Source organism: Siminovitchia acidinfaciens (genome assembly GCF_003605385.1).
GTDB lineage: Bacteria > Bacillota > Bacilli > Bacillales > Bacillaceae_C > Siminovitchia > Siminovitchia acidinfaciens.
Map to the genome: position 1 here is coordinate 57,672 of NZ_QYTV02000001.1, position 115,343 is coordinate 173,014.

The following is a 115,343-nucleotide window of genomic DNA, read 5'->3' on the forward strand; positions in this document are numbered from 1 at the left end:
ATTGAACTGGTCGTATTCGTGGATGAGGAGGGGGCTAGGTTCAATAACAGTCTTTTTGGCAGTAGAACAATGATGGGTGAGGTGAAAAAAGAAGATCTCACACTGTTTGAGGATAAAACCGGAAAAACATTAGCCGAAGCAATGAAGGAAAACGGTTTTGATCCTAAAAATATTTCTGCCGCCTATCGGAATCCCAAAGAAATCCATGCCTTCTTGGAATTGCATATTGAACAGGGAAAAAGGCTTGAATCGGAAGGGAAGAATATCGGAGTCGTAAACGGAATCGCTGGTCCGGTTTGGACGTCTTATACATTTTTTGGTGAAACGGATCATGCAGGAAACACACCAATGGAATTCAGGAAAGATACGGTGGCGGCTGCCGGTGAGTTCATATTAGCGGTTGAAAAAGCACCGAGAGAATATAGCGAAACAGCTGTCGCCACTGTAGGCAGAATGAACATATTTCCCAATGGCACAAATGTAATTGCTGGAAAAACAGAAGTGATGGTTGACGCAAGGGATATCGATGCAGCGGCTCGGGATCAAATGCTTGACGCTTTGAAAAAAGAAGCCGAGGATATCGCTCAAAAGCGAGGGCTAAATGTTGAAATAAAAGAAGAAGTCAAAATCCCGCCTGTTGCTATACCTGAGAAAATCCAGGGAGCTGTCCGCTCAGCCGCTGAAACGAGCGGGCTCACGGCAATCGATATTCCAAGCGGAGCGGGTCATGATGCGATGATCATGGGAAAATACGTGCCTTCCGGCATGATTTTTGTTCCCAGTCATAACGGAAAAAGCCATTCACCGGAAGAATGGACATCGCTTCCGGATTGTGTGAACGGCGTGCAGGTATTAAAAGAAGCGCTCAATGAACTCGCAAATGAATAAGAGGGCGCGTTTTCGCGCCCTCATTTAAGGCTTTCTAGCTGCAACGCCTAGCCCCTCGAGGTCATAAGTCAATTCCCTGTGGCAGCTGAAGTACTAACTCCCCGGGAATCGTCTTATGCTATTCGGCTCAGTCTGTACGATGAACAGGCGCTTGCGCTTTTCTGTTATGCATTTGCTTCCAATGCTTCTTTCATATTTTTCTCCGTAATATTCCAATGAGACGTATTCCAGGCAGCTTTTCCACCATTCAAAAGGAAAATTTGTGGAGACTCATGCTTGATTTCCAAGTCCTCCGCCACCTGATTTGAAACTGGACGGTTTTCGCTGACAATCAAATAATACTTGTCCAGGTCCGTTGAAAAGTCCTGGTACTCTTTAAAGGCATTGGCGCTGACAGGGCAAGTTGTACTATGTTTGAACAGGAATACAGGCTGTTCATTTGAGTCCTGCAAAATACTCTCCCACTCAGTTTCAGAAGTAATTTGTTTTAAATCAGACATGTTGATCATCCTTTCGATTGCTTCAGTTTTTTAGCGTTGGCTACAGCGCTCAGCAATTAGCAGACTTCGCACTACACTTTTCTTATTATCCCAAATTTATCTCCATCAATCATCTTTATTGTCTTCCTCAACTTCAATGGGAAGGTTCGCAAGCCGGATTTTGTTTTTATAAAAAGATGAGATGATCATGTGGCGGATTTTATTTTCAATTTTTTCTTTTGCTTCTGAATTTTTCACAGGTATCTCAATGATGAACTCCAATGCCGACTCCTTGATTCCTGTAAACCGAACAGATGGAGGGGGTTCAGACAATACGCCTTTTTCTCCTTCGATACCCTGGATGGCGATTTCATGCAGCAAAGCATCCATCGTTGAGCTGTCAGTTCCATATGCCACTCCGACAGAAATATTCGCATAGAGTTTTTCATTTGCTAAATTTCTAATCATATTTTCAATGAGATATTGGTTCGGAATAATAAGGGTTCCTTCTTTATACAGCTTTACGGAAGTGGACCTCAGTTTAATTTTAGTGACCACTCCCGTTTGGCCGTCCACTTCTATCACTTCTCCAACCTCGAGAGGCTTTTCAAATAAAATAATCAGTCCTGAAATGAAGTTTGCGGCCACATTCCGCAGCCCGAACCCGACGCCGATTCCAAGTGTACTGAATACGACGGCAATGGCTTTCCAGTTAAAGCCGACAAGGGCGAAGCTGGTCATGACGGCAATGATCATCACCGTATAATAAATAAGGCGGTTGATCGTATATCCTGCACCTGCATCCACATGGAATTTTTCGTAAGCGACGGGCATGACATGAGCATTGAAGATCTTTACCAGGCGATTGGCCAATGTAATGATCATGATTGACACTAAGATGAGCAGGAGAGAGACGTCGATTCCTTTCACTCTATAAATGGGCGAGAACAGCCACTTTTCCTTTGAAAAATAAAAGAGGAACAAAATGATTGTCCCGTAAAAGGCAAGCCAATTGATCAGGGATTTTGCAGTAGGAACGACACTGCTTTGAGCGCTGTCTGCCCTATATATTTTTTTAAGAATGAATATGATTGTACACTTTACGGCAAAAATTATAAAAACATATATGAAAAAAAGAAGAATATCTTTGAGTGATAAATTTTTCAGAAAATCGAGTCCGTGAATAAGCTGATTGTCCTCCAAGAATCATACCTCCAGAATATTTAGTCCTTTCACCAATTCCCTGTTTCAAAAAACAGCAAACAGATTTGCGGTGCATATGAATGAGTCAGAAAATATGGTAAAATAGATAAGATATTCTTTTAAATAATCATTGCTGTTTAGTGTCCGCCAGGAACGAAAATCAACAGTTTTTCATAATAGCTAAAAAATAAAAGCTGTAAATATAAATCAAAGCGCATAGAAAGAAGGGTTTATTGTAATTTGGCACTTTTACAGAAGAACCAGGTAGCAGAAATGTTTCACCCCTCCATTTATAGGCGGGGAAGGGAATATTATTTTCAGGACCGGGTCGGAAAGTTGAATTTTGATTATGAGAGTGGAATTTGCCGGACATTTGTGGAAGGAACACATTCCTATCTTGTGGAAGTGAATTTAAGAGATCTTCCTGAAAATATAGCGGTATATTGTGACTGCCCGGCATTTGACCAGCATTATGAGTGCAAACATATCGTGGCGGCCATGCTGGAGATCTGTGAAAAGCAGGATGAAATCATGAAAGTACGAGGCACTTCATATGGCGGGAAGTATCATGCGGCGGCAGATCTGATCCAGTTGCTGGATGCAGGCACTTCTGGCCAGCCCGTCATCCCGTCACTTGGGAGCAAACCGTTGAAAATTGAGTACCATTGTGATTTTTCCAATCCTCAGGCACTTTTCGTCGAACTGAAAGTCGGCGTAGACCATGCGTACGTTGTCAGGGATGTTGGAGAATTTATCGGGAATGTAAAAGCCGGCTGTGAACATCCGTTTACAAAAAAATTCACTTACAGTCCAGAAGAGCACGAAATAGACCCGGCAGACATGGACGTATTAAATGAGCTTCAGCAGATCATAGAAAACGAAAAGCTTTATGCAGAAGGCATCAAGTCCTATTACGCGAATCCCTCAATATACTCGAACGCCAGGTCCATAATGATCCCTCCGTTGTTTGTCCGTTCACTGCTTGAAAAGTTAATGGAGAGAAAAACGATTGGGAAGTTGGGGTCCCGGACGTTTGAGGAGATCAGAATCACTGATGGTGAATTTCCGTTCCAATATGAGCTGGGAAAAAACGCGGAAAATGATCTTGAACTGATGCTGCCACAAATTGAAAATGCTGTATACATGGAGCCGTATGAGCTGGTTTTTTTAGATGGGGACGTTTATTTCCCGCAGAAGGAGCTTCTGCCGTTCATTGATAAGATTATAAGGCTTCAAAAAAGAAACAGTAAAATTTCCATCGCTGCAGATCAGGCAGATGCTTTTGTTTCCGAGGTTCTCCCTCGGCTGAAAAAGCTTGGCAGTGTACAGGTGGCGGAAAAGGTAAAAGAACAGATCATTCAAGTCCCGCTTACTGCAAAAGCTTATATAGATTTAGAGGATGATACCATCCAGGCAAAGCTGGAATACAAATATGGCGATATTACCGTGAATCCTTTTTATCAGCATGAAGAGTCTGGAAAGATTTTAATCAGAGATGTTGAGAAAGAGAAGGAAATCATGAATATCATCGAAAACGCAGGAATGAGGTACAACGGAAAAGAGTTGCATCTTCAATTGGATGAGGATGAGTTGTACGAGTTTTTATTTGTCATCTTGCCAGCGCTCGGAGAACGGTGCGAACTGTTTTTGACAAACAACATCCGGCAAATTATATCATTGGAACAACCGGTGCCGAAAACAAGTATCAATACGGAAGAATCGGCAGGATTGCTGGAAATCAGCTTCCAATTAGATGGCATTGACGATGATGAAATCGCTGATATTATGAGAACCGCCATTGAGAAAAAGCGTTTTTACCGGATGAGAAATGGCACGTTCCTATCACTTGAAACAGATGAATTCCAATCGCTGCAGGAGCTGTTCACCGATCTGCGCGTCAGTAAGGATGAGTTGGCCCAGGGAAGCGTTCATGTCCCTATCTATCGTGGCCTGCAGGTGGATGAGGCGCTTCGAACGAAAAAGCAGTATGATCCATCATTCAAAAAGCTTCTTGATCATCTAAAAAAACCGGGAGAGCAGACCTATTCGCTGCCTGAGGGATTGCAGGCATCTATGAGGGAATACCAAAAAACCGGATACCAATGGTTCCGATCGCTATCCCACTATCATCTTGGCGGAATTTTGGCGGATGATATGGGATTAGGTAAAACATTGCAAAGCATCGCTTACCTTTTATCCGAAAAGGGAGAGAATCGTCATTTAATCGTAGCTCCGGCATCCTTGATTTATAACTGGCAGAGTGAATGGAACAAGTTTGCCCCTGGGGTGAAAACAGCGGTTGTCTCTGGGGCACGGGAAGAAAGGGAGAAAGTCCTGGCATCGGGAGAGGCGGATGTTTATATCACTTCTTATTCCACGCTTAGGCAGGACATCGACCTATATAAAAATGAGCAATTCCACACGCTCATTTTGGATGAAGCACAATTTATCAAAAACCACACAACGAAGTCTGCGGCGGCCGTGAGAAGTATCCGGGCAACCCGGAAATTTGCTTTGAGTGGAACGCCAATTGAGAATTCAGTCGATGAATTGTGGGGAATCTTCCAGGCGATCATGCCAGGGCTATTTCCAGGTCTGAAAGATTTTAAAAAGCTTGAGCCAGAAAAAATCTCTCATATCATTAAGCCGTTTATTTTGCGGAGGCTCAAATCAGACGTATTGAAGGAACTTCCGGAAAAAATAGAATCCACCCATATTACTGAACTGTCAAAGGAACAGAAAGAGTTGTATGTGGGCTATTTGCAGCGGATTCAGGAGGAAACTGCAGCTTCGTTGCAGGGAGAAGGCTTCCAAAAAAGCCGGATGAAAATTTTAGCCGGAATTACACGCCTTCGCCAGCTTTGCTGTCACCCGTCACTTTTCTTGGAGAACTATGAGGGCAAGTCAGGTAAGTTGGAGCAGTTGATGGAAACTGTTAAAACTTCCATTGAGAATGGGAAAAAGCTTCTGATTTTTTCGCAGTTCACAAGCATGTTGGAAATTATCCAACAAGAGTTGATTAAAGCCGGATATCCTCACTTTTATTTGAACGGGAAGACGCCTGCGCAGGAGCGGCTGAGAATGAGCGAGCAGTTCAACAATGGAGAGAATTCCATTTTTCTCATTTCGCTGAAGGCGGGAGGTACCGGTCTGAATCTGACGGCGGCCGATACAGTCATCTTGTATGACCTGTGGTGGAATCCTGCGGTTGAGGATCAGGCAGCAGGCAGGGCCCACCGTTTCGGTCAAAAAAATGTTGTTCAAGTGATCCGGTTGATAACAAAAGGAACGATTGAAGAAAAGATTTATAAATTACAACAGAAGAAACGGGAGTTAATTGAACAGGTAATTCAGCCGGGCGAAACGATGCTTTCCAGTTTATCGGAAGAAGATATTAAAGAAATATTAAGTATGTAAGATGTTTAGTGAAATTAACAGCTGTCTTTTTTGATGGCTGTTTTTTTGTATGCTGACAGGCGCAAAGAAGGGGGAATAAGCTGTGCACCCTTCAATGTTATACGATTGGGCGCCGGATGAAATGAATGAATTAATCGGCTTAACATGCGGGAAGCCTTGAGATAGCTTTCCCCTACTTTGTTGCATTTTATATTTTCCTAGATAATAATAATTTTAACTTGAAAATGATTATCGTATGTGCTAATCTAATTGTAGATTATAATTATTATAAAGAAGGGGGCGGAAATTGGTAAAGAAAAATTAGACCTCCAGTAAAAGATACCCCAAAAACTATAAAACTTTCTAGAGAGATAATTTATGTTAAATTTGCAGTCAATTGGCAATTTTGTGTTAAAATGAAAGTAACAACAGGTGTAACCTATAAAATAAAAAGAGGAGTGAAATCTAGTGAGTGAAGATCAAAAAAAGAAAAAGTTAACAACAGCTGCGGGGGCGCCGGTCACTGACAATCAAGATTCTTTAACTGCTGGACCAAGGGGCCCAATGTTATTACAAGATGTATGGTTTTTAGAAAAGATGGCCCATTTTGATCGGGAAGTCATCCCTGAACGCCGCATGCATGCAAAAGGATCAGGTGCTTATGGGACCTTTACCGTTACGCATGATATTTCCCAGTATACGAAGGCAAAAATTTTCTCTGAAGTAGGGAAAAAAACCGATATGTTCGTTCGCTTTTCAACTGTAGCAGGTGAGCGCGGTGCTGCAGATGCGGAGCGGGATATACGTGGATTCGCTGTAAGGTTCTATACAGAAGAAGGTAACTGGGACATTGTTGGAAACAATACTCCTGTATTCTTTTTCAGAGATCCGCTAAAATTCCCAGATCTTAACCATGCAGTGAAGCGAGACCCGCGCACGAATATGAGAAGCGCAAATAATAATTGGGACTTTTGGTCGTCATTGCCTGAAGCGCTTCACCAAGTGACGATTGTCATGAGTGACCGCGGAATTCCGAAGTCTTACCGACATATGCATGGGTTTGGAAGTCATACATTTAGCATGATTAATGCGGAGAATGAACGTGTTTGGGTCAAGTTTCACTTCCGGTCTCAACAAGGGATCGAAAATTTGACCGATGAGGAAGCTATTGAACTTGTTGGTAAAGATCGTGAGAGTCATCAGAGGGATTTATATGAAAATATCGAAGAAGGAAACTTTCCTAAATGGAAGATGTATATCCAAGTGATGACAGAAGAGCAGGCTGAAAAAATGCCATACAATCCATTCGACCTTACGAAAGTATGGTATAAAGGTGATTTCCCTCTCATTGAGGTTGGAGAATTTGAACTGAATAAAAATCCGGATAACTATTTTGCAGAAGTTGAACAAGCGGCATTTACACCTGCCAACGTCGTCCCTGGAATCGGTTTTTCACCGGACAGAATGCTTCAAGGGCGTCTATTCTCATACGGAGATGCTCAGCGTTATCGTCTTGGTGTAAACCACCATCAGATTCCTGTGAACCAGCCGAGATGCCCAGTGCATAGTTTCCACCGTGATGGGGCGATGAGGGTTGATGGAAATATGGGCAGCACTCTCCACTATGAGCCAAATAGCTATGGAGAGTGGCAAGAACAGCGGGAACATCAAGAACCTCCTCTTGCTCTTCATGGAGCAGCCGACCGCTGGAATTTCAGGGAAGATGATGATAACTACTATGAACAGCCTGGAAAGCTTTTCAACTTGATGAGCAAAGAACAGCAACAGGCATTATTTTTAAACACCGCCGCGAACATTGGGCCAGCAGATAAACATATTCAAATCCGCCATATTATCAATTGCTTTAAGGCAGACCCAGCGTACGGACAAGGTGTCGCGGATGCTCTTGAAATTCCTTGGAGTGAGATAGAAGCTGAATTGGGAGTTCGTAATTAATTAGGATCATCTAGTAAAAAAGCTTCTATAAAGGTCAATTTGTGGCGCCAAACCTGCCACGCATATAAACTGGTTCGGAAAATGGGACAATCATCGCTGAAGGGCTTGGATTCGGGAGTCTTGCGGATACGATTAACTCCTAATAATAATTAAAAAAGAGAGGTATCGTTAACTGACGGTGTCCTCCATGTAATTGTATTTTTCTCAGACCCCTAGCAAAGCTGGGGGTCTGTTTGCTTATGGATATCGAATGCTTCCTCTGCATGTAAATAGCTAGTTTCATAGGGCTTGTGGAAAGGACGTTTTCATTTGAAATCAGCCGATCAACAAAACGATGGCTATTAACAAATTTACTTTTTGTGTAAAACCGTAATTAATAAGAGGGCACTGTCAGGCATATGATGAACTGAGGGAGGATACGTTATGACGTTTAGTTTCGTGACACAACTGTCTTGTTCCAAATGTTCACATGTCTACAGTTCTGATTTAATTCATCAGCTTTGCAAATGCGGTTTTCCTCTGCTTGTGGATTATGACTTGGAAGCTTTGGCAAAAGTTTTAAAACCCAAGGATCTATTAGAAAGAAGTCATGATCTTTGGCGATATCACGAGCTGCTGCCGATTAAAAGGCCTGAGAATGTCGTATCTCTGGGGGAAGGGATGACGCCATTGCTCCCAATGCCAAAGCTCGGCGCTGATATGGGTATTTCGCATTTATATATGAAAGATGAAGGAATGGCGCCCACCGGAACTTTTAAAGCGCGTGGTGCAGCAGTGGGGGTTTCGAAAGCAAAGGAGTTGGGCGTCAAAGGATTGGTGATGCCGACAAATGGAAATGCAGGAGCCGCCTGGTCCGTCTTTTCATCGAGGGCAGGAATTAAGTCTGTGATCATTATGCCGAAGGATGCCCCAGCAATGATCCGTTCAGAAGTGGCCGCCGCCAATTCCAATTTATTTTTAGTTGATGGATTAATCAGTGATGCAGGAAGAATTGCAGCGAAGGCTGCTGCTGATTTCCAATTATATGATGTTTCCACGTTGAAAGAGCCGTATCGGATCGAAGGAAAGAAGACGATGGGACTTGAAATTGTGGAGCAGCTTGGTTGGGAAACGCCGGACGTCATTATATATCCGGCGGGCGGTGGAGTCGGACTTATTGCCATTCATAAGGCGTTTAAGGAGCTTGAAAAACTTGGCTGGCTGAATTCCGGTAGAATGCCTAGGTTCGTTGCTGTTCAGGCGGAAGGCTGCGCACCCATCGTTAAGGCCTGGGATGAGAAGAAAAGAGAATCGGAGTTTTGGCCCGATTCGCGGACGGTTGCCTTTGGTATTAATGTACCCAAGGCATTGGGGGATTTTCTAGTTCTACAGGCAATCTATGAAACAAATGGATGTGCATTGGCTGTAGGAGATGATGAGATACTGGGTGAGCAAAAGCATATTGTCGGGAAAGAAGGAGCTTTTATCTGTCCTGAAGGGGCAGCTGCATTTTTAGCAGCACGGAAGCTCAGAGAATCCGGATGGATAAGAGAGAACGAGAGAGTGGTTGTAATCAATACAGGAATGGGCTTGAAATATATGGACAATGAGAATATTAACCTGCCTGTACTGCGGGCTGATGAGGATATCGCCAGTCTTCCAGTATTGCCATAACGTTCTTCCCTCGCTATAGCAATACGAGGAGGGCTTATCATGAAAAAGAATTTCATGCTTCAAATCTTCGCGGCCTTTATCCTTGCTATAATTGCCGGAATTATTTTTGGAGAAAGAGCAACCGTTGTCCAGCCATTGGGTGATCTGTTTTTAAGGCTTATTAAGTTTATTATTGTTCCATTGATTCTATCGACAATTGTAGTTGGTGTGACCAGTGCGGGCAGTATAAAAAAGCTGGGGAATCTGGGTGGAAAAGCGATTGGATATTTTCTTGTCACGAGCTTTATTGCCATTGCAATCGGCTTGTTTGCCGGATTTGTTTTTCAGCCGGGGGCGGGTGTGGAACTTACTGTACCGACTTCTGAAGTGGAAGCCCTGGAAACAGGGGGCGTCATTGCGACATTATTGAATATTATTCCCACGAATCCAATCGAAGCGTTAACTACCGGAGCAGTTCTGCAGATCATTTTCTTTGCGATCTTTCTTGGGATTGGCATTTCGCTTGTCGGGGAAAAGGCCCAGCCCGTCCAGCAGTTTTTTGAAGGCCTATCAGAAGTGATGTATAAAATTACGGGAATTATAATGAAACTTGTTCCGCTTGGTATTTTCGGCTTACTTGCACCGATTGTTGGGACGTATGGACCTTCTGTGCTCATGCCGCTGATCAAAGTGATTATTGCAATGGTGGTCGCGGTCATCGTTCATGTCGCGCTCATTTATTCGGCCGCAGTCAAGACGCTTGGAAAAATGAATCCCTACCACTTTTTCAAAGGAATTTTTCCTGCGGCATCCGTTGCCTTTGCTACATGCAGCAGTTCGGGTACCTTGCCTGTCACAATGAAAAACACCCAGGAAAACCTGGGAGTCTCTAAAGAAACAAGCAGTTTCGTCCTGCCGCTCGGAGCAACGATCAATATGGATGGAACAGCAATATATCAAGGGATTGCGGTCATGTTCATTGCGCAATATTTCGGTGTGGAGCTGACAATGGCTCAAATATTGATTGTCGCGTTGATGGGAACGCTGGCTTCCATCGGGGCAGCGGGAGTTCCGGGCGCCGGATTAATCATGCTGACGATGGTATTAACAGCAGTTAATCTACCTTTGGAAGGAATCGCTCTGATTGCTGGGATAGACCGTATCCTCGACATGTTTAGGACTTCAGTAAACATTATGGGAGATGCTTCCGCCTGCGTTGTGGTGGAAGGAGGAAAAGCCAAAGCAGCAGTCAAGAAGGGAGCCTGAGGAACGTATAAAACGGCGCGGGAAATTGAATTCCTGCGCTTTTTTGTTGAAAAAAAACCTTATCATTCTGGGGATCAGAGATCAAAGCGCCTGTAACCCAGTGTCTTCGTATGCTTATCCCGACGAGGAGGTTTAAGTGACCGAGTCGTCTGAAAAAACCTTTCGCGGTAACTAAGAGATGGCCTAAGTGACCGAGTTGTCGGAAAAAGCTCCGTCCGGGAAACTAAGCGGAGGTCTAAGTGACCGAGTCATCGGAAAAAGCTCCGTCCGGGAAACTAAGCGGAGGTCTAAGTGACCGAGTCATCGGAAAAAGCTCCGTCCCGGTAACTAAGCGGAGGTCTAAGTGACCGAGCCGTCGGAAAAAGCTCCGTCCGGGAAACTAAGCGGAGGTCTAAGTGACCGAGTCGTCGGGAAAATCTCCGTCCCGGTAACTAAGCGGAGGTCTAAGTGACCGAGCCGTCGGGAAAATCTCCGTCCCGGTAACTAAGCGGAGGTCTAAGTTACCGAGTCGTCGGGAAAATCTCCGTCCCGGTAACTAAGCGGAGGTCTAAGTGACCGAGTCATTGGAAAAATCTCCGTCCCGGTAACTAAGAGAAGGCCTAAGTGACCGAGTCATCTAAAAAAATGCTGCCCCAGTCACTAAGTATGGCAATAAGTGATTGGGACAGCGAAAAAAATCGTAAACAGAGTTCCTTGTGAGCAACCGTCCAAACTTGAAACGAGATAACAAAATTTTGTACAAGAAGCTGGGTTGGTCTGTTCTATATGAAACGGGCTGCCAAATGGGGAATGCAAATCCTGGATGGGCAAAGAGTCGACTCATTTAAAGCCAGCCTTTTGTTAGTTGGACTACTGATCAACCCATTTTCATTCCACGAAAAGCTGAAACTCTATTCATTCGTCAATTTCAATTTTTCCAACAGCCTAAAGAATAGGCTCAAGATAATCGCAACAACAGTTGCAAGTCCCATTCCTGATAAAGGAACGTTCCCGATTTTGATGGATGCTCCGCTGATTCCGATGGCAAGAACCACACAAGTCAAAATCATGTTGTGTGAGATGTTGTAATCCACGTTTGCTTCAACAAGCATACGGATACCGCTGACCGCAATGATTCCGAATAAGAGCAGCGAAATACCGCCCATGACCGGAGTCGGGATGGAAGAGATCAAAGCTGCCAATTTTCCGCAGAAAGAGAGCAGGACAGCGATGACTGCAGCAATTCCAATAATCCAGGTGGAATATACACGGGTGATGGCCAAGACGCCGATATTTTCTCCATAAGTCGTATTCGGCGTTGAACCGACAAAGCTGGAAATGATTGTTGAAATACCGTTACTCATCATTGATCGGTCAAGCCCTGGATCTTTGACTAAATCCTTTTTTACAATATTGCCGGTTACAACAAGGTGGCCGATATGTTCCGGCACAAGTACAAGGGCCGCAGGAAGGATCAGCAAGATATCTGCCCAATTGAATTTCATTGCATAATAAGTCGGAGCGGAAATCCAGGCAGCTTCGCGAACAGCCGTCAAGTCCACCATATTCATCGAAAGGGCAATGATATAACCCGAGACAATGCCAAGGAGAATCGGAATGATTTTCAAAAAGCCGCGCATCGTGACCCAGCAGACAATTGTGATGCCGAGAGTAAGCAAGGATACGGTGATCACTTGTGGATCCGTCGCCCATGTATCAGGTGCGTCGGCGGGCTTCACTAATCCAGCCATGTTAGCTGCAACGGGAACAAGTTCCAGACCAATTACGGCCACAATGGCTCCCATAGCTGCAGGAGGAAAAATGACATCGATCCAGGCGGTTCCTACAACCTTGACAATCAATGCAACGATAACGAGCGTCACGCCGACCGCAAGGAACCCTCCAAGTGCATAAGCATAGCCTTCCCCGCCCGTGTATTTGGACAATACGGCAAAGACAGGGGAAAGAAAGGCAAAGCTTGATCCAAGATAAGCAGGAATTTTTCCTTTTGTAATAAAAATATAAAGCAGTGTGCCAAGACCATTCATCAACAGGATGGTCGCAGGGTCCACTTGAAACAGGAGTGGTACGAGGACGGTGGAACCGAACATGGCAAATAGATGTTGGAAACTGAGCGGAAGGCTCTGCAAGATGGGTAAACGCTCATCTACCTGGATTTCTCTTTGACTCATTCTTTTCTCTCCAATACAAGTTATTTGGTTAAACAAAAAGCACCTTACCCAAAAAGGCAAGGTGCTTGGTTATAATTCCACAGCAAAATTGACACGCAAAAGTCCTATTTTGCGCGCGCACCTTGTCAGCCTCACGGGACTGTTTTAAAGGTATTCTTAGTTATAATTGTCAAAAATATTATGTCAGCTGTTATATTGAATGTCAATCTTTTTTTGTCTAAAGTATAAAATTGTTGTCAAAACATATCCGCTAACTATCGGAATTTTTATGCGCGCTCTTCAAATAGTTTTACAATCTCAACGATGGTCAGTACCGATTTTTCCATTGTATCAACAGAGACAAACTCGTAAGGGCCGTGGAAATTTTCACCGCCGGTAAAGATATTCGGTGTGGGTAGTCCCATAAAAGATAGCTGTGATCCATCTGTACCGCCTCGAATGGGTGAAATCTCAGGTTCGATGCCTAATTTTTTCATCGCGTCCGAAGCGATGTCAACAATTTCTTTCACGGGTTCAATTTTCTCCCGCATGTTGTAGTATTGGTCCTTCATCTCCAAATTAACTCTGTCCGTTCCGTATTTTTCGCCCATTTCCTCGGCGATCCTGTTCATAAAACTTTTCTTTGCCTCAAATTTTTCCCTGTCAAAATCACGGATGATATAGTGAAGGACGGTTTCTTCTACATTGCCTTCAAATGAGAGTAGATGGTAGAAGCCTTCATATCCTTCCGTAAGTTCAGGTACTTCATCAGCAGGAAGACGGTTATGGAATTCGATGGCAATTTTCTGTGAGTTAACCATGATCCCTTTTGCCGTTCCGGGATGGATGTTTGTCCCTTTGACTGTCAGCTTGGCACTTGCCGCATTGAAACTTTCGTATTCCAGCTGTCCTACTTTTCCGCCGTCAACCGTGTAGGCGAAGGAGGCATTGAACGCCTCTACATCAAAACGATGGGGACCTCTTCCAATTTCTTCATCGGGAGTGAAAGCCACCCTGATTTTTCCGTGCTTGATTTCTGGATGCTTGAGCAAGTAATCCATCGCTGTCATGATTTCAGCCACCCCAGCCTTGTTGTCAGCACCTAAAAGGGTTGTCCCGTCCGTTGTTACCAGTGTGTGGCCCTTGCAGTCCAGCAGGGAAGGAAACTCGTCCGGAGACAGGACAATCTGCTTTTCCTTATTAAGAATGATATCTTTCCCATCGTAGTTTTCCACAACCTGCGGAGTGACGCCTTTTCCTGTAAAATCTGTTGCGGTGTCAACATGCGCTAAAAAGCCGATTGTCGGTACATCTTTTTCTGCGTTGGAGGGTAAGGTCGCCATGACGTATCCGTTTTCATCAATTGACACTTCTGTCATGCCAATAGATTCCAACTCATTTACCAGTTGATTGGCCAAAGTCAGCTGGCCTGGAGTGGATGGGCATGTATCGCTGTTTTCATCCGATTGTGTATCCACTTTTACGTACGAAGTAAACCTATCAATGATTTCATTTTTCATATTTTAAAAACTCCTTTCCCTTTATTATTCATATTAAGGGGAAAAATACACAAAATAAAGATGCCGACTGACCCATGTGGAGCAATCGGCATTTACTCTTCGGCAGGGACTTCCACCCAATGTTCAGCCCATGCTGAAATTTCATTCATAATCGGTTGGAGTGCCATCCCTTTTTCAGTCAATGAGTATTCAATTCTAACAGGAGTTTCGGGATATACCTGCCTTTTCACAATACCTTCTTTCTCCAGGTCCTTTAAACGTTCGGACAGGACGCGCGCACTGATCGGCATGGCCGCTTCAACTGTGCAAAAACGCTGCGGGCCGTTCAGCAGCTGGTAAATAATCAATCCGGTCCAGCGCTGTCCCAAAATACTCATTGCTTTTTCAAGTCTTGGACATGTATTTCCGTTCATAATATTCACCTCGATAATTTGATTATAACATCAATTGTTCCTTCTTGACAGATAAAATAAACTAATATATATTTACTTACATAAAGTAAGTAAATAGGAGGGTTGGTCTATCAATACAAATTTTCACCCTGTCATAGGGGCGGTAACTTTGACTGTGCAAAATGTCGAGCGCATGCTTGCTTTCTACACTGATATTCTTGGATTCAGGGTGCATGAACAGAGTCCAGGGGCGGTTTCTTTAACAGCTGATGGTAAAACTGTTTTACTTAAGCTTGAAGAGGATATAGAAGCAAAAGTCCGAAATCCGCGTACGACCGGTTTATACCATATTGCCTTTTTATTGCCTGAGCGGGCTGATTTGGCTGATGTTCTCAAACATTTGGCTCAAACCCGCTATCCGCTTCAGGGTGCGTCAGACCATGACGTCAGCGAAGCGCTTTATCTCGCAGACCCGGAAGGAAACGGAATAGAGATTTATATCGATAGAGATGCAGCCTCATGGAAATGGGAGAATGACCAGGTCTTCATGACGACAAAACCTCTCGATATCGAAAATTTAATGGAAAATGCCACGGAAGCTGGATGGACTGGAATGCCGGCTGAAACCGTCAACGGCCACATCCATTTGCAGATATCTGATTTAGAGGATTCCAAGGGGTTTTATTGTAACGGAATTAGCTTCGATCCAGTCTTGCGGTACGGAAGCCAGGCGTTGTTCATCTCTTGGCGCAAGTACCACCACCATATCGGGCTCAATACGTGGAACAGTGCCGGGCAAGGGCCGCCAAAGGAAAAAAGCACCGGTCTGAAGCATTTTACCATCATTTTCTCTGATGAAGATGAGAGAAGAGCGGCCATCGCTCGGTTGAAAGAACTAAATGCTTGGATTTCTGATGAAGGTGGAACAATAATAACGAAAGATCCGTCAGGCATTAAAATGATTTTGGAAGTTTAAAAAAAGGAGTAATTCAACATGATCAAGACAGAGCAGGGCTTTTATGCTGCGGTTAAGGAAAGACGTTCAATTTATGGAATTAACAAAGAATCACCGATTTCAAATGAAAAGATTGAAGAATTGATTGAGCATGCTATCAAGCACGCGCCATCTGCTTTTAACTCACAAAGTGCCAGAGTTGTGCTTCTTCTAGGGGAAAACCACGACAAGCTTTGGAATATTACTGAAGCTGTATTAAGAGAGATGGTACCGGAAGATCAATTTGAGCCAACTGCTCAAAAAATGGCAAGTTTCCGCAATGGATATGGAACGGTCTTATTTTTCGAAGATAAAAAAGTTGTGGAAGGGCTGCAAGAGCAATTTCCGACCTATGCAGATAAGTTCCCGGATTACGCGCTGCAATCATCCGGAATGCTTCAATACATCGTTTGGACAGCATTGGAGCTTGAAGGCTTCGGAGCAACTTTGCAGCATTACCAGCCATTGATTGACGAAGCTGTACAAGAAATCTGGGGTGTCCCGGAAAGCTGGACATTGCTGGCTCAAATGCCATTTGGCAAGCCAACTGCTGCTCCAGGGGAAAAACAGTTCCAAAGCATGGATGAAAGGTTTAAGGTCTTTAAATAAAATCCTTGGTCGCCTCGGATTGGCAACCTAGTCATAGCCGAACATAAAAAGAAAGAACATCCGTGATGTTTTTTGCACAAGTGTTAAATAAGGGATAGGTGAGCATACTGAATGTGCTCTACCTATCCTTATTCGTATCTTCATGTCCGATTTTATCACCACAACAAAATATTGCCGAACCAATATATTTATTCAACTAAAGCAACTGTAGCTGAATAAAAGGATAAATATCAGCCTTCAATTTGAGTTACAGTAACCAAACCTATTCGTTTCCTCTCCAGGTTCTTTCTAGATCCAGGCCCCAGGCGTTCTGTCTCACATTGTAAAACCGTCTAGCGATTCTTTTGAACTTTGCACACTCTTTGAGGAATCCTTCTTTTTGAAGTAGTTCCGGACCTGACATCTTCATAAAAATTCCTTCTGTAAGAGCTTCAGAAGTTGAACAAACATTTAGCCTTAAGATTACTTTTCCTCAGGACGAATAAACACTATTCCTACAAGACAAATTAACTATACAGTGTCAGCTGGAAACGAGAAGGGATAAGCACTGAAACGCACTAACGGGATAGTTTACAATGGGCACGCTCAATCCTTTTCCAACTCTCACCAACAATAAATCTAAAGTTTATATCGCGTATGGATCATTTGATTGTTGAGCGAAATGACTTTTGGAAAGAGGTAAAGTTAATGAATGTAAAAAGCACCAGAAAAGCTGGAAAGGGTGTAGGCCTAGGGGCTACTTCAGCTGTCGCGTGGGGAATAGATACTGTGATAATTGGCGTAATAATTGCCAGTACGCCTTTTAAACAGGCTACTGTCCTGGCTCCCATTATAGCTGCTTTCATGCATGACTTTTTCTCCTCCTTATGGATCTCCTTTCTTATGATTGTAAAAGGTGAATATATTAACGTATTAAAGTTGATAAAAACAAAGAGCGGAGCGATTTTAGCTCTAGGAGCATTGTCTGGTGGACCTTTAGCAATGACTTTTTATTTTCTCGGCATCCAATATGCAGGAGTGACATATACGGCAAGCATTGCTTCTATATTCCCTGGGATTGGTGCTCTGCTTGCTTTCTTTTTTTTGAAGGAAAAAATGTACGGAAGAACTTGGTTCGGCGTAATTCTAAATATCATCGGGGTGATTATATTAGCATATGTGCCATCGAAGTTTAACGTCGAAAGTAGCTTTATCATCGGAATCTTGTTTGCATTAGGGGCAGCCATATTTTGGGGACTGGAGGGGGTGATAGGTGCTTGGGGGATGAAAGGAAAAGAGGACGTTCCTCCTGTTCCTCTTTATGCCGTTAACATTAGGCAGATGACCTCCGCACTTTTTTATGGGATATTAATTGTACCATTTATTCATGGATATCCTTTAGTATTTCAAGCAGCGTCATCTAAAATCGTTTGGATAATCGTTATAGCGGGTTTATTAGGGGCAGCCAATTATTCTTTATACTACATGTCCATTGATTTAATCGGTGCTGCCAGGGGTCAATCGCTTAACAATACGTACGTTTTTTGGGCGATTGTAATCGAGATTATATTTATAGGCACCCCTATCAACGTACAATTTGTTATAGGTACGGTAATTGTACTTTTAGGCTCCGTCCTCGTTTCAGGAAACCCCAAAAAAGTTAAAGAGTCAAAGACCTGATTAATACGGTTTGGCTCTTAGTAAAAAGCAGCCCCATAAAAAGTAGTATTTGTACTTCAAAATTACTATTCAACGGTGTTCCTTTATGCTTGCTGTGGAATATTTTTCGGAATATCTTTTAACCGTTTTTTGGATGGAGAAAAATCAATTTGTTAAGTAAAGATACAGCATAATAAAAAAACATTATCTTCGGCCAGTGCTTTTTTTACATAGAAAAAAGCAAAAGCCTCTGGCTTATTATGCTCCTCCCTTATTGCTATAAATGTACCTTTATTGTTAACCTTGTTTTAAATTAAGTTGACAATGGGGTTTGCCATCCATTATTCTCTTAATATACTAAACAATAGAGGTGAACAAAGTGGGTAGTGAAGTAATAAAAACAAAAAGCCGATTAAAAACTTTGGATATGATTTATATTAGTCTATTTTCTGCACTTATGATGATCGGCGCCAATATAACTTCCTTTGTCCCATTTATGGTCATAGGGGGAGTTCCCATTACGCTGCAGGCTTTCTTTGCTGTGCTTGCAGGAGCATTTCTAGGCAGCCGTCTTGGTGCGATTTCCATGGCGGTCTATGCATTTATCGGGCTTGCAGGAGCACCGGTGTTTGCTCGTTTCCATGGGGGTATTGGGCAATTGTTCAGTCCAACATTCGGATTTATTATTGCATTCATTTTTACTGCGTATATTACAGGAAAGATTATTGAAAAAAACAGCAGGGCCTATTCGTATGTAATTGCTGCCTTGATTGGAACGGCTTTCAGCTATTTATTCGGAACGAACTGGATGTATGCAGCCTATAAACTATGGGCGGCCGCACCAGATGCTTTTTCATATAAGGTGGCATGGATTTGGATGATGGTTCCGTTACCAAAAGATATATTGTTGGCTATTCTGGCAGGATTGTTTGCCCACCGGATGCAGGGAGTAATAAAGAGGCAAAGGTGAAGGGAGAAGGAAAAATGAATCTATTTGATGTGATTGCAGAAGCTTCCCTTGCGGGAAGAGAGTTGACAGATGAGCAGGCCATGGCTGTGCTTGATTGCCCGGATGATGAGCTGTTGTCTCTTTTGAATGCAGTGTACAAGGTGAGAAGGCATTTTTACGGAAACAAAGTGAAATTGAATATGATCATTAATACCAAATCGGGCTTGTGTCCGGAAAACTGCGGCTACTGTGCCCAGTCGATTGTTTCCAAGGCACCGATTGAAAAGTATTCCATGATGAAAAAAGAGGAAATTGTTGCAGGTGCAACCCGTGCGGCCGAGTTGAATGCAGGCACTTATTGCATTGTGGCAAGCGGCAGGGGACCCGCGAACCGTGAGCTGGATATTGTAGTTGATGCAGTAAAAGAAATTAAAGATAAGCATGAAGGAATGACTGTTTGTGCATGTCTTGGAATCTTAAAACCCGATCAGGCAGAGCGTTTGAAGGAAGCGGGGGTAGACCGATACAATCACAATATCAACACATCAAGCAGTCACCATGAAAACATTACAACCTCACATACATATGACGATCGGGTCAATACAGTGGAAGCGGCAAAGGAGTCAGGCATCTCACCCTGCTCCGGCGTCATTATTGGAATGAAAGAATCGAAGGAAGATGTCATAGATATGGCGCGCAGTTTGAAGGTATTGGATGCGGACTCCATTCCGGTGAACTTCCTGCATGCAGTGGACGGCACTCCGCTTGAAGGGACCGACGAGCTGAATCCGCGTTATTGCTTGAAAGTGCTTTGTCTCTTCCGTTTCATCAATCCGACAAAGGAAATCCGAATTTCAGGCGGAAGGGAAGTCAATCTTCGAAGTTTGCAGCCGCTCGGGTTGTATCCGGCCAATTCCATTTTCATCGGCGATTATTTGACAACGGAAGGGCAAGAGGGGTCAAGGGACTGGAAAATGCTTGAAGATATGGGCTTTGAAGTGGATAGGGAACCATTAAACAGGGAAATAGCAAAAGCTTTGACGTAGACTGGGCAATTTTGCCCGGTTTTTCTTTTTGGCTTTTTTCAGTATACTGTAATTAACGACAGAAATTGGGTGTTCAATATGATTGAACTAATTTTACAAGACTCTTTTGCGGAATGGGTTATTCCGCTGACGCTCGTTATTATGTGGATTTTCAGTTTGGTGATTATTTCATTATGCCATCCTGTAAGAGCACAAAAGCAATATCACTATTCAAGTAAAGATTATCTTTTCAATATACCTATTGTTTCAGACGGATTAGCACCGGGTATTGGTCTGCTGCTTATTAAAACGGTCAGGAGGAAAGTCTGTCCTGACGATACCGAAGGGCATGTGCATCTTCTATTTAAATAAAAAAATTTAAATAGAAGGGTGAATGCACTTGAGAAAATTAATTCTTTTATTGATGCTTGCCATGACCGCTACTATGCTTGGGGGCTGCTCTGGTGTAACAAATCAGACGGGATTTTTTTATGACTCATTCGTTCGGCCGTTTGCCTGGCTCATCCATGAGATTGGAACTGTTCTCGGCGGAAACTTCGGCTTGGCACTGATTATAATAACGTTGCTGATACGTTTAATCTTGATGCCGTTTATGCTGAAGACATACAAAAATCAGCAGCTAATGAAAGTGAAAATGGATAAGCTGAAGCCGGAAATGGAAGAAATTCAAAAACGTTCCAAACAGGTAAAAACAAAGGAAGAACAGCAGAAGGTTCAAATGGAAATGATGGAGCTCTATAAAAAACACGAAGTGAATCCATTGAATATGGGCTGTCTGCCAATGCTTATTCAGATGCCAATATTAATGGGACTGTATTATGCAATCCGCAGTTCAACGGAAATAGCTTCACATACGTTTCTGTGGTTCAATCTGGGGCACTCGGATTTGTTCATGACGATTATTGCCGGCCTTGTTTATCTTGTTCAGGCGCAGGTTTCCCTTTCGACAGTGCCGGAAGCACAGAAAAACCAAATGAGGTTATTTTCATTCATATCTCCGTTCATGATTGTCTTTATTTCATTGAATGCTCCTGCAGCTTTGCCGTTGTATTGGGCAGTCGGCGGAATTTTCCTCATCATCCAAACTTGGATTGGGCGGAAATACTATAAGCAGCATCCGGAAAAAGCAGAGGGGTAAATAGGGGACCCTGATCAAGGGAGAATAAAAAGCGGTTCGATCAAAATGTGATCGAACCGCTTTTTTAGATAACTCCCTGAACAATCATCGCGTCTGCCACTTTTGTAAATCCAGCGATATTCGCACCGGCAACGAGGTTGCCGCTCTCGCCGTATTCTTCTGCAGCCTCCACGCTGTTTCGATAAATATCCACCATGATTTTCTTAAGTTCAGCATCGACTTTCTCAAGTGACCAAGCAATACGGGAGCTGTTTTGTGCCATTTCAAGTGCTGAAACGGCAACACCACCAGCATTGGATGCTTTCCCTGGAGCATAGAGAATGTCGTTTTTAAGGAAAACTTCTGCCGCATCATGTGTTGTTGGCATGTTTGCACCTTCACCAACAGCTTTTACGCCGTTGGCCACAAGTGTTTTGGCAGCTTTTTTATTAAGCTCATTTTGAGTCGCGCAAGGAAGTGCGATATCACATGGAATCGTCCAGATGCCTTCGCTGCCCTCGATATATTTGGCATGAGGGTGTTCGTTGACATATTCGGAAATTCTGCTTCTTTCGACTTCCTTCAAGTGTTTCAACGTATCAAGGCAAATACCTTTTTCGTCATAGATATAGCCATTGGAATCACTGCAGGCTACAACTTTGGCGCCATAGGCTTGCGCTTTTTCAATAGCATATATGGATACATTCCCTGATCCGGAAATAACAACTGTGCTTCCGTCAAAGCTTAGTCCTTTGTCTTTCAACATTTCATGAACAAAATAAACGAGTCCGTATCCTGTTGCTTCCGTTCTTCCAAGACTGCCGCCATAGCCAATGCCTTTACCGGTAAGGACACCCGCGTCGTAATGTCCAGCGACTCTTCTGTATTGACCGAACAGGTAGCCGATTTCCCTTGCTCCAACGCCAATGTCGCCGGCAGGAACATCAATGCCGGAGCCGATGTATTTGCTCAACTCAGTCATGAAGCTTTGCGTAAATCTCATGACTTCTCCGTCTGATTTTCCTTTTGGATCAAAGTCAGATCCACCTTTACCTCCGCCAATCGCTTGGCCTGTCAATGCATTTTTAAAAATCTGTTCAAAACCCAAAAACTTGATGATGCTCGCATTAACGGAAGGATGAAATCTAAGTCCGCCCTTGAATGGTCCAAGCGTTCCATTGAATTGCACGCGAAATCCACGGTTAACTCTTACTTTCCCTTTGTCATCCACCCAAGGTACCCGAAATGAAATCATGCGTTCCGGTTCTACGATTCTTTCTAGTATGCCGTTTTCCATATACTTTGGATTTTTCACTAATACGGGAAGAAGAGAGTGGAAGATTTCCTGGACAGCCTGGAGGAACTCAGGTTCGTGCGCATTGCGTTCTTTTACTGTATCGTACACACTTTCGATATATTTTTTGGCTGTTTGCAATTTATGAGCTTCCATTTCCATAATCATTGCCATTTACAATCACTCCCATTCACCAGTATTTTTGTTTATTTTTCAAAAAAATTCCACGTCCTAAACTTGGTACAATTCATTTTATACTTTACAATTAATCTATAGCAATACGGATATGAGATAGTTTTAATGCCTTTTTGATATGAATCATTAGAAAAGCCAAGGTGCGCACCCCTTAAGCGACAATTTGTTGGAGGAACTCCTCAGCCATTACGACAAAGTAGCTGACTTTCAACATCATGTGAATCCTCTCTGAGAATACTTTATCCTGCTTTGCGATGAGGCAAACATGCGCTTCCTTAAATATGCTTAGCCGCAGGAGCACATCCATCTGGAACTGTTAATGTCAGGCAGCCTCAAAGCGCCAGGTCCTGTCGCTTCGCTTGCACTAGGACACCTGTCCGTCGGCAGGCTCAGGCAGCGACGTCCTGTCGCTTCGCTTGCACTAGGACATCCTGTCCGTCGGAGCTAACCAAACATTAAATAGAAGGGAATCAGGTTAATGGAATTAAGGCAAATCCAGTATTTTATCGAAGTCGCCCATAGAGAACATATGACGGAAGCAGCGGAAGCTCTGCACGTTGCCCAGTCGGCTGTCAGCAGGCAGATCGTCAATCTGGAAGCGGAGCTGGGAGTTGATCTATTTATCAGGGAAGGCCGGAATATCCGTCTTACCTACGTCGGTAAAATGCTCTTAGAAAAGATGGAAACTGCCATGGACTTGATTTACGAAGCAAAAAGGGAAATTGAAGAACAGCTGGATCCGGAGCGTGGGACTGTCCGAATCGGCTTTCCCAGCAGTCTTGCCGCGTCCCTGCTGCCAACGGTCATTTCGGCTTTCCGAAAAGAACATCCGACCGTCAATATTCAGCTTCACCAGGATTCTTACCGGCATTTGGTGGAACAGGTCGTCCTGGGCGATATTGATTTGGCTCTGCTCGGCCCGGTCCCTAAAAATGATACAAGGGTTAAGAGCGAAATCTTATTTGTGGAGAATCTGGTAGCTTTGTTATATGCAAAACATCCGCTTGCTTCAAGAGAGAATCTACAACTGGATGAACTGCGAAATGATCCGTTCATTTTATCCCCTAAGGGATATATACTGCAGAATATCGTTGAAAATGCTTGTCGGCATTATGGATTCGAACCACAGGTATCTTTTGAAGGGAAAGATATTGATGCGATCAAGGGCCTTGTAGCGGCAGGTCTTGGAGTTACCTTACTACCGGAAATCACTCTTGTAGACAGCCTGCCGCGGACAACTGTCAAGGTGCCGCTTGCCGAGCAGAATGTGACCCGGACTGTAGGGATGATCATTCCGAAAAACCGGAAACTGATGCCGACGGAACTTCTTTTTCACAAGTTCTTGAAAGAGTTTTTCCATACGTTGAGCGGCTATCAGTAAAGATCTGAAAGTCATATATATTACCATTCAAACCAGAGATTACGCCTTGGATTTCTTATGATGGATTAGCGTCAGATTGTGATATGATATGAATACAACGAAATTAACTGATGGGGGAAAGCCGCATGAAAAAGGTTTATGAAGGTAAAACGAAAACCGTATTTGAATTGGAAGATGGAAACTACTTATTGAAATTCAAAGATGACGTTACCGGAGAAAACGGTGTGTTTGACCCAGGAGCGAATACTGTCGGTTTAACAATTGAAGGGGCAGGGCAGACTGGGCTTCGTTTAACTAAGTATTTCTTTGAAATCTTAGGAGAGAAGGGAATTCCAACCCATTACGTTGATGCAAATATTGAAGAGGCGACAATGACTGTTAAGCCGGCGGAGATGTTCGGAAATGGCCTCGAAGTGATCTGCCGTTATCGCGCGGTAGGAAGTTTCCTTCGCAGATACGGAATGTATGCAGAAGAGGGCCAGGAGTTGGATGGATTCGTTGAAGTGACATTGAAGGATGACGTCCGCCAGGATCCACCGATCAGTGAAGATGCATTGGCTATGCTCGGTATTTTAAGCCATGATGAATATAAAAGATTGAAGGAATTAACAAGGGAAATCGGAGCGGTTGTAAAAGACGAGCTTCAGAAAAAGGGAATCGATCTTTATGATATAAAGTTGGAGTTCGGCAGAGCCGGTGACAACAATGAAATCACCCTGATCGATGAAATTTCCGGTGGGAATATGAGGGCATACAAAAACGGTGAATATATCGAGCCTTTGAAGCTCGGTGAATTGGTTCTTAGCGAATAGAGTTTGTTTAATAAGACTGTTGATTTTCGTTACAGGCGCACGCTTTCCGCGGGCGGTCGGTGAGCTTCCTCGTCAAATCGGTCCGCTTTGGGGAAAAGCCGTTCTTCGTGACAGTATTACCTGCGGGGTCTCACCTAGACACGCTTTTTCCCTTGTCTGGCTGGGGGCTCCAAGCGTCTGTTGATGCTAGACGTCACCTTCCGCCTTTTTAGCAGGAGTCGTCACCTTCCGTTACAATGCAATGAACTCGATAAAAACAGTGAAAAGTGTACAAATCCTAAATGTAAAGCATTTTAATGCATATTTTTAGAAGCATCTGGACACTTTCCATTCATCAAGAACGCTCCAGTTTAGGCGTTACTAATGGTTGCGGTTGCCCACGCTTTTTATTTTCCCAAATTGTTATTATCAGATTTAAGTCTGTATATAAATAAGGAGGAGAAAAGTTGGATCAATTTATGAAAAGAGCAGTAGAGTTGGCAAATGATTCGGTAAAGGAAGGCGGTCAGCCGTTCGGGGCTGTTCTTGTCAAGGACGGAGAGATTATTTCGGAGGGCATCAATGAATTGCACCTGAAATATGATATAAGCGGCCATGCTGAATTGATTGCCATTCGGAAGGCTCAAGAGGAGCTGCAAACGCTGGATTTAAGCGGCTATACGATGTACGCGAGCGGGGAACCCTGCCCGATGTGCATGACGGCCATTTATTTTTCCGGAATAGACAAGGTTTACTACTGTGGAACTGTCGAAGATGCCAAAGCCGCTGGACTCGGCAAATCGGTCTATGTGTATGACCAGCTGGCGTTGCCGCGAGAAAAGCGGGATGTAAACATGCTACATATGCCGTTGACGCAGGGCATGTCTAATCCGATGGAAAACTGGAAAGAAAAAATAGAGAAGTAAGCCTGAAGGGAGTTACAGGCATGCGGATTGTTTCTTTGTGTCCCAGCAATACGGAGGTTATCGGATATTTGGGGAAGGAAGACCTGCTGGTTGCTGTAGACGATTATTCCAATTGGCCGGAAAGTATAAAAGATCTGCCAAGAGTGGGGCCGGATTTGACCATCGATATGGATAAAGTCGAATCAATGCAGCCTGATCTTGTCATAGCTTCTCTCAGTGTCCCGGGGATGGAGAAAAATATTTATGAACTCAGCAAGCGAAACATTCCCCATATTGTTCTGAACCCCAATTCCCTGGAGGAAATTGCAGTTGATATAGAAACAGTGGGAAAGTCGCTTGGCTGTCCGGAATTGGGAAAAGAAAGATCTGCCCATTTCAAGGAAGAGATTCAGCGATGCCGGCTAGCGGCCAAAGACAGAACAGGGGACTTCTCAATTTACTGGGAGTGGTGGCCCAAGCCAGTCTTTACACCGGGTGGTGCAAATTGGCTAACTGAAATCAGTCAACTTGCAGGAGGCACGAATATTTTTGCAACTGAGCCACAGGCGAACGTCCAAACGGATTGGGAGGAAGTCGCGAAAAGGAATCCGGACCATATTTGTATGGTCTGGGTAGGTATTGAAGAAGAGAAAGTCAGGCCGCAGGCTTTGAAAAAACGGCCTGGATGGGAAAAGATCAAGGCTGTCCAAAGCAATCAAGTGCATGTTCTCGGCGACTCCCTTTATTGCAGGCCGTCGCCGAGGCTTTTGTTGGGGCTTGAAAAGCTCATACTAACATTGTCGGGTCAATCTCCTGTGCGGTAGACATTCTTTGCCGCGGGATGGGGATTGACCCATTTTAATTGAATAAAAGGAATGACAGCCAGCCCGGCCGCCAATAGCGGTGCAGCAAGTAGAAGCCCGGAATGGACAATGGCTCCGCCAAGCAATGCTCCCAAGCCAATTCCTAAGTTTAAGGCAGACATATTCAAGCTTAAAGCCAACTCTCCAGCCCTTGGGTCAACATTGATTAAAGCTGCCTGAAGGGCCGGATTTGTTGACCACATGACGAAATTCCAAATAAATACAATAGCGGCGAAAAAGAGAAGGACTGAAAGGCTCGCTTTCAGCAAAAGCATGCTCCCGATAAATAAAATACAGGCTGCGGTCAATGTTTTTTTCGAACCCGCCCAATCTGTTATGCCGCCTCCTGCACCTGCACCTACTGTACCTGCCACTCCGGCAACAAGTAAAATAAAACTGACAGCCTCCAAAGAATACCCAGCGCCTGTCATGAATGGGCTGATATAAGAATAAACAATATAATGGGCAGCTAGCAAAAGAGTTGTGATCACAAGTAAGTTGGTTACTTCCCGATTTTTTATCAGCCTGGTAATCGAATGACTTTCTGATGTACCTTCAGATTTGATGGAAGGGAAGACGAGAAATATCAATAAAAAACATATGACAGAACCCAAGACAATCATCCAAAATGCAGATCGCCATCCCAAAGAAATACCGATGAAAGTGCCTAGCGGAACTCCAAAAACATTGGCGGCACTAAACCCCATATAGACAAGCCCCAATATTTTCCCCTGGCTTCCCGGATCGGCCATCCTGGCAGCTGTTGACATAGTTACGACAATAAAGGCAGCGGCGGATAACGCGGTGAGCGGTCTGACAATGGCAAGCATCAGAAACGAAACGCTCAAAGCTGACAAAAGATTCCCTATGATGAACATGAAAAGTGAAACCAATAATACTCTTTTGCGTTCATATTTGGCAGTCATTCCTGCGAGAAGCGGTGCGCCGATCGCAAATGAAACGGCATATATTGTAATCAGCTGCCCGACGAGTGATTCTTTTGTATGTAAGTCTACAGCAATCAATTCTAATATTCCTGTTATGATCAGTTCTGCTGTTCCAACAACAAAGGTACCCATGATAAAAATAATTAATAATCCTTTTTTCATTTTTTCAACCACTTTCTGTAAAACACTCATTTATATACATAGACAATGATGGCATTTCAAAAGTACAATAGCAATAATGGATGGGAATATTTAAGCATTTCACCCAAATATTAATTTAAAGGGTGCAAAAGAAAGGAATCGGACATAAGTGATGAGACATTACGTTCAGATGACAAGAAAAAAAAGAATACTTATCGTTCTATGCTTAATATTCGCTGTCACATTATTTATCCCCACCCCTTATTATTTATTCCAGCCGGGGTCTGTGGAGGAATTGAGCTCAAAGGTAACAGTCGAAGCAGGTGAGAAAACCGAACAGGGGCATTTATATTTGACCACTGTCCTGTCTGTCAAGGCAAGTAATATTTATTATTTGGCATACGGCCTTCTTGCTCCGCATACAGATATTCAGCGCTCACATGTTGTAAAAGGGGACATGTCTGAAAAGGAATATAATCGCTGGCTCACTTACTTGATGAAATCCTCTCAGGAGAATGCCATCACTGCCGGGTTGAAAGCGGCAGGTGAAAAGGTGGAAATCATCCCCGAAGGAATGATTGTGAGAAATTTTAGCAAAACATCAAAAGCAAAAGGAATTATTGAAGCAGGGGATATCATCTTTGAAGTGGACGGCAGAAGCGTCGTAACAACTGAGGAGCTGCTTGGATATTTTAAAGAAAAAAAAGCCGGGGACTCGGTACGTGTCGTATTCACCCGTGATGGGGAAAAGAAAGAGGAGCAGGTCGAACTGATTCCACTGCCGGGAAAAAAATCACAACCAGGCATCGGTATTGGTCTTGAGGAATATGTGGAAGTGAAGTCCGACAAGAAAGTCAATATTCAGGCGGGAGATATAGGCGGACCGTCCGCCGGCCTTATGTTCTCACTTGAAATCTATAGACAGCTGGCAGGCGAGGATGTGACCAAAGGATATGAGATTGCCGGAACAGGTACAATCGACAAGGATGGCAATGTAGGTCAGATCGGCGGCATCGCTGAAAAAATCGCAGCCGTTGACAAAGCTGGAATGGATATATTCTTTTGCCCGAAGGACATTCATCCAGATGATACAAACGAAAAGGAAGTAAAAGCGGAAGTTGAAAAATATGGATATGACGTTAAAATAGTACCGGTTAAAACATTGGAGGAAGCAGTGAATTATTTAGACAAGCTTCCTCCAAAGCCATAGGAGGCAATCAACATGTTAAAGCGTACAGGCAAATTATTTTTGGCAGGTATTTTAAGTATTGGTTTTTTATTTTATGGACAGGGAAAAGCTTCGGCAGAAACTGATGATGTCATTAATGAAAAGCTTGGTGTGCCGATTGTGGTTTATGGTGAAACACTGACAGCGGAGCAGAAAGAGGAAACCAGAAAGCTTCTTAAGGTGGATAATCCGCAGAACGTCGATGAGATAACAGTCACTGCCCAAGATTTGGCCCGTTTAATCAATGGGAATCCAAATTCCCGAATGTTTTCATCTGCTAAAATCACATTAAAAGAGAAGGGGAACGGACTCGTAGTAACGATTGTCACTCCGGGAAACATTACTGAAGTAACAAATCAAATGTATGCAAATGCTCTTTTGACAGCCGGGGTGGAAAATGCGAACGTCGATGTGGCATCGCCTGTGAAAGTGACAGGACATTCAGCTCTTGTCGGAATCTATAAGGCTTATGAGAGCAAAGGGGAAGTCCTGGATAAAGATCGCATGGAGGTTGCCAATGAGGAGTTGGAATTGGCAACAGAGCTTGCGGATAAAGAAGGCATGAGCGATGAAAAGGTGACCGAGCTTTTGACAGAGATTAAGAAAATGATTGCGGAACAAAATCCTGCAACGAGGGAAGACGTAGAACAAATCGTTCAAGAGCAATTGAACAAAATGAACATTGAGCTTAGCGAGCAGGACCGCCAGCTCCTGATAGACCTTCTTGATAAAATGAGATCTTTGGATATTGACTTTGGCCAAGTAAAACAACAGCTTGAGGATATTTCCAAGGATATTAAAGGAAAGCTGGAAAAAGTTGTTGGCGATGAAGGATTCTGGGACAGTGTATCGAACTTTTTTCAAAAGCTGATTGATTCCATCCGTGATTTATTCAAATAATGATAGTTTGATAAGGGGGAGTGGATAAGTATGAAGGCGGAAATTTTATTCCTTGCCAGCAAAGAGATTCAAAGGGCAACCGATATAGCGGAATATGTTGAAAGCGGCAGTTCCCGCTTCAATCCAGTATGGATTGATGGGAAGTTTTATGTAGTCATCAAGCCACTGGAAGAAAAGAAGGAGACTTATGAAGAGGTCCGTCATTTGGCGGGAGGGATTGCAAGGGATTTGAGTTCCCGGAAAGTGGATGCGGCCTCTTTGAATGTTGATGAACTGGCAAAGGGTGTTCCTGGACTTGAAAAGGGAGAAGCAGTACAGGCTTTTGTGGAAGGCTGGCATCTTGGTTCCTATCAATTTTTTACATATAAGTCTAATAAAACACCGTTTCAAACCAAACTTGGATTGGAAGGTTCCAAGGATCTTGAATCATTCATTCGGGAAGGGGAGATAAGGGTGCAGGCTGTATCATTTTCGAGAGATCTGATGAATGAAGTGCCGAATGTGCTCAACCCCGAGACATTTCCTGAGGTGTTAAAGGAAGCATTTGAGAGTGAAAATGTGGAAGTGAACATATACAGGAAACAGCAATTGGAAGAATTGGAGATGCATGGGGTATTGGCTGTCAATCGAGGAAGCAAATATGACCCTGCATTTGTCGAGATGGTTTATCGCGGAGATGAGAGTAAACCGCTCATTGCACTTGTTGGAAAAGGCGTTACGTTCGATACGGGTGGCATCAGCTTGAAAAGCGGCCGCAATATCAGTGATATGCGGATGGATATGGGAGGAGCGGCGGCTGTCGCAGGAGCGATGAAGCTTTTGGCTCTATCGGGAGCGAAAGTGAATGTCACAGCCCTCATTCCTATGGTGGAAAATATGCCCGACAATTCTTCGTTGCTTCCTTCCGAGGTTATCCGGTATAAAAATGGACTGACTGTTCAAGTGGGAAATACCGATGCAGAAGGGCGTCTCATTTTGGCGGACGGCATTATCCGAGCCGGAGATTTGGGAGCAGAATATATCATTGATATCGCTACGCTTACAGGAGCTGTCGTCAATGCGCTTGGTTCAAAAGTAGCCGGCGTTTTCGGTAATGAAGAAATAGCTGTACAATTGAAGCGGATTGGCGAAAGCAATGGCGACCGTGTTTGGCCGCTTCCGCTGGTCGATGATTATGATCGTTACCTGGACAGTGATTACGCAGACTTGTGCAATATCAGTTCAAAAGGTGAAGCTGGAGCAATTACTGCTGCACTATTCCTTCGGCGTTTTGTACCTGAGACGGCAAACTGGCTGCATGTTGATATGGCTGGCGTAATGGAGAGCAGTGGTGCATCCGGGTACTATCCAAAATCCGCGACAGGGTTCGGAGCAAGGCTGCTGGCGGATTTCGCAGTGGAAATTTCTAAATAAGAAGGCTCTGCTATCCCTATTGTTGTTTTTAATAAGTTTAGTTGATTTAGAAGAAATCAACAGAATTGATTAATAGCGCAAAAAAACTCCTGGGAACATATTCCCAGGAGTTTTCCTTGTTTTTAAACGTAGAAAATAAGAATTACGATAAAGTATACAACCATCGCAATCAAACCCACAGGAACACCAAAACGTGCCCACTCGCGGCTTGTAATATTTAATTTTCCCGCAGCAATAATGTTCGGGATGTTTCCTGGAATGAGCATTCCACCACTGATCAAGAGCCCAAGTAAAATAGAGATAAGAGTCGGATCACTCATTTGAGGGCTGATTTCAGCTGCAGCCAATGTCGCATTATCCAGGATGGCCGAAATCATGTTGATCCAGTACAGGACTTGCGGACTGAGTCCAAGCAAATATTTTTCAATAAACGGCTCGAAACCTGCACCAAGTAATGTAAGACCCATAACGAATAGATAAACTTTAAATGCACGGATTAAAATCTCAGGATAGCTTTCTGCTTCCAGGCTTGTTGTAAGTCCTTCATCGCTTCTTTTTGGATTAACGATGATAGCAGCAAGAATACCAAATAAAACGACTGCTGGAATGACATCCGGACCGATTAGCTCAAGCAAGTAGAAGAAGTCTTCGTTCAACTTACTCACGGCAATTGTTGATAAAGGCTCGCCAATCGGAGTCAAAGCTGCACCTAATCCGATAGAGAAACACGCTAGGATAACTAGGCGGATTTCTGCTTGTCTATCAAGGCGCAATACGCTTACAATCACTACTAAAACAATAGCAGCAATGATAGCTGTAATGATACTTGAAACTAAACCGAGAACGATTACAACGAGAGCGATAAACAGACGAGACGGAATGGCTTTGCTCATTCCAAGAATCCCTTTTTCAATGGATGCTTGGAACCACTTGAACAAAAGACCGGCAATAAGGACCGCTAGCGTGATATGTATAGGATCCACCAACGCTTTGGTAAAAAGTTCTCCGTTCAACACATGGCTGATCCAAGCTGCTAGAATACCCATGACAAATAAAAAGGCTTCCAAATTCTTTTCTACAATACCTACAGTAAACGGCAAGAATAAAACTAGAATTAATATAATAGTTAAACCAAGAATCATAACCCCATATCCTTTTCTATATAATTTCAACATTTTCTATTATATATGAAAGCGGATAAAGAAGAAAGTAGTACAATTTTACAATCAAAATTATTAATAATAAGGCTTATAGGGAACTTTTATTGCCAGTTTGAAAGTTTGGAAGCAAGGCATGCAAAAGTAAATCAGGCCAAGAAAAACGATTTGTTTTCCTGGCCTGATGGTTTTTTTATAAGCTCTTTTTATGCAAAAGTCGCCCTCCGCTTTTCTTACTGTCCAGCTCCAGCGCCTATCGACTAGTGTGCTTCCTTCAACTCGTTTACGATAAGTCGAGAACGAAAGACTATCGTCTTTCGACTCTCCTTTATCTCACTCGTTTCAGTCCAGCACATACGTCGATGGGCAGGCGCTTCCGCTTTTCTTACTGCAATCCACCAACCATTTTCTCATAGTCAACTGGTTTAGGTGCTACTTTTGATCTTTCAAGCGCCGGTGTATCGGGGCGTGCAACTTGATAGACTGCCGCACCTACGATTTCCGCTGTTTCCTGAAGTTTTTCCTTGCTGATCTTATCAAGTGAATCCTCAGGCGTATGGTACCAAGGTTCTACCGGATTGTGGATGAACAAGGCTGCTGGAATGCCGGCATAGTGGAACGGTACATGATCGCTTCGGCTCTCCTGACCGTAAGTTAACGGTGTGCCGGTCCTTACTCCAGCTGCTGCCGATAGATCGGTGACTGTGTTCTTCTGGCCGTCAACTGTGAACATGACAAGCTCCCCAGCGTCGCGGCTTCCAACCATATCCATTTGCCACATGCCGACAATTCTATCAATCTCACCTTGGGAGAGGGAATCGACATACTCGTATGAGCCGATTAGTCCAAGCTCCTCCGCACCAAATGTAACAAAGCGGATTTCTGTGTCAGTAGGCATGTTTGCCATTACTCTAGCCAATTCTAGAGTGGCCGAGACTCCGGAAGCATCGTCATTTGCACCAGGCGCTCCTGGAACAGAATCATGGTGTGCTCCGACAACGATAATTTGGTCAGTTGCCTTATTCTTTTGAGTCGGCTTCTTAACAGCAATGACATTATGGGATGTTTCTTCTACGACTTGGCCTCCAGTAATGCTGACAGTTGCGGAAACGGTCTGACCGCCAGCCAGAGCGGCTGCCAATCTTTGTCCATCAGCTTGGGAGATGGCGGCGGCCGGTACGTAGTCATCACTAGGTTCGCCTAATGTTCCATTGATTCCACCTGGAGCATTATTGTAGATGATTACTGCAGATGCTCCTGCTTCTGCGGCGTTTAGTACTTTTTCAGCAAAGGAAAAATCCCCGCGTTGTATTAGAGCTATCTTTCCTGTAACGTCTTTTCCTTCGAAGTCAGAAGGTGCTCCCAATCCCACATGTACCAGATTGGCAGTAACGTTTCCGTTCGGGGTGTATGTAAATCCGGAAGATGATAGAGTTTGACCATCTGCAGAGACTGATACCTTTGGAGCATAATAATTTTCAAATGTGAATGGCTGAATTTCTGTTTCATAACCATAGGAAGAGAACTCTGCTTCAATATACTTGACGGCATTCCACTCCGCTTCTGTTCCGGCAACCCGTGGTTCTGCGGATAGAAGGGCGATGTGATTATACATATTGTCGGCGCTTATCTTTTTGATAATTTTATTATCAAAAGCTTTTTGAGCTTGCGGCGGGGGTGCGTTTGTATCCTTGGCATAGGCAGCAGGAACCCCAACTGCTAAACTGGCGGCAATCAATAGTGCTGCGAACGGTTTTTTTCTTACTACCACTATGAATCAATCCTCCCAAATAATTTAATATATTACTATATCAATTATAGCAACTATTCCAATAATTCAGGAAGCGAAGATGGACCTATTATTAAATCGGGACTTTTAGATTGGAAAAGGAGGGGAATTAACAAAAAAAGGAGGTCATATAATCATTTAAACATATAAAAGGAGGTCGGTATTCATTGCGAAACCGGCTTTTTAATGATGCAAGCATGTTGCATGAAAAATGTAAGAAATTTTCTTACACGCACCGGATAGTCCTTGTGGCAATTTTCAGCGGATTGGCAGCGGTCTTTCAATCGGCGGGCGCATTACTTCCGGGAATAGGGTATTTCATCAGTCCGCTGACAACCGCTCCAATCATTTTTTGCGGCATACTTTCGGCCCGCCTTGGTTTTCTATCCTACTTGCTTACAAATCTTTTACTACTATTTTCACAACCAAGTGAACTGATTATCTTTCCTTTCACCACAGGGCTTTTGGGTCTTGCTATCGGTATTGGTTTCCTGGTTTGCAAAAAACAGATCACTCTCAACATAACTGCCTGTTCTGTATTGACAATAGGAATAATGACTGTCTTATATGGGTTTAAATTCCCGCTGCTGGGACCAGTGGCATCAACAACACCTATACTGTCTACAATTGCGGGCATTTTACTGTTTTCAGCTGTTTACGGCTGGATATGGGTGCAAGCAAGCAGGGTTCTGTTAAAAAGGATTAATAGAATCATTGCTTAAAAAATTTCCAGCTCACTGTTACGCCGGAGCCCCTGACAAGCATTTCCAACTGTATATATGTAATATTGATCGACGTATTCAAACCCTTAGTAAAATTTCTATCTTATAACCGGGCAGCAAAGCGATATCTTTTGGAGTTGTTTTTCTACTCACCTTTTAATCCTCTCGAATAATCATCTTTTTAATGATTATTCGAGAGGGACTTTTAATAATACTTAAGATTGAGGCATTGGCATATCAAATAAAATTAGTTCTCTTGATGAAATAGCCGCTTGAAACATTTTCTCAAATTCCTCTAAACTCTGTGGTCTAAGCCCTTTAATACCGAAGCTTTCGGCGAGAAGGACAAAATCAGGATTTTCGAATGAAACCCCGACGCTTTTTCCGAGCTTTTTTTTCATCATTTGCTGTTCAAGCTTCAATACCCCATCGTTCAATACGATGATGACGATGGGCACGCCGATTCTTTTGGCGGTCTCCAACTCCGATAATGTCATTAATGCACCGCCGTCGCCTGTAATGCAGATTACAGGATCGTTCGGACGGGCAAGTCTGGCACCAATTGAACCGGGGATGGCAATCCCCATGGAAGCGAGTCCGTTTGAAATGATCAGGTTGCCGGGGCGTTTTGGTTGATATGTCCGTGCGATAGCCAGTTTGTGAGCACCTACGTCAGAGAGAACAACAGCGTTTTCTGGTGAAAGCATTTCTATTACATGGAGTATATTTTCAACTGACAATGGCCGGCTTGTTGTATCGTAAAAATCTAAACCGATTTGATATGTTTGCTCAATCTTTGGCTTCAGATTCCCAGAAGGAGACCAACTTTTGACCAAATCGTCAGAAGCATTCAGCATTGGAAGCGTCTGATTCAAATGGCCAATGATTTCAACAGCCACTGGATAATACTCGTCCGGATCCGGTGGCTGCGAGTCTATATGTAAGATGGGGGTTTTCATGCGATTCCATTCCTTAGGAAGTTTTTCAATTGTATCAAATCCGATGACAACCAATAGATCTGCCTCATCAATTCCTGATAAGACCAAATCATTTTCATTGAACCCAAACGTAAAATAATTATTGGGAGCTTCTTTTGGAATCACACCTTTTGCCATAAAGGAGTGAGTGACAGGCGCCTGAAGCTTTGAAATGAAATCATTCGCTTCCTGGCAGGCATTCTGCCTAATCACTTTATCGCCAATAATCACAAACGGCCTTTGGCTTTGATTTAAACATGAAATCGCAAGCTGGATGGTTTGGGGGGCAGGCATAACATGCTGTTTCTCAGGGATTGGCAAAACCTTTGGAGGCACCGCTTCGATTGCAAGGTTTTCAGGAAATTCGAGGAAAACGGCTCCAGGTTTTTCTTCACCTGCAGTTATGAATGCTTTGCGAACGATTTCAGGTATGGTGTCAGCATCTTTGATTTGGACCGACCATTTTGTAGCAGGCCTCATAACAGCGGTCATTTCGATAAACTGATGAGAATGCTTATGCTGCCTATCAAGTCCGGCCTGCCCTGTAATGGCGACAACAGGTAAACCGTCAAGTGTAGCCGTTGCCAAGCCAGTTAACAGGTTCCCCGCGCCGGGACCCAAAGTTGCCGTGCAAACTCCAGGGCTTTTTGTAAGCTTCCCGTAGACGGTTGCCATAAAAGCAGCCCCTTGTTCATGGCGGACTGGAATATACTTTATTTTATCTGAACGGGAAATCGACTCAACCAGATCAAGCGTCTCTTTACCGACAATTCCAAAGACATATTCGACACCTTCATTTTCCAAACACTGCACCAACACATCTGTTGCTTTCATATTTATCCTCCAGTGAAAAAAATATGTATTCTTGATAGCTTTCTACAATAGGCATACGAATATGACTGTTTTTAATGGATCTCTGTCGAAGATTTTAATAAGGAAAGACCTTTTTGTTATTTCCCCGGCAATAATCGACAAATTATTTCCTCGGGAATAATCGACACTTGGGAATACATCAATAGGGGTGAGACAGTTGGAAATACAAAAGACAAAGGGGCTCAAGCCCAATGATACTGTCGGACTGATGGCACCCGCAGGGCCTGTCAATCACGAGAAATTGAATAAAGCTGTCACGGCACTACAGGAGTTCGGCTTTCATGTAAAAGTCGGAAGGACGTGCCATTTGGAGTATAGAGGCTACCTGGCGGGAACGCCTGATAAACGTGCGGCAGAATTAAATGCTATGTTCTCTGATCAAGAAATAGCGGCCATCTTTTGTTTGAGGGGAGGGTATGGTTCTCCGCAAATTTTGCCGCTTCTTGACCCGCAGTTGATAAAAAATAATCCGAAATTATTTGTCGGCTATAGTGACATTACCGCGTTGCATATCTACTTACAGCAAGAATGCGGGCTTCCTACGATCCATGGACCGATGCCTGCTTCGGATTTGATTGATGCCGCTCCATTTACAAAGGCAGGGGTTCTACAGTTATTAATCAACTCTTCTCTAACTGGTGCGGTCATGAATCCGCCGGGAGAAAAGCTGGAATGCATGATTCCCGGAAGCGCAAGCGGGATATTGACAGGAGGAAACTTGAGCTTAATCACTGCATTGATGGGTACCCCATATGAAATAGACACCAAAGGAAAAATTTTATTTCTGGAAGAAATAAATGAGGAACCTTATAAATTGGACAGAATGATGACCCAGCTTGCAATGGGCGGTAAATTTGCAGATGCAGAGGGGGTTGTACTCGGTTCTTGGTCAGGCTGCCAATCGGATTTCAACGAGGATATCAAGGAGATATTCAACGAAATCCTTGCTCCAATTGGGAAGCCTGTCCTATACAATTTAAGAGCGGGCCATTGCAGCCCGATGGTGTCTTTGCCGTTCGGGGCATTCGTGAAAATTGATACGGATAGAAGTGAGCTAATCATTAAAGAAGGAATCATACAATAGGCAGAGTTCTTGCTAAGCGAGATTTTCCATTATAAGATAATGAATAATTTAATAATTTACACTAATATATTGACAGATTAGGAGCAGGCATTAGCAATGACGACAACAAACTTGGTGATTTTGCAGACAGGAGACGTTCATGGAAACATCTTTCCAATCAACTATGGAACAAATGAATATGCTGACGTTGGGCTCGGAAAAGTTTCGACCCTCGTTAAAAGGGTGCGGAAAAACAATGACAAAGTCCTATTAATTGATAATGGCGATTTAATCCAGGGAACACCGCTGACGTATCACTATGTCCATTCAGATGATAATAAACGTCTACCTAACCCTATGGTGGCTGTCTTGAATGAAATGCAATATGATGCCGGGGTTTTCGGAAACCACGAATTTAATTACGGTTTGGGCAACCTGAAAGCAGCCGTTAAACAGTCGAAGTACCCATGGCTGTCGGCTAATATTTTGAATGCCGCCGATCAAGCCCCTTATTTTGGCCAGCCATACAAAATGAAGACATTTGCCGATGGGTTGAGGGTGGCAGTATTAGGATTGACAACCCCATACATACCGTACTGGGAAAAGCCGGAGAACATTATTGGAATTGAATTTGCCGACCCTGTTAAAACAGCCCAAAAATGGGTGCCGTTTTTAAAAGAAAAGGAGCATGCCGACATTATTGTTGTTTCCTACCATGGCGGCTTTGAACGGGATTTGGATACTGGAGAGCCGATTGAAAAGATAACAAGGGAAAATCAGGGCTATCGGCTATGCATGGAGGTGCCAGGTATTGATGTGCTATTAACAGGCCATCAGCACCGGCAAATTTATGGAAAAGAATTAAACGGCGTTATTGTCCTGCAGTCGGGAAGTTCAGGCTCCTATCTTGGAAAGGCTGTTTTGACGCTTGAAAAAGAAGGCGGACAATGGAAGGCCGTGAGCAAACAATCCGAGCTTATATCTGTAAAAGGAGTGCCTGAAGACCAGGCGCTACTTGATAAATTAAAAATCTATGAGAATAATACCCAAGCGTGGCTAGATCAGCCAATCGGAAAAATAGACGGGGATATGCTAGTGGAAGATGCCATGAATGTAAGGTTAAAGGACAATGCCCTGATCGAATTTATCAACAAGGTGCAAATGGATGCAGCCGGCGTGGATATTTCTACTACAGCCCTGTTTGACAATGAGTCGCCGGGATTCCCCAAGAACGTAACGATGCGTGATGTTGTGTCAAATTATATTTACCCGAACACTTTGAAGGTCGTGCGTATTTCCGGACAAGACATGCAAGAGGCACTGGAGCGTTCCGCCTCATATTTCATGCAATACACCGGCAAGGAAATAAAAGTGAATCCGACTTTTACTACACCGAAGCCGCAGCACTACAATTACGACATGTGGGAAGGAATCGACTATGTCATCAATATCTCCAATCCGGAAGGGGAGAGGGTCGTCAAACTCGAATATAAGGGCGCCCCTGTCCAGGCGGACCAATCATTCGATGTGGTTATGAGCAATTACCGGGCAGGAGGCGGCGGACAATACTTCATGTACCAGGGCAAGCCCGTCATAAAAGAAATACAAATTGATATGGCCGAGCTGATTGCCGACTATTTCCGCAGGGAAAAAACAGTGAAGGCAACCGTGAATGACAACTGGAAAGTTATTTATGATTAGTTTTTATGAAAAAGATGGGTGAAGTGTTGTATGAATATTCGTTTTGAAGTGATTTTGTGCAGATCCAGATCCGGCGCTTAGCGACTATCAAACTTCGCCTGCCCCCTCTACGAAAAGTCAACATCGGCTCGAGGTCATAAGCCAATCGCTACTGAAGGCAAACTACGCTTTCTTCAGCGCTCGTCTTGTGCTTTTCGGGGCTAACAGGGCGTTTCCGCATTCGGTATTGTTTGTACGTCGCTAAACGAGCGCTTACGCTTTTCTTGTAAAAGAAGCATTGACCAAGCCGCCGATCAGGAGGACAGCAGCAGTTAAATAGAACCAGATCATCAGTACAATGATACTCCCAAGCTGTCCATAAAGCTGTGAATAGTTAATATAAGATACGTAGTATGCAAAGCCGATGGAGGCTCCCTGCCAGCCGACTGTTGAAAAAATAGCCCCAGGCAGGACTGATGAAAAGGGGATTTTACCGCTGGGCACAAATTTATAAAACAGAAGAAAAAATAAAAATAAATAAATTGTTCCTATTCCCCATTTAATTACAAACCATAATTCATAAAACAGGGCGGGCATTTCGAGTCGGGAGGATAAAAATACCCTTCCGATTTCTTCTCCGATAGGTACTAGAAGAGAAACGGTTAATGTCACCATAAGGATGGCTGTTAAAAACAGATCTTTTCCAAGCGCCAGGAAAAATCCTTCCTTTCTAATGATGCCATATGCATCGTTCATAGCCCTGACAAGAGATTGGACGGCCATGGAGGATATCCAAAAAGAGGCAATCAAACTGAAAGAGGCGAGTTTTGTCCTCTGCCTGTCCAAAATAAAGGTAACATTGTTCTCGATAAGCGCATAGCTCCCTTTGGGGGCAAACTGTTTGATGGCAGCTAATACATCCGTCGAATAAATGGGTAACAAGCTGAGCAAAGAGAGGACAAAAATAAGAAAGGGGAAGATGGATAACATAAAAAAATAGGCCATTTGGGCAGATTGATCATGAAATCGCTCTATAAAAAAGCGTTTGAGAATATCCAAAATGAACCTCATTTCCATCCTCCCCTGGAATTGCCGCGTTTATTTACATTATTCCCGTACTCTTAAAATTATTTTCCCGGCATTTTTATTTTCTTCCATTAAAGTGTGGGCTTCATTAGCGTCTTTCCAATCCCAAATTGAATCAATGATGGGAGTGAGTCTGCCTTCACGGAATCTTTCAAGGGCATACTCGGAAAAAGCTTTTGTCAGGTCCGCTTTTCTTTCAACGGATTGGGAGCGTAACGTGGTGCCGGTCACCTGAATCCTTTTAAACATTATTTTTAGTAGATTGACCTCCTTCACTTTAGCTCCTCCCATTGTTCCAATGAGGACAAGCCTCCCGTCTGTTGCAAGGGAACCGATGTTTTGCTCCCAATAGGGGGCGCCAATGAAATCTAAAATTAGGTTTACACCTTTTCCTTCTGAAGCTTCCTTCACTTTAGGAGCAAAGGGTCCGTCTTTATAATCGATGACATGAGCTGCACCCAATGTACGGCAAAGCTCACGCTTCTCTTTCGACCCGGCCGTAACGATGATATTGGCCCCAGCTTCTCTTGCCAGTTGGATGGCCGCTGTTCCGACGCCGCTTGCGCCCGCATGAATGAGAACAGTTTCATCTTCTTTTAGCTTTCCTAATTCAAACAGATTTAAATAGGCTGTTAAAAAGCCCTCAGGAATTGCTGCACCTTCTTCAAAGGAGAGATTTTCCGGGATGGGGATGGCTAGATTTGCCGGAATGGCAACGTATTGGGCATAGCCTCCGCCGGGAAGCAAAGCGCAGACCCGATCACCTTTTTCCCAACCATTGACGTTTCTGCCGACCTCCTCAATGGTTCCGCTCGCCTCCAGACCAAGTATATCCGAAGCTCCGGGAGGCGGGGGATATTGGCCGCGCTTTTGAAGAAGGTCCGCCCGGTTAAGCGCTGTCGCTTTTACCTTTATCAATAGTTCATCGGCGGCAATTGTTGGTCTTTCAGCATCTCCAATTTTTAAGTCCAGGGTATCCTTTTCTACAATAATCGCTTTCAACTGTTTCCTCTCCTTTCAAAATTGGTACGTTACTGTTATCGTAGTCAAATGGACTTCTTTTTTCCATATATATCTTAAAGATGAGGTAGATAATCAATGGATTTTCATGCATTGACCAAAAAGCAATCAATGGCCCAAAAGCTTTTTCTCGTCACCGGCATTGTATTTATAGCTTTTAATTTACGTCCGGCTATCACCTCTGTTGGACCGCTTGTCAGTTTTATCCGCAATGATTTAGGCTTGTCGAACGGAATGGCGGGATTCTTGACTACCCTGCCGTTGATAGCCTTTGCGATATTGTCGCCTTTTGCTCCGAAAATAGGGCTGAAGATTGGAAATGAATTGACAATTCTTCTTGGAGTCGCTTTGATTGGTGCGGGCATTGTCATTCGTTCTATGGGAAGCATCTCTTTTTTATTTATCGGTACGGCAATAGCCGGTATCGGAATAGCTGTGGGCAATGTCTTGTTGCCCGGAATCGTTAAGATGAAATTCCCTAACAAAGCTACGCTAATGACAGGTGTGTATTCCACCTCTCTTGGAATATCAGCAGCTATTGCATCCGGGGTCAGCATCCCCCTTGTAGAAAAATTCGATTGGGGCTGGGAAAAATCTTTAATGACGTGGGCTTATTTGGCTCTGGCGGCATTGTTAATTTGGATTCCGCAAATCAGGAAACAAAAAGGTCCGCAGGGAAGAGTAAAGATTATCAAATACGGAAACTCTCTGATTAAGTCCAAGCTTGCCTGGCAGGTCGCATTATTCATGGGACTGCAGTCGCTCATTTTTTATTGCCTGATTACGTGGGTGCCGGAAATTTTATATAGTCACGGATTCACTCGTTCCTTATCCGGGTGGATGCTTTCAGTAATTCAATTTGCAGGTCTTCCAGCTTCTTTCATTATTCCTGTCATCGCTGGTAAATTGAACAACCAAAGACGGCTTGTTTTAGGCTTGGGGACTGTCTATGTGATTTCTTTTACAGGACTGATGTTTGGCGGGGGACCACTCATATTTTTATGGGTTGTCATGATCGGAATTGCACAGGGCGCAGGATTCAGCCTGGCTCTTACATTTCTTGTATTGCGGGCAAAGGATGTCATGGATGCTTCCCGTTTGTCTGGGATGGCCCAATCGCTTGGCTACTCCTTGGCTGCTATCGGTCCCACTTTGATCGGATACGAATACGACCATACCCATTCATGGTTCCTGCCAATTACGACACTTATTATTGTTTCCATATTAATGACTGCTGCCGGTTTGGGGGCGGGTAGAAACAAATTCGTACATGAAAATTAATTTTTTATATATAAAATTTATCTTGTAACACAACTAACCATTGGTTATAATATAACCAATGGTTAGTTGTGTTGATTTAATTTCATTTGAAAGGGGGGTAAGCAATTGGTTAGCAAGCAAGAATCGCGTTCAGAGCAAACCAAAAAGGAAATACTTCTCGCAGCAGAGAAACTTTTTTCAAAAAAAGGATTCGATACAGTTACAATCCGTGAAATTGCCAAAGAAGCCGGATGTTCCCATACAACGATTTACCTTTACTTTAAAGATAAAATGGCGCTGCTGCATCAGTTATCAATGCCTCCATTGCAGGAATTAAAGAAGCAAATTGAAGATGTTTTATTTCGCGATGCTTTATCTGCCGAAGACAACATAAGAAAGATTAGCCGGAAATTTATTCAATTTTGCCTGCAGAATCGTAATATGTACACTCTTTTATTCGTAACGGAGGCCACACGGGTAGATGAAGAAGAGCCGGACCTTGAAATTAATAAACTTCGGATCGAGTTATTTGGTTTTCTAAAGAAGGCCCTCCAGGAATGTCTGCGGATACATGATGATGACCTATTGCTGGCTTACACCCGGATTTATTTTTTCACTTTACATGGAATCATTGGAACCTATACTCAATCCAAGGAACCTCTTGATGAGCTGATGAAAAGGTTGGAATCCACTTTTGATGATGCGGTCGAAGTGCTGTTGTTGGGCTTTAAACAAAAATTAAAAAGGGGAGTGAAGTAGGGTGAAAGCCAACCAAGTTTCAGAACATGTTTGGAGTTTGAAAATTTGGATGTTGATTCCGGTCCACGTGTGGGTTGTCGCAGATGAAGATGGAGTAACCTTGGTGGACGCCGGTATACAGTCAATGGCGAAGGGCATCCTGAGGTTCATTGAAGAGCTGCAAGCGGGTCCATTAAAAAGGATTGTTCTGACCCATGGCCACTCTGATCATGTTGGAGCCGTCGAGCAAATCTTAAAAGTTAACCCAGTACCAGTGTATGCCCATCAGATTGAAATTCCCTACATGGAGGGAAGGCTTGCTTATCCCCGCCGTAAAAAAGCTGTATCTTCTATTGCTGAAGGAATAACACAGCCTCTCCACGCAGATGAAAGTGGCAATATTCAACCGATTGGAGGATTAACCCCATTTTTCACCCCTGGCCATTCTCCGGGGCATGTCGTTTACTTTCATGAAAAAGACCAAGTGATGCTTGCAGGAGATTTGTTCACATCCAAAAATGGGAATCTTAAACGGCCCATGTCCATATTTACAGCGGATATGGATGAAGCGGTAAGAAGCAGTTCAATCGTTCAGCGATTAAAACCGAAACGTCTTGAAGTATGCCATGGAAATCCCGTTTTTCAACCGGCCGAACAGATAGACAGCTATATACAAAATTATGTTACGACTCCAAGCAGATAATGGAGGAACAATTCTAATGGCCATCTTAAAGAGCTGCTTATCTTTTTGTTGCGCTTCCTTGTGGAGTTCTGCGCACTTGGCTCACTAGGTTACTGGGGTTTTAGGACCAGGAAAGATATTCGCAAAAATTGGAATCGGTACTGGCGAGCCACTGCTAGCAGCTTTTGCCGGGGATATGTTTGTTTCCCCTCGTGTATCTGTACCGGTATCATGGCAGTTACTTTTACCGCCCTAGGTTCAAGCCAGGCTTGGGCTTTATGTTCGCGGACATCGTTTACTTGCGGCAGTTTTATTGATGTATAGGAGGGACCGTACTCTAACCTAAGTGGGAAGACAACAATAATAGGCATGCCAATCGGAAAGAGCGAATGTATTCTTTTGATTAGCTTGGCAAAGTTAAAGGAACATAATTTTATAATAGGGAGTATTGAAATGAAAAGATCCGAAATCGAATATAAAATAGCAGATTTAAAAGCTGATTATGTCAGGCTTCAACATGATTTGGAAAAGCTAGAATATGTGAAAGGTATCTTGCATCCGCTTGAAAAGCAGCTGATTGAAATCGAAGAAGAACTTAAAACCTTGAACAGAATGCTTGATGAAATCAGTGAATAAAGTGAAACTTCAATCAGTGGGGGATCTTTCATCCTCCACTGATTGTTAGTTGAACAAATCGGGCTTTTACTGGCTGTTAATCCCCAATTTACAATTCTTGGATCCTCTACACATTCTCGAAGTGGGGGGCTTACAGCCAGTTAATGCGGGATAAACGCAGTCGCCCAGTTTTTTACTGAAATTAAGTACCATCCACTCACCCAAAGCATAGGCTGAAGAAAAGAATAAAGATAAGAGTATTGAGGGTGACAATGTGAGCGGATATGTCTTGCGTTACTTTGCAGGCGGTAATACTGCCAAGGGCTTTAGTCATTTATATGATTCCAACTTGCGTGGACTGGATCGTGTCTTTATTCTATCAGGTAAATCAGCTTTGGAGAAAAAGAGCCTGATTCACAGAGTGATGAATAATTGGTCAGGAAAAAGCTTAAATCTTGAAGCGTTGCATTCTCCGAATGATCCTGACTCGCTTGAAGGGTTGATCATACGGGAGTTCGGTTTCGGTATCATCGATGGGGATTCTCCTCGTGAAATCGGGAAGGAATTTGTTGGTGATAGATGGGAGACAATCGACTTGGATGTAATGGATCTTTCTTCCATTCCATCTGGGACAAAGCAGGAAATTACCAGGCTTACCGCAAAGAGGGATCATGCCTTTGATCAAGCGTATCAATCATATGCAGCAGGATTGAGAGTTCATGACAAGTGGGAGAAGCTCTATATTGACCAGATGGATTTTAAAAAAGCAGATTACGTCGCAGACCGTTTGCTCAAAAAGCTTTTTTTAAAAAATGCTTCCGGGAAAAATCGTACAACAAGACGGCGGTTTCTCGGTGCGGCTACTCCTAAAGGTCCAGTCGATTTTGTAGGAAATATTACATCGGGCTTAACAAGGAGATTTTTTCTGAAAGGCCGCGCGGGTACAGGAAAGTCCACTGTATTGAAAAAAATTGTCCTAGAGGCTGAAAAAAGGGGATACGATCTGGAAATCTATCATTGTGGCTTCGATCCTGCCAGCCTGGACATGGTCATTGTCCGGGAACTTGGATGGGCAGTATTCGATAGTACTCAGCCGCACGAATATTTCCCTTCCCGGAGGGGGGATGAAGTGATAGATATGTATGAATTGACGGTTACCCCCGGAACAGATGAATTATTCGCAAATGAAATAGCGGAGATTGAAAGGCAATACAGGGAGCAAATGAAGGCAGGTAGAATTTATCTGGCCGAAGCGAAACAGATCAATGACCAATTGGAATCGATTTATCAAGAGAATATGGACAATGCCCGGATGGACGAAGTTTACTATGACATACAAAAAGAAATAAAGCTGCTTGCAAAAAATTAAGACCTCTTCAAGCTTGAAGAGGTTTTTGATTTTAGAAAAGGAGAAATAAAGGTCATAGCTTATTCTGTAAAAATGTCTCCACTGAGCAGTTTAATCCAGAAAAAGCGTCTCGACTATTCTAAGACATAAAAGCTGTCCTCTCTCAATAAACATAATATAAAAAAGATGTTATATATAAATTGAAGTTGGATAATTTTAGTTCGCATGTGTATTTTTCGTAAGTACAAATGTATTCGCGAATTTCTATAATGGAGGGATCGATATGTCGAAAGTGCTGCAGCAATTTTTAACGGAAAATTTGACTGACCTTCGCAATCAGGGCCTCTACAATGAAATAGACACGGTTGAAACGCCAAATGGTCCTATCATCAGCGTTAAGGGGAAAGAGCATATCAATCTTTCGTCCAATAATTATCTCGGTTTGGCAACTGACGAGAGACTGAGAGAAGCGGCTCTTGATGCAATCAGGAAATGGGGAGTGGGTGCGGGGGCGGTCCGGACGATCAATGGTACTTTGGAGGTCCATGAAAAACTTGAAGAAACGCTGGCAGCTTTTAAAGGGACAGAAGCTGCCATCTCTTTTCAATCAGGCTTTAACTGTAATATGGCGGCGATTTCGGCGGTCATGGATAAAAACGATGCTATTTTATCAGATGAATTGAACCATGCTTCCATCATTGACGGATGCCGCCTTTCCCGGGCCAAAATCATCCGTTTCAACCATTCGGACATGGATGATCTGCGCAGGCAGGCGAAGACTGCAAACGAATCGGGAAGCTACAATAAAATCATGGTAATAACTGACGGTGTTTTTTCAATGGATGGCGATATTGCCAAGCTCCCGGAGATCGCTGAGATTGCGGATGAATTCGACTTGATCACCTATGTCGATGATGCACATGGCTCGGGAGTGCTTGGAAAGGGAGCAGGCACGGTGAAGCAGTTCGGACTCCAGGAACAGATAGACTTTCAAATAGGGACTCTATCAAAAGCGATTGGTGTTGTAGGGGGATATGTTGCGGGGAAAAAAGAGCTCATTGACTGGCTTAAAGTCAGGTCCCGGCCATTTTTGTTTTCCACTGCTGTTACACCGGCAGATGCAGCTGCGGCTACGAAGGCAGTTGAGCTAATGATGGATAGCACTGAGCTTAATGAGAGGCTATGGGATAACGCGGATTATTTTAAAAATGCCCTGAAGAACCTGGGATTTAATATCGGAGATAGTGAAACACCGATTACGCCATGTATTATTGGTGAGGAAAAAACAACGCAGACGTTCAGCAAGCGTCTTTTTGAAGAAGGAGTTTACGCGAAGGCCATTGTTTTCCCTACAGTGCCAAAGGGGACGGGGCGTGTGCGTAACATGCCGACAGCAGCGCATACAAGAGAAATGCTCGACAAGGCGGTTGCAGTCTATGAAAAAGTAGGAAAGGAAATGGGCATCATTCAATAGAATGTAAGGAGGCTTACGGCGGCACATCGTTCATACCAGGAGGTAACACGATGAAAAAGATTTTAGTGACCGGATCATTGGGACAGATTGGGTCAGAACTTGTTATGAAGCTTCGTCGCGAATACGGGAATGATCATATCATTGCATCAGATATCCGCCGTCTGGAAAATGAAGTCGTTGAATCAGGCCCTTTTGAAATACTTGATGTCACTGACGGAAGCGAGATATTTAAACTCGCCAACAAGTTTGAAGTGGATACTATCATTCATTTAGCAGCCCTGCTCTCTGCGTCTGCAGAGGCAAAGCCACAGATGGCCTGGAATCTTAACATGGGCGGACTCATTAATGTGTTGGAGGCGGCCAGGGTACTTGGATTGAAAGTTTTTGTGCCCAGTTCCATTGGAGCCTTTGGTGCAGAAACACCGAAGCACAAAACGCCCCAGGTTACGATCCAGCGGCCTTCAACCATGTACGGGATTAATAAAGTGGCCGGTGAGCTTCTATGTGATTACTATTTTCATAGATACGCTGTAGATGCACGGGGTGTCAGGTTCCCAGGCCTTGTTTCCTACGTTGCTCCTCCAGGGGGCGGAACAACCGATTATGCCGTTGAAATCTTTTATGAAGCGCTCCGGAAAAAGCGTTACACATGCTTTATCCATCAAAAAACCTGCTTGGACATGATGTATATGCCGGACGCCATAAATGCGGTTATTCAACTAATGGAAACTGATCCCGAAAAGCTTACATTCCGGAACTCCTATAATATTACGGCCATGAGTGTCACACCTGAAAATATCGCCAATGAAATAAAAAAGCATGTTCCTTCGTTTGTAGTCGATTATCAAGTAGACCCGGTCCGCCAGTCAATTGCTGACAGCTGGCCCGACTCCCTTGATGATTCAGCTGCTCGCCAGGACTGGGGATTCAAGGCAGAATTTGGTCTGGAAGATATGACGGAAGATATGCTGGGAAAAATTAACATCTAATAGTGCTGAGCCTCCTGTACTTATAGCAGGAAGGCTCTTTCTTTTGATATAATTGGAGTATCAAAAATCTGGAGGTTTGTACCATTGTTGACGAAAGCAAGGGGCTTTTTGCAGTCTTACTTTGGATTTGACGAATTCCGCCAAGGACAGGATGCAATCATCCAAAAAGTGCTTCAGGGTGAAGATACGCTTGGAATCATGCCGACTGGCGGTGGAAAGTCTGTTTGTTATCAAATCCCCGCCCTGTCGCTGCGCGGGATTACGATTGTAATCTCTCCGCTGATTTCACTCATGAAGGATCAGGTGGATGCTCTTGATAAGGCTGGTATCCCATCTACATACATTAACAGCACGATTACCGGACCTGAGATGCGGGAACGGATGTCCGGGATCTATAACGGAAAATATAAACTCGTATATATTGCTCCCGAGAGATTGGAAACCGACTATTTTTTAAGAGTATTAAGTGAGATTCATATTTCACTTGTGGCAATAGATGAAGCGCATTGTGTTTCGCAATGGGGCCACGATTTTCGGCCAAGTTATTTATTGATCCGCAAACTGATTAATAGAATTCAGCCAAAGCCGACAGTACTGGCGTTGACTGCAACGGCTACTCCGCAGGTTCGTGAAGATATCCGTCAGCTTTTGGATATTAGTGTTGATAATACGGTTGTGACCGGATTTGAAAGAGAAAACCTCCGCTTCCATGTAGTGAAGGGTCAGGATAGGGATTTGTTTTTGACTGATTACATTCAAAAAAATTCCGGCCGGGCAGGGATTGTTTATGCAGCGACCAGGAAAGAAGTGGAACGCTTGCATCAGTCCTTGAAAGCGAAAGGGATCGCTGCCGGAAAGTATCATGCGGGAATGTCGGAAAAAGAGCGGAACAGCTATCAGGAGAAATTCTTATACGATGATATTGATGTGATGATTGCTACAAATGCCTTTGGAATGGGCATCAATAAATCGAACGTAAGATTTGTGATTCACTTTCATATACCGCGCAATATGGAGTCTTATTACCAAGAGGCGGGCAGAGCAGGAAGGGACGGAGAAGAGAGTGACTGTATTCTGCTTTTTGCCCCTCAGGACAGCCACATCCAGTCTTTCCTTATTGATCAATCGGATATGGACGAGCACCGTAAAGAAAATGAATTTGGTAAGTTGAGGAAAATGATGGCTTACGGCCATACAGAGTCTTGCTTGCAGCAGTACATCCTGCATTATTTTGGCGAGGAAGATGCTCCTGTTTGCGGAAAGTGCGGTAATTGCACCGATGACAGAGAACAGGTAGACGTGACGGTTGAAACCCAGATGGTTCTATCATGCATAAGGCGAATGAATGAAAGGTTTGGCAAAACAATGATTGCCAAAGTGCTGACTGGGTCTACTGACCAAAAAATAAGAAGTTTTGGTTTTGATCAATTGTCCACCCATGGAATCATGAAGGACAAGACTCAGAAGGAAACAGCGGAGTTTATCGACTTTTTAACCGCCGAAGGCTACTTGCGCCCGACTGACGGTTCTTATCCCACTTTAATGTTGACTGAGCTGGCCGGGGATGTTTTGCGGGGCAAAGAAAAAGTGATGAGAAAAGAAAAGGTGAGGATTGCTCAGGTCGTCGAAGATGACATGCTGTTTGAGGTACTGCGCAGGTTGAGAAAAGAGATTGCCGACGGAGAGAATGTGCCGCCATATATCATTTTTTCCGATACGACCTTAAAGGAAATGAGTGCATTGCTTCCTAGCGGCGAAGCGGAACTGATGCAGGTCAAGGGAGTCGGTGAGCGCAAACTTGAGGCTTATGGAGCGGCATTCTTGAAAGAGATAAACAAGTACTGTGAGGAGCAGGGAATCGAAAGGCGGGAATTCAGTCGACCGGTCATGCCCGTTGCTCAAAAACAAACGGGAGGAGCCTCTGGTAAAGAGCCGAGCCACCATATTACCTATCAAATGTTGCAGAATGGCCTTTCTATTGCGGAAATTGCTGAGGAGCGCGGCATGACTGAAAGGACAGTTGAAGGGCATTTACTCAAATGTCCTGACGATGAGTTGGAAGTGGATTGGTCCATTTTCATTCCCGAAGAATACGAGCCGATGATAGGAGAGGCGGTTGAGCAGGCTGGCCAGGAAAGACTGACGCCGATCAAAGAGCTTCTGCCTGAGGAAATCAGCTTTTTCATGATCAGGGCTTATTTGGAAAAACAAAAGGCTTAATAAACAAACCCGCTGTCAACTGAATTGGGAAGTTGATGGTGGGTTTTTCTCTTAGAACAGAGAGGAGACGTTTAATCAAACGTTTGATTAGTGACAGTGCTCGTAGCATCAAACTCTTAACTAAACGTTTGATTAGTGGCAGTGCTCGGAGTTTCGAACACTTAACCAAACGTTTGATTAGTGGTAGTGCTCGGGGTTTCGAACTCTTAATCAAACGTTTGATTAGCTGCAGTGCTCAGAGTTTCGAACTCTTAACCAAGCGTTTGATTAGTGGTAGTGCTCGGGGTTTCGAACTTTTAATCAAACGTTTGATTAGCGGCAGTGCTCGGAGTTTTGACTTCTTAACCAAGCGTTTGATTAGTGGCGGTGAGCGGTGTTTTGACTTCTTAATCAAACGTTTGATCAGTAGCAGTACTCGTAGCATCGAACACTTAACCAAACGTTTGATTAGTGGTGGTGAGCGGTGTTACGATTTCTTAATCAAACATTTGATTAGTATCGTGGCTCAGAGTTTTGGACCTTTAATCAAATGATTGATTAGCATCAGTGCTCGTAGCTTCGAATTCTAAACCAAACGATTGATTAGCGGCAGAACTCGGATCTTCGAACACTTAATCAAACGTTTGATTTATGATGGGGTGCCTGACGAAGTATTATTTTTTTACTCAGCGCATAGAATGAAACTTAACATTCAATTGAAGTCCCGTCTAAGTAGGTTTCGTTGCATTTTTGCCGGTTATTCGCTAGAATACATGCCAATATCAGAGGGCGGAATTAGCCTAAAGAGAAGGAGATATGACATTGATTAAATGTATTGCCACCGACATGGATGGAACGTTGCTCAATGCCAATCAAGAAATCAGTGAAGCTAACAAACTTGCAATTCAAGCGGCCCAGGAGAAGGGAATAGATTTTCTTGTTGCAACAGGACGCTCTTACCATGACTTGCGCTATATACTGGAAAAGGTTGATATAAAATGTCCGGCAATTTGCTTAAATGGTGCGGAGATTCGCGATGAAAATGGAAACGTTGAGCACGGAATTGGGCTTGACAAAGCAACGGCGGATAAAGTGGCGTATGTGCTGGACAATGCAGACATGTATTACGAGTTATATACAAGCAATGGTACTTACACGACAAACTATGAAAAGGGAATTCAGGCAGTCATGGATATTTACCGGACTGCAAATCCGTCTATAGAGGCTTCAACTCTACGCGAAACAGTTGAGAAAAGGTTTGAAAAGCGGCTGATCAAAATTGTGGACAACTTTGATGGTATTTTTGGAGCAGAGGACATTGTCACCTATAAATTCTTCGGATTTTCCAAAGATGCATCTCTCCTGGTTGATGTAAGCAGGCGGTTTGAAGAAATCAAGGGAATCACTGTGACAGCTTCAGGGCGTCAAAACATTGAAATCACCCACAAGCACGCACAAAAAGGAAATGCATTAAAGCGTTACACGGAAAAGCGAGGTATTTCACTCGAAGACACAATGGCACTGGGCGATAATTATAATGATCTGTCCATGTTGGAAGTGGTAGGCCATTCTGTCGCCATGGGTAATGCCGAAAAAGAAATAAAAGATGCCTGCCGTTATCTTACCGGATTAAATACGGAAGATGGAGTAGCAGAAGCTATTAATAAAATACTTGAGGAAATGACCATTTCCTAAGAACAATAGCGCAAGCGCCTTGATAAGCCCCGACAAGCACAAGACGATTCCCGAGGAGGCAGCTTTTCAGCCAAGCGGCTGACTTCCATCACATCATGTAAAACTTCTCTGAGTGTGCTTCATGTAGCTTTGCGACGAGCTGAACAAAACTTCCTCGAATAAGCCTTGGCGTAGGAGCACACTCTTCCTTGCAGGCTTGTGACCTCGAGGGGCTAGGCGCTGGAGCTGAACGAATGAAAAAAACCTGAGGAACCCTCCTCAGGTTTTTCTATAACACTTGATCGTTCTCCCAATCATAAGTCCAAAAACGTTCTCTCAGCATCCGCTCTGTCCAGGCAGGGTTTTCGGCTGCTACGCTTTCAAGCATTTCATCCATCATCCAGGCAGTCTGGGAAATATGTGCTTTTAGTACGTCTACCTTTTTCTCCCACACGTCACTTATATCGTGTACGATATCTGCTTTTCCGAGTTCCGCTTCATGATTGTTTGAAAATGCAACAAGATTAAGCTTCGGCCTCTTATCTTTTGGCAGCCTGCGAACTGCTCGGATGACCGCACGCGCCGTTGCTTCGTGATCGGGGTGTACGGAATAATTAGGATAAAAGGAAATAATGAGTGAAGGATTCAATTCCTCCATTAGCTTGAATACCATATTCGCAAGCTCCTCATCATTTTCAAACTCTAGAGTTTTATCCCGGTAGCCCATCAGGCGCAAATCGGTTAGCCCCATAATTTCGGTTGCTTTTTCCAACTCGGCTTTCCGGATTTGAGGTAAGGATTCCCTCGTTGCAAATGGCGGATTTCCAAGATTTCGCGCCATTTCTCCTAAAGTGAGACATGCATAAGTCACCGGTGTTCCATTATTTATATGCTTCATGATTGTCCCCGAGACTCCAAAAGCCTCGTCGTCCGGGTGGGGAAAAATCACTAACACCTGTCTTTCCTTTTCCATTGGCTTTTCGCTCCTTTAAAAAGTCTCGCTCGAATTAAAAGAAAGTATAAGTTTCTAATGAACACTTTTCTTGAAGTATATTCTTATTGTCCAGCTCCGGACGGCAGGGGCTCAAGGTCGCTTCGAAAAAAGCATTGATGGCAAAGAGCGCCTTCACTGTTTTTTCTCCGACGGACAGGAAGTCCTAGTGTCACCGAAGCCACAGGACGTGGCGTTTGAGGCGGCCAGCGCTTGTCGCCCCTAAACGGCCGTCTTCCGCTTTTCTTATTCAAAAGGCTTATTGCTTATTTGCAAAGCAACTGCCAGTTTTCCTTCGTAATCGTGTCCTGCCAGCAAAAGCCGATTCTGATCGTCTATCTCGAAGTGGGTCACTCCTTCTGCATAAACCCATCCTACCGGAAGTTTCAAGCCAACCCTGTAGGGGCCTTCTCCTGTTATTTTTCCGTGCTCATAGCAGATTTCTGCATTGCGAATATAAGCACCTGATGAAAAAAAGGATTCGTCTTTATGTGAGGCGTATGCGCCATTTGTAGTTTCCAGATGTATAAAGACATTTTTTCCCGCAAACTGATTAATCATATGCTGGACCTGCTGAACATTTATATCTTCCAACCCATTGGCCTCCTTCGCCTAGTGAACATAAAATCATTTTACTAAAAAACATACTGAATTACGAAAGATAGGATTTTTTTAGGGATTATGTGGTTTTACAATTATAGTATGATAAAATTTATAGACTGTATAGGAAAGGAGAATGAAAAAATGGAAAAGAAATTGGACCTTATTTTGGAGACTTTGCAAAGTCACGAAAACCTCCTGCACCAGTTGATCAAGAGTGTTGCCGCCACCAATGTAAAGGTAAATGAGATTGACAAGAAGCTTGAAAAGAACAAAGCTCTATGGTGACCCAGGCCGACTTAAAATACTTTGAACAAAAGATCGCAGAGCACGACAGAGAAATAATGAAGATCAAACTTAGTTGACCTCCTCAGACCACTTCACGAAAAGTCTTCAAAAAACCAAATCAAAAACCCGGCAGCCTGACCTTCCCGCCGGGTCCCTTTATTAATTTTTAAGGCTCCCTACATATTTTGTATAAGCGCCGTGCATGACCGGTCCCACGTATTCATTCAGTTTCCAGCCGTGTTTGATGGCCGCTGTAACAAATTCTTTCGCTGCTGCCACAGAATCTTTAACAGACTTTCCTTTTGCTAAGTTAGCTGTGATGGCAGCGGCAAATGTACAGCCTGCACCATGATTATATGTTGTATCGAGCTTTTCTTCTTCAAGCAGGGTAAATTCCTGCCCGTCATAGAAAAGGTCTACTGCTTTGTCCGTGTTTAACCCAGTTCCGCCCTTGATGATGACGTTTTTTGCACCCAAATCATGAATTTTCGCGGCAGCTTCTTTCATGTCATCGATCGTTTGAATTTTGCCAGTTCCGGCAAGCTGCCAGGCTTCGAATAGGTTAGGTGTTACAACCGCTGCACGGGGCAATAGCAATTCACGTAAAGCGTCCGTGTTTTCAGGCTGCAATACTTCATCCTCACCTTTACAGACCATGACAGGGTCGATGACGACGTTTTTTAAACCGTGCTCGTCGATTTTCTTTGCGCCAAGCTCAATGATGTCTACGGATCCGAGCATTCCTGTTTTCATCGCGTCAATTCCGACAGAAAGGATGGTGTTCAACTGCTTTTCCACTATATTTACATCGATAGGGAACACTCCGTGGCTCCAATTGTTGTCGGGATCCATTGTAACAATGGAAGTGAGTGCAGTCATGCCGTACACATCATTTTCTTGGAACGTTTTCAGATCCGCCTGAATACCGGCTCCGCCGCTTGAGTCGGATCCTGCAAGTGTCAATGCTTTTTTCATATACATGTAACTCCCTTCCAACTAATTAAAGATTATATCAATGAAATAATTATATACTTCCCACGAAAAAAGTGGTAATTATCAAACTTTTCTTTACCCTTAGCATTACGACACACGAGACATCATTGCCCAAGAGGAATGGAATTTCTGCTATAATGATGAGTAATCTTACTTTTGCAAAAAAGATGTTTTTAAAAGAGCCAAACGTTCTCTTGATGTTAATTTTAGCCTGACGATTGCAGGTGTTTTAGCTGCGACCGCATCGGTCTGCAGGCCAAGCCGGCTGGCGATTTTTTGGGCCCTTGCCAAATGGTAGTCACTTGTAATAATGGTGATCCCGCTAACGGAATTTGGAAGAAGCTTTTTTGAAAAAGCAATATTCTCATGAGTTGAGGTTGAGTTTTTCTCTAAAATCAACCTGCCTTCTGGAATGCCGTGGGCAACAAGGTAGTGTTTCATGGCTTCCGCTTCCGATATGAATTCGTCGGTTCCCTGTCCGCCGGATAAAATCAGTTTTACATGAGAGTGCTGCTTAGCATACAGAAGTGCAGCTTCCAGGCGATATTGCAGTGAAAGTGAAGGGGTTTCACCGTTAACTTTTGCCCCCAGGACAAAAGCATAATCATATGTACCATCTGCTTCCGGTTTTTTGCCGTCGGCAATCCATTTTCCGGTAAGGATCCATAACAGTAAGCAGAATCCAAAGAAAGTAATTGTAAAGATGCCTGCAATGTTTTTCAACCTCATAAAAATCACTCGATTCTTGTAAAGTACGTTTAGATTACAAGATTCCGCATGGTTCGTAAATAGATTTTCGGGAGGAACCGAATTGAATACGATTATATTAGCCGGGGGTAGATCAAGCCGTATGGGGCGGAACAAAGCCCTTATGAAAATAGGCGGAACGCGGGTCATCGACCGGATTGCGGCAGAGTTCCAGCCTATTTCGGAAAAAATTATCGTCATTGCCAATGATCCAACGCAATACAAACATCTGGATGCAGTCATCCATGAAGATGAACCTGTTTTTACAGGAGAAGGGCCGCTTGCAGGAATTTTTACAGGATTGAAGGCAGCGGGAGACGGTCCATGTCTGGTTGTTGCCTGCGATATGCCATTTGCTTCCGCTGAACTGGGCTGCGAGCTCGTTTCGATTTTACTAAAAAATAACAGGGATGCGGTGGTTCCCGTTCAGGAAAATCGAATACATCCGCTATTCGCGGCATATGATGCTCGTATCGCCAAATCGGTCAAGGAAACGCTGGAATTTGCTAAAAGATCAGTGAAAGCATTGTTTGATAGGATAGATGTGGAATATTTTCCGTTAAAAGAAAAGACTGAAGTCGTTTGGAACATGAATACGATGGATGAATACATACAAGCGAAGAAGATTGCAGGAGGGAGAGAAGAAAATGACATGTGAAATCACGAGGGACCCGATAAAAATCGAGGAGATTTACCAAAAGGTCGTAAGAAGGGATGCTGGCGCTGTCACAACATTTGTTGGCACAGTCCGCGAATTGACCCACGGGAAGAAAACGCTTTACCTTGATTACGAAGCCTATGAATCCATGGCTTTGAAAAAAATGGAGCAGATTGTTGAGGAAATGAAGGAGCGGTGGCCCGTCATAGAGGTTGCCATGGCTCATCGGATCGGACGCTTGGAAATAACAGATATAGCGATAGCAATCGCAGTATCTGCGCCGCATCGCCCGGAAGCATATGAGGCAAATCGTTATGCGCTCGAAAGAGTGAAAGAAATGGTTCCGATTTGGAAGAAAGAGCACTGGGAAGACGGAGAAGAGTGGGTCGGAAACCAGCAGGGAACGAAGGAATATGTGACAGGGAAACCGGAGGAAGGTGATTTACTTGAATAAAATCATGTTATTCGCCCAATTGAAAGAGGATATGGGAAAAAGCTCGATGGAGGTAGTTGCTGCAGGAAAAACAGTCGGTGAACTGCGCGCTTTTCTGGAAAAAGAAACATCATTGGGCAGTTTGGACGGGATCATGATAGCGGTCAACGAAGAGTTTGCCAAAGATGAGTGGATCATTGAGGAGAAAGATGAAATTGCTTTGATTCCTCCAGTCAGCGGAGGTTGATAAAGATGGACTTCCAAACAGAGCGTTATTCCAGGCAGATGCTCTTTAAGGCAATCGGGCCTGAAGGGCAAAAGGAAATCGGAAAGAAGCATGCGCTTGTTGTTGGGGTGGGAGCACTTGGCACTCATACCTCCGAACTGCTGGCAAGGGCTGGAGTGAAGAAGCTGACGCTGATTGACAGGGATTATGTTGATATGAGCAATTTGCAGCGCCAACACCTTTTTACTGAAAGAGATGCCGAGAAAGCATGGCCAAAAGCTGAAGCGGCAAAAGCGAGGCTGAAGGAAATTAACAGCCAGGTGGAAGTAGCTGCGGTCGTTGCGCAGGCAGATGCCGTATTACTTGAAGCTTTAATGGAAGATGTAGACCTTTTAATTGATGGGACGGATAATTTTGAAACACGCTTTTTAATGAATGACCTGGCGCAAAAATATAAAGTCCCATACATATTCGGCGCCTGTGTAGGGAGCTTCGGCATGGCTTTTACCATCATTCCAGGAGTGACGCCCTGCCTGCAGTGCTTGATCAAAAAGCTGCCAATGCAAGGACAAACGTGCGATACAGTTGGAATCATCGCGCCCGCGGTTCAAATGGTCACCGCCCATCAAGGAGCGGAAGCGCTCAAAATTCTTTCTGGGAATCTGGAAGCCATCAGGAAAACATATGTATCTTTCGATCTTTGGGAAAATGAATATTTATCATTGAAAGCAGGGGCGTTAAAAGACAGCGGCTGCCTGTCATGTGGAGAGAACCCGGAATATCCGTTCCTTCAAACCGACCGGGAAATGAAAGTTGCTGTTTTGTGCGGACGAAATACGGTCCAAATCAGGCCTGCCGAAAGTGGTGGGCTGCCGTTAGAACAGCTGCTCCATCAATGGCGTTCTGCGGGACTTGAAGTTGGTGGAAACCCATTTTTGATATCCGTAGCGAAGGCTGGTACTAAGGCTGTATTTTTTAAAGACGGCCGCGCTCTGATCCACGGTACGAAGGACCTCAATGAAGCGCGTAAAATCTATCATTCTCTCGTTGGCTAAAAGAAAGGAGAGATTGGTTTGGTCTCTTCTGTGACTATCGCATCAATCGCTATCTCCCTTATCGTTGCAGTCGGGGCACCGATTGCTTTGCTTATTATTTTTAAAAAGAAATTCAATATATCTCTTAAGGTATTAATATTTGGCGTATTGACCTTCATACTCTTTGCTCAGGTACTGGAAGGGCTGGTGCATGGCTATTTCCTTGTTTTTAATAAATCGACCAAGGCTTATTTCGATAATGTATGGCTGTTCATGCTGTATGGCGGCTTGATGGCAGGTATATTTGAGGAGACAGGAAGATTTATTGTAATGAAGTTTATGCTGAAAAAATACAGGGAGTGGAAGGATGGGCTAGCTTTTGGTCTCGGACATGGAGGAATTGAAGCCATGCTCATTGTGGGAGTCACTAACGTTACGATGATTGTTCTCGCCTTTATGATTAACGGCGGGACATATGATTCTTTCGTGACGGGAGAGGCTGCTGCGGCAATGGCTCCCCTTTATGACCAATTGACTGGTCCGGCTTCAGTGATCCAGCTGTTTGGAGGAGTTGAAAGACTCGGCGCCTTAGCCATCCATCTCGGACTATCGATTCTCGTGTTGTATGGCATCAGAAAAGGGAAAAATATATATCTGCTGTATGCTATTCTTATCCATGCTGTCATGGATTTTCCGGCAGCGCTTTACCAGAAAGGAATAATTAACATTTTTATTGTGGAAGCTTACCTTCTCATTCTTGCTATCGGGTTTATCATATGGATTGTTAAATCAAGAGCCATGTTTTACGATGAGAAAGCATGAAATTCCCCCGCGAGTTGCGGGGGATCGCTAAAAAAAGAGGACAAAAGATAATATTCGGGTTTAAAATAATCTTGCTTTGGCTAGCTTCAGCGCCCAGCGACTAGCAAACTTCGCACTCCTTTCCTCGAAAAAGCTTCGCTTTTTCTGCGTGGATGTTTATTCGAGGAAGTTGATTCAGTGCACTACGATAAGTCAACATCGGCTCCGACGGACAGGACGTCCTAGTGCCACCGAAGCCACAGGATGTGGCGGTCTGAGGCGGCCGAGTCGCCGTGTTTCCTTTATCTCATTGCGGATTGCTCCAGTGTCCAGCTTCAGACGGCAGGGGCTCGAGGTCGCTTCGGTCAATCCAATGAAGTCAAAGAACGACTTCACTGGATTGCCCTCCAGCGCTTGTCGCCCCTAAGCGGCCGTCTTCCACATTTCAGTTTGTACGTCGCTAAACGGGCGCTTCCGCTTTTCTATTAGTGCTTCGTTGCAACGAGAACAAGCTCTCCGCCATCCAGCACTTTTTCGTATTTCGATGCTTCCTCATGGCTTAGTCCAACTGCCTCAAATTCGGAGCGAAGCTCGTCTCCTCTTTTATTAAATATATTTTTTACAGAGTCTATTAATCCTTGCTCTCCAATCCCGACTTCTCCAGTGTCCAACGCGTCGGTCAAGTCTTTCGAACGCTCCTCGCCATGTGCAAACAAATAGATATTTTCCCTATCATAGCCCTGTGCTGTTAATTCATTAATCATATCTTTGGCTTGAAGGCCGTTTTCGCATACTTTAATTGTATTCATTGAAAAAGTCCTCCTTTAAATTCTGTTAGTGCACACCAGTCAGATGCGCTAGTGTATGTATATCCTGTCCATTAATAAATAAACATGCCAGAAGTTTCATTGCCACAAGTTCGTGAAATATCAGGAGTAATAGGCGTGTTATAATGCGGATGAAGGAGAGATGAATGTGTCAAAAAAGATATTGGAGAATGATTGGGCTCCCCTTTTGGAGGAAGAGTTTCAAAAAGCATATTATTTAAGATTACAGGAGTTTTTTAAAAAAGAGTATGCCGAAAAAACGGTCTACCCTCCGCTACATGATATTTTCAATGCGTTAAAATTCACTTCATATCAAAATGTCAAAGTTGTACTGCTTGGTCAGGATCCATACCACGGTCCGGGACAGGCGCATGGTCTCAGCTTTTCGGTCAAGCCCGGTGTGAAAACGCCGCCTTCACTAAAAAATATCTTCAAAGAATTACAGGATGATTTGGGGTGCAGCATTCCGAATAACGGCTGCCTTGTGAAATGGGCAAAAGAAGGAGTGCTCCTTTTGAATACTGTTTTAACAGTAAGAGCCGGTGAAGCACATTCACACAGAGGAAAAGGGTGGGAAATATTCACCGACAGAGTCATCTCTTTGATCAACGAGCGGGAAGCGCCTGTCATTTTTATTTTATGGGGAAAACCTGCCCAAGAAAAGATTCATTTAATAGATACAACAAAACATACAATTATCAAATCGCCACACCCAAGTCCCTTTTCGGCGCATAAAGGTTTTTTCGGCAGCCGTCCATTTTCAAAAGCAAATGAACGTCTTCTGGAACTGGGTGAGAAGCCGATTGAATGGCAGATTCCAGATCTTTAAATTGCATTTGTTGGCTCTCTCGCAACAAAATCCATGTTTTAAGCTAGCAAGCATTATTTAAAGAGGGAATGGATATTCCCTCTTTAAATAATGAGAACGAGACTTACCGCCATGACAGCCATACCTGCCATCATGCCATAAATCGATAAATGTGCCTCGTCGTATTTTTGAGCTGCTGGCAATAGCTCATCGAGCGAAATGAACACCATAATTCCTGCTACAGCGGCAAAAACGATGCCAAAAACAATCCCATTCAAAAAAGGCATTAAAATGAGGAAGGCGGCAAGCGCGCCAATCGGTTCGGACAATCCGGAAAAAAATGATAATTTAAATGCTTGTTTCCGATTCCCTGTTGCGTAGAAAATCGGAATCGCTACCGCAATCCCTTCTGGAATATTATGAATGGCAACAGCGATTGCAATGGCGACACCGAGCGCCGGATCTTGCAGGGCGGACGTAAACGTTGCAATCCCTTCTGGAAAATTATGAATGGCGATGGCAAGCGCTGTAAACATCCCCATTTTCCGTAATTTTTGAAATTCTTCACTTGAAGGGCCAGCATCGACGTCTTCTACACTTTTCACTTCATGGGGATTGCCGATGGCCGGAATGGCATGGTCGATTAATGCAATGAGCAGCATACCGCCAAAGAAACCACAAATTGTCGCCCAATACCCATTTGTCATACCAATTTCCGAAACGAGCGCATCTTTTGCTTTCACAAAGATTTCAACGAGCGAAACATAGATCATCACTCCGGCTGAAAATCCAAGCGCAATCGATAAAAATTTTGTATTCGTTCGCTTGGTAAAGAAAGCCAGCAAACTCCCAATCCCTGTGGAGAGCCCTGCAAAGAGTGTAAGAGCAAATGCGAATAAAATATTTTCGTCCATTAGCACAACTTCTTTCCATCTATTTTAGTGCCATTGTATGCCAGCTACTGAAGATGGGCAACGAAAAAACCCACGACTATTTTAAAAAAAGCCAATCCTAAAATAAATGTTATAATAAGCAGTGAAACAGGATTGGTTTGTACCCTATCACAAACTTGTCGGAATAACTACGACGCACTAAGAAGATGTATAGAAAGGCTGGAGCGGATGTCATGCAAATTACCTATCAAGCATTGATCAAAAAAATGGAATCCGAACTGAAAAAGGCTAAAGAGGCTCAGGATCACGAAAGCATGCGTGGCCATTTATTTGCAGTCAAAGCGCTTGCAGAATTAACATTAGATACAGGGGAAGAAGTGCGAAAGGAAAAGCCGGGATTGGTCAAAATCAATGAAAACATTGATTGGCCTTCAAAAGAACCATCTTCTCCGACTGAAAAGCTTCAAGAAGTCCATAATGACGATGATTCAATTTTTGATTTTTAAGAACAAAAGCGCAAGCGCGAGGTCGAGGCATTTTTGAGGTGGCCACGCTTATTGGCTAACAGACTTAGGAAAAGACGAGCTTTTCCTTCGCGCGATGTAACGCGCCGAAGCATGATGCGATAATTAATTCATTAACAACTTATGCATTTACTAATTTAAAAACAACAAGAATAAGAGGGGTGTTTAGATGAAGATTTTTATCATCATTGGAGCAATAAATGCTTTTCTTGCAGTGGGACTGGGAGCGTTTGGTGCTCACGGTTTGGAAGGAAAGGTTGAACCAAAATATCTGGCGACATGGGAGACAGGGGTTAAATATCAAATGTACCATGCTCTCGGATTAATCGCCATCGGGATTATCTCTGGAAATGTATCCGCCGGTTCTTTGCTGAACTGGTCTGGGTGGCTCATGCTTGTTGGAATTATCCTGTTTTCAGGCAGCCTCTATGTGCTGACATTGTCCGGAATCAAAGTGTTGGGAGCTGTCACGCCGTTTGGCGGAGTCGCTTTTCTTATAGCTTGGGTACTGCTGATTGTGTTTGCAGCAAAACATTTATAAATGGAAAAAAACTCATCCGAACTGGAATGAGTTTTTTTTAGATTTTCGGCACTGGGGCAGGCGGCCTCTGGTTTGTAAAGTGTTGTTTATTGTGGAATATGCCTGACAATCGTGCGAAAAGTGAAACTACTGTGCTAAATGGTCATTAGTTTTGCGAAAGTTTTTTCCGCAGGTAATGGCTGCCTACCAATTTCTCTAACGAGGTGCATACCTCGCAACGGCACCTGGAAAGTGATACTCATAATCTATCGGTTCACTGAATATAACATAATCCACATATACCATTGGAATCAAATATCTATCTCCTGTTTGTGGATCACTTAAAATTAGATGATCACGTCCTGCCGCTTCTATTACCCCTTTAAATATCTTTGCGTTCCATTCCTTGTTATTTTCGAATGTTGTGAAAACCTCAACTAGCTTTCCTTTATTCAGCCGTAAAATGTTTTCAATATATGACTCTTCAATCGGCAGCATGCCGGGTACATTTATTCCGCCTTTTGCCCCAGCTACGCCTGCAGGCGGCATCATAGGTGGAGCTGTGTATGGCGGCTGCATACCATAATAAGGGGGTTGCTGTCCGTATGGCATTTGAGCTTGTGGAAAGTATCCAGGTGGTTGTTGCCGGTAATTTGTGTTAGCCAAAGCACTTCCTCCTTCGCAGATCTAATTACTGGACCAAAATAGGTTCACTCTACTTTTCATGTCTATGCAGAAGGAGAGTGGTCCATGCCTGGAGAAAGCCGATAAAGAAAAAATCCTCCCTATAGGGGAGGATTCATCAAACATTATTTTACATGTAAAAATCTATCAATACCGCTGTCTTCTAATAGGTGGCCTACGAAAAATTCACCGAACTCGCCGTAACGGGCACTAACTTCGTCGAAACGCATTTCGTAGACAAGCTTTTTAAATTGGAGAACGTCGTCAGCAAAAAGGGTAACGCCCCATTCGTAATCATCGAAGCCGACAGAACCGGTGATCAACTGTCTTACTTTGCCAGCGTATTGCCGCCCAATCATTCCATGGCTGTACATGAGATCCTTTCGCTCGTCCATTGAAAGCATATACCAGTTATCATTGCCTTCACGGCGTTTATCCATCGGATAAAAGCAAACATAATCTGTTTTTGGAAGAATCGGGTACAGACGTGAACGGACATACGGGTTTTCGTACGGATCTTCATCGGACTCACCCGCAAGGTAATTACTTAACTCAACAACTGAAACATACGAATAGGCCGGGAGAGTGTAATCAGCAATTGTTAGTTTGTTGAATTCATTTTCCAGCTCATTGAGCTCGGCCATTGTCGGACGTAGAGTCAACAGCATAAAGTCAGCCTTTTGGCCGACAACTGTGTAAAGAGCATGGCTTCCTTCTTTTCGCTCCTGTGTATCATCAAGTTTTGCAAGATACTGTTTGAATTCGTGAATAGCAGCCTGCTGTTCATCAGTCGACAACAGTTTCCATGCCGTCCAGTTTATTGTCCGAAAATCATGAAGTGCATACCAACCATCCAGTGTTTGTGCTGGTTCACTCACAACAATCACTCCTATACAATATCATTCTTTTAATACTATAGCACAGTTTGTCCCTATACAGCTTTTTCAACACAATTGTTAAAAAATATGACACGAAAGGTAAAGATTAGGCTAAGACCCTAAAATATGAGATAATTGCAATAATATGAATTGAAGCTGACATGGAGGTGGTCGTATGGATAATTTGTTTATTGAGCTAAAAACCAAAATCTCAGGTTGGGACCGCAAAATTGTCTTCCCGGAGGCAGTTGATTCACGTATACTTGCTGCCGCGGGACGATTGGCAGATGAGGACGTACTGACACCCGTTTTAATTGGAAACATGGAAGCTGTCGAGGATCGAGCCCGTGACTTAAAGGTATCCTTGGACAAAATGGAAATATACGATCCTGAAAAATATATCGGGATGGACGAAATGATTGATGCTTTTGTAGAGCGGAGAAAAGGAAAAGTGACTGAAGGAGATGCGGCTGATATTCTATTGGATGCCAATTATTTTGGGACCATGCTCGTATATCTTGATAAGGCGCATGGACTTGTAAGTGGAGCGGCTCATTCAACTGCCGACACAGTCCGGCCGGCACTACAAATAATAAAAACCAAAGAAGGTGTCAAAAAGACATCGGGTGCATTCCTGATGGTAAAAGGTGAAGAGAAGTATGTTTTTGCCGATTGTGCGATTAATATTGCGCCGGACAGCCAGGAATTAGCTGAAATAGCCATTGAAAGTGCAAAGACCGCCCGGATGTTTGATATCGAGCCGAGGGTGGCCATGCTGAGTTTTTCCACGAAAGGATCTGCTGTGTCTGATGAAACAAAAAAGGTTTCGGATGCTGTGGAAATAGCGAGGGAATTCGACCCTGAACTGGTTCTAGATGGCGAATTTCAGTTCGACGCCGCTTTTGTCCCAGCGGTGGCCCAAAAGAAAGCGCCAGATTCGGATATACAGGGAGACGCGAATGTTTTTATCTTTCCGAGCCTGGAAGCGGGGAATATCGGCTATAAAATTGCTCAGCGTTTAGGCAATTTTAAAGCTGTTGGTCCAATCCTGCAAGGGTTGAATTCACCGGTAAACGATCTTTCCCGGGGATGCAGCGAAGATGATGTCTATAATCTTTCGCTTATTACAGCGATGCAATCTTTAAACGTGAAATAATTTAGAAAAAGAGGATCAGCCAATGGACGAAAATAAATCACTATTACATCAGGAAAAATGGCGGATCATTGATCAGTCAAATCCTAGTCCGCAATTTCATGCACTTCAATCCTTTGCGATTGATGATACACTCTGTCAGTCGGTCGGAAGTGGCAGTTCCCCAGCCGTCGCAAGAACATGGGTTCATTTGCGGACAGCGGTTTTGGGCATCCAGGATACTAAACTGCCTGCGCTTCAGGAGGGGCTCGAACTTTTAGAAGAAAATAATGTGGACTGGATTGTCCGGAACTCGGGCGGTCTTGCGGTGCTGCTCGATGAAGGAGTGCTCAATATATCCTTGATTTTTCCCGATACGGAAAAGGGGATCGACATCAATCGGGGCTATGATACGATGTGGGAGCTTGTCCGGCTTATGTTTAAAGATCTCGACTGTGAAATAGAAGCGCGTGAAATTGTCGGGTCTTACTGTCCTGGAAGCTATGACCTGAGCATTGACGGGAGAAAGTTTGCGGGAATATCCCAGCGCCGTATACGCAAAGGCGTGGCTGTTCAAGTGTATCTCTGTGTAAATGGAAGTGGAGAGAAGCGTGCGGAGTTGGTCCGGAAATTTTACGAGCGTGCAAGATTTTCCGAGTCCCAGAGGGTTATCTTCCCAGAAGTCCGCCCTGAGGTGATGGCTTCTCTTTCCGAACTGCTGGGTGTGGAATTAACGATCCAGGATGTTATGCTCCGCTTTTTAAAAGTGTTGAAAAGTGTGAGCAGCGAAATATATACAAGCCAGCTGCAGGGAAAAGAACTTGATCTATATCCGGCACATTATGAACGAATGGTTGAAAGGAATAAAAGGGTTTTTGCATAACGAAAAGCGTAGGGCGCGCAGCCTATCGGCGACAAGCACAAGACAAATTTTGATGAGGGAGCATTCCAGCCACCACAGCAAAGCAGTCGATTTTAATCACGCCGTGAGAAATATCATCGAATTAGCTTCATGCAGCTGTGTGACGAGGGGAAACATGCGCATCCTCGAATACGCTATGCCGGAGGAGCATAATTATCCTTGATAAGCTTCCGCGTGGCTTGTAACCTCGAGCCGATGGCGCCTGGCCGCCTCAGGACGCCACTTCCTATGGCTTCGGCAGGCTCAGGGCGTGACATCCTGTCGCTTCGCTTGCACTAGCACCTCCTGTGCGTCGGTGGCACTAGGACCTCCTGTCCGTCGTAGCTAGACATAATTAATCCCAGTTCGAATAGAAAACTCTATCTTATTTTATTCTTTCTTTTAACATGAATAAAGGCCTGGCATTCTGATGAAATGCCAGGCCTTAGTATATTATGAAGCGCTTAAGCGCTTTCGACTCTATGACAAATGTTTGCGTTTCTCTTCAGGATATTCTGCTAAGCTGATCTTTAGAATAACGCATCGCGCCAATTCCTTCCCGAAGCGTCGTCAACACGGCGTATAGGGTTACGTTCAATCTGTACATACCACCATTATTCAGCCATTTTCTCCAAGTTCCCATTCCGGTCCATTTTGAATGTGGACGCTGGGCGCTCCTCTTCGTCAAACAGCACAAGTTTTCTTGCACGGTTCAAGATTTTCATAAGCGTTTCGTAGTCTTCCTGCATGGTTACGGACGAATCTTCGAGTTCTTCGACTTTTGTTTTTAACCGTTTATTTTCCTCTGACAAGTCATTTACTTCTTTTCTCAATCTCTCATTCTCGCTCCTTAATATGTCAGCGTGAAATTCCGAATGGTGAAGCTGCTGCAGAAAAGCGATGACTTGACCTAAATTTAGTTCACGGGAACTCTGATTTTCTGTGAAAGCAGGTAATAGTGTACCAGGTTCCGAAGCTAGTTCGGCCATGAAATTTTCTAGATTGTTATCCATGGATGTTTCTTGATTAAATGTCAGCTTGGTATCCTCGTTGCTCTCATCCAAAACCGGGGTCTGTATTTCTTGCAACGAAGGTACCGGCGGCTGATAAAGCAACTTTTTCTTTCCGCTTTGCTCTTTCCCAAGCAGGCGTTGTCTCTGCTTCCGTTGTTTCTTGGCTAAATCCAGCGCCTTTTCGTACTGCTGGCGAACGACTGCGTTCCATCTGAATCCACAGGCTGCAGAGGTCCGATTCAGTCTGTCTCCCACCTCTTCAAATGCGTTTAATTGTGTGCTGCCTTCTCGGACATGACGTAGAACTGTTTCTGCCAGTAATAGATCATTTTCTTCCGTCCAGGCATCCTGACGTGTTTTCATTATGAATCAACTCCTTTTTTAAATGTCTTTAGTCAAAGGATGTACAAACCAATCATTTTTTATACCAATATGGCAAAAAATTACTAGTTTTTAATGAAAACAAGGGTGAAACAAGCGGTAAAAACGGCCGGACCTTTCCTTTCTTTCGCGCGGGAAAGCCGGTATAATAGAAACATGATAGATAGGAAGAGGGAAGCTGATGAATGATTCCAGCATCAAGTTAAGTGAGGAAAAAGTATTTAAAGACCCTGTCCATGGTTATGTCCACGTCAGAGACAAGCTCATCTGGGATCTCATTGGTACGAAGGAATTTCAGCGGCTTCGTCGAATCAAACAGCTAGGGACTACATATTTGACATTTCATGGGGCTGAGCACAGCCGATTCAGCCATTCGCTTGGGGTATATGAGATTGTCAGACAGATCATCGACGAAGTGTTTGAAGGGCAGCCTGATTGGAACGGAAGCGAAAGGATACTCTCTCTTTGCGCTGCACTTTTGCATGACCTGGGACATGGTCCGTTTTCCCATTCCTTTGAAAAAGTATTTGATCTTGATCATGAACAATTCACGAAAAAAATTATCCTTGAAGATACTGAAGTGAATCGGGTTCTGCGAGCAGTCAGCCCCGATTTTCCACAAAGAGTGGCTGAAGTGATTAGCAAGACTTATCATGACAAATTGGTTGTCAGTCTGATCTCAAGCCAAATTGATGCGGACAGAATGGATTATTTACAAAGGGACGCCTATTTTACCGGTGTCAGCTATGGCCACTTCGATATGCAGCGAATTATGCGCGTCATGAGGCCGAAAGAAGACCATGTGGTATTTAAATCGAGCGGAATGCATGCGGTGGAAGACTATATCATGAGCCGTTATCAAATGTACTGGCAAGTGTATTTTCATCCAGTCACCCGAAGCGCCGAAGTAATTTTGACTAAAATACTGCAACGTGTAAAAGCGTTATTTCATGCCGGCTACCCATTTAAAAAAGAGCCTCACCATTTCCAATCACTATTCGAAGGCAACGTAACCCTCGATGATTATTTGAAGCTGGATGAACCGGTGATTTTATACTATTTCCACATGTGGGAAGAGGAAGAAGATCAGATTTTGCGTGATTTGTGCCGGCGATTTATGGACCGTCACCTGTTTAAGTATGTGGAATTTGATCCAGCTGAGCAATATAGGGCATTAAGAGAGCTGGAGGACTTATTTCGAAAAGCTGGGATTGATCCGGAGTATTATCTGGCTGTTGATTCTTCATCTGATTTACCGTATGATTTTTATCGACCAGGAGAGGAAGAGGAGAGGCTTCCAATCCACTTATTGATGCCGAATGGAGAGCTTTCCGAGCTTTCCAGGGAATCCACAATTGTTCAGGCCATTTCTGGAAAAAGAAGAACGGATCATAAACTATATTATCCTGAAGATCTTTTGTTGGATGAATCGGGCAATCTAGAATTGAAACAAACGATTCTTTCCATTTTGAGGAAGTTTTAAATAATCCATTGGAAAAATAGATAGCGGGGGTTGAGCAAGAGTTATGCTGCATGATCATCAAAAATTAATGAGCGTCTTTGCCCTGGCAGGCGAAATCACAGGAAGAAAAAAGCTGCAAAAGATGGTTTTTATTGCAAAAAAAATGAAGTTTCCCTTCCAGGAAAAGTTCGAATTTCATTTTTATGGTCCATATTCTGAAGAGCTGACATTAAGGGTTGAGGAATTATGCAATTTTGGTTTCATAGAAGAAGTCAAGGAGGATAAGGGCGGGTACAGCCAATATCGATATGCCATCACTTCTTCCGGGCATGAGTTCTTTGAATCGGAACCAATGGATATCCCCCAATTAAAAGAATGCCTGAACGATATGAATGGACAGAGCTCCCGCTTTCTTGAGCTTGTATCTACTATTCTTTATTTTGAAGACCTGCCCAAAGAAGAAGTGGTAGAAAAAGTGGCAGACTTAAAAAGAAAGCAAAATTATTCTATAGAAGAAATTGATGAAGCCTATGAATACATTGAAACATTAAAAAAGACAGCTTATTCGCATTAAACCGCGGACAGGCTGTCTTTTAAGGATTTGTCATTACTGGCCAGTTTTGACCGTTCAGGATGTGCCGCTTTCGCTTTCTCATTGTCCAGCGACGCACGGGATGTGCTAGTGCAGGCGAAGCGACAGGACGTCGCTGACTGAGCCTGCCTGCAGCGCCTAGCCCCTCGAGGTCACAAGCCTGCAAGGAAGCTAATTCAGGATGAAAGTGCTCCTGTGCCATAGCTTATTCGAGGAAGTCTTGTTCAACTCGTCGCAAAGCTGCACGAAGCAACTCAAGGAAGTTTCACATGATGTGATTGAAATCAGCTGATTCCCTGTGGTAGCTGAAGAACTGCCTCCTCGGGAATCGTCTTGTTTGCCTGAGCTGACCAAGGTGCTTTCGCTTTTCTTATTCGTCGCAGGCCCTTTTTCCGGCAACGGCATAATGGTTTTTCGTCATTTCTTCAATTACAATGGTGACAGCTTCTTTGGATGCGCCTGTTGTTTCAACAACAGCATCCGTCACTTTTTCTACAAGCGCTTTCTTCTGGTCATCCGTACGTCCTTCAAACATTTTTACTGTTACAATTGGCATATATAATTTCTCCCTTCGTTCATGTCGTACATAAAAATTGTATTCTTTTTTTAAAAGAGGGGCAAGGACGGGTTGTGTGAAATGAGTCAAAAGCAATAATTTTGTATAATGAACCAATAGACTAGAATAAAAAGAAAAGCGCAAGGTGCAAGTCAAGGACTAGCATAAGGCATTCCCAAGGGAAGTTGCTTGATGCGGCGGCGCCTTAGGGCTAGATTGAGAAGGGGTTGGATATGTGGAGAGGTTTCTCGCGTTTCCTATAGAACAAATTCCGCTTGTAGCGGCGGTATTATTAATTGCATTTACAGTGCATGAATTCGCTCATGCCTTTACGGCGTATAAGTTTGGAGATCCAACCGCAAAAGATCAAGGAAGGCTTACCTTGAATCCGATTCAGCATTTGGATCCGATTGGGACGCTGTTGATTTTTATTGCGGGTTTCGGATGGGCGCGGCCAGTCCCTGTGAATCGTTATCATTTTAAAAATCCAAGGTTGGCGGGGATTATTGTTTCTTTGATGGGGCCAATCAGCAATTTTGCTCTGGCGGTTTTGGGTACGGCGATACTGTTCCTATTGATGGTAACGGGGATTGCAGGACAACTTCCAATTTTCGTCACCCAATTTTTCAATTTATTCGTGTGGATGAATGTACTGCTTTTCGTTTTTAACCTACTGCCTGTTCCACCTTTAGACGGTTACAGAATTATAGAAGACTTGGTATCTCCTTCGCTCAGGGCGAAGATGACACAATATGAGCAGTATGGTTCGCTTATATTTCTGATACTGGTAATCACACCATTATCGAATTATACAATCAGACCAATATTGAATACTGTCATCCCGTTTTTTGTAAACAGCATACAAAGTGTATTTGTCATGTTTTTGGGTTAGGGAAAAAAGGGAGGTAATCTGATATGGAACAAAACAAGAGAAAATTGGAATTTAATATTATTAAAGACGACCCGACTATGGGGCATAAGGGATACGGCGTCGGTTCATTGAGTTTGGAGAACATTACACCCGTTATGCTTGATGTCGAGGAGGGGGAGGCGTGGATCGAGGAACAGGCGATGCATGCCCGGAGTAAAACGGAGCGGGGCGTTAAATATGTAAAAGACCGGAGCGAATTCCCTGAAGAAGGTGCAAAAAAATATTGGGTCATTTGGGTCGCTGTAGATATCAAGGAAGGCGGAGCTTATTATGCAGGTGTTACAGCGTGTGAATTGTACATTAACCGGCCAGCCCGCCGAGGGTACAAATCAATGCCTGAACATGTAAACCATATGGATAAGGCGATGAAAGGGAAAGTGGTCGTCGATAACATGGACGCTGATTCTCGGAAAGTCCTAGCGGACTTCCTGAAAAGCCATGACGAAGGCATGTGGGAGCGCTCTAGTACAGAGTTCAAAGAAGAATTTGAGAAGTGAATTTTCAGAAAAAAATGTCGAGCTTCGGCGAAATTTTGAACAATCTATGACAGTTGTCAAAAAGGAACATTGCCATCTTGCCGATTGCTGGGAAAGTAAGTAAACTTAATATAGTTTGCACTGCAAACTGGGACAAAGAAAAGCGAAAGCGCTCGTATAGCGACGTACAGACTGGAGTGCTTCCGACGAGATAAAGGAAACACGGCGACGAAGGCCGCCTCAGACCGCCACATCCTGTGGCTTCGGTGGCACTAGGACGTCCTGTCCGTCGGAGCCGACGTTGACTTATCGTAGGCAAGCCGCTCCTTGAATGACTTCGTGTGATACTTCCTGAGTAAACATCGTGCAGCTTTGCGACGAGGTGAGCATAAACTCCCTTGAATATGCTGCGCCGCAGGAGCACATTAGTCGCGAAGTCTGCTAGTCGATAGGCACTTTCGCCAATCAGCAAAAAACTTGAGGCCGCACACCTCAAGTTTTTTGCTTTTTAAAGGAGAAAATAAAAATGAAATAAGTAGTTTTTCAACTTGGGAAAAGTTATCATTTAAGTACAAAACAAATACGGGAAGTGACCGTTAAATGATAAAACATATTAAACCGTATTATTTAAATATAATGGCTGTTGTAGTTTTGACTCTCGGGGGGATTATGCTTGAACTTCTTCTCCCAACACTGATGGCCAATGTGGTCGATATCGGAATTGTCAACGGCGATATAAATTACATATTGAAAACCGGCGGTTTAATGCTAGTTTTTGCATTGGCTGCGATTGTTCTTATGACTGGGGTCTCCTTCTTCGCATCAAAAACCGCACTCGGTTTCGGCAGAGATATAAGACGAAGTCTGTTTGTCAATGTAGAGAATTTTTCATTGCAGGCTTTTGACAAAATTGGTACAGCTTCTTTGATTACAAGGTCGACAAATGATGTAAAACAGGTGCAGGATGTCTTGAATATGATCCTGCGGATGATGACTAGGGCGCCATTGATGCTAATTGGTGGCATTATCATGGCTGTAACAAGGGAACCTGGTTTGTCGGTAGTTTTTTTAGGAGCCTTGCCGCTTTTGGCCATTTTGATTTTCATTATTTCACGAAAAGCGATTCCTCTCTTTGTTTCGTTACAGAAGAAGACTGACAAGTTAAATTTGATTGTCCGCGAAAACTTGACTGGAGTGCGGGTGATCCGAGCCTTCAATAATGAAAACCATGAGAAAAAGCGTTTTGATGCCGCGAACCTTGATTTCCGTGATACCGGAATTAAGGTGAATAAAATGATGGCCGTACTTTTTCCCGTCATGATGATTGTCATGAATTTTACAAGCGTTGCAATTGTTTGGTTTGGAGCTGTCCGCATAGATCAAGGGATCATGCAAGTTGGTAATCTAATGGCATTCTTGCAATATTCCATGATGATTTTAATGTCGCTCATCATGCTGTCGTTTGGATTCATCATGATTCCGCGTGCGAAAGCTTCCATGGACAGGATTAATGAAGTGTTAAAAATGGAGAACGATATAACAGATACCGAGCGTCCAAAGAATGTGCAAAATGGGCAAGGAACAGTGGAATTCAGGGACGTCACGTTCAGATACGCCGGTGCGGAAAAACCTGTTATTAAGGATATTTCTTTTAAGGCAAAAAAAGGAGAGACCACTGCGATCATTGGAAGTACAGGATCCGGGAAATCAACATTAATTAAATTGATTCCAAGATTTTATGATGTGGAAAAAGGTGCCGTTTTGGTAGACGGTGTCGATGTAAGAGAGTTGCCGCAGGAAACCTTGAGGGCGAAAATTGGTTATGTACCGCAGAAGGCTTCTTTATTCAGCGGAACGGTTGCGGAAAACTTGCGATATGGGAATGAAGAAGCCAGTGAGGAAGACATGTGGAAAGCATTGGATATCTCGCAGGCGGCGGAATTTGTAAGAAATAAGGAAGAGGGAATCAAATTAATGATCGAGCAGGCAGGTGCGAACCTGTCAGGTGGCCAGAAACAGCGGCTGTCCATTGCCCGGGCATTGATCAGAAAGCCGGAAATCTACCTTTTTGATGACAGTTTCTCGGCTCTGGATTTTAAAACAGATGCAAGATTAAGAGCGGAGCTGTCAAAAGAGACCAAGGATGCAGCCATTATTTTAGTTGCCCAGCGTGTGAGTACCGTCACTGATGCCGATCAAATTATTGTCCTTGAAGAAGGGGAAGTGGCGGGTATCGGCACGCATCAAGAACTGCTGGCAGAAAACCGGATATATCAGGAAATTGTATCTTCGCAGCGGGCAGAGGGGGAAGGCGCATGAGCAGGCAAAGTCATGGAAGGTCCAGTTTTCGGCCGAGACCGGGAGGAGGGCCCGGGCATGGACACGGGATAGCTCCTGGGGAAAAACCAAAAGAATTCAAAAAGACGCTTAAAAGATTGTCAGGTTATTTGAAGCCCCGTAAATATCAGCTTCTGTTTGTTGCTCTTGCAGCCGTTTTTTCCACTTTGTTCAATGTTGTTACGCCGAAGCTGCTGGGAGATGCGACATCCTCCATTTTTTCAAGTATGACAAAAGGAATTGGCATCAATTTTGCTTTTTTACAGAAATTGCTGCTTACACTTCTAGTCCTTTACGTCATTTCGGCTGCATTCACCTATTTGCAGCAATATTTGATGGCAGGGGTTTCCCAGAAAACAACGGCCGAATTGAGAAAAGAAGTATATGAAAAACTTGGGAGGATGCCCTTAAGCTATTATGACCGGCATCCGCATGGAGATATTTTAAGTCGTGCAATCAATGATATCGATAATATTAACAACTCCATCCAGCAGGCGCTGTCACAAATCATCACATCGCTGATTGCCATTATCGGAACAATCATCATGATGATCGTGATTAGTCCGATATTGACGCTTGTTGTATTGATCACTTTCCCATTAAGTGCTTTGGTCATTCGCTTTGTGGCATCTTTTTCCCAGAAGCATTTTGTCAATCAGCAAAAGGAACTTGGGAATGTGAACGGACATATTGAGGAAATGTTTTCCGGGCATCAGGTTGTCAAAGCGTTCGGGCATGAAAAAGCAGCTATCAAGGAGTTTGATGAAATCAATGAACGCCTGTATCAATCCGGGTGGCGGGCGCAATTTATAAGCGGGATCATGATGCCGCTTATGAACTTTGTTGGAAATCTTGGTTATGTCATTGTCAGCATCGGCGGCGGGCTTCTTGTACTAAACGGAAACATCCGGATCGGTGACGTACAGGCATTTATCCAGTATTCCCAACAGTTGACACACCCAATGACTCAAGCAGCAGGCATCGCCAATATGATTCAGACGGCACTTGCCTCGGCAGAAAGAATTTTTCATCTTTTAGATGAAAAAGAGGAACGGAAAGAAGAACCTGCTGACGTCAATCTGGATCAATTAAAAGGGGAAATTACGTTTGACCATGTTCGCTTCGGTTATGAAAAAGACAAACCTATTATTAAAGATTTAACCTTGGACGTTAAGCCCGGCCAGACGATTGCCATCGTGGGACCTACAGGAGCAGGAAAAACGACGATTATCAATCTACTGATGAGGTTCTATGAATTAGACGGCGGACGAATTTTAATTGACGGAGTCGATATAAGCGACCTATCACGTGAACAAGCAAGATCTATGTTTGCAATGGTGCTTCAGGATACGTGGCTGTTCAACGGCACAATCAAGGACAATATTGCATATGGGCGTGAAGGGGCAAGCAAAGAAGAAATCATTCACGCAGCCCAAAATGCCTATGCCGATGACTTTATCCGGACGCTTCCCGATGGTTACGAGACTGTTTTGGGAGAGGATGCTTCAAACATATCCCAGGGGCAGCGCCAGTTGATTACAATTGCGAGAGCAATTCTGTCTGATCCCAAAATATTGATCCTGGATGAAGCGACAAGCAGTGTCGATACGAGGACGGAAATGAATATCCAGCGGGCCATGAACAAACTGATGGCGGGCCGCACAAGCTTCGTGATAGCGCACAGGCTCTCCACCATCAGGGATGCTGATGTCATTTTGGTCATGAAAGATGGGGATATTATTGAAAAAGGCTCCCATGAAGAATTGATGGAATTGAACGGTTTCTATGCCGATTTATACCAGAGTCAATTTACTGGAAAGGCAAGCTAAACAAAGCCCCCTCGCTGATGAGGGGGCTTCGCTTTGTGAGGTTTTAAAAAATTGTACAAGCGTGATAGCCGCACTTAAAATATGCGCTCCCACCACCGCTTTTTCTTTTCTTTTTTAACCTTGATAGGCTCCTTATCAAGCTCATGTAAATGTTCGGTGCAAAATTCTGCGGGTTCTGTTCCTTTCACAAAGTAGGTGAGCCTAAAAACAGGGCAAGAATTGGTCGCTTTTTTACCATTGACAGGATCAATTGGAACTGCCATCACTTTCGCTGGAGGCGAAAAGGCATGCTCTTTTTCATCCTGTCCATCAAGGGCCCGCTCCATGAAGCGGATCCAAATATTTTTTGCATATAACTTATCTTCCGTTAAGGTAATTTCCTTTCCTTTGTCATATCCCGTCCATACAACAGATGCCAATTTTGGTGTAAAGCCCGCCATCCAGCTGTCGGAGTTGGTGGACCCGGACTTGCCCGCGTATTCCCGGCTCATCTGATTTATCACGGAAGCTCCAGTGACTGTGGCGTATCCATTTAACTTTTTGTCAAACATCCCCGTCATCATATGACTCAGAACAAAGGCAAGCTCTGGTTTCAAAACCTGCTCTTTGGGGCTTGGAGTTTCATAAATCAATTTTCCATGAAAATCCTCCACCCGCACAATGAAAACAGGTTCAATCTTTTTCCCACCATTTGCAATGATGCTATAAGCGTTAAGCAACTCAACTGGTTTAACTCCTGAAGTCCCCAAGGCAAGGGAAGGGACCTTTTTCATCTTTGTAGTGACTCCAAGCTTTTGGATCGTGTCGACCAGGATATCCTGTCCGAGAAACAGATGGGTTTTTACAGCGTAAACATTGTCCGATAATGCCAGCGCCTGAGCCATCGTTACTTCGCCATTTGCGTACTGGTTGTTGTAGTTATGAGGAATATATTCATCCTGTCCATTGCTAAACTTGAAGGTCGTCGGTTCACTCCGCAAAAGGGTTGATGGAGTAAAGCCATGTTCCAATGCGGCATAATAGAGAAGAGGTTTTATTGTTGAACCTGGCTGCCTTACAGCCTGGGTCGCCCTGTTAAAAGAGCTTTCGTTATAATCTCTTCCGCCGACCAGAGCAGTGACATATCCCGTTTGGGGATCCATCGCTGCAAAACCCGCTTGGATATCGGATGTTTCTGATATCGTTTCACTAATGGCCTTTTCCGCCACTTCCTGTTGTTTTACATCAAGAGCGGTGTAGACTTTCAACCCCCCCAGGGCAATGCTTCTATCATCCAGTCCTGCCTTTTCCTTCAACTCTCGTTTTACGGTATCATAGAAATAAGGTGCTATTTCCGCCTGATGATGGGGATGTTTGCCGATTATGACCAGTCGTTCTTGTGAAGCGGCTTTTGCTTCCTGAGCTGAAATCACTTCGGTCGTTTCCATTGCACCCAACACAAGTTTTTGCCTAGCCTTTGCCTTTTCTACAGAAATAATGGGAGAGTAAATTCCTGGTCCCTTAGGAATGCCGGCAAGCATCGAAGCTTCGGCAAGCGATAGATCCTTCGCGCTTTTTCCGTAATAAAATTGGCTGGCAGCCTCGATTCCGTAAGCTCCGTGCCCAAAGGATATGGTGTTAATATAGCCTTCGAGTATATCATTTTTATCGTAATTGACCTCAAGACGAATGGTATAAAATGCCTCGAGCAATTTCCTGGACCAAGTTTTATCAAGTGTCAAAAAAAGGTTTCGGGCGTATTGCTGTGTGATTGTGCTGGCTCCCTGGACTTTACCCATTGCTTTAATATTTGCAGCCAGGGCACCGCCGATTCGTTTCAAATCAAAACCGTGATGGCTATAAAAGGTGCGGTCCTCTATCGCAATGATTGCATTTGTAACGTCAGCAGGCACTTCATCCAGCGAAATCCAATATCTTTTTTCCCCGCTGTTGCTTTCGCCAATGACAGAGCCGTCTGATGCGTAATATAATGTAGATTGAGGAATGGCTAGTGGAGGCGGACCAAGGATTTTGATCCACAGCCAAAACGATATTAATAATATAGTGACGGCTGCAACAGCCAAAATTGACAAAACGGAAAATATCCGCAGTGCCCGCCATCTCTTCTTTGATCCTGTGACTGCTTCCAAATCCTCACCTCCTAAATTCTAGCAATCTCACTCACCAGTATGAGAGAAAAGATAAGAATTTATTCATGGGGAAGATATTATTTCCTTTCAACTTTTAAATAAATGTCCTGACAAAATATATTCCTGATTATCGATATGCTCTGTTATAAACAACAGGATTTTGCTCAATTACAGCCGATACATGGACTTTCAAACGAAATTTTTCTATAATAAATAGGTTACATTACATATAAAGGGTGTGGCAGCATTGACAGCGGATGTTCAAACTCCGGTCAAAATTCATCTCACAACAAAAATCCGTCTGGATGGAGAAGAAGATACATTTGAAATGATTTTGTTTGGTTGTTATTACCGCAAAAAAAATGCGGTTTTTCTAAAATATGATGAAGTCCAAGAGGAAGGGACAGTCCATACGCTTGTAAAGGTTGATGATGAGGAAGCTACGATTTTCAGAAAAGGAATTATCAATATGCGTATGAAATTCCGTCTGAATGAACAAAAGGACGGAACCCATGCGAGTGAATACGGCAGCCTGCTACTGTCCACGGACACGAAAAAGCTTGCTCTTCAAGAACATGCTGATAAATGTGAAGGAACAATCAATCTGGGTTATGACTTATACATGCAAGGTACACATGCAGGAAAGTACGATATGGAAATACAGTACAAGGAGGAAACAGGGAATCTATGAACGTAGTGGAACAGAAGCAAGAGAAACTGAAGCACGAAATTAAAAACGCCATATTAAAAGCAGGATTGGCCACAGAAGATCAAATCCCGGCAGTTGTATTGGAAACGCCAAAAGACAAGGCGCACGGTGACTACTCCACAAATATGGCTATGCAGCTTGCCCGCGTGGCGAAAAAGGCACCCCGGATGATTGCTGAGGATATCAAAGCGCACGTAGACACCTCTGAGGCATCCATCGAAAAAATTGATATTGCTGGACCTGGCTTTATTAACTTTTATATGGATAACAGCTATTTGACGAAGCTTGTGCCCACTATCCTTGAGGCAGGGGACGAATACGGCCGTTCGGGAGCTGGAAAAGGCGAAAAAATCCAAGTGGAGTTTGTTTCTGCAAACCCAACAGGGGACCTTCACCTTGGCCATGCGCGAGGAGCGGCAGTCGGCGACGCGCTGTGCAATATTCTTGATAAAGCAGGTTATGACGTTTCAAGGGAATACTATATTAATGATGCAGGAAATCAAATAAATAACCTGGCTTATTCTGTTGAAGCTCGTTACTTCCAAGCGCTTGGTATGGACAAAACCATGCCTGAAGACGGGTATCACGGAGAAGATATCGTGGGAATCGGGAAAAAGCTTGCAGAGGAGTACGGCGATAAGTTTGTTCATGAAAGCGAAGAAGACCGCGTTGCCTTTTTCCGCCAATATGGATTGGATTTTGAGCTTGAGAAATTAAAGAATGTGCTGGAACAATTCAGAGTCTCTTTTGATGTATGGTATTCCGAGACATCATTATATAAAAACGGAAAAATTGATGAGGCTCTCGAACTGCTTCGCGAAAAAGGCCACATTTTCGAAGAGGACGGAGCGACCTGGTTCCGGTCAACTGATTTTGGTGACGACAAAGACCGGGTATTGATTAAAAATGACGGCTCTTACACGTATATTACGCCGGATATTGCTTATCACCTGGATAAAATCAACCGCGGGTTCGACAAGCTGATCAATATTTGGGGAGCCGACCACCATGGATATATCCCAAGAATGAAAGCAGCTATAGAAGCACTGGGCTTTAACCCTGATCGTCTCGAAGTGGAGATCATCCAGCTCGTCAACCTATATAAAGATGGGGAAAGAGTGAAGATGAGCAAGCGTTCGGGGAAAGCTGTGACGATGACTGAACTGATTGAAATGGTCGGACTAGATGCAGTTCGTTATTTCTTCGCCATGAGAAGCGCAGACACGCATATGGACTTCGACCTTGATTTAGCAGTCGCTGAGTCAAATGACAACCCTGTGTATTATGCGCAGTACGCCCATGCGCGAATTTGCAGTATCTTACGTTCTGCAGATGAAAAAGGGATAGCTGTTGATGCCGGCACCGATTTCTCTGCTCTGTCCAGCGAAAAAGCGACAGATCTCCTGAAAAAGCTTGGTGAATTCCCGCAAGTCATCGCGGAAGCCGCAGAAAAGAGAATTCCACACCGCATCACCAATTATATTTTTGATTTAGCGTCTGTCTTCCACAGCTATTACAATGCTGAAAAAGTATTGAACGAAGAACAGTTGGATGAAACGAAAGCGCGCCTTGCCCTAGTAAATGCGGTCCAAATCACATTGAAGAACGCATTGACACTTGTGGGAGTATCAGCGCCGGAAAAAATGTGATTAGAAAAGCGGAGGGCGGCTGCTTAGGGGCGACAAGCGCTGGAGAAAAAACAGTGAAGGCGCTCTTTGCCTTCATTGCTTTTTTCGAAGCGACCTCGAGCCCCTGCCGCCCGTAGCTGGACAATAGAAAAGCGGAGGCGCCTTGGTAAGCCCCGACAAGCACAAGACGATTCCCGAGGAGGCAGTACTTCAGCACCACAGGGAAGCTGATGATTTCAATCACATCATGTGAAACTTCCTTGAGTTGCTTCGTGCAGTTTTGCGACGAGCTGAACAAGACTTCCTCGAATAAGTTATGGCACAGGAGCACTTTCATCCTGAATAGCTTCCTTGCAGGCTTGTGGCCTCGAGGGACTGGGCGCTGTAGGCAGGCTCAGGCAGCGACGTCCTGTCGCTTCGCCTGCACTAGCACATCCTGTGCGTCGCTGGACAATGGAACATCCTCGAACTGAACAAGGCAAAATTGAAAGAGCGCCGAACGGCGCTCTTTCTGTATTTATAAAAAGTGTTTTAACATCATTCCTGTCCATTTCTTCAAGCGTGTGGTAATGGCAGGGTTATTCAGTTTCGCGATGGATGTGCGGCTGGATTTGCTAATATCCTCCTGGACGGTTCGCTCCGCTTCTTTTATGAAATCCTGATCGTAGATAAAACAATTGATTTCATAGTTAAGTTTAAAGCTCCTATAATCAAAATTGGCAGTTCCTATATCACATATTTTTCCATCTATCAAGATGACTTTTGCATGGAAAAAACCAGCCTCATATTCGAAGACCGCCCCGCCGGCTGCCAGAATTCTATGCAAATAATGGAAGGAGGCTTCCTTCACTAATGGGTGATCTGACTTATTAGGAACAAGGATTGTTACCGCGACTCCCCTGTGTATCGCTTGTTCAAGTCCAGAAACCAGCTTGTCAGGAGGGATGAAGTAAGGTGTGCCTATAAAGATGCTTTGATCCGCCTGATTGATCAGCTCCAAAATTTGCTCTTCCGCATCAACTCCTTGAGTTGGAAAGAAACGGTAAAGCATTGGCCCTTTTTCCAAAGTAGGAAAAAGAGAAATATCCTTCAAGTGGCTTCTTCCAGTTGCCTTTTCCCAGTCAAATAAAAACTCCTTCTGTAAATCCGCGATGCCCTCTCCTTCTATGCGGAGATGATAATCTCGCCAAGGTGAAAGGACCGGATCCAGATCAATATATTCCTTTCCTACGTTAAATCCTCCTACGTAACCTATTTTTCCATCAATGATGGTGACTTTACGGTGATTTCTTTGTTGAAGGGCAAAGAAGGTAAACGGGAAACGTGGACGATGGCAAAATTCGACCTCAACTCCGGAGGATCGAGCCTTCTTAATAAGCTTTTTCGAAACCATTCGGCTGCCGAACCAGTCAAGCAGCAGCCGCACCGCGATTCCATTCCTCGCCTGTTCAATCAATATGTCAAAAAACAAGTTACTGAACCGGTCATTTTTTACAATGTAAAATAGTACGTGAATATTTTTTTTCGCTTTATATAGGTCATCAAAATAATTGGAAAAAAGGTCCGGTCCGCTTGTAATTAATTGAATTCGTCCATTTCTTACAGGGTAACTGCTGCGTCTGCTCTTGATTCTATGAAAGTATCTGCCGAAAAAGAAATCCGCAGAAGCGGCAATGATAAAGATGAAGACTAAAATGATAAGACCGGCCAGCCACTTCAATGGAATACCTCCTTAAGACAGAAATTGGTTTTAACGCCTGATTAGTATTCCCAAAATATCGTTGAAAAAGCTGTGAAAGTGGAATAAATCATGTATAATTACAGTTGGTGTAAAAAAACTGCATATTTTTGGACTCGGTTGCTTTTCGTGCCTGTTTCTTAAATGGGGATGAAAGCTTAAAAGGGAAGTTGGTGAAAATCCAACGCGGTCCCGCCACTGTAAATGAGAGCGTCCTGCCATAAACCACTGTGCTTTTTATGCATGGGAAGGGGCAGAGTGCAATGACCATGAGCCAGGAGACCTGCCGATTTCAAACACCGAAAACCTGCGCGGATGGGAGAGGTGACAGACAGGCTTAATGTCTGTTTGGCTATTTCTGCCTATATACATACTCATCTCCGTCGCACAGGAGATTTTTTTATTTTTATATAGGAGGATTCACAGCATGAAAAAGATTTATTCGTTTTTAATGGCGTTAACGCTGATAGGATTTTTGGCAGCCTGCGGCAATCAAGGAGATATGGGGGAAAAGAAGCAAAATACAGAACCGAAAACTGAGCAGGCTTCAGAAGACAGCTTTCCGATAACACTTAAAGATGCGACAGATAAAGAAGTCACTATTGAAAAGCAGCCTGAAAAAATTGTTTCCCTTATTCCAAGCAACACGGAAATTCTCTATGCTGTTGGGGCGGGAGATGAAGTAGTGGGTGTCTCTGAGCACGATAATTACCCTGAAGAGGTAAAGGATAAGGAACAGGTGGCAGGCCTTGAGTTAAACATTGAAAAGATCATTTCTTTGAAACCTGATCTAGTCCTGGCGCACGGTTCAGTTGGCGACATGTGGGATTCAGGTTTAGAGCAGCTGGAAGGCAGCGGCATACCGGTACTTGTCGTCCATAATGCGGAAAGCTTTGATGAAGTGTACGATACGATTGACTTCATTGGTAAAGCGACAGGGCATACGGAAGAAGCATCAAATGTCATTGATGATATGAAAGCCAAGCTAGATGAAATTGAAAAGAAAGCAGCTGAAATCAAGGAAGATGACAAAAAATCAGTATTTGTGGAAATATCTCCCGCTCCAGAAATTTACGCTGCCGGAAAAAATACATTCATGGATCAAATGCTGAACACAATCAACGCAAAAAACTCAGTTCAAGAGGAAGGCTGGCCAATGATGAACGAGGAAGCCATCATTGAAATGAACCCTGAGGTCATTCTCGTCAACTATAACTATGTAGACAATGCAGTAGATCAGGTCTTGGACCGCAAAGGCTGGCAGGATGTGGCAGCTGTCAAAGACAAGCGGGTTTATATGGTGGACGAGAACCTTGTGAGCCGTTCCGGTCCGCGGATCGTTGAAGGAGTAGAGGAGCTTGCAAAAGCTGTTTATCCGGAAGTATTCGGGAAATAATACCCTCATAGCATACTTAGCGGCAATCATATTTTTGATTGCCGCCATTCTTGCTGGGATTTCTATAGGTTCGGTAAGGGTTCCAATTGGGGATATTGTCAATATTATCACGGGAAAAACGATGCCTATATTTGGGAATAAACAAGTAGATCCGATGTTTACCAATATAGTCATGAATGTCCGCCTGCCCCGTGTTGTGCTTGCTAGCCTAGTCGGTGCCTCGCTTGCGATTGCCGGAGCAGCTTTCCAAGGTCTCCTGCGTAACCCGCTCGCTGACCCATACACACTCGGAGTTTCTTCTGGAGCCTCTGTTGGTGCCGTTATTACTTTATTTTATCAAATCTCATTACCGTTTGTGGGAATATATACCCTGCCGCTGCTCAGTATTACCTCAGCATTCATCACCATCATTATCGTTCTTTTCTTTGCAAGAAGTATCGACAGATCCATGAAAGTGGAGACGATCATCTTAACGGGAATTATTTTCAGTTCATTTCTCGGGGCGCTTATCTCATTGATGATTGCCCTTTCGGGAGAGGAACTTCGCCAAATTATCGGTTGGCTGCTCGGGAGTGTTTCGATGAGGGGATGGAGCTATGTGCAAATCATTCTGCCATTCCTGATCATAGGGGGCTTGGTGCTTTTATTGAATACTCGGGAACTTAACGCAATTGCATTTGGCGAAGAACGAGCGCAGTATCTCGGTGTGAATGTGGCAGCAAGAAAGTTTGTGGTCCTTGCTGCGAGCTCAATGATTACAGGTGCGGCTGTTGCAGTATCGGGGACAATCGGGTTTGTAGGACTAGTTATCCCGCATTTGACGAGGATTTTATGGGGGCCAGACCATAAGCATCTATTGCCGCTTTCCATGTTGATCGGTGCGGGCTTTCTTATTTTTGCGGATTTGGCCGCAAGGATTGTCATAGAACCGGCAGAGTTGCCGATCGGTGTCATCACGGCGTTGATAGGAGCCCCTGTATTTGCTTTTATTTTGCTGAGAAGGAGAATGGAAAGAAGTGGATGAGATGCTACAAGTGGAAGAGCTTTCCGGTGGCTATTCGGATAAAAACATACTAAAAAACATATCGTTTTCGGTAAGCCGTGGAGAGATGTTCGGCATCCTCGGACCAAATGGAAGTGGGAAGTCGACGCTGCTAAAAATGATCAGCAGGCTGCTTCCGTATAAAAGCGGACAGATCACGATTGATAACCGCTCCCTTCAAACCTTTTCATCCAAAGATTTTGCAAAGCTTATGGCTGTTTTGCCGCAAGTCTCAAGTGAGGTGTTTCCTTTTACTGTAAAAGAAACAGTGGAGTTAGGGAGGTATGCGCATCAACGCGGATTATTCCATTCATGGAGCCGTGAAGACGAATCAGTCGTCCAGGAAGTGATGGCCCTGACCAAAGTCAAGGGACTTCAGGGAGTTTCGTTGCAGGAATTGTCCGGAGGAGAGCGGCAAAGGGTCTTTCTTGCCCAGGCACTTGCCCAGGAGCCAAATATTCTTATTCTGGACGAACCAACGAATCATCTTGACCTGTCACATCAAAAAGTTTTGTTGGACCAGATGAAAAGGTGGACAAGACAGCGTGGGTTAACAGTCGTCACTGTTTTTCATGATCTAAATCTGGCAGCCCTTTATTGTGACCGCCTCCTTCTTCTGGATGAAGGAGAAGTCATTCATATTGGTACGCCGGAAGAGGTGTTGAATGAGCCACAGATTCAGAAGGTTTACAAGACAATGATTGAAAAGCATTCACATCCTGAAGTGCCTAAGCCGAATATGGTACTGATTCCTGAAACAGAGAGGGATAACCGAGTTATCGATGAAAGCTATCTTTCCAGGACGGAAGAAGCTGTCATGTTCCATTCGCCCATTCCGCTAAAAACCATTGCGTCTGCCTCAACTGGCTCAGGGCTTGGATGGAAGGAAAAGTTCATCATCAACCGTAATCAGCCTTCAACAGAAAAAGATACAAAAGCTGTTGAAATGGAGGCCCAATATGATGAGCAACTTTTTACAAATTATAATACCTACCAAGAAGATGGATTTTCCATTTTATTTGTATTGACTGCCGATCGGCATCTCCGCTTCTTTCATACTTGGCTGTTTATTAATGGGCAGGTCTGCGAAAATGCACTCATCGAAGCGATGACTACTGCACTGCAAGGAAAAGAATTGGCTTTTAAAGAAAAGATTCGTCCAGCAGAAACGGATGATGGCATTGTGGTCGCTGCGACGCAAAAAGGAGTATATTTATCATCGGGAAGATCTTCTTCTGAACTTGGACAGGCTATCTTAAATGGGCTGTTGGATTCCTCGGAAAAACTATTCCAAAGCATGAAAGTGGGTATGTCAAATTGATGCCGTTTTTCTGCAGCTGTGGCTGTAGGAATCCAGTAAAAACCAATAGCCACGGATTATTCTTTCATCAATAAAAACTCCAAATAATATTATCTGTATAAGCTCTTCTTTTAGTCTGTCTCCGATTGTGAATACCAACAGGGACAGCTTTTTCATTTTAACTATAATTCACTTAGGTTCCGGGTATTTGTATATCACATAGGTTGCTACGTCCGACTTTTGGCGTTCAGGAAATCCTTAGCCCAAGTAAACCTCATAATGTCGCGACTAAAGCCCGCCGAAACCAGGACAAGGAAAGCTTCTGCAGAAAGCCATCCCACGCTTTTTCGGTGACGTGGCCTTAGACAGACGTTTTCCGCACTTCAGCTAAATTTTTACGATAATGAATAGCTGGTTGGGCTTTTGTGAATTTTCATCTTGACTGAATGCTCATTCATCATATAATAGAGTTAATAACTTTCAGAATAGTCATTTGTCGCGTAAACACACGGAAGGGGTGGTCAATTCATATGCAGGCATTGCTATTGTTGAACTGGATTGCGTTTTTGCTTGTAACGGCTTACGGCGTTTCATTATTTGTCTATGTCGTTAAAACACGCATTAAGTTTATTAAACTTGGAAATAAAGCAGAGTTTGATAATGACGTAAAAGCACGACTGAAAAATATTTGGACGTTTGTATTTGGCCAAAAAAAGCTACTAAAGGATAAAAAGAGCGGAATCATCCATGTTATGTTTTTCTACGGGTTTATCCTTGTTCAGTTCGGTGCAATCGATTTCATTTGGAAAGGTCTTGCACCGGGATCCCATCTGCCGCTCGGCCCACTTTATCCTGGATTTAAATTTTTTCAGGAAATTGTGACACTCATCATATTAGTCGCGGTTGTATGGGCGTTTTACCGAAGGTATATTGAAAAGCTTGTCAGGTTAAAACGCGGTTTCTATGCAGGTCTTGTTCTTCTTTTTATCGGGGGCCTCATGCTTTCCGTATTGCTCGGGAACGGAATGGCGCTTATCTGGCAAGGGGAAGAACTGGCATGGACTGAGCCTGTGGCTTCCGGAATTGCCGCTGCATTCAGTTGGATGAGTCCGCTTGCCGCTGGGGTGGTATTTTATATCGCTTGGTGGATTCATTTATTAATATTGCTGGCGTTCCTTGTGTATGTGCCTCAATCTAAACACGCCCACTTGATTGCCGGTCCTGCGAATGTTTACTTGGAACCGCTTGATGGCGGGAAGAAGCTCAATCCGATTGATTTCGAAGATGAGACGGCGGAAACATTTGGTGTGGGAAAAATTGATGAGTTCACAGACCTCCAGCTTGTGGACTTATATGCATGTGTAGAATGCGGGCGTTGTACGAATATGTGCCCGGCAACTGGTACAGGAAAAATGCTTTCACCGATGGATATCATGATCAAGCTTCGTGATCATTTGACGAATTACGGAGCCGCCGTAACAAGAAAGCAGCCATGGGTGCCGACGTATGCTTTTGCTAACACGCTTGGGAATCAAATAGCAAAAGCCGGAGAAGGCGAAGGAACATCCGAAGTGGCTGCAGCTTTGGATTATCAGCCGACCATGATCGGCGAAATTATCACGGAAGAAGAATTATGGGCCTGTACAACATGCCGAAACTGTGAAGATCAGTGTCCTGTCATGAATAAGCATGTGAGTCATATAATCGATATGCGCCGCTACCTTGTTCTTACCGAAGGTAAAATGAATCCGGACGCCCAGCGTGCGATGCAAAACATCGAAAGGCAGGGCAACCCATGGGGACTGAACCGGAAAGAAAAAGAAAACTGGCGTGAGCTTCGTGACGATGTACAGGTGCCTACTGTTAAAGAGATGAAAAAATCCGGAGAGGAATTTGAATACCTTCTTTGGGTCGGCTCGATGGGTGCATTTGACAACCGTAGTCAAAAGATTGCTTTGTCATTTGCAAAACTCCTGAATGAGGCCGGAGTGAAGTTTGCCATCCTTGGAAATAAGGAAAAAAATTCAGGCGATACACCGCGCCGCCTTGGCAACGAATTTTTATTCCAAGAGCTGGCAGCTGCTAATATAAAAGAGTTTGAGAAAAACGATGTCCAAAAGATTGTGACGATCGACCCTCACGCATATAATATTTTTAAAAACGAATATCCTGATTTTGGATTGGAAGCGGAAGTGTATCACCATACGGAGCTGCTTGACCAATTGGTAAAAGAAGGCCGCTTGAACCCTAAACATGCGGTGAATGAAAAAATCACCTTCCACGATTCCTGCTATCTCGGACGCTACAACGATGTCTATGATCCGCCGAGGGAAATTCTTAAGTCCATTCCTGGCGTCACTTTGGTGGAAATTGAGAGAAACCGGGAAAACGGCATGTGCTGTGGAGCCGGAGGCGGAATGATGTGGATGGAAGAAGATACGGGACAGCGTGTGAATGTTGCACGGACAGAGCAGGCTCTAGCTGTTGATCCTTCCATCATAAGTTCGGGATGCCCGTACTGCCTCACGATGCTTTCTGATGGGACGAAAGCAAAAGAGGTCGAGGATTCGGTCAAAACATATGATGTCGCAGAGCTTTTGGAAAAAGCGGTATTCGGGGAACCCGATGCTGATAAAGCTTCATAATACTTTTGAGGTGCTTCTTGAAAAGAGGCGCCTCCTTCTAAACATCTTAACCGAGCGAGCGTTCAGTCGTGATTTTGAAAGCGTTTTAAAATGGGCGTATATGGATATTTTTAAAGGAGCTGAAAGCATGGCCAGGTCAGCAATTATTGAAGGTGCAAGAACCCCGTTTGGAAAATTAGGAGGGGGCTTGAGTTCATTAAGCGCTTCCGACCTCGGAGGAGTCGCTGTAAAAGAGGCGTTGGAAAGATCAAATGTGAATCCGGAAGATGTTCATGAAGTCATCCTTGGGACAGTTTTACAGGGCGGTCAGGGTCAAATCCCATCAAGGCAGGCGGCTGAAAAAGCAGGAATTCCATGGGAAGTGAAGACAGAAACGATTAATAAAGTATGTGCTTCAGGGATGAGGGCTGTTACACTTGCCGACCAGATTATCAGGGCGGGCGATGAGGAAGTCATTGTGGCTGGCGGAATGGAATCGATGTCAAATGCGCCATACATGCTGCCCAAAGCCAGATGGGGATACAAGATGGGGGACTCATTGGTAGTTGACCTGATGATCCATGATGGGTTAACGTGTTCTTTTTCCGGCGTCCATATGGGCACATACGGAAACAGTAGTGCAAAAGAGTATGAGATTACGAGAGAAGTTCAGGATGATTGGGCGCTCAGAAGTCATAAGCTAGCTATCCAGGCCAAGGAAAAAGGTCTGTTTGCTGAGGAAATCGTTCCCGTTGAGGTTCCGCAGAGAAAAGGTGACCCGCTTAATATTGACCAGGACGAGGGACCAAGAAGTGATACATCGAAAGAGAAACTGGCTAAGCTTAAACCTGTTTTTGGCTCGGACGGAACAATCACAGCAGGGAATGCGCCGGGAGTTAACGACGGTGCGGCGGCTCTTGTATTAATGAGCGAAGAGCGGACAATTCGTGAAGGGAGAGTGCCGCTTGGGTTCATCATAGGCCATGCGGAGGTTGCTGTGGAAGCAAAGGATTTTCCGAAAACACCAGGCCTTGTCATCAATGAATTGTTAAAAAAGTGCGGAAAAACTGCTGAGGAAATTGATTTATTTGAAATTAACGAGGCATTTGCAGCCGTGGCGCTAGTAAGCAGTGAAATAGCCGGCCTTGATCCTGAAAAAGTAAATGTTAACGGCGGAGCCATTGCACTCGGTCATCCGATTGGCGCGAGTGGTGCAAGGGTCATTCTGACGCTCGCCTATGAGCTAAGACGGCGTGGAGGCGGAATTGGTATTGCTTCCATTTGTTCGGGTGGCGGCCAGGGGGATGCAGTCATGATAGAGGTACCAAAAAGCTGATTTGGAGGGGAAAAGATGCATATTGAAAAAGTGATGGTGATTGGCGCTGGCCAGATGGGTTCGGGAATTGCCCAGGTATGCGCCCAGGCAGGCTACGAGGTATACCTGAATGATTTGCAGGAAGACATTGTTAAAAAAGGGCTTGGAGTTATTCGCAAAAACTTGGATCGACAGGTGCAAAAAGAAAGAATTACTGAAGATGAAAAGGAAGGTATCCTTGGAAGATTCATCCAATCCACTGATTTAAAAGATGCCGAGAATGCGGATATTGTGATTGAAGCAGCCGTTGAAAATTTAAAAATAAAGATGCGGATATTCGAGGAATTGGATCAATATGCATCGGAACATGCCATTTTAGCTACTAATACGTCTTCCTTGCCCATTACTGAAATTGCAGCAGCAACGAAGCGTCCTGAAAAGGTGATTGGCATGCACTTCATGAACCCGGTTCCGGTTATGAAACTCGTGGAAATTATCCGAGGACTGGCAACAGAGGATGAAGTATATCAGGCGGTTGAGGAAATGACTCACCGCTTGAAAAAGGTCCCAGTTGAAGTGAACGATTTTCCAGGGTTTGTTTCAAACAGGGTGCTCATGCCCATGATCAATGAAGCAGTTTACACATTATATGAAGGAGTTGCAACCAAAGAAGCGATTGACGAAGTGATGAAACTTGGTATGAATCACCCGATGGGACCGTTGACTCTGGCTGATTTTATTGGGCTGGACACGTGCCTGTATATTATGGAGACACTTCATGAAGGCTTTGGGGATGACAAATACAGGCCTTGTCCGCTATTGAGGAAATATGTAAAAGCTGGGTGGCTTGGGAAAAAAGCGGGCCGTGGGTTTTACGAGTACAGATAATAAAGAATAAAAGCCCCTTTAAAAAAACGGATGAGGGCGGTGACAGCGATGAATCTTCAATTTACCGAAGAACAGATGATGATGAGAAAAATGGTTCGAGATTTTGCTGAATCCGATATTAAGCCAAACATTGAAAAAATGTCAGCCGGTGAGTTTCCCAGGGAAATCATCAACAAAATGGGAGAACTGGGGCTGATGGGAATTACCACTCCGGAGGAGTATGGCGGAGCAGGCATGGATTTCACTGCCTATATCATCGCTATTCATGAGCTTTCAAAAGTGAGTGCGACAGTGGGAGTCATATTGTCCGTCCATACTTCCGTAGGAACAAATCCTATACTTCAGTTCGGAACGGTAGAGCAGAAAAAAAGGTTTGTTCCAAAACTTGCGTCAGGAGAGTCTCTCGCTGCGTTTTGTCTGACTGAGCAGAGTGCCGGTTCTGATGCCGGAGCTATCAAATCAAGAGCAGTGAGGGACGGCGATCATTATATTATCAACGGTTCTAAAGTATTCATCACTAATGGCGGCGAAGCGGACATTTATATTGTGTTTGCTGTAACGGACCCTTCCAAAGGGAGCAGAGGCATTTCCACTTTTATCGTTGAAAAGGATACTCCGGGGCTTCGGATCGGAAAAGACGAAAGAAAGATGGGTCTTGATGGCTCCAGAACAGTATCGCTGACATTTGAAGATATGAAGGTGCCTGCAGAAAATCTGCTGGGGGAAGAAGGAAAAGGATTCAAAATCGCAATGGCTAATTTGAATATCGGCCGGATCGGTATTGCTGCACAAGCACTTGGTATTGCAGATGCTGCATTTGAGGCAGCTGTCGGCTATGCGAAGGAACGCAAGCAGTTCGGCAAACCGATTGCCGAGCAACAGGCGGTGGCTTTTAAACTTGCAGACATGGCCACGGCTGTTGAAGGTGCCAAATTATTGCTTTACCGCGCCGCTGATCTTTGTTCCTCCGGAAAATCGTGTGTTAAGGAAGTTTCAATGGCAAAGCTGTATGCTTCCAAGGTAGCTATGGAAAATGCAACGGAAGCGATTCAAGTATTCGGAGGATATGGGTACACAAAGGAATATCCTGTTGAACGTTTTTTTAGAGATGCAAAAGTAACAGAGATATATGAAGGAACAAGTGAAATTCAGAGGATCGTCATCAGCAAGCAGTTGTTTAAATAGAGGACTTGTGGGTTTGAGGAGGAGTCACAAATGGACTTTAAATTAAGCGAAGAACATGAAATGATCAGGAAAATGGTCCGCGACTTTGCCAAAAAGGAAGTGGAGCCGACGGCCGCTGAACGTGATGAAGAAGAGCGCTTTGACATGGAGATTTTTCAGAAGATGGCTGGGCTTGGATTGACGGGGATTCCGTGGCCGGAAAAATACGGCGGTATTGGAAGCGATTATTTGGCGTATTGCATTGCGGTTGAAGAATTGTCACGCGTCTGTGCTTCGACGGGAGTCACTCTTTCTGCCCATACATCGCTGGCAGGGTGGCCTGTTTATAAATTTGGCACGGAAGAACAGAAGCAAAAATACCTGAAGCCGATGGCAGAAGGAACAAAAATCGGTGCGTATGGACTGACTGAGCCAGGTTCTGGCTCTGATGCGAGCAGTATGAAAACGACGGCCAAGCGGGACGGTGACCACTATATACTGAATGGGTCAAAAATCTTCATCACAAATGGCGGAATCGCCGATATTTATATTGTTTTTGCTTTATTGAATCCGGAGGACAAACGGAGCTCTACGGCTTTTATCATTGAGAAAGATTTTGAAGGTTTCTCTGTTGGAAAGAAAGAGAAGAAGCTGGGGATCCGTTCCTCGCCGACAACTGAAATAATTTTTGAGGACTGCAAAGTGCCTGCGGAAAATATGCTGGGCGAAGAAGGGCAGGGTTTTAAAATCGCCATGATGACGCTTGATGGTGGAAGGAACGGGATTGCAGCGCAGGCTGTTGGAATCGCCCAAGGGGCTCTGGACGCTGCGGTTGAGTATGCGAAGGAACGGAAGCAATTTGGAAGGCCAATTGCCGACAACCAAGCTATATCTTTCAAACTGGCCGATATGGCGACAAGTATTGAAGCTTCGAGATTATTAACCTACCAGGCAGCTTGGCTTGAATCGGAAGGTCTTCCTTATGGAAAAGAGTCGGCCATGTCAAAGCTGATGGCCGGAGATACAGCCATGAAAGTGACAACAGAAGCGGTCCAGGTATTTGGCGGATACGGATATACAAAGGACTACCCTGTTGAGCGGTATATGCGCGACGCAAAGATTACTCAGATTTATGAAGGAACCCAGGAGATTCAAAGATTGGTTATTTCTAGAATGCTGACGAAATNAGGAGATTCAAAGATTGGTTATTTCTAGAATGCTGACGAAATAGAAAAGCGGAGGGCGACGTTTAGCGACGTACAGACTGGAGCGGCTTCGACGAGATAAAGGAAACACGCGGAACGCAGTGAAGCGATGTTGACTTATCGTAGGAGAAGTCCGCGAAGTCTGCTAGTCGCTGGAGCCCGGAGCTGGACAATAGAAAAGCGGAAGCGCCTGTCCATCGACGTATGTGCTGGACTGAAACGAGTGAGATAAAGGAGAGTCGAAAGACGGTAGTCTTTCGTTCTCGACTTATCGTAAACGAGTTGAAGGAAGCACACTAGTCGATAGGCGCTGTAGCTGGACAATAGAAAAGCGGAGGGGGATTCAATCCTTCCCGCTACAAGCTCGACCATAGAAAGTAGGTGAATTTTTTTGGCAGTGAAAAGGGAGATTCAGGCATCGGTGAAGGATGAGCGGCTTGTAGAGAAGCGCAGGAATCAAATGATCCGAGGCGCCGTTTCTCTGTTTAAAGAGAAGGGTTTTCATCGGACCACAACTAGGGAAATTGCCCGGGCTGCCGGTTTCAGTATCGGTACTTTATATGAATACATCAGGACAAAGGAAGACGTGCTTTTTCTTGTGTGCGATAGCATATATGAGCAGGTGCGGAAGAGGCTGAGTAGCATGGATCTTGAGGAGGGAACTTTGGAAAGCCTGAAACTTGGAATCGATCATTATTTCAGGATTGTTGACGAGATGCAGGATGAAGTGCTTGTCATGTATCAGGAAGCAAAGGTCTTGTCCAATGAAGCTTTGCCGTACGTCTTGAAAAGAGAACTGGAAATGGTCGGCATGTTTGAAAAGCTGATCAAACGATGCGTAGAGAATGGGGAGCTTGAGATTAGCCAGGAACATCAGCAGCTGCTGGCTCATAATATTTTTGTCCAGGGACAAATGTGGGGATTCCGCCGCTGGGCTTTGCAAAAAACATGTTCCATCGAAGATTATATCCGCCTCCAGACTGATTTGCTTTTTTCAGGAATCAAAGGCTTTAAGGCACAAGTGGAAGTGGGAGGATGAAAAAAGTGAATGAAATCTATAAGCCAAAGAACCATGTCCGTTTCATAACGGCTTCCAGTTTGTTTGATGGACATGATGCATCCATCAATATCATGAGGAGAATATTGCAGGCAAGCGGTGCAGAAGTGATTCATCTCGGACATAACCGGTCGGTGGAGGAAGTGGTCAATGCAGCAATCCAGGAGGACGTGCAGGGAATCGCCATTTCCTCTTATCAAGGAGGTCATGTGGAATACTTTAAATATATGCATGATTTGCTGATGGAAAAAGGAGCGCCGCATATCCGCATTTATGGCGGGGGCGGAGGGGTTATCATCCCACGTGAAATGAAGGAGCTTCATAATTACGGAATTTCACGCATTTTTTCGCCGGAAGATGGGCGGAAACACGGACTGCAAGGCATGATCAACCAGATGCTTGAGGAATGCGATTTTTCAACCATTGAGGATTTAATTGGGCAAGAAGTTGAAAAGTTGAAGGATGGCGATATGGCTGCTGCAGCTAAACTGATTTCATTGGCCGAAAATGGAACTGGTGACATGCATGATCAAGTTTTCACGGAAATTAAGGAAATGGGCGGAGATGCGGCAGTTTTAGGAATCACGGGAACAGGCGGAGCAGGGAAGAGTTCGTTGACTGACGAGCTTATCCGTCGCTTCATACATGAAATCCCGGAAAAGAAAGTGGCCGTACTTTCTGTAGATCCGACAAAGCAAAAAACAGGCGGTGCATTGCTTGGGGACCGCATCCGCATGAACGCCATTTTTTCGCCGCGTGTGTATATGAGGAGCCTGGCGACCCGAGGATCGAGGAATGAACTGTCCGATGCAATCAAAGACGCTATCCAGATTGTCAAAGCTGCGGGCGTAGACCTTGTCATTGTTGAAACTAGCGGCATTGGTCAGGGAGACGCTGAGATAAGAGAAGTCAGCGATGTTTCCATGTATGTTATGACAAGCGAGTTCGGAGCCCCTACCCAGCTTGAGAAAATTGACATGATTGATTTTGCAGATATCATTGCCATCAACAAGTTTGAGAAAAAAGGCTCTGAAGACGCCAGGGATCAAGTCAGGAAGCAATATCAGAGAAGCCATATGCTTTTTGATTCAGATTTGGATAGGATGCCTGTGTACGGAACGATTGCCAGCCAATTCAATGACCCGGGCACAAATGCCCTATTTGCGGCTTTAATTGAACTGCTGAATGAAAAATGCGGAACGGACTGGAGCGTCTCTTTTTCCAAGGAGGCAGAGGTTGAGAAGCAGAATGTAATTATTCCTGCTTCCCGGCAGCATTATTTGCGGGAAATTGCCGATACTGTCCGTAGGTATCATGAATTAGCTGAAAAGCAGGTGATAATTGCCCGTGAGCTTTTTCAGATTGAAGGTACGATTAAAGCTGTTGAAAAAAGTGGGGAAAACGAGGCGGTTTTGTCGGCTCTTCAAGATTTGAAGAAAGAAACAGAAGAAAAGCTGACACCTTATTCTAAAAAAGTATTGGATTATTGGGAAGAGACGAAGGAAGCTTATGCGAAAGATCAGTTTATCGTAAAAATAAGAGACAAAGAGATCATTACGGAATTGAAGACGAAAAGCTTATCGGGACTGTCGATTCCTAAAGTGGCGCTGCCTCGCTACAAGGATTACGGAGAGGTTTTAAGCTGGGTATATAAGGAAAACGTTCCGGGCTCCTTTCCTTATACGGCAGGTGTATTTCCCTTCAAACGACAGGGGGAAGACCCTAAACGGCAATTTGCCGGAGAGGGAACACCTGAAAGGACGAATCGCCGATTTCATTATTTATCCAAGGATGACGAGGCCAAGCGCCTGAGCACTGCATTCGACTCCGTCACTTTGTACGGTGAGGATCCAGATTATCGGCCGGATATTTACGGAAAAGTCGGCGAAAGCGGTGTAAGCATCTGTACGCTTGACGATATGAAAAAGTTGTACGACGGCTTTGATCTATGCGCTTCCTCCACTTCAGTCTCGATGACAATCAACGGTCCGGCTCCGATTATTCTGGCCATGTTCATGAACACTGCGATTGACCAGCAAATGAAGAAAAAGCAGGAAGAACTCGGCAGGGAAATGACGGAAGCAGAATTCGATGAAGTGAAAACCTGGACATTGAAAACAGTCAGGGGAACAGTTCAGGCTGATATTTTAAAAGAGGACCAGGGACAGAATACGTGTATATTCTCAACTGAATTTGCCCTCAGGATGATGGGGGATATTCAGCAGTATTTCATTGATCATCAAGTCAGAAACTATTATTCAGTCTCCATTTCGGGATACCATATCGCGGAGGCGGGAGCCAACCCGATTTCCCAGCTTGCATTCACCCTCGCAAACGGGTTCACATATGTCGAGTATTATTTGAGCAGGGGGATGAAGATTGATGACTTCGCACCCAATCTGTCCTTCTTTTTCTCCAATGGGCTTGATCCGGAATATACGGTGATCGGCCGGGTGGCAAGAAGGATATGGGCTGTTGTCATGCGTGATAAATACGGAGCGAATGAGCGGAGCCAGAAGTTGAAATACCACATTCAAACGTCAGGGAGGTCGCTTCATGCCCAGGAAATCGACTTTAACGATATCCGGACGACGCTACAGGCATTGATGGCGCTGCAGGATAATTGCAACTCCCTTCATACGAATGCGTATGACGAAGCCATTACTACGCCAACGGAAGAATCGGTGAGAAGGGCGATGGCCATCCAAATGATCATTACAAAGGAACACGGCTTGTCAAAAAATGAAAATCCGATGCAAGGCTCATTTATTGTTGAGGAGCTCACGGACCTGGTCGAAGAAGCTGTGCTTCAGGAATTTGAACGCTTGAATGATCGCGGAGGAGTGCTCGGTTCTATGGAAACTCAGTATCAGCGCGGAAAAATCCAGGAAGAATCCATGTATTATGAAATGCTGAAGCATTCCGGGAAGCTGCCGATCATCGGTGTGAATACGTACCTGAATCCAAACCCTCCGTCGGAGGAAGACTTGGATAATATCGAATTGGCCCGCGCAACAAAAGAGGAGAAAGAGACACAGATCCGCAACCTTCAGTCGTTCCAGAATACACATATAAATGAGGCCGAAGCAGCTTTGAATAAGTTAAAAAAGACAGCTGTCAGTGGAGGGAATATTTTTGCCGAACTGATGGAAACAACCAGAACAGCAAGCCTTGGCCAGATCACAAATGCGTTATATGAAGTTGGCGGCCAATATAGAAGAAATATGTGAATGGCCTAATGAGCGAGTTTTCTGGATTTCTATTGTTCAGCGGGATAAAATTATTAATAAATCTTATATATGACTGGATGTGGGGGAATGAAATTCGGGCTCAAGTTCATAGGCTTAATGATTGCTGTAGCGATTAGTTACTTTCTATATCAAAGCCGTCTTGGGGCGATTCCGTTTCTGGTTACCTCAGTCGTATTTTTTTACCTTGGCTATCGTCTCATTCTCGGTCCTGGAAAAAATCGAGCAGAGGGGCGGCCGCCCGAATAGGCAGGACCACAGCATGCAGGCTGTGGTTTTTTCTATTGTACCTTTAATTGCAGGCAGACCAATCAGTCATGTGGAAAATCTGCTATTTTTGCTTTTCATACAGGAGCATGCGGTACTGCTCTGGAGACTTCTGAAGTCTTGCCAAATTTGAACCTATAAAGCAGGCCGTTATGTATGGGACTTTTGTAATTGGGTATCGAAACCAATGTTGGTTACCGAGCAAATGATTGTTCAACTGGAACAGTTACTTAGAAGTGTTTTAGATTCCCCAAGAGGTGATTTTCGCAATATTGGTCACTCTCAAATCCCGCCTTTTTTGCCAGCCCGCTACTAACGACATTTAATAATGCCCCACCGAAAAGTTCTGACCACTATGCCTCCCCAATAATTATTAATGAACCGAAATAATTGAATCATACGGTCCTATAAAATTGTCCTACGAATAGAATGCAAACTTCCAATGGCACGGAATAATCGGCTGAGAAAGCAGCAATCTGTCAAAGTGAAAGTGTATTATTTTTTCGTATGGATGCAAATTATGAAAAGGGAGCTCCTCTCACTACAATTTTGTATTTGTTAAAAAAATGTAAAATTCTTTTAGAATATTCATTGACAAGCGTCCGGTAATGCATATAATTGAAATTGAGAATCGTTTTCAATAACTTTTTTAACTCAAAGGAGAGTCAGACAGTGCCAAAGAAAATATACGGATTGATGCTCATTGTTCTCATGACGGTCCTTGCTGCATGCAGCGGAGGCCAAACCGAGGATTCCAACAAGGAAGAGAAAGCTGAAAAAGCTCCAAAAGAAAGCAAGGAAGTTAATTTATATTCCAGCCGTCACTATGATGTAGACGCTGAACTTTATGCCAAGTTTGAGAAAGAGACAGGCATAAAGGTCAACGTGATCAATGGGGACGCGGACGAATTGCTAGAGCGTATCAAGCGTGAAGGCGATGCGACACAGGCGGATTTATTTTTGACAGCTGATGCCGGAAGATTGTTCCGTGCAAAAGATGCAGACCTTTTACAGCCGGTATCCAGTGACATTCTTGACAAAAATGTGCCAAAAAAATTCCAAGATGAAGATAAAACTTGGTACGGTTTAACCAAAAGGGCCCGTGTTTTGGTGTATAATAAAGATAAGGTTAAAGAAGATGAGTTATCGACATACGAAGATCTTGTCGAGGATAAGTGGAATGGCCGCATCCTTGTGAGATCATCTGAAAACATTTATAACCAGTCCCTGCTTGCTTCTTTTATCGAAATTGATGGTGAAGACAAAGCGAAAGAATGGGCAAAAGGGATTGTTGACAATATGGCGAGGAAGCCGGAAGGCGGAGACCGTGACCAGGCGAAAGCAGTTGCTGCCGGTGTCGGTGACGTTGCCATCATGAATACTTACTATTTTGGCCAAATGCTTAATTCGGAAGATCCCGAAGAGGTAAAAGTGGCGGAAAGTCTGGGTGTCTTCTTCCCTAACCAGGAAACAACCGGAACTCACGTGAATATTAGCGGAGCCGGAGTCATTAAGGTATCCAAAAATAAAGATAATGCTATTAAGCTGCTTGAATTTTTAACAGCAGAAGAGGCGCAAGGTGCTTTTGCTGAAGCCAATTATGAATACCCTGTAAATGAAAATGTAGAACCATCCGAATTGCTAAAATCGTGGGGAGAGTTCAAAGAGCAGGACATCCCGTTATCCAAGCTGGGTGACAACAATGCAAAAGCGCTCATGATCTTTAACGAAGTCGGCTGGAAATAACATATATTGCCCTTTGCTGCAAAAGCAGCAAGGGGTCTTGCAATATTAATAGAGGTGTAAATTCTGTGCGTAAGTTGGTCAACGTGAACAGCTGGACGATAGCGGCGATGATTATCATCATATTGTTGTTTTTGCCTAATCTGGCTATTGTTACAGGCATTTTCTCCCCGTCCAATGAAAATTGGGAGCATATTAGGGAATTTGTGTTATATAAATATCTTCAGACATCACTGATTCTGATTATTTCAACAGCATTTTTTACAGTGATCATTGGACTGAGCCTGGCTTGGCTGATTGCCCAGTATGATTTTCCGCTTAGGAACTTTTTAAAGTGGGCGCTGATTTTGCCGCTTTCAATCCCGCCGTTCATAGGGGCCTATACGTATCACGGAATTATAAACTATACAGGTGTCATCCAGAAGACATTGCGTAACAAGTTCGATATACTGGTGGACCCGTCCTGGCTCAATATCATGACAGTCCCAGGGGCCATTTTTATCTATACATTATTTTTGTATCCATACGTATACACGATAACGCGAATTTTCCTGTCGCAGCAGGCAGCTTCCCTCATTGAAAGTGCCAGGATGCTGGGGAAAGGTCCTTGGCAAATCTTCTTTAAAGTGGTTTTTCCCATATCGAGGGTTGCCCTTGTCGGGGGAACGAGTTTGGTCGTTCTTGAGGTGCTGAATGATTACGGGGTTGTAAAATATTATGGCATCCAGACGTTTAGCACGGCGATTTTCCAGGCTTGGTTCGGATTTGGGGATATTGAAACGTCCATTAAACTAGCTGCGACATTAATGGGTCTTGTAGTTTTCATACTTATCATAGAAAAGCTCCTGAGGGGAAGGAAGCAATTCAGCTTTTCCACTACGAAAGTCAGGCCGCTGCCTCTGGTTAAACTGAAAGGGGCTAAAGCGAAGTGGGCAACCATATATGGCATGACCATACTAAGTCTTGGATTTTTCATCCCGGTGCTCCAACTGCTTGATTGGCTAATATTGACTTGGGGAAAAATTCCTTTCAGTGATTTTATGACATATGTAAAAAACTCAGTCTTAGTGGCTGGTATCAGTGCTTCACTAATTATCATTTTTGCTTTAGTTGTCGGTAACTTCAGCCGGCTTGTACATGGAAGGATTGCAAAAACGCTTCCGAAGCTGACCATCCTCGGTTATTCGATTCCGGGAGCAGTCATAGCGGTCGCTGTTGTTACAACCTTTATTGCATTGGATCACAAGTTTGCACCGCTATACCAAATGATGGGCATTTCAACAACCCTTGTACTAAGTGTAAGTCTTGTTATGCTGATCGTCGCGTATATCATCAGATTCTTTGCAATTGGCTATAATTCAATCGAATCGGGATATGATAAAATCGGTACCAATTTTCGCGACGCCTCCCGCCTTCTTGGGATGGGGTTGACTAAAACTTTCTTTAAAGTGGATATACCGATGATGAAAGGTGCTATTATCAGCGGATTCATTCTCGTTTTTATCGATATTTTAAAAGAGATTCCACTGACCTTGATTCTTCGTCCATTTAATTTTGATACACTTTCCACAAAGGCATTCCAATATGCGAGTGATGAAAAAATCATGGAAGCATCGCAAGCTTCTTTGCTTATCATCGCGCTTAGCGCAATTTCGATCTTTGTCTTCCACAAGCTACTTGAAAAGGAGCCGCGATAAATGTTTATTTCGATAGATAATTTATGTTTCTGTTATGATCCAAAGGACAGGGCGCTTGACGGTTTTTCAATGAAAATCGAAAAAGGGGAAGTCGTTTCGATTTTGGGACCGAGCGGCAGCGGGAAAAGCACATTGCTTCGCTTATTTGCCGGATTGGAAATACCTTGCGAAGGGACATTTAAAATTGAGGACAGAGTGATATTCAATGACCATTCATTTGTACAGCCCGAAAAAAGGGGCATCGGCATGGTGTTTCAAGATTATGCTCTGTTTCCTCATATGACTGTGGCGGAAAATGTAGCTTTCGGCTTGAAAGATATGAAGAGGTCAGAGAAGAAAGCTCGCGTAAAAGAAGTGTTGGAAATCGTTGAACTTGGAGAATTCGAGCATCGATATCCTCATCAGCTCAGCGGAGGACAGCAGCAAAGAGTGGCCATCGCACGTGCAATCGCTCCGAACCCGAACCTCATTCTCCTTGATGAGCCATTCAGCAACTTGGATGCTGAGCTGCAGGTGAAAATCAGAAAGGACTTGCGGGCCATTTTAAAAAATCAGGGAATTACAGCAGTTTTTGTCACTCATGACGAAAATGATGCACTGGCCATCGCTGACCGGATTGTAAAATTGAAAGATGGAAAAATCGACAGCGTGGGCAGACCATGTGACCTGTTGGGTGCCCAATCTTGGATGCCAAAGGACGAAATGGACGCGAGACAAGATGAGGAGACCCTCGTAGGGGTATAAATAGGACGTTTGCGAAAGCCTGAACACATTGTGTTTGGGCTTTTTTATGTTTTAGGGAACTAATTAATTCTAAGCTTGTGGATACTTGTTAATTATGCCGCATTCAGCTCCGACGGACAGGACGGCCTAGTGCACCATCGCCACAGGAAGTGACGACTTTGGGCGGCAAGCGCTGTCGCTCCAGCGGGCTTCCGCTCCTTTGATCAGTCTGTACATTGATGAACAGGCGCTTGCGCTTGTGTTCTTTAACAAACTATTTTAAGCACCGTAATTAATTACATAGGATGAAAAAATATTATTCATCTAGTAAAGTCATGGAGCAAGTTAATTGCAGTGGAAGGCGATTCCTCCAAACTGCTTCGCATTTTCTTCGTGAGGCGCTATAAAAGAAGTTTTTTCTAAGTCCTGGGGGAGTAGTTGGACCTCGAGAGGCTAGGCGTTGCAGCTAGTCAAGCCATGCCCGCGGAAAGCGTCCGCCTGGAACGAAAATAACGATGGCTTCTAAGTGTATACAATATTAATTTCAAGTTTTTATAGTTAAAAAATAAATAGTGAATAAAAAGGTGGCATAAAGGAAAGATATTTGTTTATAATGTTGAGTATCTATAATTTAGCATTAAAGGCAGCGGCAAGCCTTTTGATTAATATTGGCGGAAAGGTTGTGCAAGGATTGAAACTTCAGGAATTATCTAAAGAAGAGCGTAAAGAGATGTCGTTTATTGAAATCGCACAAGGCATTTTGGAAGAAAGGAAGCAGGGAATGCCGTTTCAGGAACTGACAGCGGAAATTGCAAAGATTTTAGAGTTGTCAGATGAAGAAGTGCGTCCGAGAATGGTTCAATTTTACACTGATTTGAATGTGGATGGCAGCTTTTTGGCCTTGGGTGAAAATCAATGGGGATTAAGAGAATGGTACCCATTTGATCAAGTGGACGAAGAAATCATTGCCCCTGTTCCGAAAAAGAAAAAGAAGAAATCAAAAGCTGCATTGGAAGACGATGATCTTCTTTTGGACCTCGATGATGAAGAGCTTGATGATTTTGAAGAAGAAGAGGAAGAAGATCTCGAAGAAGACGAGAGCCTGGAAGCCCTGCGAGAAGAAGAAGCTGAATTTGAGGATGAAGATGAAGAATTGCTCGATGATGATGACTATGAGTTGGACGACGATGACGAAGATGATTTAGATCTTGAGGAAGAAGAAGAGGAAGAATAATTCTTGACTTCTTACCCCTCAGTATGTAGAATTTTACTTGGGCTCCTCGAAAGAGGACTAACTTACAATACGCAACGCTCCCTTACTTTTGTAGCGGAGCGTTTTTTATGTTTTTGACATGAGGGATACCATTTTTTTGCGGCGTACCGTGGCATAGGCTCTTTGGCCTTCTCGTGCTGAACGGGCGCTTTGCATTTTTGCTTTTTTTGGTTATCCGGCTGAAAGATGTGGAAACATAGGGACAGGATGAAGGAGGAAAAAATGTGTCAAAATATATTTTCGTAACCGGTGGTGTAGTTTCCTCGCTTGGGAAAGGTATAACTGCCGCATCACTTGGACGTTTACTTAAAAATCGCGGCTTAAATGTCACTATTCAAAAGTTCGATCCCTATTTGAATGTGGATCCTGGAACAATGAGTCCATATCAGCATGGTGAGGTTTTTGTAACAGAAGACGGTGCCGAAACCGATTTGGACCTTGGACACTACGAGCGATTCATCGATATCAACCTCAATAAGTACAGCAATATTACGACAGGAAAAGTCTATTCCGAAGTCATTAGAAAAGAGCGCCGCGGTGACTATAATGGCGGTACAGTACAGGTCATTCCCCATATTACAAATGAAATTAAGGACCGTATTTACCGTGCATCAGAAAAAACGGATGCAGATGTCGTCATAACTGAAATTGGCGGTACAGTCGGTGACATTGAATCTTTACCTTTCCTTGAAGCCATCAGGCAAATGAAGAACGACGTCGGGCGTGACAATGTCATGTATATCCATTGTACGCTTGTTCCTTATCTCGAAGCAGCCGGCGAAATGAAAACAAAGCCGACACAGCACAGTGTAAAAGAGCTCAGAAGCTTGGGTATCCAGCCAAATGTCATCGTTGTTCGTACTGAAATGCCGATTTCTCAAGATATGAAAGACAAAATCGCTTTGTTCTGTGATATTGATAAAAATGCTGTCATTGAAGCACTTGATGCCAGCACATTATATTCTGTTCCGCTCTCTCTCCAGGAGCAGCATCTTGATCAAATTGTCTGCGACCATCTGAAACTTGTTTGCCACGAAGCTGATATGACTGACTGGAAACAATTGGTGGAAAAGGTACAAAACCTGTCCAATACGACGGAAATTGCATTGGTCGGAAAATATGTGGAACTGCCGGACGCATATATATCTGTAGTAGAGGCGTTGAAACATGCAGGCTACGCTTTTGATTCAGACATTAAAGTAAAATGGCTCAACGCTGAGCTTGTTACTGAAGAAAATGCACATGAGCTGCTAGGTGATTGTGACGGAATTCTTGTTCCTGGAGGATTTGGTGACCGGGGCATTGACGGGAAGATTGCCGCAATCAAATATGCCCGTGAAAACAAAGTACCGTTTTTGGGAATCTGCCTTGGCATGCAGCTGGCTTCCATTGAATACGCTCGGAATGTTGTTGGAATCGAAACAGCCAACTCGTCCGAAATCAATCCTGCAACCGACCATCCTGTCATCGACCTTCTGCCGGATCAGGATAAAATCATTGATCTTGGCGGTACATTAAGGTTAGGCCTTTATCCATGCAACCTGAAGCCGGGAACAAAGGCGCATGAGATGTACCAGGAAGATTCAATAAGCGAGCGTCACCGCCATCGCTACGAATTTAACAACGAATACCGTCAGCAAATGGAAGAAGCCGGATTTGTTTTCTCTGGTACAAGCCCAGACGGAAAACTTGTGGAAATAGTGGAAGTCGCAGATCATCCTTGGTTTGTCGCAAGTCAGTTCCATCCGGAATTCACATCCCGTCCAACAAAACCGCAGCCGCTTTTCAAAGGATTTATTCAAGCGGCATTGGGAAAATAATAAACCCAAAAGCGGAATCGCCTTGATCAGCCCCGACAAGCACAGGACGGTTCCCGAGGAGGCAGTTCTTCAGCCAAGCGGCTTATTTGAAAACATCTTGAGCAGCTACTTTGAAAATTCTCCATGCAGCTTTGCGACGAGCTGAACGAGACTTCTTCGAATAAGCTATGGCGCAGGAGCACTTTTGCTTCCTTGCATGCTTGTGACCTCGAGGGGCTAGGCGCTGGCCGCCTCCAATCGCCACGTCCTGTGGCGTCGGTGGCACTAGGACCTGCTGTCCGTCGGAGCTGGACGTAGCGGGATATATAATAAAGTAATTCCCATCTTTCATAATTATTTTTTAATACGCTATAAAAAACTGCCCGGAAGTCCCGGGCAGTTTTATTCATATTCGAATAAAATCTCTTCAATTGTGACTTTCAACGCATGGTAAATATATAAGGCGGCAATCAGGGAAGGAAAAACAATTCTTGATCCGTCATCTGCAGGCAACAGGGGGCGTATCACGTGCGTATCGATATGGACATCGGCTATCTCGGATAAATCCTCATTATTTTCTCCCCTATTTGCTGATACGGAAACGAAAGGAATTCCTTCACCCAAAAGATCTTTGCCTAAGCTGACCGCTTCCGGACAATCTGAAAAGCGCGAGAAGATAATAACGCGGTCCGTATGGGTCAAATGATTCGCGCTCTTAAAGTCCTCCGCATGGCTCATCGGCTCTGCCCCTTCCAAAGCTTCACGGACAACGCCTTCCATCTCCCCGATTCCCTTGAGATAAATCTTGCCCTCACCGGCTGGAGCCTGGGCTAAAAGCCTTCCACCGTCTTCCAATGACAATTCTTCTTTATCTTTTATTTTTAGAAACAACCCTGTTAACTGGGTGGATAACATTTTTAACATGAAAATTTCATCCCTTCATAAACTGATATATTTCATTATAAATGTCTTGACTTGGGAAAAAAAGAAAGAGACAGTGGGAGAAGGTGGAAATGATATATATCTTTAGAAGGAAATATTGTATTGGATAGCGAAAGTATAAAGATATAACGACAAAATGAAAATATGAAAAAACTGAATCTGAAATTTTTGATTTGAGGTGGTTATTAAAAGTACTAACATGATAAAAAGGGGGATAACATTGAAGGAAAAAGTGTTGATTGTTGATGATCAATTTGGAATTCGGACATTGTTGAATGAAGTTTTGTCAAAAGAAGGATATAAGATTTATCAGGCAGCCAATGGCTTGCAGGCATTGAATGTCACAAAACAGCATGCACCGGACCTGGTTCTTTTGGATATGAAGATCCCAGGGATGGATGGACTAGAAATTTTAAAAAAAATGAAAGAGATCGATCCGCATATTAAAGTCATTATCATGACAGCATATGGTGAACTGGACCTCATTGAAAAAACGAAAAAATTAGGGGCACTTGCCCATTTTCCGAAACCGTTTGATATCGAAGAGATTCGTTCGGCTGTGAAAAAATATTTGTTGGTGAATTCCAACCGTACGGCTACATAAAATATGAGGTGTAAACAATACCCACAACGATGGTATTGTTTGAAATAATTTGATATGATGATACTGCCAAAATGACTGATGTTTTTTTATTGGGCGCAGCCCAATTTTAAAGGAGGAAAAAGATTTTGCCTTTAGTATCAATGAGAGAGATGTTACATAAAGCGAATGAAGGGAAATATGCAGTTGGCCAATTCAATCTGAACAATCTTGAATTTACTCAGGCTATTCTGCAGGCGGCACAAGAGGAAAAATCACCTGTCATTCTAGGGGTTTCCGAAGGTGCAGCGCGCTATATGGGAGGCTTCAAACTTGTAGTTGGAATGGTCGAAGCTCTTATGGAGGAATACGGTGTAACTGTACCGGTAGCCATCCATTTGGATCACGGTTCCAGCTTCGAAATGTGTGCCAAAGCAATTCATGCAGGCTTTACCTCCGTCATGATTGACGGCTCACACCTGCCGCTTGATGAAAACATTGCACTGACAAAGAAAGTGGTTGAGCTTGCTCATATGTTTGGCGTCTCTGTAGAAGCCGAACTAGGAAGAATCGGCGGCCAGGAAGATGACCTGACAGTCGACGATGCTGAAGCATCCTATGCGATTCCTGAAGAATGCGACAAGCTTGTCCGTGAAACAAATGTGGACTGCTTCGCGCCTGCTCTCGGTTCTGTCCATGGACCATACAAAGGAGAGCCGAACCTAGGGTTCGATCGAATGGAAGAAGTCATGAACTTAACAGGTGTGCCGCTCGTTCTCCATGGAGGAACAGGCATTCCGTTAAAGGATATTCAAAGAGCGATTTCCTTAGGAACAGCCAAAATTAACGTAAATACGGAAAACCAGATGTCTTCCGCAAAGCGTGTGCGTGAAGTGCTCGCAGAAAATCCTGAAATGTATGATCCTCGTAAGTTTTTGGGCCCTGCAAGGGAAGCGATTAAAGAAACTGTCATTGGAAAAATGAGAGATTTCGGATCTTCAGGAAAAGCGTAAACGCCTTATAAAAACTATAGAAATAGAGAACAATGAAACCGCCTGGCTTATCTATGGCGGTTTCCATATTATATAAAGAAAAGCGCAAGGCGCCTGGAGCTAGACAATAAAAGAAGCGCAGCGCACTTAGAATGAGACAGCTAGACAAAACATTAAAAAGGAGTTGTACCCATTGAAATTTTTTCTTGATACTGCCAACCTTAATGAAATAGAGAAAGCGATTGAATTTGGGCTCATTGACGGAGTCACAACAAACCCTTCATTGGTCGCAAAAGAAGATGTTTCATTTCATGAGCGCCTAAAAGAAATTACAAAAGTTGTTCCCGGATCCGTCAGTGCTGAAGTGATCGCGCTAGATACGGATGGGATGGTTAAAGAAGGAATGGAGCTGGCAGCCATCGCTCCGAATATTACGGTGAAAATCCCTATGACCCATGATGGGATGAAAGCTGTGAGTATTCTTTCCAAAGAAAATATTAAAACGAATGTTACTCTTATTTTTAACTCCAATCAAGCTCTCGTTGCAGCTCGCGCAGGAGCCACTTATGTTTCTCCATTCATCGGCCGCCTGGATGATATCGGCCACAGCGGGGCGGAGGTCATCTCTGAGATTGCGGATATCTATGCCATTCACAATCTCGATACTCAAATCATTGCTGCATCCATTCGCCATCCTCAGCATGTGACAGAAGCTGCATTAAATGGTGCGCATATTGCGACACTTCCGTACAAAGTGCTTGTACAGCTGTTTAAACATCCGTTGACAGATTGGGGAATTGAATCCTTTATCCGTGATTGGGAAGCCAGAAATAAGTAATAATTTTCATGTTTAGTCATCCGAACCTACATGTTTCGCCTAATTTTGTTTATAATAAGGGGTATAATGCCTTTTTTTGAAATTAAAGAAAGTATAAAGTTAGACAGGGTTTCTATTCAAACGAGGATTCGTTATGTCTAGCTCCGACGGACAGGAGGTCCTAGTGCCACCGATGTACAGGGAGTACTAGTGCAAGCGAAGCGACAGGATGTCGCGTCCTGAGGCGGCCAGGCGCCTTCGGCTCGAGTCACAAGCTGCAAGGAAGCTTATTCAGGATGAATGTGTTCCTGCGGCCTATTCGAGGTAGCGCAAGCTTCCCTCTTCGCAAAGCCGCAAGAAACAATTCAGTAAGTTGAAACCAGCTGATTTGCTGGGGTGGCTGAAAATCTGCCTCCTTGCAATTCGTTTTGTGCTTGTCGCTTAAGGCTGCGCGCCTTGCACTTTTCTTTAATAATTATACTTAACAGGCGTGAAAGGAAGTCAAAGATGGAGAAGCTAAAGATTGCTGGCGGTTACCCGTTAAAAGGAACAATAAAAGTAAGCGGTGCAAAGAACAGTGCTGTCGCACTTATACCAGCTACCATTCTGGCAGATTCCCCTGTAAAAATTGAGGGTTTACCTGACATTTCGGATGTAGATTCGTTGAGCGGCTTATTGGAAGAAATCGGCGGAAAGGTTAAGCTGGACAATGATGTTATGCACGTGGACCCGAGTCAAATGATTTCAATGCCCTTGCCGAACGGAAAAGTGAAAAAGCTTAGGGCATCTTATTACTTGATGGGGGCTATGCTCGGACGTTTCAAGAAAGCAGTCATCGGCTTACCGGGCGGCTGCCATCTTGGACCGCGCCCGATCGATCAGCACATTAAAGGATTTGAGGCTCTGGGTGCTAAGGTGACGAATGAACAGGGAGCTTTGTATCTGAGAGCAGATGAATTGCATGGAGCCCGGATTTATCTTGACGTTGTAAGTGTCGGTGCCACGATTAATATCATGCTGGCAGCTGTGAAAGCAAAAGGACGGACAGTGATAGAAAATGCTGCCAAAGAACCGGAAATTATTGATGTAGCGACCCTTTTGACGAACATGGGGGCTAAAATCAAAGGTGCAGGAACGGATGTCATCCGGATTGATGGAGTGGATCGCTTGCACGGCTGCCAGCATACAATCATCCCGGACCGTATCGAAGCAGGCACATTTATGATTTTAGGGTCGGCGATCGGGGCTGGGGTATTGATAGATAATGTTATTCCCCACCACTTGGAGTCTCTCACTGCCAAATTAAGAGAAATGGGTGTTCCTGTCGAAACAAGCGATGAGCAGGTTTTTATCGGCAAGAGTGAAAGTTTGAAAGCAGTGGACGTAAAGACACTCGTTTATCCAGGCTTCCCAACAGATTTGCAGCAGCCATTCACTGCGCTCTTGACGAAGGCAGAAGGCTCAGCCATTGTTACCGATACAATCTATTCCGCCCGTTTCAAGCATATTGACGAGCTTCGCCGGATGAACGCCAATATTAAGGTTGAGGGAAGTTCCGCCATTGTTAACGGCCCTTCTATCCTTCAGGGGGCCAAAGTCAAGGCTTCTGATTTGAGAGCGGGGGCCGCCCTGGTTATTGCAGGGTTAATGGCTGAGGGAATTACCGAGGTCACCGGTCTTGAGCATATTGATAGGGGCTACAGCGGATTGGTGGAAAAGCTGAATGGTCTCGGTGCTACAATTTGGCGTGAAAAAATGACAGAACAAGAGATTGAACAGTTGAAAAGTTCCTAAGTCAATCCATTCTTTCCTATGAATGGCAGATTCTATACGATACAGAAAATGGCAGAAATATGATATACTTTTATTTCAGGGCAATCAAAGAAGATTGCAGCCAATGACGGGAGGAAAGTCAATGGAAAGAAGTTTAACAATGGAACTCGTAAGGGTGACAGAAGCAGCTGCGCTCAAATCTGCAAGATGGATGGGCCGCGGCATGAAAAACGAAGCGGATGATGCAGCTACCTCCGCGATGCGCAATGTTTTTGATACAATTCCGATGCAAGGTACCGTTGTGATCGGTGAAGGGGAAATGGATGAGGCTCCCATGCTCTATATCGGTGAAAAACTTGGAACAGGACAGGGTCCGAAGGTCGATGTAGCCGTTGACCCGCTGGAAGGTACTTCGATTGTGGCTTCCGGTGGATGGAATGCTTTGTCTGTAATCGCTATTGCCGATGCTGGTAATCTTCTTCATGCTCCGGATATGTATATGGAAAAGATTGCTGTCGGACCTGAAGCAGTTGGAACAATCGACTTGAATGCCTCAGTTACGGATAATTTAAAAGCAGTGGCAAAAGCCAAAAATAAAAATATTGAAGATGTTGTCGCAACTGTACTTAACCGCCCTCGTCATGAAGCGATTATTGCGGAGCTTCGCGAAGCCGGGGCCCGGATCAAGTTGATTGATAACGGTGATGTCGCCGGAGCAATCAATACAGCTTTTGATCAGACAGGCGTGGATATTTTGTTCGGTACGGGCGGCGCTCCTGAAGGCGTCATCGCTGCAGCGGCACTTAAGTGCCTGGGCGGTGAGCTTCAAGGTAGACTAGTACCATCTAACGATACTGAAATAGAGCGATGCAAGAAAATGAATATTGATGTGAATCAGGTATTCAGAATGGAAGATTTGGTGAAAGGCGATGACGCTATTTTTGCTGCCACAGGAGTGACAGACGGCGAATTGCTTAAAGGGGTTCAATTCAAAGGCTCTTATGGATCTACCCATTCTATCGTCTTGCGTGCCAAATCCGGTACAATCCGCTTTATCGAAGGCCGCCACAGTCTTAACAAAAAGCCAAATATGGTTGTGGAATCTTAATTTTTTTAGGAGGGACAAGTTCCCTCCTTCCTGACTTTTTTGTTGTTACATAAAGCCATGGTCAAAATTCTTCCTATTCTTCAAGTGAAATGCACTCAAAACAATCCTTCCACTTTTTCAACACAAAGTTACTTTTACAATATTGACTTCACGAGGATTACATAAAAGAAGATTTAATACAGGATGAAAATAAGTGTGCGCAAATTTAAGGTTATGAAAAAAATAATTATTATGAAAAAAGTGTGGTGTAGAAATGGCTGGTTTAACTATCTCTTCATTGGAAGATATGAAACTGAAAGAATTATATGAACTTGCTCGCGAATACAAAGTTTCCTATTACAGCAAACTGACAAAAAAAGAATTGATATTTGCCATTTTGAAAGCTCGAGCAGAGCAGGAAGGCTTCTTTTTCATGGAAGGCGTTCTGGAAATTATCCAGTCAGAAGGATTTGGATTCTTAAGGCCGATTAACTATACGGCAAGCTCTGAAGACATATATATTTCGGCATCCCAGATTCGTCGCTTTGATTTGCGCAACGGTGATAAAGTTTCCGGTAAAGTGCGTCCGCCTAAGGAAAACGAGCGATATTACGGATTGCTTCATGTGGAAGCGGTCAACGGAGACGATCCGGAGAGCGCGAAGGAACGTGTTCACTTCCCAGCATTGACGCCTCTATATCCAGACAGGCAGATTAAGCTTGAAACTACTCCAACGAATTTGTCTACCAGGATCATGGATCTGATTTCCCCGGTTGGTTTCGGTCAACGTGGTTTGATCGTGGCTCCTCCGAAAGCTGGTAAAACGATGCTGTTGAAATCCATTGCGAATTCAATAACGACGAATCATCCTGAAGCGGAATTGATAGTTCTGTTGATTGATGAGCGGCCCGAGGAAGTTACAGATATCGAACGCTCAGTAGATGCAGAGGTTGTCAGCTCCACATTCGATGAAGTTCCTGAAAATCATATTAAAGTCGCTGAGCTTGTACTTGAACGCGCTATGCGACTTGTTGAGCATAAACGAGATGTGATTATTTTGATGGACAGTATCACCAGGCTCGCGCGTGCTTATAACCTTGTTATTCCGCCAAGCGGAAGAACGCTCTCTGGAGGTATTGACCCCGCTGCATTCCACCGTCCGAAACGCTTTTTCGGTGCTGCACGTAATATCGAAGAGGGCGGCAGTTTGACCATTTTGGCTACGGCCCTTGTCGATACGGGATCCCGAATGGATGATGTCATCTATGAAGAATTTAAGGGTACAGGAAACTTGGAGCTTCATTTGGATCGTTCGCTTGCCGAGAGAAGAATTTTTCCGGCTATCGATATCCGCCGCTCCGGTACAAGGAAAGAGGAACTGCTCATTCCAAAAGACCAGCTTGAGAAAATGTGGAAGTTACGTAAAGCAATGTCAGACAGCCCTGACTTTGCCGAAAAATTCCTCCGCAAGCTGAAGCAGACGAAGTCAAATGAAGAGTTTTTTGAAGCTCTCACAGCAAAATGAAATTTTTAAAAAGTTTCTTTTCGAGAATTGCATTTTCATCTTCGCCTTGCTATAATTAAAAATGTGCTTTTTTAGATTACTGTAGCTTGAGGGCTGCATCGTAATATATAACTCTGTTTCAGCAAATGATTCAGGGCATTAAGGAGATGAAATGTAATGAAAACAGGAATCCATCCAGAATATAAAAAAGCGACTGTAAAATGCGCATGCGGTAACGAATTCGAAAGCGGCTCTGTAAAAGACAACATCCGTGTGGAAATTTGTTCAGCTTGTCACCCATTCTACACTGGACGTCAAAAATTCGCATCTGCGGACGGACGTGTTGATCGCTTTAACAAAAAATACGGACTTAAATAATCGTTTTAAAAACAGGCAAGATCGATTGCCTGTTTTTTTATGCCTATTAAGAAAAGTGGAAGCGCCCGTTAAGCGACGTACAAACTGGAGTACTCCGCAATGAGATAAAGGAAACACGGCGACTTGGCCGCCTCAAAGCGCCACATCCTGTGGCTTCGGTGGCACTAGGACATCCTGTCCGTCGGAGCCGATGTTGACTTATCGTAGTGCTCTGAAATCACTTCCTTGAAAAACATCCACGCAGAAAAAGCGGAGCTTTTTCGAGGAAAGGAGTGCGAAGTTTGCTAGTCGGTGGGCGCTGGAGCTGGACAGTCCTTGCTTATTAAAATAATATTTCAATTTCAATCATCGTTGCTAAAGTAAGTTTGTGGATTACTTTTATATAAAAACGCGTAAAAACTGAAATTGTGGATAAAATTTCAGGAATAATACTGTGGATTGATAGAGGTGTGGATAAGTGGAGGTCACCAATCAAAAAGGCTCAATTGAAGTGATTTGCGGCAGCATGTTTTCCGGTAAAACAGAAGAGTTGATCCGGCGAATTAGAAGGGCGCAATATGCGCGGCAAAATTTGATGGTATTCAAGCCAAAATTGGACGATCGATACAGTATCAATGAAGTGGTATCCCACAATGGAATCTCCGCTATGGCACAGCCTGTGGATAACGCTGACGACATTTTTAAGTGGGTTCATGCAGATGTGGATGTTATTGCTGTGGATGAAGCCCAATTCTTTGATGAGAATATTGTGGATGTCGTCAATCAATTGGCAGATTCTGGCCACAGAGTGCTTGTCGCAGGATTGGATCAGGATTTCCGCGGTGAGCCGTTTGGCTCTATGCCTCAGTTGCTGGCGATGGCAGAATCCGTGACAAAGCTGCAGGCAGTCTGTGTTGTCTGCGGAGAATCGGCGAGCCGAACGCAGCGTCTCATTGACGGCGCGCCCGCCTGCTATGACGACCCTATTATTTTAGTTGGGGCATCCGAGGCTTATGAAGCGAGATGCCGCCGCCATCATGAGGTGCCTTCAGGGATTAGTGAACATTTAAAACAGCCGGTGAAAAGTGAAGAATAGAATTATCAACAGAAAATCCAGCCAAGTGCTGGATTTTCTTTTTTTTATTTTATCCACATGTTAATAAAGAACAAAGAACCGCTTTTTGGAAAACCAAGAGCCTACTTTATTCAAATGGCTCTTTTAAAAGGGATTAAAGGTCTTTCCAAGATGGGTTCTGAAAAAAGTCGGATTTGTATGTTCAACATCCGTATGATACTAGGGGGTAAGCATTTCAGTGGAGAATGGGTTTGTCCATCTAAAAATGGGCTTGCATATTAGTAAAAACATCTACTGTTTGTAAGAAAATTCTATATAATAGACTTAAGTAAGAAAGCAACAGTGATCTGCAGCGCTTAATTTTTATTAGATAAAGAGGCGGAGGTGAAATATCAATGTCTGGTGATAATGAAATTGTATTTGATAAGGGAAAAGAAAAAGATATAAAACTGAAAGTAGAGAGAAAAGAGGGAGAGCCGACTGGAGCTTTCAAAGGGGCTTCCTGGGGAGCGTTGTTAGTGGGTGTTACAGCTTATCTCATAGGTTTGTATAACGCAACAATGCAACTGAACGAAAAAGGATACTACTTTGCAGTTTTGATATTCGGTCTCTATTCAGCGGTATCTTTACAAAAAGCAGTCAGGGATAAGGATGAGGGAATACCAGTTACAAATATTTATTATGGGATTAGCTGGTTTGCACTTATCGTATCGATTTCGTTAATGGCCATCGGTTTATACAATGCAGGAAGTATTGTTTTAAGCGAAAAGGGATTTTATGGTATGGCATTTGTTCTTAGTTTATTTGCAGCCATAACAGTCCAGAAGAATATTAGGGATACACAAAGGGCAAGAGAAAGAGATTAGGTTGTTCTCTGTTATTCCAATGATCGGGCGCACTTTTTAAAATGAGTGCGCTTCTTGAATTGGGTCAGATTGTGGAAAAATTCAATAGTTCCAAAGAAAAGGAGAGCTGAAATAGTAAATATTAATCAAAAGTGAGGGGAGAAGCATGTTAAAAATACCTGGCGCTTGGTTCGCTATTACGGAAATAGATCATATCACTTTTGCTATAAGTGAGTATGGACTTTGGGAAAAGGTCGTTTTTTTCTATTAAT

Annotated in this window: 100 protein-coding genes and 1 riboswitch (1 of these 101 only partly in view); of the genes, 74 read left to right on the forward strand and 26 right to left on the reverse strand. The window is 43.9% G+C overall.

Annotation, left to right across the window (positions count from 1 at the left end):
* A protein-coding gene (locus D4T97_RS00250) for a Zn-dependent hydrolase (protein WP_126047961.1) crosses the window boundary here: on the forward strand, positions 1-888 show its 3' portion. It extends 408 nt beyond the left edge of the window; the window shows 888 of its 1,296 coding nt (coding positions 409-1,296); its start codon lies off the left edge, out of view; the stop codon is at positions 886-888.
* Between the two features lie 164 nt (positions 889-1,052).
* Here D4T97_RS00250 and ytxJ read toward each other — a convergent pair whose 3' ends face one another.
* Positions 1,053-1,388, reverse strand: coding sequence for a bacillithiol system redox-active protein YtxJ (ytxJ, locus tag D4T97_RS00255; protein ID WP_126046533.1), 336 nt, complete (start codon positions 1,386-1,388; stop codon positions 1,053-1,055).
* A 105-nt stretch (positions 1,389-1,493) separates the two neighbouring features.
* Positions 1,494-2,570 carry a mechanosensitive ion channel family protein gene (locus D4T97_RS00260; RefSeq protein WP_126046535.1) on the reverse strand — a complete coding sequence of 359 codons (1,077 nt, stop codon included), beginning with the start codon at positions 2,568-2,570 and terminating at the stop codon, positions 1,494-1,496.
* 240 nt (positions 2,571-2,810) lie between these two features.
* Between D4T97_RS00260 and D4T97_RS00265 the strand changes: the two genes are divergently transcribed.
* The 4 genes from D4T97_RS00265 (at position 2,811) to D4T97_RS00280 (ending at position 10,820) form a co-directional block, all read left to right on the forward strand.
* Entirely contained in the window at positions 2,811-5,987 is a 3,177-nt protein-coding gene (locus D4T97_RS00265) for a DEAD/DEAH box helicase (protein WP_328588745.1), read from the forward strand.
* A 447-nt stretch (positions 5,988-6,434) separates the two neighbouring features.
* A complete protein-coding gene (locus D4T97_RS00270) occupies positions 6,435-7,922 on the forward strand; it encodes a catalase (protein ID WP_126046537.1) in 1,488 nt (495 codons plus the stop codon).
* Positions 7,923-8,345: 423 nt separating this feature from the next.
* Positions 8,346-9,575 (forward strand): threonine synthase, encoded by a 1,230-nt coding sequence (locus tag D4T97_RS00275; RefSeq protein WP_126046539.1) that lies wholly within the window; start codon positions 8,346-8,348, stop codon positions 9,573-9,575.
* 39 nt (positions 9,576-9,614) lie between these two features.
* The gene (locus D4T97_RS00280) at positions 9,615-10,820 is read left to right on the forward strand and encodes a dicarboxylate/amino acid:cation symporter (protein WP_126046541.1); all 1,206 of its coding nucleotides are present in this window, start codon (positions 9,615-9,617) and stop codon (positions 10,818-10,820) included.
* A gap of 890 nt (positions 10,821-11,710) precedes the next feature.
* On the opposite strand, the gene uraA is transcribed toward D4T97_RS00280, so the two are convergent.
* From uraA to D4T97_RS00295, 3 genes are all read right to left on the reverse strand, one after another.
* Entirely contained in the window at positions 11,711-12,991 is a 1,281-nt protein-coding gene (uraA, locus tag D4T97_RS00285; RefSeq protein ID WP_126046543.1) for a uracil permease, read from the reverse strand.
* Positions 12,992-13,257: 266 nt separating this feature from the next.
* Positions 13,258-14,490, reverse strand: coding sequence for a peptidase T (gene pepT, locus D4T97_RS00290; protein ID WP_126046545.1), 1,233 nt, complete (start codon positions 14,488-14,490; stop codon positions 13,258-13,260).
* Positions 14,491-14,582: 92 nt separating this feature from the next.
* Complete coding sequence (locus tag D4T97_RS00295; protein ID WP_126046547.1) at positions 14,583-14,903, reverse strand: winged helix-turn-helix transcriptional regulator; 321 nt, start codon at positions 14,901-14,903, stop codon at positions 14,583-14,585.
* A gap of 109 nt (positions 14,904-15,012) precedes the next feature.
* On the opposite strand from D4T97_RS00295, the gene D4T97_RS00300 reads away from it, so the two are divergent.
* The 7 genes from D4T97_RS00300 (at position 15,013) to yidC (ending at position 21,256) form a co-directional block, all read left to right on the forward strand.
* Entirely contained in the window at positions 15,013-15,858 is an 846-nt protein-coding gene (locus D4T97_RS00300; protein ID WP_126046549.1) for a VOC family protein, read from the forward strand.
* An 18-nt stretch (positions 15,859-15,876) separates the two neighbouring features.
* Positions 15,877-16,485, forward strand: a complete 609-nt coding sequence (locus D4T97_RS00305) for a nitroreductase family protein (RefSeq protein ID WP_126046551.1) — start codon at positions 15,877-15,879, stop codon at positions 16,483-16,485.
* Between the two features lie 687 nt (positions 16,486-17,172).
* Positions 17,173-18,144: a DMT family transporter gene (locus D4T97_RS00310; RefSeq protein ID WP_164525406.1), complete on the forward strand. Its 972-nt coding sequence runs from the start codon at positions 17,173-17,175 to the stop codon at positions 18,142-18,144.
* Between the two features lie 406 nt (positions 18,145-18,550).
* Positions 18,551-19,093, forward strand: a complete 543-nt coding sequence (locus D4T97_RS00315) for a biotin transporter BioY (protein WP_126046555.1) — start codon at positions 18,551-18,553, stop codon at positions 19,091-19,093.
* Positions 19,094-19,107: 14 nt separating this feature from the next.
* The gene (gene bioB / locus D4T97_RS00320) at positions 19,108-20,118 is read left to right on the forward strand and encodes a biotin synthase BioB (protein WP_126047965.1); all 1,011 of its coding nucleotides are present in this window, start codon (positions 19,108-19,110) and stop codon (positions 20,116-20,118) included.
* A 78-nt stretch (positions 20,119-20,196) separates the two neighbouring features.
* Entirely contained in the window at positions 20,197-20,469 is a 273-nt protein-coding gene (locus D4T97_RS00325) for a hypothetical protein (protein ID WP_126046557.1), read from the forward strand.
* 28 nt (positions 20,470-20,497) lie between these two features.
* Positions 20,498-21,256 (forward strand): membrane protein insertase YidC, encoded by a 759-nt coding sequence (gene yidC / locus D4T97_RS00330; protein ID WP_408021578.1) that lies wholly within the window; start codon positions 20,498-20,500, stop codon positions 21,254-21,256.
* 64 nt (positions 21,257-21,320) lie between these two features.
* On the opposite strand, the gene gdhA is transcribed toward yidC, so the two are convergent.
* Positions 21,321-22,697 (reverse strand): NADP-specific glutamate dehydrogenase, encoded by a 1,377-nt coding sequence (gdhA, locus tag D4T97_RS00335; protein ID WP_408021586.1) that lies wholly within the window; start codon positions 22,695-22,697, stop codon positions 21,321-21,323.
* A gap of 505 nt (positions 22,698-23,202) precedes the next feature.
* Between gdhA and D4T97_RS00340 the strand changes: the two genes are divergently transcribed.
* The 4 genes from D4T97_RS00340 (at position 23,203) to D4T97_RS00355 (ending at position 26,625) form a co-directional block, all read left to right on the forward strand.
* On the forward strand, positions 23,203-24,105 hold the full coding sequence (locus tag D4T97_RS00340) for a LysR family transcriptional regulator (RefSeq protein ID WP_126046561.1): 903 nt from the start codon (positions 23,203-23,205) through the stop codon (positions 24,103-24,105).
* 125 nt (positions 24,106-24,230) lie between these two features.
* Entirely contained in the window at positions 24,231-24,917 is a 687-nt protein-coding gene (locus D4T97_RS00345) for a phosphoribosylaminoimidazolesuccinocarboxamide synthase (protein ID WP_126046563.1), read from the forward strand.
* Positions 24,918-25,363: 446 nt separating this feature from the next.
* A complete protein-coding gene (locus tag D4T97_RS00350; RefSeq protein WP_126046565.1) occupies positions 25,364-25,822 on the forward strand; it encodes a nucleoside deaminase in 459 nt (152 codons plus the stop codon).
* A 20-nt stretch (positions 25,823-25,842) separates the two neighbouring features.
* Positions 25,843-26,625, forward strand: coding sequence for a cobalamin-binding protein (locus D4T97_RS00355; RefSeq protein ID WP_126046567.1), 783 nt, complete (start codon positions 25,843-25,845; stop codon positions 26,623-26,625).
* On the opposite strand, the gene D4T97_RS00360 is transcribed toward D4T97_RS00355, so the two are convergent.
* On the reverse strand, positions 26,607-27,773 hold the full coding sequence (locus tag D4T97_RS00360) for an MFS transporter (protein WP_164525407.1): 1,167 nt from the start codon (positions 27,771-27,773) through the stop codon (positions 26,607-26,609). The two genes, D4T97_RS00355 and D4T97_RS00360, sit on opposite strands and share 19 nt — an antisense overlap.
* Positions 27,774-27,924: 151 nt before the next feature.
* On the opposite strand from D4T97_RS00360, the gene D4T97_RS00365 reads away from it, so the two are divergent.
* The 3 genes from D4T97_RS00365 to D4T97_RS00375 are packed head-to-tail and all read left to right on the forward strand — an operon-like array spanning position 27,925 to position 31,293.
* Positions 27,925-28,962: a SepM family pheromone-processing serine protease gene (locus tag D4T97_RS00365; RefSeq protein ID WP_126047969.1), complete on the forward strand. Its 1,038-nt coding sequence runs from the start codon at positions 27,925-27,927 to the stop codon at positions 28,960-28,962.
* Positions 28,963-28,974: 12 nt separating this feature from the next.
* The gene (locus D4T97_RS00370; protein WP_126046571.1) at positions 28,975-29,880 is read left to right on the forward strand and encodes a DUF1002 domain-containing protein; all 906 of its coding nucleotides are present in this window, start codon (positions 28,975-28,977) and stop codon (positions 29,878-29,880) included.
* Between the two features lie 30 nt (positions 29,881-29,910).
* On the forward strand, positions 29,911-31,293 hold the full coding sequence (locus D4T97_RS00375) for a leucyl aminopeptidase family protein (RefSeq protein WP_235872112.1): 1,383 nt from the start codon (positions 29,911-29,913) through the stop codon (positions 31,291-31,293).
* Between the two features lie 122 nt (positions 31,294-31,415).
* Here the strand turns inward: D4T97_RS00375 and D4T97_RS00380 are convergent, their stop codons facing one another.
* On the reverse strand, positions 31,416-32,435 hold the full coding sequence (locus D4T97_RS00380) for a DUF1646 family protein (RefSeq protein ID WP_126047971.1): 1,020 nt from the start codon (positions 32,433-32,435) through the stop codon (positions 31,416-31,418).
* 400 nt (positions 32,436-32,835) lie between these two features.
* On the reverse strand, positions 32,836-34,221 hold the full coding sequence (locus tag D4T97_RS00385; RefSeq protein WP_206435513.1) for a M28 family peptidase: 1,386 nt from the start codon (positions 34,219-34,221) through the stop codon (positions 32,836-32,838).
* A 185-nt stretch (positions 34,222-34,406) separates the two neighbouring features.
* Here D4T97_RS00385 and D4T97_RS00390 point away from each other — a divergent pair, with 185 nt between their 5' ends.
* Positions 34,407-34,961 (forward strand): hypothetical protein, encoded by a 555-nt coding sequence (locus D4T97_RS00390; protein WP_235872113.1) that lies wholly within the window; start codon positions 34,407-34,409, stop codon positions 34,959-34,961.
* 215 nt (positions 34,962-35,176) lie between these two features.
* Here D4T97_RS00390 and D4T97_RS00395 read toward each other — a convergent pair whose 3' ends face one another.
* Positions 35,177-36,772, reverse strand: coding sequence for an acetolactate synthase large subunit (locus D4T97_RS00395; RefSeq protein WP_126046574.1), 1,596 nt, complete (start codon positions 36,770-36,772; stop codon positions 35,177-35,179).
* A 196-nt stretch (positions 36,773-36,968) separates the two neighbouring features.
* Here D4T97_RS00395 and D4T97_RS00400 point away from each other — a divergent pair, with 196 nt between their 5' ends.
* Complete coding sequence (locus D4T97_RS00400; protein ID WP_235872114.1) at positions 36,969-37,895, forward strand: S66 peptidase family protein; 927 nt, start codon at positions 36,969-36,971, stop codon at positions 37,893-37,895.
* A gap of 96 nt (positions 37,896-37,991) precedes the next feature.
* A complete protein-coding gene (locus tag D4T97_RS00405) occupies positions 37,992-39,575 on the forward strand; it encodes a bifunctional metallophosphatase/5'-nucleotidase (protein WP_126046576.1) in 1,584 nt (527 codons plus the stop codon).
* A gap of 252 nt (positions 39,576-39,827) precedes the next feature.
* Here D4T97_RS00405 and D4T97_RS00410 read toward each other — a convergent pair whose 3' ends face one another.
* Positions 39,828-40,625, reverse strand: a complete 798-nt coding sequence (locus D4T97_RS00410) for a YihY/virulence factor BrkB family protein (RefSeq protein ID WP_164525408.1) — start codon at positions 40,623-40,625, stop codon at positions 39,828-39,830.
* 36 nt (positions 40,626-40,661) lie between these two features.
* On the reverse strand, positions 40,662-41,642 hold the full coding sequence (locus tag D4T97_RS00415) for an NAD(P)H-quinone oxidoreductase (protein ID WP_126046580.1): 981 nt from the start codon (positions 41,640-41,642) through the stop codon (positions 40,662-40,664).
* A 96-nt stretch (positions 41,643-41,738) separates the two neighbouring features.
* Here D4T97_RS00415 and D4T97_RS00420 point away from each other — a divergent pair, with 96 nt between their 5' ends.
* From D4T97_RS00420 to D4T97_RS00465, 9 genes are all read left to right on the forward strand, one after another.
* Positions 41,739-42,941 carry a CynX/NimT family MFS transporter gene (locus D4T97_RS00420; RefSeq protein WP_126046582.1) on the forward strand — a complete coding sequence of 401 codons (1,203 nt, stop codon included), beginning with the start codon at positions 41,739-41,741 and terminating at the stop codon, positions 42,939-42,941.
* Between the two features lie 105 nt (positions 42,942-43,046).
* Complete coding sequence (locus tag D4T97_RS00425) at positions 43,047-43,679, forward strand: TetR/AcrR family transcriptional regulator (protein ID WP_126046584.1); 633 nt, start codon at positions 43,047-43,049, stop codon at positions 43,677-43,679.
* 1 nt (position 43,680) lies between these two features.
* Positions 43,681-44,361, forward strand: a complete 681-nt coding sequence (locus D4T97_RS00430) for an MBL fold metallo-hydrolase (RefSeq protein WP_126046586.1) — start codon at positions 43,681-43,683, stop codon at positions 44,359-44,361.
* Positions 44,362-44,793: 432 nt separating this feature from the next.
* Positions 44,794-44,976: an SE1832 family protein gene (locus tag D4T97_RS00440; RefSeq protein WP_126046588.1), complete on the forward strand. Its 183-nt coding sequence runs from the start codon at positions 44,794-44,796 to the stop codon at positions 44,974-44,976.
* Between the two features lie 253 nt (positions 44,977-45,229).
* Positions 45,230-46,324, forward strand: coding sequence for a PRK06851 family protein (locus D4T97_RS00445; RefSeq protein ID WP_126046590.1), 1,095 nt, complete (start codon positions 45,230-45,232; stop codon positions 46,322-46,324).
* A 262-nt stretch (positions 46,325-46,586) separates the two neighbouring features.
* The gene (locus tag D4T97_RS00450; protein WP_126046592.1) at positions 46,587-47,777 is read left to right on the forward strand and encodes a glycine C-acetyltransferase; all 1,191 of its coding nucleotides are present in this window, start codon (positions 46,587-46,589) and stop codon (positions 47,775-47,777) included.
* A 50-nt stretch (positions 47,778-47,827) separates the two neighbouring features.
* Positions 47,828-48,766, forward strand: a complete 939-nt coding sequence (locus D4T97_RS00455) for an L-threonine 3-dehydrogenase (RefSeq protein ID WP_126046594.1) — start codon at positions 47,828-47,830, stop codon at positions 48,764-48,766.
* An 84-nt stretch (positions 48,767-48,850) separates the two neighbouring features.
* Positions 48,851-50,986, forward strand: coding sequence for a DNA helicase RecQ (gene recQ, locus D4T97_RS00460; protein ID WP_126046596.1), 2,136 nt, complete (start codon positions 48,851-48,853; stop codon positions 50,984-50,986).
* Between the two features lie 801 nt (positions 50,987-51,787).
* On the forward strand, positions 51,788-52,660 hold the full coding sequence (locus tag D4T97_RS00465; protein WP_164525409.1) for a Cof-type HAD-IIB family hydrolase: 873 nt from the start codon (positions 51,788-51,790) through the stop codon (positions 52,658-52,660).
* A gap of 268 nt (positions 52,661-52,928) precedes the next feature.
* On the opposite strand, the gene bshB2 is transcribed toward D4T97_RS00465, so the two are convergent.
* Both bshB2 and D4T97_RS00475 read right to left on the reverse strand, forming a co-directional pair.
* The gene (gene bshB2, locus D4T97_RS00470; protein WP_126046600.1) at positions 52,929-53,612 is read right to left on the reverse strand and encodes a bacillithiol biosynthesis deacetylase BshB2; all 684 of its coding nucleotides are present in this window, start codon (positions 53,610-53,612) and stop codon (positions 52,929-52,931) included.
* A gap of 264 nt (positions 53,613-53,876) precedes the next feature.
* Positions 53,877-54,224, reverse strand: a complete 348-nt coding sequence (locus D4T97_RS00475) for a YojF family protein (RefSeq protein ID WP_126046602.1) — start codon at positions 54,222-54,224, stop codon at positions 53,877-53,879.
* Between the two features lie 150 nt (positions 54,225-54,374).
* Between D4T97_RS00475 and D4T97_RS20355 the strand changes: the two genes are divergently transcribed.
* Entirely contained in the window at positions 54,375-54,518 is a 144-nt protein-coding gene (locus tag D4T97_RS20355) for a hypothetical protein (protein ID WP_164525410.1), read from the forward strand.
* Between the two features lie 159 nt (positions 54,519-54,677).
* On the opposite strand, the gene pdxK is transcribed toward D4T97_RS20355, so the two are convergent.
* Together pdxK and D4T97_RS00485 are read right to left on the reverse strand one after the other, a co-directional pair.
* The gene (gene pdxK, locus D4T97_RS00480) at positions 54,678-55,499 is read right to left on the reverse strand and encodes a pyridoxine/pyridoxal/pyridoxamine kinase (RefSeq protein WP_126046604.1); all 822 of its coding nucleotides are present in this window, start codon (positions 55,497-55,499) and stop codon (positions 54,678-54,680) included.
* Positions 55,500-55,661: 162 nt separating this feature from the next.
* On the reverse strand, positions 55,662-56,240 hold the full coding sequence (locus D4T97_RS00485) for a YdcF family protein (protein WP_126046606.1): 579 nt from the start codon (positions 56,238-56,240) through the stop codon (positions 55,662-55,664).
* A gap of 82 nt (positions 56,241-56,322) precedes the next feature.
* Between D4T97_RS00485 and mobA the strand changes: the two genes are divergently transcribed.
* The 5 genes from mobA to D4T97_RS00510 are packed head-to-tail and all read left to right on the forward strand — an operon-like array spanning position 56,323 to position 59,431.
* On the forward strand, positions 56,323-56,916 hold the full coding sequence (mobA, locus tag D4T97_RS00490; RefSeq protein WP_126046608.1) for a molybdenum cofactor guanylyltransferase: 594 nt from the start codon (positions 56,323-56,325) through the stop codon (positions 56,914-56,916).
* Positions 56,906-57,370 carry a molybdenum cofactor biosynthesis protein MoaE gene (locus D4T97_RS00495; RefSeq protein ID WP_126046610.1) on the forward strand — a complete coding sequence of 155 codons (465 nt, stop codon included), beginning with the start codon at positions 56,906-56,908 and terminating at the stop codon, positions 57,368-57,370. Before mobA ends, D4T97_RS00495 begins: the two co-directional genes overlap by 11 nt.
* Entirely contained in the window at positions 57,354-57,596 is a 243-nt protein-coding gene (gene moaD / locus D4T97_RS00500; protein ID WP_408021579.1) for a molybdopterin converting factor subunit 1, read from the forward strand. The genes D4T97_RS00495 and moaD overlap by 17 nt, the downstream gene beginning before the upstream one ends.
* A 5-nt stretch (positions 57,597-57,601) precedes the next feature.
* Positions 57,602-58,630: a ThiF family adenylyltransferase gene (locus tag D4T97_RS00505; RefSeq protein ID WP_126046614.1), complete on the forward strand. Its 1,029-nt coding sequence runs from the start codon at positions 57,602-57,604 to the stop codon at positions 58,628-58,630.
* A gap of 18 nt (positions 58,631-58,648) precedes the next feature.
* On the forward strand, positions 58,649-59,431 hold the full coding sequence (locus D4T97_RS00510; protein WP_126046616.1) for a YhfC family intramembrane metalloprotease: 783 nt from the start codon (positions 58,649-58,651) through the stop codon (positions 59,429-59,431).
* Between the two features lie 464 nt (positions 59,432-59,895).
* Here the strand turns inward: D4T97_RS00510 and D4T97_RS00515 are convergent, their stop codons facing one another.
* On the reverse strand, positions 59,896-60,219 hold the full coding sequence (locus D4T97_RS00515) for a general stress protein (RefSeq protein ID WP_126046618.1): 324 nt from the start codon (positions 60,217-60,219) through the stop codon (positions 59,896-59,898).
* Positions 60,220-60,379: 160 nt separating this feature from the next.
* Between D4T97_RS00515 and D4T97_RS00520 the strand changes: the two genes are divergently transcribed.
* Positions 60,380-61,066, forward strand: a complete 687-nt coding sequence (locus D4T97_RS00520; RefSeq protein WP_126046620.1) for a uracil-DNA glycosylase — start codon at positions 60,380-60,382, stop codon at positions 61,064-61,066.
* 83 nt (positions 61,067-61,149) lie between these two features.
* On the opposite strand, the gene zupT is transcribed toward D4T97_RS00520, so the two are convergent.
* Positions 61,150-61,959, reverse strand: a complete 810-nt coding sequence (gene zupT / locus D4T97_RS00525) for a zinc transporter ZupT (protein ID WP_126046622.1) — start codon at positions 61,957-61,959, stop codon at positions 61,150-61,152.
* 212 nt (positions 61,960-62,171) lie between these two features.
* On the opposite strand from zupT, the gene D4T97_RS00530 reads away from it, so the two are divergent.
* Together D4T97_RS00530 and D4T97_RS00535 are read left to right on the forward strand one after the other, a co-directional pair.
* Complete coding sequence (locus D4T97_RS00530; protein WP_126046624.1) at positions 62,172-62,444, forward strand: DUF5327 family protein; 273 nt, start codon at positions 62,172-62,174, stop codon at positions 62,442-62,444.
* A gap of 187 nt (positions 62,445-62,631) precedes the next feature.
* Positions 62,632-63,003 (forward strand): DUF423 domain-containing protein, encoded by a 372-nt coding sequence (locus D4T97_RS00535; protein ID WP_126046626.1) that lies wholly within the window; start codon positions 62,632-62,634, stop codon positions 63,001-63,003.
* A 195-nt stretch (positions 63,004-63,198) separates the two neighbouring features.
* Here D4T97_RS00535 and gerQ read toward each other — a convergent pair whose 3' ends face one another.
* Positions 63,199-63,648, reverse strand: coding sequence for a spore coat protein GerQ (gene gerQ / locus D4T97_RS00540; RefSeq protein ID WP_126046628.1), 450 nt, complete (start codon positions 63,646-63,648; stop codon positions 63,199-63,201).
* 143 nt (positions 63,649-63,791) lie between these two features.
* Positions 63,792-64,544, reverse strand: coding sequence for a hydrogen peroxide-dependent heme synthase (gene hemQ / locus D4T97_RS00545; protein WP_126046629.1), 753 nt, complete (start codon positions 64,542-64,544; stop codon positions 63,792-63,794).
* Positions 64,545-64,719: 175 nt separating this feature from the next.
* Here hemQ and pta point away from each other — a divergent pair, with 175 nt between their 5' ends.
* Together pta and D4T97_RS00555 are read left to right on the forward strand one after the other, a co-directional pair.
* Complete coding sequence (gene pta, locus D4T97_RS00550; protein ID WP_126046631.1) at positions 64,720-65,700, forward strand: phosphate acetyltransferase; 981 nt, start codon at positions 64,720-64,722, stop codon at positions 65,698-65,700.
* Between the two features lie 22 nt (positions 65,701-65,722).
* Entirely contained in the window at positions 65,723-66,559 is an 837-nt protein-coding gene (locus tag D4T97_RS00555) for a lipoate--protein ligase family protein (protein ID WP_126046633.1), read from the forward strand.
* Between the two features lie 632 nt (positions 66,560-67,191).
* On the opposite strand, the gene D4T97_RS00560 is transcribed toward D4T97_RS00555, so the two are convergent.
* Positions 67,192-67,953 carry an RsfA family transcriptional regulator gene (locus D4T97_RS00560; RefSeq protein ID WP_126046635.1) on the reverse strand — a complete coding sequence of 254 codons (762 nt, stop codon included), beginning with the start codon at positions 67,951-67,953 and terminating at the stop codon, positions 67,192-67,194.
* Positions 67,954-68,152: 199 nt separating this feature from the next.
* On the opposite strand from D4T97_RS00560, the gene D4T97_RS00565 reads away from it, so the two are divergent.
* Complete coding sequence (locus D4T97_RS00565) at positions 68,153-69,454, forward strand: HD domain-containing protein (RefSeq protein ID WP_126046637.1); 1,302 nt, start codon at positions 68,153-68,155, stop codon at positions 69,452-69,454.
* 43 nt (positions 69,455-69,497) lie between these two features.
* The gene (locus tag D4T97_RS00570) at positions 69,498-70,007 is read left to right on the forward strand and encodes a YwgA family protein (protein ID WP_126046639.1); all 510 of its coding nucleotides are present in this window, start codon (positions 69,498-69,500) and stop codon (positions 70,005-70,007) included.
* A gap of 388 nt (positions 70,008-70,395) precedes the next feature.
* Here D4T97_RS00570 and D4T97_RS00575 read toward each other — a convergent pair whose 3' ends face one another.
* Positions 70,396-70,581 carry a 2-hydroxymuconate tautomerase gene (locus D4T97_RS00575; protein ID WP_120119157.1) on the reverse strand — a complete coding sequence of 62 codons (186 nt, stop codon included), beginning with the start codon at positions 70,579-70,581 and terminating at the stop codon, positions 70,396-70,398.
* A gap of 235 nt (positions 70,582-70,816) precedes the next feature.
* Here D4T97_RS00575 and D4T97_RS00580 point away from each other — a divergent pair, with 235 nt between their 5' ends.
* From D4T97_RS00580 to D4T97_RS00595, 4 genes are all read left to right on the forward strand, one after another.
* Complete coding sequence (locus D4T97_RS00580; protein ID WP_126046641.1) at positions 70,817-71,473, forward strand: site-2 protease family protein; 657 nt, start codon at positions 70,817-70,819, stop codon at positions 71,471-71,473.
* A 23-nt stretch (positions 71,474-71,496) separates the two neighbouring features.
* On the forward strand, positions 71,497-72,009 hold the full coding sequence (locus D4T97_RS00585; RefSeq protein WP_126046643.1) for a YwhD family protein: 513 nt from the start codon (positions 71,497-71,499) through the stop codon (positions 72,007-72,009).
* Between the two features lie 579 nt (positions 72,010-72,588).
* Positions 72,589-74,307: an ABC transporter ATP-binding protein gene (locus D4T97_RS00590; RefSeq protein ID WP_126046645.1), complete on the forward strand. Its 1,719-nt coding sequence runs from the start codon at positions 72,589-72,591 to the stop codon at positions 74,305-74,307.
* A complete protein-coding gene (locus D4T97_RS00595) occupies positions 74,304-76,154 on the forward strand; it encodes an ABC transporter ATP-binding protein (protein WP_235872115.1) in 1,851 nt (616 codons plus the stop codon). The genes D4T97_RS00590 and D4T97_RS00595 overlap by 4 nt, the downstream gene beginning before the upstream one ends.
* A gap of 74 nt (positions 76,155-76,228) precedes the next feature.
* Here the strand turns inward: D4T97_RS00595 and D4T97_RS00600 are convergent, their stop codons facing one another.
* Entirely contained in the window at positions 76,229-78,283 is a 2,055-nt protein-coding gene (locus tag D4T97_RS00600) for a transglycosylase domain-containing protein (protein ID WP_126046647.1), read from the reverse strand.
* A gap of 238 nt (positions 78,284-78,521) precedes the next feature.
* On the opposite strand from D4T97_RS00600, the gene D4T97_RS00605 reads away from it, so the two are divergent.
* Both D4T97_RS00605 and argS read left to right on the forward strand, forming a co-directional pair.
* Positions 78,522-78,974: a DUF1934 domain-containing protein gene (locus tag D4T97_RS00605; protein ID WP_232019342.1), complete on the forward strand. Its 453-nt coding sequence runs from the start codon at positions 78,522-78,524 to the stop codon at positions 78,972-78,974.
* Positions 78,971-80,641: an arginine--tRNA ligase gene (gene argS, locus D4T97_RS00610; protein ID WP_126046648.1), complete on the forward strand. Its 1,671-nt coding sequence runs from the start codon at positions 78,971-78,973 to the stop codon at positions 80,639-80,641. The genes D4T97_RS00605 and argS overlap by 4 nt, the downstream gene beginning before the upstream one ends.
* Here argS and D4T97_RS00615 read toward each other — a convergent pair.
* Both D4T97_RS00615 and cls read right to left on the reverse strand, forming a co-directional pair.
* Positions 80,586-80,957, reverse strand: coding sequence for a hypothetical protein (locus D4T97_RS00615; RefSeq protein ID WP_126046650.1), 372 nt, complete (start codon positions 80,955-80,957; stop codon positions 80,586-80,588). The two genes, argS and D4T97_RS00615, sit on opposite strands and share 56 nt — an antisense overlap.
* 180 nt (positions 80,958-81,137) lie before the next feature.
* The gene (gene cls, locus D4T97_RS00620; RefSeq protein ID WP_126046652.1) at positions 81,138-82,340 is read right to left on the reverse strand and encodes a cardiolipin synthase; all 1,203 of its coding nucleotides are present in this window, start codon (positions 82,338-82,340) and stop codon (positions 81,138-81,140) included.
* Positions 82,341-82,458: 118 nt separating this feature from the next.
* Positions 82,459-82,663: riboswitch (cobalamin riboswitch) on the forward strand.
* A 122-nt stretch (positions 82,664-82,785) separates the two neighbouring features.
* Here cls and D4T97_RS00625 point away from each other — a divergent pair.
* From D4T97_RS00625 to D4T97_RS00695, 15 genes are all read left to right on the forward strand, one after another.
* Entirely contained in the window at positions 82,786-83,754 is a 969-nt protein-coding gene (locus D4T97_RS00625) for an ABC transporter substrate-binding protein (RefSeq protein WP_126046654.1), read from the forward strand.
* Complete coding sequence (locus D4T97_RS00630) at positions 83,717-84,778, forward strand: FecCD family ABC transporter permease (RefSeq protein WP_126046656.1); 1,062 nt, start codon at positions 83,717-83,719, stop codon at positions 84,776-84,778. The genes D4T97_RS00625 and D4T97_RS00630 overlap by 38 nt, the downstream gene beginning before the upstream one ends.
* A 1-nt stretch (position 84,779) precedes the next feature.
* Positions 84,780-86,117, forward strand: a complete 1,338-nt coding sequence (locus D4T97_RS00635; RefSeq protein ID WP_235872146.1) for an ABC transporter ATP-binding protein — start codon at positions 84,780-84,782, stop codon at positions 86,115-86,117.
* Between the two features lie 509 nt (positions 86,118-86,626).
* On the forward strand, positions 86,627-88,741 hold the full coding sequence (locus D4T97_RS00640) for a 4Fe-4S dicluster domain-containing protein (protein ID WP_126046660.1): 2,115 nt from the start codon (positions 86,627-86,629) through the stop codon (positions 88,739-88,741).
* 127 nt (positions 88,742-88,868) lie between these two features.
* Positions 88,869-90,056 (forward strand): acetyl-CoA C-acetyltransferase, encoded by a 1,188-nt coding sequence (locus D4T97_RS00645; RefSeq protein WP_126046662.1) that lies wholly within the window; start codon positions 88,869-88,871, stop codon positions 90,054-90,056.
* A 15-nt stretch (positions 90,057-90,071) separates the two neighbouring features.
* Positions 90,072-90,923 (forward strand): 3-hydroxybutyryl-CoA dehydrogenase, encoded by an 852-nt coding sequence (locus tag D4T97_RS00650; protein WP_126046664.1) that lies wholly within the window; start codon positions 90,072-90,074, stop codon positions 90,921-90,923.
* Positions 90,924-90,971: 48 nt separating this feature from the next.
* Entirely contained in the window at positions 90,972-92,108 is a 1,137-nt protein-coding gene (locus D4T97_RS00655) for an acyl-CoA dehydrogenase (protein ID WP_126047985.1), read from the forward strand.
* A gap of 30 nt (positions 92,109-92,138) precedes the next feature.
* Positions 92,139-93,302 carry an acyl-CoA dehydrogenase gene (locus tag D4T97_RS00660; RefSeq protein ID WP_126046666.1) on the forward strand — a complete coding sequence of 388 codons (1,164 nt, stop codon included), beginning with the start codon at positions 92,139-92,141 and terminating at the stop codon, positions 93,300-93,302.
* 381 nt (positions 93,303-93,683) lie between these two features.
* On the forward strand, positions 93,684-94,331 hold the full coding sequence (locus tag D4T97_RS00665) for a TetR/AcrR family transcriptional regulator (RefSeq protein WP_126046668.1): 648 nt from the start codon (positions 93,684-93,686) through the stop codon (positions 94,329-94,331).
* Positions 94,328-97,579, forward strand: a complete 3,252-nt coding sequence (gene icmF, locus D4T97_RS00670) for a fused isobutyryl-CoA mutase/GTPase IcmF (protein WP_206435514.1) — start codon at positions 94,328-94,330, stop codon at positions 97,577-97,579. The genes D4T97_RS00665 and icmF overlap by 4 nt, the downstream gene beginning before the upstream one ends.
* Positions 97,580-98,560: 981 nt before the next feature.
* Entirely contained in the window at positions 98,561-99,610 is a 1,050-nt protein-coding gene (locus tag D4T97_RS00675; RefSeq protein ID WP_206435530.1) for a Fe(3+) ABC transporter substrate-binding protein, read from the forward strand.
* Between the two features lie 107 nt (positions 99,611-99,717).
* The gene (locus D4T97_RS00680; RefSeq protein WP_126047989.1) at positions 99,718-101,304 is read left to right on the forward strand and encodes an ABC transporter permease; all 1,587 of its coding nucleotides are present in this window, start codon (positions 99,718-99,720) and stop codon (positions 101,302-101,304) included.
* Positions 101,305-102,048, forward strand: a complete 744-nt coding sequence (locus D4T97_RS00685) for an ABC transporter ATP-binding protein (protein WP_126046672.1) — start codon at positions 101,305-101,307, stop codon at positions 102,046-102,048.
* A gap of 592 nt (positions 102,049-102,640) precedes the next feature.
* Positions 102,641-103,261: a DNA-directed RNA polymerase subunit delta gene (gene rpoE / locus D4T97_RS00690; RefSeq protein WP_328588756.1), complete on the forward strand. Its 621-nt coding sequence runs from the start codon at positions 102,641-102,643 to the stop codon at positions 103,259-103,261.
* Between the two features lie 263 nt (positions 103,262-103,524).
* Complete coding sequence (locus D4T97_RS00695; protein ID WP_126046674.1) at positions 103,525-105,120, forward strand: CTP synthase; 1,596 nt, start codon at positions 103,525-103,527, stop codon at positions 105,118-105,120.
* 381 nt (positions 105,121-105,501) lie between these two features.
* Here the strand turns inward: D4T97_RS00695 and D4T97_RS00700 are convergent, their stop codons facing one another.
* Entirely contained in the window at positions 105,502-106,023 is a 522-nt protein-coding gene (locus tag D4T97_RS00700) for a DUF2529 domain-containing protein (protein WP_126046676.1), read from the reverse strand.
* Between the two features lie 238 nt (positions 106,024-106,261).
* Between D4T97_RS00700 and D4T97_RS00705 the strand changes: the two genes are divergently transcribed.
* From D4T97_RS00705 to yiaA, 9 genes are all read left to right on the forward strand, one after another.
* Positions 106,262-106,645, forward strand: coding sequence for a response regulator (locus D4T97_RS00705; protein WP_235872116.1), 384 nt, complete (start codon positions 106,262-106,264; stop codon positions 106,643-106,645).
* A 125-nt stretch (positions 106,646-106,770) separates the two neighbouring features.
* Positions 106,771-107,634, forward strand: a complete 864-nt coding sequence (gene fba, locus D4T97_RS00710) for a class II fructose-1,6-bisphosphate aldolase (RefSeq protein ID WP_126046678.1) — start codon at positions 106,771-106,773, stop codon at positions 107,632-107,634.
* Positions 107,635-107,806: 172 nt separating this feature from the next.
* Complete coding sequence (gene fsa / locus D4T97_RS00715; RefSeq protein WP_126046680.1) at positions 107,807-108,451, forward strand: fructose-6-phosphate aldolase; 645 nt, start codon at positions 107,807-107,809, stop codon at positions 108,449-108,451.
* Between the two features lie 486 nt (positions 108,452-108,937).
* Positions 108,938-110,224, forward strand: a complete 1,287-nt coding sequence (locus D4T97_RS00720; protein WP_126046682.1) for a UDP-N-acetylglucosamine 1-carboxyvinyltransferase — start codon at positions 108,938-108,940, stop codon at positions 110,222-110,224.
* A gap of 121 nt (positions 110,225-110,345) precedes the next feature.
* Complete coding sequence (glpX, locus tag D4T97_RS00725; RefSeq protein WP_126046684.1) at positions 110,346-111,311, forward strand: class II fructose-bisphosphatase; 966 nt, start codon at positions 110,346-110,348, stop codon at positions 111,309-111,311.
* 253 nt (positions 111,312-111,564) lie between these two features.
* Positions 111,565-112,815 carry a transcription termination factor Rho gene (gene rho, locus D4T97_RS00730; protein WP_126046686.1) on the forward strand — a complete coding sequence of 417 codons (1,251 nt, stop codon included), beginning with the start codon at positions 111,565-111,567 and terminating at the stop codon, positions 112,813-112,815.
* A 156-nt stretch (positions 112,816-112,971) separates the two neighbouring features.
* A complete protein-coding gene (gene rpmE / locus D4T97_RS00735; protein WP_126046688.1) occupies positions 112,972-113,172 on the forward strand; it encodes a 50S ribosomal protein L31 in 201 nt (66 codons plus the stop codon).
* Positions 113,173-113,629: 457 nt separating this feature from the next.
* Complete coding sequence (locus tag D4T97_RS00740; protein WP_126046690.1) at positions 113,630-114,247, forward strand: thymidine kinase; 618 nt, start codon at positions 113,630-113,632, stop codon at positions 114,245-114,247.
* 374 nt (positions 114,248-114,621) lie between these two features.
* On the forward strand, positions 114,622-115,092 hold the full coding sequence (yiaA, locus tag D4T97_RS00745) for an inner membrane protein YiaA (protein WP_126046692.1): 471 nt from the start codon (positions 114,622-114,624) through the stop codon (positions 115,090-115,092).
* The last annotated feature ends 251 nt before the right edge of the window (positions 115,093-115,343 follow it).

Coding starts and splice junctions, on each gene's coding strand:
- ytxJ (WP_126046533.1), bottom strand. CDS start 1,388: ATGTCTGATTTAAAACAAATTACTTCTGAAACTGAGTGGGAGAGTATT.
- D4T97_RS00275 (WP_126046539.1), top strand. CDS start 8,346: ATGACGTTTAGTTTCGTGACACAACTGTCTTGTTCCAAATGTTCACAT.
- D4T97_RS00280 (WP_126046541.1), top strand. CDS start 9,615: ATGAAAAAGAATTTCATGCTTCAAATCTTCGCGGCCTTTATCCTTGCT.
- uraA (WP_126046543.1), bottom strand. CDS start 12,991: ATGAGTCAAAGAGAAATCCAGGTAGATGAGCGTTTACCCATCTTGCAG.
- pepT (WP_126046545.1), bottom strand. CDS start 14,490: ATGAAAAATGAAATCATTGATAGGTTTACTTCGTACGTAAAAGTGGAT.
- D4T97_RS00295 (WP_126046547.1), bottom strand. CDS start 14,903: ATGAACGGAAATACATGTCCAAGACTTGAAAAAGCAATGAGTATTTTG.
- D4T97_RS00305 (WP_126046551.1), top strand. CDS start 15,877: ATGATCAAGACAGAGCAGGGCTTTTATGCTGCGGTTAAGGAAAGACGT.
- D4T97_RS00310 (WP_164525406.1), top strand. CDS start 17,173: ATGAATGTAAAAAGCACCAGAAAAGCTGGAAAGGGTGTAGGCCTAGGG.
- D4T97_RS00315 (WP_126046555.1), top strand. CDS start 18,551: ATGATTTATATTAGTCTATTTTCTGCACTTATGATGATCGGCGCCAAT.
- bioB (WP_126047965.1), top strand. CDS start 19,108: ATGAATCTATTTGATGTGATTGCAGAAGCTTCCCTTGCGGGAAGAGAG.
- D4T97_RS00325 (WP_126046557.1), top strand. CDS start 20,197: ATGATTGAACTAATTTTACAAGACTCTTTTGCGGAATGGGTTATTCCG.
- gdhA (WP_408021586.1), bottom strand. CDS start 22,697: ATGATTATGGAAATGGAAGCTCATAAATTGCAAACAGCCAAAAAATAT.
- D4T97_RS00340 (WP_126046561.1), top strand. CDS start 23,203: ATGGAATTAAGGCAAATCCAGTATTTTATCGAAGTCGCCCATAGAGAA.
- D4T97_RS00345 (WP_126046563.1), top strand. CDS start 24,231: ATGAAAAAGGTTTATGAAGGTAAAACGAAAACCGTATTTGAATTGGAA.
- D4T97_RS00355 (WP_126046567.1), top strand. CDS start 25,843: ATGCGGATTGTTTCTTTGTGTCCCAGCAATACGGAGGTTATCGGATAT.
- D4T97_RS00360 (WP_164525407.1), bottom strand. CDS start 27,773: ATGAAAAAAGGATTATTAATTATTTTTATCATGGGTACCTTTGTTGTT.
- D4T97_RS00365 (WP_126047969.1), top strand. CDS start 27,925: ATGAGACATTACGTTCAGATGACAAGAAAAAAAAGAATACTTATCGTT.
- D4T97_RS00370 (WP_126046571.1), top strand. CDS start 28,975: ATGTTAAAGCGTACAGGCAAATTATTTTTGGCAGGTATTTTAAGTATT.
- D4T97_RS00375 (WP_235872112.1), top strand. CDS start 29,911: ATGAAGGCGGAAATTTTATTCCTTGCCAGCAAAGAGATTCAAAGGGCA.
- D4T97_RS00380 (WP_126047971.1), bottom strand. CDS start 32,435: ATGATTCTTGGTTTAACTATTATATTAATTCTAGTTTTATTCTTGCCG.
- D4T97_RS00395 (WP_126046574.1), bottom strand. CDS start 36,772: ATGAAAGCAACAGATGTGTTGGTGCAGTGTTTGGAAAATGAAGGTGTC.
- D4T97_RS00405 (WP_126046576.1), top strand. CDS start 37,992: ATGACGACAACAAACTTGGTGATTTTGCAGACAGGAGACGTTCATGGA.
- D4T97_RS00410 (WP_164525408.1), bottom strand. CDS start 40,625: ATGAGGTTCATTTTGGATATTCTCAAACGCTTTTTTATAGAGCGATTT.
- D4T97_RS00420 (WP_126046582.1), top strand. CDS start 41,739: ATGGATTTTCATGCATTGACCAAAAAGCAATCAATGGCCCAAAAGCTT.
- D4T97_RS00440 (WP_126046588.1), top strand. CDS start 44,794: ATGAAAAGATCCGAAATCGAATATAAAATAGCAGATTTAAAAGCTGAT.
- D4T97_RS00450 (WP_126046592.1), top strand. CDS start 46,587: ATGTCGAAAGTGCTGCAGCAATTTTTAACGGAAAATTTGACTGACCTT.
- D4T97_RS00455 (WP_126046594.1), top strand. CDS start 47,828: ATGAAAAAGATTTTAGTGACCGGATCATTGGGACAGATTGGGTCAGAA.
- bshB2 (WP_126046600.1), bottom strand. CDS start 53,612: ATGGAAAAGGAAAGACAGGTGTTAGTGATTTTTCCCCACCCGGACGAC.
- D4T97_RS20355 (WP_164525410.1), top strand. CDS start 54,375: ATGGAAAAGAAATTGGACCTTATTTTGGAGACTTTGCAAAGTCACGAA.
- pdxK (WP_126046604.1), bottom strand. CDS start 55,499: ATGTATATGAAAAAAGCATTGACACTTGCAGGATCCGACTCAAGCGGC.
- D4T97_RS00485 (WP_126046606.1), bottom strand. CDS start 56,240: ATGAGGTTGAAAAACATTGCAGGCATCTTTACAATTACTTTCTTTGGA.
- D4T97_RS00495 (WP_126046610.1), top strand. CDS start 56,906: ATGACATGTGAAATCACGAGGGACCCGATAAAAATCGAGGAGATTTAC.
- D4T97_RS00505 (WP_126046614.1), top strand. CDS start 57,602: ATGGACTTCCAAACAGAGCGTTATTCCAGGCAGATGCTCTTTAAGGCA.
- D4T97_RS00515 (WP_126046618.1), bottom strand. CDS start 60,219: ATGAATACAATTAAAGTATGCGAAAACGGCCTTCAAGCCAAAGATATG.
- D4T97_RS00520 (WP_126046620.1), top strand. CDS start 60,380: ATGAATGTGTCAAAAAAGATATTGGAGAATGATTGGGCTCCCCTTTTG.
- zupT (WP_126046622.1), bottom strand. CDS start 61,959: ATGGACGAAAATATTTTATTCGCATTTGCTCTTACACTCTTTGCAGGG.
- D4T97_RS00530 (WP_126046624.1), top strand. CDS start 62,172: ATGCAAATTACCTATCAAGCATTGATCAAAAAAATGGAATCCGAACTG.
- D4T97_RS00535 (WP_126046626.1), top strand. CDS start 62,632: ATGAAGATTTTTATCATCATTGGAGCAATAAATGCTTTTCTTGCAGTG.
- pta (WP_126046631.1), top strand. CDS start 64,720: ATGGATAATTTGTTTATTGAGCTAAAAACCAAAATCTCAGGTTGGGAC.
- D4T97_RS00555 (WP_126046633.1), top strand. CDS start 65,723: ATGGACGAAAATAAATCACTATTACATCAGGAAAAATGGCGGATCATT.
- D4T97_RS00560 (WP_126046635.1), bottom strand. CDS start 67,953: ATGAAAACACGTCAGGATGCCTGGACGGAAGAAAATGATCTATTACTG.
- D4T97_RS00565 (WP_126046637.1), top strand. CDS start 68,153: ATGAATGATTCCAGCATCAAGTTAAGTGAGGAAAAAGTATTTAAAGAC.
- D4T97_RS00570 (WP_126046639.1), top strand. CDS start 69,498: ATGCTGCATGATCATCAAAAATTAATGAGCGTCTTTGCCCTGGCAGGC.
- D4T97_RS00575 (WP_120119157.1), bottom strand. CDS start 70,581: ATGCCAATTGTAACAGTAAAAATGTTTGAAGGACGTACGGATGACCAG.
- D4T97_RS00585 (WP_126046643.1), top strand. CDS start 71,497: ATGGAACAAAACAAGAGAAAATTGGAATTTAATATTATTAAAGACGAC.
- D4T97_RS00590 (WP_126046645.1), top strand. CDS start 72,589: ATGATAAAACATATTAAACCGTATTATTTAAATATAATGGCTGTTGTA.
- D4T97_RS00595 (WP_235872115.1), top strand. CDS start 74,304: ATGAGCAGGCAAAGTCATGGAAGGTCCAGTTTTCGGCCGAGACCGGGA.
- argS (WP_126046648.1), top strand. CDS start 78,971: ATGAACGTAGTGGAACAGAAGCAAGAGAAACTGAAGCACGAAATTAAA.
- D4T97_RS00615 (WP_126046650.1), bottom strand. CDS start 80,957: ATGAAAGTGCTCCTGTGCCATAACTTATTCGAGGAAGTCTTGTTCAGC.
- D4T97_RS00625 (WP_126046654.1), top strand. CDS start 82,786: ATGAAAAAGATTTATTCGTTTTTAATGGCGTTAACGCTGATAGGATTT.
- D4T97_RS00635 (WP_235872146.1), top strand. CDS start 84,780: ATGCTACAAGTGGAAGAGCTTTCCGGTGGCTATTCGGATAAAAACATA.
- D4T97_RS00640 (WP_126046660.1), top strand. CDS start 86,627: ATGCAGGCATTGCTATTGTTGAACTGGATTGCGTTTTTGCTTGTAACG.
- D4T97_RS00645 (WP_126046662.1), top strand. CDS start 88,869: ATGGCCAGGTCAGCAATTATTGAAGGTGCAAGAACCCCGTTTGGAAAA.
- D4T97_RS00650 (WP_126046664.1), top strand. CDS start 90,072: ATGCATATTGAAAAAGTGATGGTGATTGGCGCTGGCCAGATGGGTTCG.
- D4T97_RS00655 (WP_126047985.1), top strand. CDS start 90,972: ATGAATCTTCAATTTACCGAAGAACAGATGATGATGAGAAAAATGGTT.
- icmF (WP_206435514.1), top strand. CDS start 94,328: ATGAAAAAAGTGAATGAAATCTATAAGCCAAAGAACCATGTCCGTTTC.
- D4T97_RS00675 (WP_206435530.1), top strand. CDS start 98,561: ATGCTCATTGTTCTCATGACGGTCCTTGCTGCATGCAGCGGAGGCCAA.
- D4T97_RS00680 (WP_126047989.1), top strand. CDS start 99,718: ATGATTATCATCATATTGTTGTTTTTGCCTAATCTGGCTATTGTTACA.
- D4T97_RS00685 (WP_126046672.1), top strand. CDS start 101,305: ATGTTTATTTCGATAGATAATTTATGTTTCTGTTATGATCCAAAGGAC.
- rpoE (WP_328588756.1), top strand. CDS start 102,641: ATGTTGAGTATCTATAATTTAGCATTAAAGGCAGCGGCAAGCCTTTTG.
- D4T97_RS00700 (WP_126046676.1), bottom strand. CDS start 106,023: ATGTTAAAAATGTTATCCACCCAGTTAACAGGGTTGTTTCTAAAAATA.
- D4T97_RS00720 (WP_126046682.1), top strand. CDS start 108,938: ATGGAGAAGCTAAAGATTGCTGGCGGTTACCCGTTAAAAGGAACAATA.
- glpX (WP_126046684.1), top strand. CDS start 110,346: ATGGAAAGAAGTTTAACAATGGAACTCGTAAGGGTGACAGAAGCAGCT.
- rho (WP_126046686.1), top strand. CDS start 111,565: ATGGCTGGTTTAACTATCTCTTCATTGGAAGATATGAAACTGAAAGAA.
- rpmE (WP_126046688.1), top strand. CDS start 112,972: ATGAAAACAGGAATCCATCCAGAATATAAAAAAGCGACTGTAAAATGC.
- yiaA (WP_126046692.1), top strand. CDS start 114,622: ATGTCTGGTGATAATGAAATTGTATTTGATAAGGGAAAAGAAAAAGAT.